The sequence below is a fragment of the Acinetobacter sp. 70_2 genome (assembly GCF_056736115.1).
Map to the genome: position 1 here is coordinate 1 of NZ_JBWZIP010000013.1, position 115,343 is coordinate 115,343.

General features: G+C 39.6%; 109 protein-coding genes and 2 pseudogenes (1 of these 111 running past the window's edge). 41 read left to right on the forward strand and 70 right to left on the reverse strand.

What is annotated here, in order from left to right:
• Positions 1-524: 524 nt before the first annotated feature.
• From AC1PJ9_RS06050 to AC1PJ9_RS06080, 7 genes are all read left to right on the forward strand, one after another.
• Positions 525-1,424, forward strand: coding sequence for an MlaA family lipoprotein (locus tag AC1PJ9_RS06050; protein WP_311087087.1), 900 nt, complete (start codon positions 525-527; stop codon positions 1,422-1,424).
• 115 nt (positions 1,425-1,539) lie between these two features.
• The gene (gene gigA / locus AC1PJ9_RS06055; protein WP_263612964.1) at positions 1,540-2,508 is read left to right on the forward strand and encodes an RsbU family protein phosphatase GigA; all 969 of its coding nucleotides are present in this window, start codon (positions 1,540-1,542) and stop codon (positions 2,506-2,508) included.
• A 102-nt stretch (positions 2,509-2,610) separates the two neighbouring features.
• Positions 2,611-3,132: an anti-anti-sigma factor GigB gene (gigB, locus tag AC1PJ9_RS06060; RefSeq protein WP_191106997.1), complete on the forward strand. Its 522-nt coding sequence runs from the start codon at positions 2,611-2,613 to the stop codon at positions 3,130-3,132.
• 26 nt (positions 3,133-3,158) lie between these two features.
• The gene (locus AC1PJ9_RS06065) at positions 3,159-3,983 is read left to right on the forward strand and encodes a carbon-nitrogen hydrolase family protein (RefSeq protein WP_191106998.1); all 825 of its coding nucleotides are present in this window, start codon (positions 3,159-3,161) and stop codon (positions 3,981-3,983) included.
• 14 nt (positions 3,984-3,997) lie between these two features.
• On the forward strand, positions 3,998-4,375 hold the full coding sequence (locus tag AC1PJ9_RS06070; RefSeq protein ID WP_077169007.1) for a DUF4951 domain-containing protein: 378 nt from the start codon (positions 3,998-4,000) through the stop codon (positions 4,373-4,375).
• A gap of 159 nt (positions 4,376-4,534) precedes the next feature.
• Positions 4,535-4,972, forward strand: coding sequence for a MarR family winged helix-turn-helix transcriptional regulator (locus AC1PJ9_RS06075; protein WP_311087088.1), 438 nt, complete (start codon positions 4,535-4,537; stop codon positions 4,970-4,972).
• A gap of 87 nt (positions 4,973-5,059) precedes the next feature.
• Positions 5,060-5,491 (forward strand): organic hydroperoxide resistance protein, encoded by a 432-nt coding sequence (locus AC1PJ9_RS06080; protein ID WP_000051124.1) that lies wholly within the window; start codon positions 5,060-5,062, stop codon positions 5,489-5,491.
• Between the two features lie 55 nt (positions 5,492-5,546).
• On the opposite strand, the gene gspE is transcribed toward AC1PJ9_RS06080, so the two are convergent.
• Positions 5,547-7,037, reverse strand: coding sequence for a type II secretion system ATPase GspE (gene gspE / locus AC1PJ9_RS06085; protein ID WP_311087089.1), 1,491 nt, complete (start codon positions 7,035-7,037; stop codon positions 5,547-5,549).
• Between the two features lie 96 nt (positions 7,038-7,133).
• Between gspE and AC1PJ9_RS06090 the strand changes: the two genes are divergently transcribed.
• Together AC1PJ9_RS06090 and AC1PJ9_RS06095 are read left to right on the forward strand one after the other, a co-directional pair.
• Positions 7,134-7,955 (forward strand): hypothetical protein, encoded by an 822-nt coding sequence (locus AC1PJ9_RS06090; RefSeq protein ID WP_029423663.1) that lies wholly within the window; start codon positions 7,134-7,136, stop codon positions 7,953-7,955.
• Between the two features lie 9 nt (positions 7,956-7,964).
• Complete coding sequence (locus AC1PJ9_RS06095) at positions 7,965-8,882, forward strand: mechanosensitive ion channel family protein (RefSeq protein WP_263612959.1); 918 nt, start codon at positions 7,965-7,967, stop codon at positions 8,880-8,882.
• On the opposite strand, the gene AC1PJ9_RS06100 is transcribed toward AC1PJ9_RS06095, so the two are convergent.
• Positions 8,872-11,676: a DUF2339 domain-containing protein gene (locus tag AC1PJ9_RS06100; protein WP_311087090.1), complete on the reverse strand. Its 2,805-nt coding sequence runs from the start codon at positions 11,674-11,676 to the stop codon at positions 8,872-8,874. The genes AC1PJ9_RS06095 and AC1PJ9_RS06100 overlap by 11 nt on opposite strands.
• A gap of 154 nt (positions 11,677-11,830) precedes the next feature.
• On the opposite strand from AC1PJ9_RS06100, the gene polA reads away from it, so the two are divergent.
• The gene (gene polA, locus AC1PJ9_RS06105; RefSeq protein WP_311087091.1) at positions 11,831-14,602 is read left to right on the forward strand and encodes a DNA polymerase I; all 2,772 of its coding nucleotides are present in this window, start codon (positions 11,831-11,833) and stop codon (positions 14,600-14,602) included.
• A gap of 52 nt (positions 14,603-14,654) precedes the next feature.
• Here the strand turns inward: polA and AC1PJ9_RS06110 are convergent, their stop codons facing one another.
• Genes AC1PJ9_RS06110 through ppx form a run of 5 tightly spaced genes read right to left on the reverse strand, consistent with a single transcriptional unit; the run spans position 14,655 to position 19,754 of the window.
• Positions 14,655-15,224 (reverse strand): YggT family protein, encoded by a 570-nt coding sequence (locus AC1PJ9_RS06110; RefSeq protein ID WP_002054582.1) that lies wholly within the window; start codon positions 15,222-15,224, stop codon positions 14,655-14,657.
• A 21-nt stretch (positions 15,225-15,245) separates the two neighbouring features.
• A complete protein-coding gene (gene proC, locus AC1PJ9_RS06115; protein WP_311087197.1) occupies positions 15,246-16,082 on the reverse strand; it encodes a pyrroline-5-carboxylate reductase in 837 nt (278 codons plus the stop codon).
• The gene (tilS, locus tag AC1PJ9_RS06120) at positions 16,057-17,457 is read right to left on the reverse strand and encodes a tRNA lysidine(34) synthetase TilS (protein WP_311069606.1); all 1,401 of its coding nucleotides are present in this window, start codon (positions 17,455-17,457) and stop codon (positions 16,057-16,059) included. Before tilS ends, proC begins: the two co-directional genes overlap by 26 nt.
• Positions 17,394-18,215 carry an acetyl-CoA carboxylase carboxyltransferase subunit alpha gene (locus AC1PJ9_RS06125; protein ID WP_213688850.1) on the reverse strand — a complete coding sequence of 274 codons (822 nt, stop codon included), beginning with the start codon at positions 18,213-18,215 and terminating at the stop codon, positions 17,394-17,396. Before AC1PJ9_RS06125 ends, tilS begins: the two co-directional genes overlap by 64 nt.
• A gap of 18 nt (positions 18,216-18,233) precedes the next feature.
• The gene (ppx, locus tag AC1PJ9_RS06130; protein ID WP_311069605.1) at positions 18,234-19,754 is read right to left on the reverse strand and encodes an exopolyphosphatase; all 1,521 of its coding nucleotides are present in this window, start codon (positions 19,752-19,754) and stop codon (positions 18,234-18,236) included.
• Between the two features lie 279 nt (positions 19,755-20,033).
• Here ppx and trxA point away from each other — a divergent pair, with 279 nt between their 5' ends.
• Both trxA and rho read left to right on the forward strand, forming a co-directional pair.
• Positions 20,034-20,360 (forward strand): thioredoxin, encoded by a 327-nt coding sequence (gene trxA / locus AC1PJ9_RS06135; RefSeq protein WP_002054512.1) that lies wholly within the window; start codon positions 20,034-20,036, stop codon positions 20,358-20,360.
• A 320-nt stretch (positions 20,361-20,680) separates the two neighbouring features.
• Entirely contained in the window at positions 20,681-21,949 is a 1,269-nt protein-coding gene (gene rho / locus AC1PJ9_RS06140) for a transcription termination factor Rho (protein ID WP_001054522.1), read from the forward strand.
• A 183-nt stretch (positions 21,950-22,132) separates the two neighbouring features.
• Here rho and AC1PJ9_RS06145 read toward each other — a convergent pair whose 3' ends face one another.
• Positions 22,133-22,267, reverse strand: coding sequence for a hypothetical protein (locus AC1PJ9_RS06145; protein WP_311069604.1), 135 nt, complete (start codon positions 22,265-22,267; stop codon positions 22,133-22,135).
• Between the two features lie 93 nt (positions 22,268-22,360).
• Between AC1PJ9_RS06145 and AC1PJ9_RS06150 the strand changes: the two genes are divergently transcribed.
• A complete protein-coding gene (locus tag AC1PJ9_RS06150) occupies positions 22,361-22,606 on the forward strand; it encodes a hypothetical protein (RefSeq protein WP_263612953.1) in 246 nt (81 codons plus the stop codon).
• Between the two features lie 171 nt (positions 22,607-22,777).
• Here AC1PJ9_RS06150 and AC1PJ9_RS06155 read toward each other — a convergent pair whose 3' ends face one another.
• Genes AC1PJ9_RS06155 through pheS form a run of 3 tightly spaced genes read right to left on the reverse strand, consistent with a single transcriptional unit; the run spans position 22,778 to position 26,465 of the window.
• Entirely contained in the window at positions 22,778-23,074 is a 297-nt protein-coding gene (locus AC1PJ9_RS06155; RefSeq protein ID WP_000126166.1) for an integration host factor subunit alpha, read from the reverse strand.
• Positions 23,071-25,452: a phenylalanine--tRNA ligase subunit beta gene (gene pheT / locus AC1PJ9_RS06160; RefSeq protein ID WP_311087092.1), complete on the reverse strand. Its 2,382-nt coding sequence runs from the start codon at positions 25,450-25,452 to the stop codon at positions 23,071-23,073. The genes AC1PJ9_RS06155 and pheT overlap by 4 nt, the downstream gene beginning before the upstream one ends.
• A 32-nt stretch (positions 25,453-25,484) precedes the next feature.
• Complete coding sequence (gene pheS / locus AC1PJ9_RS06165) at positions 25,485-26,465, reverse strand: phenylalanine--tRNA ligase subunit alpha (RefSeq protein WP_311087093.1); 981 nt, start codon at positions 26,463-26,465, stop codon at positions 25,485-25,487.
• Positions 26,466-26,622: 157 nt separating this feature from the next.
• Here pheS and AC1PJ9_RS06170 point away from each other — a divergent pair, with 157 nt between their 5' ends.
• Entirely contained in the window at positions 26,623-27,624 is a 1,002-nt protein-coding gene (locus tag AC1PJ9_RS06170; protein WP_311087094.1) for a hypothetical protein, read from the forward strand.
• Between the two features lie 6 nt (positions 27,625-27,630).
• On the opposite strand, the gene AC1PJ9_RS06175 is transcribed toward AC1PJ9_RS06170, so the two are convergent.
• The 5 genes and pseudogenes from AC1PJ9_RS06175 to AC1PJ9_RS06195 form a co-directional block, all read right to left on the reverse strand.
• On the reverse strand, positions 27,631-28,134 hold the full coding sequence (locus tag AC1PJ9_RS06175) for a GNAT family N-acetyltransferase (protein ID WP_311087095.1): 504 nt from the start codon (positions 28,132-28,134) through the stop codon (positions 27,631-27,633).
• A 58-nt stretch (positions 28,135-28,192) separates the two neighbouring features.
• Positions 28,193-28,750, reverse strand: coding sequence for an NADAR family protein (locus AC1PJ9_RS06180; protein ID WP_311087198.1), 558 nt, complete (start codon positions 28,748-28,750; stop codon positions 28,193-28,195).
• Positions 28,751-28,841: 91 nt separating this feature from the next.
• Entirely contained in the window at positions 28,842-29,201 is a 360-nt protein-coding gene (gene rplT / locus AC1PJ9_RS06185) for a 50S ribosomal protein L20 (protein ID WP_000124858.1), read from the reverse strand.
• A gap of 11 nt (positions 29,202-29,212) precedes the next feature.
• Positions 29,213-29,407 (reverse strand): 50S ribosomal protein L35, encoded by a 195-nt coding sequence (gene rpmI / locus AC1PJ9_RS06190; RefSeq protein WP_002054552.1) that lies wholly within the window; start codon positions 29,405-29,407, stop codon positions 29,213-29,215.
• 11 nt (positions 29,408-29,418) lie between these two features.
• Positions 29,419-29,517: pseudogene (locus AC1PJ9_RS06195) on the reverse strand (hypothetical protein); the annotation flags it as partial.
• A 139-nt stretch (positions 29,518-29,656) separates the two neighbouring features.
• Here AC1PJ9_RS06195 and nreB point away from each other — a divergent pair.
• Positions 29,657-30,907 (forward strand): nickel resistance MFS transporter NreB, encoded by a 1,251-nt coding sequence (nreB, locus tag AC1PJ9_RS06200; protein WP_191103021.1) that lies wholly within the window; start codon positions 29,657-29,659, stop codon positions 30,905-30,907.
• 40 nt (positions 30,908-30,947) lie between these two features.
• On the opposite strand, the gene AC1PJ9_RS06205 is transcribed toward nreB, so the two are convergent.
• The 4 genes from AC1PJ9_RS06205 to thrS all read right to left on the reverse strand — a co-directional run bounded on the left by AC1PJ9_RS06205 (position 30,948) and on the right by thrS (position 34,737).
• Positions 30,948-31,376: a YqaA family protein gene (locus AC1PJ9_RS06205; protein WP_262751435.1), complete on the reverse strand. Its 429-nt coding sequence runs from the start codon at positions 31,374-31,376 to the stop codon at positions 30,948-30,950.
• A gap of 54 nt (positions 31,377-31,430) precedes the next feature.
• Complete coding sequence (locus tag AC1PJ9_RS06210) at positions 31,431-32,051, reverse strand: glutathione S-transferase N-terminal domain-containing protein (RefSeq protein WP_002054551.1); 621 nt, start codon at positions 32,049-32,051, stop codon at positions 31,431-31,433.
• 206 nt (positions 32,052-32,257) lie between these two features.
• Complete coding sequence (gene infC, locus AC1PJ9_RS06215; RefSeq protein WP_079377112.1) at positions 32,258-32,809, reverse strand: translation initiation factor IF-3; 552 nt, start codon at positions 32,807-32,809, stop codon at positions 32,258-32,260.
• 5 nt (positions 32,810-32,814) lie between these two features.
• Positions 32,815-34,737, reverse strand: a complete 1,923-nt coding sequence (gene thrS, locus AC1PJ9_RS06220; protein WP_019456642.1) for a threonine--tRNA ligase — start codon at positions 34,735-34,737, stop codon at positions 32,815-32,817.
• Between the two features lie 412 nt (positions 34,738-35,149).
• Between thrS and AC1PJ9_RS06225 the strand changes: the two genes are divergently transcribed.
• Positions 35,150-36,778 (forward strand): acyl-CoA synthetase, encoded by a 1,629-nt coding sequence (locus AC1PJ9_RS06225; RefSeq protein ID WP_207693296.1) that lies wholly within the window; start codon positions 35,150-35,152, stop codon positions 36,776-36,778.
• A gap of 60 nt (positions 36,779-36,838) precedes the next feature.
• Here AC1PJ9_RS06225 and yjgA read toward each other — a convergent pair whose 3' ends face one another.
• The 9 genes from yjgA to mazG form a co-directional block, all read right to left on the reverse strand.
• Positions 36,839-37,375: a ribosome biogenesis factor YjgA gene (gene yjgA, locus AC1PJ9_RS06230; RefSeq protein WP_004883153.1), complete on the reverse strand. Its 537-nt coding sequence runs from the start codon at positions 37,373-37,375 to the stop codon at positions 36,839-36,841.
• Between the two features lie 2 nt (positions 37,376-37,377).
• Positions 37,378-37,647: an HPr family phosphocarrier protein gene (locus AC1PJ9_RS06235; RefSeq protein ID WP_019458135.1), complete on the reverse strand. Its 270-nt coding sequence runs from the start codon at positions 37,645-37,647 to the stop codon at positions 37,378-37,380.
• The gene (rapZ, locus tag AC1PJ9_RS06240; protein ID WP_042076255.1) at positions 37,644-38,495 is read right to left on the reverse strand and encodes an RNase adapter RapZ; all 852 of its coding nucleotides are present in this window, start codon (positions 38,493-38,495) and stop codon (positions 37,644-37,646) included. The genes AC1PJ9_RS06235 and rapZ overlap by 4 nt, the downstream gene beginning before the upstream one ends.
• Positions 38,496-38,517: 22 nt before the next feature.
• Entirely contained in the window at positions 38,518-39,366 is an 849-nt protein-coding gene (gene panC / locus AC1PJ9_RS06245; protein WP_042076257.1) for a pantoate--beta-alanine ligase, read from the reverse strand.
• Between the two features lie 3 nt (positions 39,367-39,369).
• A complete protein-coding gene (gene panB / locus AC1PJ9_RS06250) occupies positions 39,370-40,179 on the reverse strand; it encodes a 3-methyl-2-oxobutanoate hydroxymethyltransferase (protein ID WP_032047472.1) in 810 nt (269 codons plus the stop codon).
• A gap of 43 nt (positions 40,180-40,222) precedes the next feature.
• A complete protein-coding gene (gene folK / locus AC1PJ9_RS06255) occupies positions 40,223-40,705 on the reverse strand; it encodes a 2-amino-4-hydroxy-6-hydroxymethyldihydropteridine diphosphokinase (protein WP_031982042.1) in 483 nt (160 codons plus the stop codon).
• A complete protein-coding gene (gene pcnB, locus AC1PJ9_RS06260) occupies positions 40,702-42,165 on the reverse strand; it encodes a polynucleotide adenylyltransferase PcnB (protein ID WP_233930186.1) in 1,464 nt (487 codons plus the stop codon). The genes folK and pcnB overlap by 4 nt, the downstream gene beginning before the upstream one ends.
• A 125-nt stretch (positions 42,166-42,290) precedes the next feature.
• Complete coding sequence (locus AC1PJ9_RS06265) at positions 42,291-42,701, reverse strand: ComEA family DNA-binding protein (protein WP_032036240.1); 411 nt, start codon at positions 42,699-42,701, stop codon at positions 42,291-42,293.
• Positions 42,670-43,476 carry a nucleoside triphosphate pyrophosphohydrolase gene (gene mazG / locus AC1PJ9_RS06270; protein ID WP_209045891.1) on the reverse strand — a complete coding sequence of 269 codons (807 nt, stop codon included), beginning with the start codon at positions 43,474-43,476 and terminating at the stop codon, positions 42,670-42,672. The genes AC1PJ9_RS06265 and mazG overlap by 32 nt, the downstream gene beginning before the upstream one ends.
• A gap of 112 nt (positions 43,477-43,588) precedes the next feature.
• Here mazG and AC1PJ9_RS06275 point away from each other — a divergent pair, with 112 nt between their 5' ends.
• Positions 43,589-44,362 (forward strand): SDR family oxidoreductase, encoded by a 774-nt coding sequence (locus tag AC1PJ9_RS06275; protein ID WP_311087096.1) that lies wholly within the window; start codon positions 43,589-43,591, stop codon positions 44,360-44,362.
• Between the two features lie 44 nt (positions 44,363-44,406).
• Here AC1PJ9_RS06275 and AC1PJ9_RS06280 read toward each other — a convergent pair whose 3' ends face one another.
• The 4 genes from AC1PJ9_RS06280 to cysM are packed head-to-tail and all read right to left on the reverse strand — an operon-like array spanning position 44,407 to position 49,908.
• Positions 44,407-46,713 (reverse strand): RelA/SpoT family protein, encoded by a 2,307-nt coding sequence (locus AC1PJ9_RS06280; protein WP_004698623.1) that lies wholly within the window; start codon positions 46,711-46,713, stop codon positions 44,407-44,409.
• A 30-nt stretch (positions 46,714-46,743) separates the two neighbouring features.
• Positions 46,744-48,135 (reverse strand): 23S rRNA (uracil(1939)-C(5))-methyltransferase RlmD, encoded by a 1,392-nt coding sequence (rlmD, locus tag AC1PJ9_RS06285; protein ID WP_311069593.1) that lies wholly within the window; start codon positions 48,133-48,135, stop codon positions 46,744-46,746.
• Positions 48,136-48,144: 9 nt separating this feature from the next.
• Positions 48,145-48,963, reverse strand: coding sequence for a 3'-5' exonuclease (locus AC1PJ9_RS06290; protein ID WP_263612944.1), 819 nt, complete (start codon positions 48,961-48,963; stop codon positions 48,145-48,147).
• Positions 48,964-48,975: 12 nt separating this feature from the next.
• Positions 48,976-49,908 (reverse strand): cysteine synthase CysM, encoded by a 933-nt coding sequence (gene cysM / locus AC1PJ9_RS06295; protein WP_016803785.1) that lies wholly within the window; start codon positions 49,906-49,908, stop codon positions 48,976-48,978.
• 172 nt (positions 49,909-50,080) lie between these two features.
• Here cysM and AC1PJ9_RS06300 point away from each other — a divergent pair, with 172 nt between their 5' ends.
• From AC1PJ9_RS06300 to rsfS, 5 genes are all read left to right on the forward strand, one after another.
• Complete coding sequence (locus tag AC1PJ9_RS06300; RefSeq protein ID WP_311087097.1) at positions 50,081-52,888, forward strand: GacS-like sensor histidine kinase; 2,808 nt, start codon at positions 50,081-50,083, stop codon at positions 52,886-52,888.
• Positions 52,889-52,984: 96 nt separating this feature from the next.
• Positions 52,985-53,773, forward strand: a complete 789-nt coding sequence (locus AC1PJ9_RS06305) for a crotonase/enoyl-CoA hydratase family protein (RefSeq protein WP_004698630.1) — start codon at positions 52,985-52,987, stop codon at positions 53,771-53,773.
• 11 nt (positions 53,774-53,784) lie between these two features.
• Positions 53,785-54,651 carry an NAD(P)-dependent oxidoreductase gene (locus AC1PJ9_RS06310; RefSeq protein WP_311087098.1) on the forward strand — a complete coding sequence of 289 codons (867 nt, stop codon included), beginning with the start codon at positions 53,785-53,787 and terminating at the stop codon, positions 54,649-54,651.
• Between the two features lie 16 nt (positions 54,652-54,667).
• Entirely contained in the window at positions 54,668-55,462 is a 795-nt protein-coding gene (locus AC1PJ9_RS06315) for a hydroxypyruvate isomerase family protein (protein WP_019458119.1), read from the forward strand.
• 81 nt (positions 55,463-55,543) lie between these two features.
• A complete protein-coding gene (gene rsfS / locus AC1PJ9_RS06320) occupies positions 55,544-55,945 on the forward strand; it encodes a ribosome silencing factor (RefSeq protein ID WP_019458118.1) in 402 nt (133 codons plus the stop codon).
• A gap of 48 nt (positions 55,946-55,993) precedes the next feature.
• Here rsfS and AC1PJ9_RS06325 read toward each other — a convergent pair whose 3' ends face one another.
• Positions 55,994-57,262 (reverse strand): hypothetical protein, encoded by a 1,269-nt coding sequence (locus tag AC1PJ9_RS06325; RefSeq protein WP_311087099.1) that lies wholly within the window; start codon positions 57,260-57,262, stop codon positions 55,994-55,996.
• Positions 57,263-57,502: 240 nt separating this feature from the next.
• On the opposite strand from AC1PJ9_RS06325, the gene AC1PJ9_RS06330 reads away from it, so the two are divergent.
• Positions 57,503-58,324 (forward strand): SDR family NAD(P)-dependent oxidoreductase, encoded by an 822-nt coding sequence (locus tag AC1PJ9_RS06330; RefSeq protein ID WP_311087100.1) that lies wholly within the window; start codon positions 57,503-57,505, stop codon positions 58,322-58,324.
• 50 nt (positions 58,325-58,374) lie between these two features.
• On the opposite strand, the gene AC1PJ9_RS06335 is transcribed toward AC1PJ9_RS06330, so the two are convergent.
• Genes AC1PJ9_RS06335 through AC1PJ9_RS06345 form a run of 3 tightly spaced genes read right to left on the reverse strand, consistent with a single transcriptional unit; the run spans position 58,375 to position 61,295 of the window.
• Positions 58,375-59,829 carry an NAD(P)(+) transhydrogenase (Re/Si-specific) subunit beta gene (locus AC1PJ9_RS06335; RefSeq protein ID WP_039254926.1) on the reverse strand — a complete coding sequence of 485 codons (1,455 nt, stop codon included), beginning with the start codon at positions 59,827-59,829 and terminating at the stop codon, positions 58,375-58,377.
• Between the two features lie 12 nt (positions 59,830-59,841).
• Positions 59,842-60,156 (reverse strand): proton-translocating transhydrogenase family protein, encoded by a 315-nt coding sequence (locus tag AC1PJ9_RS06340; RefSeq protein ID WP_000230434.1) that lies wholly within the window; start codon positions 60,154-60,156, stop codon positions 59,842-59,844.
• An 11-nt stretch (positions 60,157-60,167) separates the two neighbouring features.
• Complete coding sequence (locus AC1PJ9_RS06345; protein WP_004698636.1) at positions 60,168-61,295, reverse strand: Re/Si-specific NAD(P)(+) transhydrogenase subunit alpha; 1,128 nt, start codon at positions 61,293-61,295, stop codon at positions 60,168-60,170.
• A gap of 238 nt (positions 61,296-61,533) precedes the next feature.
• Between AC1PJ9_RS06345 and AC1PJ9_RS06350 the strand changes: the two genes are divergently transcribed.
• The 5 genes and pseudogenes from AC1PJ9_RS06350 (at position 61,534) to AC1PJ9_RS06370 (ending at position 66,139) form a co-directional block, all read left to right on the forward strand.
• Positions 61,534-62,460, forward strand: coding sequence for a DMT family transporter (locus AC1PJ9_RS06350; protein ID WP_039254922.1), 927 nt, complete (start codon positions 61,534-61,536; stop codon positions 62,458-62,460).
• Between the two features lie 68 nt (positions 62,461-62,528).
• Positions 62,529-62,936 carry a RidA family protein gene (locus AC1PJ9_RS06355; RefSeq protein ID WP_107973555.1) on the forward strand — a complete coding sequence of 136 codons (408 nt, stop codon included), beginning with the start codon at positions 62,529-62,531 and terminating at the stop codon, positions 62,934-62,936.
• A gap of 18 nt (positions 62,937-62,954) precedes the next feature.
• Positions 62,955-64,146, forward strand: a pseudogene (locus AC1PJ9_RS06360) (MFS transporter).
• A gap of 142 nt (positions 64,147-64,288) precedes the next feature.
• The gene (dusA, locus tag AC1PJ9_RS06365) at positions 64,289-65,293 is read left to right on the forward strand and encodes a tRNA dihydrouridine(20/20a) synthase DusA (RefSeq protein WP_311087101.1); all 1,005 of its coding nucleotides are present in this window, start codon (positions 64,289-64,291) and stop codon (positions 65,291-65,293) included.
• A gap of 336 nt (positions 65,294-65,629) precedes the next feature.
• A complete protein-coding gene (locus AC1PJ9_RS06370; RefSeq protein ID WP_002050979.1) occupies positions 65,630-66,139 on the forward strand; it encodes a hypothetical protein in 510 nt (169 codons plus the stop codon).
• An 11-nt stretch (positions 66,140-66,150) separates the two neighbouring features.
• On the opposite strand, the gene AC1PJ9_RS06375 is transcribed toward AC1PJ9_RS06370, so the two are convergent.
• Complete coding sequence (locus tag AC1PJ9_RS06375; protein WP_311087102.1) at positions 66,151-67,044, reverse strand: LysR family transcriptional regulator; 894 nt, start codon at positions 67,042-67,044, stop codon at positions 66,151-66,153.
• A gap of 102 nt (positions 67,045-67,146) precedes the next feature.
• Here AC1PJ9_RS06375 and AC1PJ9_RS06380 point away from each other — a divergent pair, with 102 nt between their 5' ends.
• On the forward strand, positions 67,147-67,269 hold the full coding sequence (locus tag AC1PJ9_RS06380; RefSeq protein ID WP_009503237.1) for a hypothetical protein: 123 nt from the start codon (positions 67,147-67,149) through the stop codon (positions 67,267-67,269).
• A 63-nt stretch (positions 67,270-67,332) separates the two neighbouring features.
• Here AC1PJ9_RS06380 and AC1PJ9_RS06385 read toward each other — a convergent pair whose 3' ends face one another.
• The 7 genes from AC1PJ9_RS06385 to AC1PJ9_RS06415 form a co-directional block, all read right to left on the reverse strand.
• On the reverse strand, positions 67,333-68,094 hold the full coding sequence (locus tag AC1PJ9_RS06385) for a tRNA threonylcarbamoyladenosine dehydratase (protein ID WP_311087103.1): 762 nt from the start codon (positions 68,092-68,094) through the stop codon (positions 67,333-67,335).
• A gap of 334 nt (positions 68,095-68,428) precedes the next feature.
• Complete coding sequence (acnA, locus tag AC1PJ9_RS06390; protein WP_311087104.1) at positions 68,429-71,185, reverse strand: aconitate hydratase AcnA; 2,757 nt, start codon at positions 71,183-71,185, stop codon at positions 68,429-68,431.
• 124 nt (positions 71,186-71,309) lie between these two features.
• Positions 71,310-72,122 carry a TatD family hydrolase gene (locus tag AC1PJ9_RS06395; RefSeq protein ID WP_311087105.1) on the reverse strand — a complete coding sequence of 271 codons (813 nt, stop codon included), beginning with the start codon at positions 72,120-72,122 and terminating at the stop codon, positions 71,310-71,312.
• Positions 72,122-73,063, reverse strand: coding sequence for an RsiV family protein (locus tag AC1PJ9_RS06400; RefSeq protein WP_311087106.1), 942 nt, complete (start codon positions 73,061-73,063; stop codon positions 72,122-72,124). The genes AC1PJ9_RS06395 and AC1PJ9_RS06400 overlap by 1 nt, the downstream gene beginning before the upstream one ends.
• Positions 73,064-73,150: 87 nt before the next feature.
• Positions 73,151-73,993: a hypothetical protein gene (locus AC1PJ9_RS06405; RefSeq protein ID WP_311087108.1), complete on the reverse strand. Its 843-nt coding sequence runs from the start codon at positions 73,991-73,993 to the stop codon at positions 73,151-73,153.
• A gap of 69 nt (positions 73,994-74,062) precedes the next feature.
• A complete protein-coding gene (locus AC1PJ9_RS06410) occupies positions 74,063-75,655 on the reverse strand; it encodes a peptide chain release factor 3 (protein WP_263612928.1) in 1,593 nt (530 codons plus the stop codon).
• Positions 75,656-75,882: 227 nt separating this feature from the next.
• Complete coding sequence (locus AC1PJ9_RS06415; protein ID WP_311087109.1) at positions 75,883-76,746, reverse strand: heme oxygenase-like domain-containing protein; 864 nt, start codon at positions 76,744-76,746, stop codon at positions 75,883-75,885.
• Between the two features lie 330 nt (positions 76,747-77,076).
• Here AC1PJ9_RS06415 and AC1PJ9_RS06420 point away from each other — a divergent pair, with 330 nt between their 5' ends.
• Positions 77,077-77,649: a TetR/AcrR family transcriptional regulator gene (locus AC1PJ9_RS06420; protein ID WP_311087110.1), complete on the forward strand. Its 573-nt coding sequence runs from the start codon at positions 77,077-77,079 to the stop codon at positions 77,647-77,649.
• A gap of 224 nt (positions 77,650-77,873) precedes the next feature.
• On the opposite strand, the gene AC1PJ9_RS06425 is transcribed toward AC1PJ9_RS06420, so the two are convergent.
• From AC1PJ9_RS06425 to AC1PJ9_RS06445, 5 genes are all read right to left on the reverse strand, one after another.
• Positions 77,874-78,437, reverse strand: a complete 564-nt coding sequence (locus AC1PJ9_RS06425) for a TetR/AcrR family transcriptional regulator (RefSeq protein ID WP_311087111.1) — start codon at positions 78,435-78,437, stop codon at positions 77,874-77,876.
• Positions 78,438-79,049: 612 nt separating this feature from the next.
• A complete protein-coding gene (locus AC1PJ9_RS06430; protein ID WP_311087112.1) occupies positions 79,050-81,104 on the reverse strand; it encodes a bifunctional diguanylate cyclase/phosphodiesterase in 2,055 nt (684 codons plus the stop codon).
• A gap of 327 nt (positions 81,105-81,431) precedes the next feature.
• On the reverse strand, positions 81,432-82,448 hold the full coding sequence (ilvC, locus tag AC1PJ9_RS06435) for a ketol-acid reductoisomerase (RefSeq protein ID WP_263612923.1): 1,017 nt from the start codon (positions 82,446-82,448) through the stop codon (positions 81,432-81,434).
• Positions 82,449-82,480: 32 nt separating this feature from the next.
• Positions 82,481-82,972, reverse strand: a complete 492-nt coding sequence (ilvN, locus tag AC1PJ9_RS06440) for an acetolactate synthase small subunit (protein ID WP_170247650.1) — start codon at positions 82,970-82,972, stop codon at positions 82,481-82,483.
• A complete protein-coding gene (locus AC1PJ9_RS06445; protein ID WP_263612922.1) occupies positions 82,972-84,696 on the reverse strand; it encodes an acetolactate synthase 3 large subunit in 1,725 nt (574 codons plus the stop codon). The genes ilvN and AC1PJ9_RS06445 overlap by 1 nt, the downstream gene beginning before the upstream one ends.
• A gap of 502 nt (positions 84,697-85,198) precedes the next feature.
• Here AC1PJ9_RS06445 and AC1PJ9_RS06450 point away from each other — a divergent pair.
• The 7 genes from AC1PJ9_RS06450 to AC1PJ9_RS06480 all read left to right on the forward strand — a co-directional run bounded on the left by AC1PJ9_RS06450 (position 85,199) and on the right by AC1PJ9_RS06480 (position 94,770).
• Positions 85,199-85,546, forward strand: a complete 348-nt coding sequence (locus tag AC1PJ9_RS06450; protein ID WP_311087113.1) for a DUF4124 domain-containing protein — start codon at positions 85,199-85,201, stop codon at positions 85,544-85,546.
• Between the two features lie 187 nt (positions 85,547-85,733).
• Positions 85,734-88,358 carry a leucine--tRNA ligase gene (gene leuS / locus AC1PJ9_RS06455; RefSeq protein WP_311087114.1) on the forward strand — a complete coding sequence of 875 codons (2,625 nt, stop codon included), beginning with the start codon at positions 85,734-85,736 and terminating at the stop codon, positions 88,356-88,358.
• A 27-nt stretch (positions 88,359-88,385) separates the two neighbouring features.
• Entirely contained in the window at positions 88,386-88,895 is a 510-nt protein-coding gene (locus AC1PJ9_RS06460) for an LPS-assembly lipoprotein LptE (protein WP_134262251.1), read from the forward strand.
• 20 nt (positions 88,896-88,915) lie between these two features.
• Positions 88,916-89,905, forward strand: a complete 990-nt coding sequence (gene holA, locus AC1PJ9_RS06465; protein ID WP_019458091.1) for a DNA polymerase III subunit delta — start codon at positions 88,916-88,918, stop codon at positions 89,903-89,905.
• 107 nt (positions 89,906-90,012) lie between these two features.
• Complete coding sequence (locus tag AC1PJ9_RS06470) at positions 90,013-91,353, forward strand: MacA family efflux pump subunit (protein WP_263612919.1); 1,341 nt, start codon at positions 90,013-90,015, stop codon at positions 91,351-91,353.
• A gap of 2 nt (positions 91,354-91,355) precedes the next feature.
• A complete protein-coding gene (locus AC1PJ9_RS06475; protein WP_311087115.1) occupies positions 91,356-93,350 on the forward strand; it encodes a MacB family efflux pump subunit in 1,995 nt (664 codons plus the stop codon).
• A gap of 22 nt (positions 93,351-93,372) precedes the next feature.
• Positions 93,373-94,770: an efflux transporter outer membrane subunit gene (locus tag AC1PJ9_RS06480; RefSeq protein ID WP_311087199.1), complete on the forward strand. Its 1,398-nt coding sequence runs from the start codon at positions 93,373-93,375 to the stop codon at positions 94,768-94,770.
• A 69-nt stretch (positions 94,771-94,839) separates the two neighbouring features.
• Here AC1PJ9_RS06480 and AC1PJ9_RS06485 read toward each other — a convergent pair whose 3' ends face one another.
• The 3 genes from AC1PJ9_RS06485 to orn form a co-directional block, all read right to left on the reverse strand.
• Positions 94,840-95,643: an enoyl-ACP reductase FabI gene (locus tag AC1PJ9_RS06485; protein WP_002027450.1), complete on the reverse strand. Its 804-nt coding sequence runs from the start codon at positions 95,641-95,643 to the stop codon at positions 94,840-94,842.
• A 136-nt stretch (positions 95,644-95,779) separates the two neighbouring features.
• The gene (locus AC1PJ9_RS06490; RefSeq protein WP_311087116.1) at positions 95,780-96,511 is read right to left on the reverse strand and encodes a Bax inhibitor-1/YccA family protein; all 732 of its coding nucleotides are present in this window, start codon (positions 96,509-96,511) and stop codon (positions 95,780-95,782) included.
• Positions 96,512-96,665: 154 nt separating this feature from the next.
• A complete protein-coding gene (gene orn, locus AC1PJ9_RS06495) occupies positions 96,666-97,232 on the reverse strand; it encodes an oligoribonuclease (protein WP_000099436.1) in 567 nt (188 codons plus the stop codon).
• Positions 97,233-97,357: 125 nt separating this feature from the next.
• Between orn and rsgA the strand changes: the two genes are divergently transcribed.
• From rsgA to secB, 4 genes are all read left to right on the forward strand, one after another.
• Positions 97,358-98,416 (forward strand): ribosome small subunit-dependent GTPase A, encoded by a 1,059-nt coding sequence (gene rsgA, locus AC1PJ9_RS06500; RefSeq protein WP_004883292.1) that lies wholly within the window; start codon positions 97,358-97,360, stop codon positions 98,414-98,416.
• Between the two features lie 97 nt (positions 98,417-98,513).
• Positions 98,514-98,930, forward strand: a complete 417-nt coding sequence (locus AC1PJ9_RS06505) for a rhodanese-like domain-containing protein (RefSeq protein ID WP_000443006.1) — start codon at positions 98,514-98,516, stop codon at positions 98,928-98,930.
• An 11-nt stretch (positions 98,931-98,941) separates the two neighbouring features.
• On the forward strand, positions 98,942-99,199 hold the full coding sequence (gene grxC, locus AC1PJ9_RS06510) for a glutaredoxin 3 (RefSeq protein WP_000729828.1): 258 nt from the start codon (positions 98,942-98,944) through the stop codon (positions 99,197-99,199).
• Between the two features lie 27 nt (positions 99,200-99,226).
• Positions 99,227-99,685: a protein-export chaperone SecB gene (secB, locus tag AC1PJ9_RS06515; RefSeq protein ID WP_002053511.1), complete on the forward strand. Its 459-nt coding sequence runs from the start codon at positions 99,227-99,229 to the stop codon at positions 99,683-99,685.
• A 71-nt stretch (positions 99,686-99,756) separates the two neighbouring features.
• Here secB and AC1PJ9_RS06520 read toward each other — a convergent pair whose 3' ends face one another.
• The 17 genes in view from AC1PJ9_RS06520 to AC1PJ9_RS06600 are tightly spaced (at most 30 nt apart) and all read right to left on the reverse strand, a layout consistent with a single transcriptional unit that may run on beyond the window.
• Positions 99,757-100,413 carry a 4'-phosphopantetheinyl transferase family protein gene (locus AC1PJ9_RS06520; protein ID WP_311069573.1) on the reverse strand — a complete coding sequence of 219 codons (657 nt, stop codon included), beginning with the start codon at positions 100,411-100,413 and terminating at the stop codon, positions 99,757-99,759.
• A gap of 26 nt (positions 100,414-100,439) precedes the next feature.
• Complete coding sequence (locus tag AC1PJ9_RS06525; RefSeq protein WP_263612915.1) at positions 100,440-100,874, reverse strand: excinuclease; 435 nt, start codon at positions 100,872-100,874, stop codon at positions 100,440-100,442.
• A gap of 11 nt (positions 100,875-100,885) precedes the next feature.
• Complete coding sequence (locus tag AC1PJ9_RS06530; protein WP_311087117.1) at positions 100,886-102,112, reverse strand: beta-ketoacyl-ACP synthase; 1,227 nt, start codon at positions 102,110-102,112, stop codon at positions 100,886-100,888.
• Positions 102,112-102,837: a 3-ketoacyl-ACP reductase FabG2 gene (locus AC1PJ9_RS06535; RefSeq protein ID WP_151793694.1), complete on the reverse strand. Its 726-nt coding sequence runs from the start codon at positions 102,835-102,837 to the stop codon at positions 102,112-102,114. Before AC1PJ9_RS06535 ends, AC1PJ9_RS06530 begins: the two co-directional genes overlap by 1 nt.
• Before the next feature lie 23 nt (positions 102,838-102,860).
• Positions 102,861-103,286 (reverse strand): hotdog family protein, encoded by a 426-nt coding sequence (locus AC1PJ9_RS06540; RefSeq protein WP_077162746.1) that lies wholly within the window; start codon positions 103,284-103,286, stop codon positions 102,861-102,863.
• Positions 103,283-104,488, reverse strand: coding sequence for a beta-ketoacyl-[acyl-carrier-protein] synthase family protein (locus AC1PJ9_RS06545; RefSeq protein WP_311087118.1), 1,206 nt, complete (start codon positions 104,486-104,488; stop codon positions 103,283-103,285). The genes AC1PJ9_RS06540 and AC1PJ9_RS06545 overlap by 4 nt, the downstream gene beginning before the upstream one ends.
• Positions 104,485-105,030 carry a DUF3261 domain-containing protein gene (locus AC1PJ9_RS06550; protein WP_311087119.1) on the reverse strand — a complete coding sequence of 182 codons (546 nt, stop codon included), beginning with the start codon at positions 105,028-105,030 and terminating at the stop codon, positions 104,485-104,487. Before AC1PJ9_RS06550 ends, AC1PJ9_RS06545 begins: the two co-directional genes overlap by 4 nt.
• Positions 105,031-105,032: 2 nt before the next feature.
• The gene (locus tag AC1PJ9_RS06555) at positions 105,033-106,328 is read right to left on the reverse strand and encodes an NAD(P)/FAD-dependent oxidoreductase (protein WP_311087120.1); all 1,296 of its coding nucleotides are present in this window, start codon (positions 106,326-106,328) and stop codon (positions 105,033-105,035) included.
• A gap of 30 nt (positions 106,329-106,358) precedes the next feature.
• Positions 106,359-108,674 carry an MMPL family transporter gene (locus AC1PJ9_RS06560; RefSeq protein ID WP_311087121.1) on the reverse strand — a complete coding sequence of 772 codons (2,316 nt, stop codon included), beginning with the start codon at positions 108,672-108,674 and terminating at the stop codon, positions 106,359-106,361.
• Entirely contained in the window at positions 108,649-109,278 is a 630-nt protein-coding gene (locus tag AC1PJ9_RS06565; RefSeq protein WP_311087122.1) for a LolA family protein, read from the reverse strand. Before AC1PJ9_RS06565 ends, AC1PJ9_RS06560 begins: the two co-directional genes overlap by 26 nt.
• Positions 109,278-109,706, reverse strand: coding sequence for an acyl-CoA thioesterase (locus AC1PJ9_RS06570; protein WP_039250438.1), 429 nt, complete (start codon positions 109,704-109,706; stop codon positions 109,278-109,280). The genes AC1PJ9_RS06565 and AC1PJ9_RS06570 overlap by 1 nt, the downstream gene beginning before the upstream one ends.
• A 9-nt stretch (positions 109,707-109,715) precedes the next feature.
• On the reverse strand, positions 109,716-111,251 hold the full coding sequence (locus tag AC1PJ9_RS06575) for an HAL/PAL/TAL family ammonia-lyase (protein ID WP_311087123.1): 1,536 nt from the start codon (positions 111,249-111,251) through the stop codon (positions 109,716-109,718).
• A gap of 1 nt (position 111,252) precedes the next feature.
• A complete protein-coding gene (locus tag AC1PJ9_RS06580) occupies positions 111,253-112,179 on the reverse strand; it encodes an LpxL/LpxP family acyltransferase (RefSeq protein WP_311087124.1) in 927 nt (308 codons plus the stop codon).
• A 2-nt stretch (positions 112,180-112,181) separates the two neighbouring features.
• Positions 112,182-112,922: a glycosyltransferase family 2 protein gene (locus tag AC1PJ9_RS06585; RefSeq protein ID WP_311087125.1), complete on the reverse strand. Its 741-nt coding sequence runs from the start codon at positions 112,920-112,922 to the stop codon at positions 112,182-112,184.
• 2 nt (positions 112,923-112,924) lie between these two features.
• Positions 112,925-114,583, reverse strand: a complete 1,659-nt coding sequence (locus AC1PJ9_RS06590) for an ApeI family dehydratase (protein ID WP_311087126.1) — start codon at positions 114,581-114,583, stop codon at positions 112,925-112,927.
• Positions 114,584-114,592: 9 nt separating this feature from the next.
• Positions 114,593-115,147, reverse strand: a complete 555-nt coding sequence (locus tag AC1PJ9_RS06595; RefSeq protein ID WP_311087127.1) for a COG4648 family protein — start codon at positions 115,145-115,147, stop codon at positions 114,593-114,595.
• A protein-coding gene (locus AC1PJ9_RS06600; protein WP_170318151.1) for an acyl carrier protein crosses the window boundary here: on the reverse strand, positions 115,144-115,343 show its 3' portion. The gene runs 55 nt beyond the window's last position; the window shows 200 of its 255 coding nt (coding positions 56-255); its start codon lies beyond the right edge, outside the window; it ends in the stop codon at positions 115,144-115,146. Before AC1PJ9_RS06600 ends, AC1PJ9_RS06595 begins: the two co-directional genes overlap by 4 nt.

The window sequence follows — 115,343 nt, forward strand, 5'->3', positions numbered from 1 at the left end:
TCAATTACTGACTTAAATTTCGCTCAAATAAACTTCGAGTAATTTAAACCAATCAATCAATGAAAATTATTTCGATTAATCAATCAGTAAAAATCCACACAAGTTGTTCTTCAATTCTCTTAATGATCTTCTTCCTGGTTCGTCACCAGCAAGCTAGGTCGGCTATATTACTCTTAATCTCTTAAAAGTCAACAGGTAATTTCGATATTTTTAAAACTTATTCTCAAAACCAACTTAACATCAAATTCATCACTTAAAGCAACCAACTTAATCTCAAGTAACTGTTTTTCAACAAGTTTCTATCTGCATCACCGCCGATGGATGTGCATTATAGACCATCCCATCCCCTTTGCAAGCCCTTTCTCAAACCTTATCATTCAACCGGTCAATTTTTAGGCTTTTTAGTCATTTTTCTATATTATTTGACCAATTTTACATTGATAATAGCTTATCGCTTTTGTATTAAAATATATCTCTATCCAACTGCATATTGAACAGAGCCTGGCTAGCGGTTAAGGAATTATATGAATTATTCTAATTTACTATTATCGAGCTTATTAACTGTGGGTCTTTATACCTCAGCACACGCTCAAGAAAATCTTACTGAAGAATCTGCCGCTAGTTCGGAAGATGCTACTTCTACAGAGGCTCAGCAGGGCCGCCCCCGTTCACAAATTATTAAAGATTTGAAAGGCCTCAAAGCTAAAGATTTAAAAATCAATGCAAATGCCGCTCAACCAGATACAGTAAAAGACCCATTACAGTCATTAAACCGTCCGATTTATTCTTTTAATGACATGTTAGACCGCAATATTCTTCGCCCCGTTGCAGTTCAATATAATGAGAAAACTCCAGAAGATGTGCGTGGCTCTTATCGCCAGTTCCGCAAAAATCTTGGAGAGCCGTGGAATGCTGTTAACCAGTTAATTCAAGGACGCCCTGGACGTGCAGCAAAGACACTTGGTCGATTTACTGTTAACACATTAACAACTTTAGGTTTAGCTGACCCTGCTAGTCGCTTAGGTCTTCCGCCTGAAGATGAAAGCTTTGGTGTCACTCTTGGTTACTATGGCGTTCCTTCTGGACCATTTTTGATGTTGCCTTTCTTTGGACCAAGCACATTACGTGATGGTATTGGCTTAGCTGTAGATTCTCAGGCTCGTCCACAAAAGTACATTATGGATAACCAAGATGGTCTTTACTGGTCAACCAATGTGTTACAGGCCATTGATACACGTGCTCAATATTTAGATTTGGATCAAACGATACAAGGTGATCAATATGCGATGATTCGCGATTTATATCTCCAACGTAAGGCATTCCAGATTGCTGAGAAAAAAGGTAATTCAGCAGATGTATCTTTCATTGATGATGACGAATCTGAAGATGTTCCAGACGACAGTCATATTAAAACTAAAAAATAATTAAAGAAGAAATCAGGGTATTGTGCTGTTTATATAAAAAGGCAATACCTTGATTTTGATCATACATCCTCTATGATGGATAAAGTGATCTTGTAAAAGGACTACCATATCTTCTATGTATTTTATTAAACCGACCCGCTCTATCCCTTTATTAGAGCAAGCTCTGGATGCATTACCAGACTTACAAGTCATTCACATAGATGATCTCGATTTATATGATCCAACAATTATTGCAATTGCAGATGTACAAGATTTCCTTACTCATAAATGGCGTTTGCCTACAATTGTGATCGCTTTTGAACATGAAGGTAGCGCTTTAGCTCAGGCATGGGAAGCAGGTGCTCTTGCTGGATGGGTATGGAATCAGTTACCTCAAGATTTAAATAAAGCATTAACCAGAATTGATGCTCAATATAAACGTAATCAAGATAGCCGTGACTTACCTTCGGCAGCAGAATTACAAAAACGATTATTACCAAATCCTATTGATTTATTAAATTATGAAGTTGAAACTTTTTTTCAACCTTCCGCTTATCTATCAGGGGACTGGTATGATTATTGGAAATTAAATGATAAAGAAGTTTTATTTTATCTTGCCGATGTATCGGGACACGGTGTCACAAGCAGTTTATTGACTTCATGGATGGCTGCATTTCATGGCCGTTCAAAAACACCGCGACAGTTGATCAAAAAATTAAATGGAATGCTCGTTCAAGAGAATATTGAAAAACATATTACGATCGTGGTCGGTATTTTAAATCTTGAAACGCATAATCTTCGCTGGTCTAGTGCAGGTCACTACCCTCCTCCAATTATTTTTGAACCTAATCAACCTCCAAAAATTTTAACAACTAGTAGCTTTCCTCTGGGCTTAACTGACGAATTGGAAGTTGAAGAACATGTATGTACATTAAATCGTCATGCGCGTTTCATTGTTTGTTCAGATGGAGCACTAGAACCATTTGATGGTGGATTGAATGATCAATTTCAACAATTGGTCCAACATTTGCAAAATCAATCATTCCAAGCCCCTGATCATGTTGCTGATGACATTGCCATCTTTAGTCTTTGTCGAATGAATTAATTTAAAAATCAATCAATTAGAAAATATACGACTTAAGGACTCTTGAGTCTGAGATGGCACTATGTGATAATTTTTCTATCCTTCTCTGAAAATGGCATTTATATGTCAACAGGTCATGTTGAATATGCAAGCTTAAATGGAACGCATATTTTCAAACTTATTGGTGAAGTGCGAGCCCATTCTTGTATAAGTCTAGACAAACTTTTAAACAGAATTGAACAGCAAGAGAATGTTGTTGGTGCAATCGTTGATTTAACCCAAACAACATTTATTGATAGTACTGTATTAGGTATCCTAGCCAAGCTAGGTTTAAAACTTAAACAGACTCATCATATTCAAGCTGTGATGCTATCTACCAATCCAGATATCACAACCTTAGCCAACAGCATGGGGCTAGGGCAGGTTTTTGTCATTCTGAATTATTGTGGTGATCCTAGTGTTTGCACTCTAACGTTAACGGATGAACACATTACTCATAATGCGATGCTAAGAACTGTTCTGGATGCACATAAGACATTGATGAAACTAAATGCAAATAATCAGAATATGTTTGAGCCACTTGTTAAGCAATTGCAGAAAGAACAAGACACGCTTGAACAAGTATCTGATAAGCAAAATGCCTAAATTTTATTGCTAATCTGGATTTGTATATGACTCTTGTTTCAGTTGTTCAAATGAATTCTCAAGATGACATTGAAAGCAACTTTCAAATAATCGAGTCATTGATTCAGCAAAGCAGTGCTCAAAATGCCAGCTTAATTGTTTTCCCCGAAAACTTTGTATGTTTCGCTGCTGGCAAACAGCGTGAAACAGCTGAGCAATTTGAATCAATTCAGCAAAGACTTGAGAAACTTGCGCATCAATATCAAATTTGGATTGTTGCAGGTACTTTACCATGCCCATTCCGTCCAGATGGCTCTATCATACAAGATGGTCGCGTGCGCACAGTAAGCTTATGTATCAGTCCTGAAGGTACAGAAGCGCGCTACGACAAAATACATTTATTCGATGTGCAAGTTGGCGATGCAGTTGGTGGATATCAAGAATCCCGTTTTTTTGAACCTGGAACAGACGTTGTAGTCACATCTACCCCTTTTGGCAATATTGGGCTAATGGTATGTTATGACTTGCGTTTTCCTGAGTTAGCTTTAACTCTCAGACAACAAGGCGCTCATTTATTGACTGCTCCAGCAGCATTTACCTATACAACAGGACAAATGCACTGGCAGCTTTTGTTACAAGCACGTGCAATGGATAGTCAATGTTATGTTCTAGGAGCAGCGCAACAAGGTTGGCATGGAGAAAAACGTCAAACTTGGGGACATGCAGGAGCAACTGATAGCCGTGGACAAGTTTTAAGTATGATTGAATATGAAGGCAATGGTTTAATTACTGTACCTTTTGATTTATCTGCTCAAGAGCTTGTTCGTACATCAATGCCTTTAATGACGCATCGTAAATTAATTCACTATTAAAAGCTTAATTATTCATGTGGAAATACTTATTTAGCATTTTTTGCTTAGGGGCAAATATTCACTGTTATGCAGCTGAGTTTGGAGCAACGAATCATTTTGTTTCCCCAAATTTACAGCTGAAACAAGATGTTCTTCCACCTACTCCAAAAAATATTCCTCTACCTGCTTTTGGTCAGCGGATTATTGGCTGGGGAACGGGTGCAGAAGGCGCAAGGCAACGTTTAGAAAATATTCAACCTGCTGATGTTTCTATGATTAAAAAACAAGGAACAACCTTAGAAATGATTACAGCTTGGCAAGATTTCTATGAACAAGAACAGCAACGTAATGAAAATAACCCAACTGCAAAATATCGTGCTCGTTTAATGAAGAAAATTGCCGATCTCTGGTAACTGTTTCAAGTTCATATTTTAAAGTTATAGAGTAATCTTTCGATTACTCTTTTTTTTGCGTTATCTCATTTTTATCAATAGCTCAGAATTATGAGCATTTAAGAAATCAGACATAAAGCGATATACTATAAAAGCATCTTTTAGTTTTCTGAGGAATATATGGACCAAGACTGTCAAAATTTAAAGCTTGAGAATCAATTATGTTTCCTCATTTACTCAACAAATTTAGCTCTTAATCAACTTTATAGAAAACTTTTGACTCCCTTAGGTATTACCTATCCTCAATATTTGGTGATGTTGGTTTTATGGGAAAAAGATGAGATCACTGTTTCAGAAATTGGCAACAAACTATTTTTAGAATCTTCTACCTTAACTCCTATTTTAAAAAAATTAGAAGCAATGCAACTTGTGAATCGCACTCGATCAAAAGAAGATGAACGCCAAGTGATTATTACACTAAGTGAAAAAGGGAAAAAACTTAAAGAACAAGCCGTAAATATTCCAGCTCATATTTTAGAAGCAAGTTCTTGTGACATAACCACCCTACTTGGTCTGAAAGATCAGCTGACACAACTTCGTACAAATATAGCTAAATAATCACCCATTTTTTTACAATTTTGGCTTGTCAAAATAATTAAGTCGTGTACGATATATTTGCATTCAATTTAATTTAGGAATTATAAGATGTCTTTAGAAAAAGTTGTGTATCGTGCAAAAGCTAAAGCAACTGGTGGCCGTGATGGTCGTGCAACTTCATCAGACGGTGTGTTAGACGTACAACTTGGTGTGCCTAAAGAAATGGGCGGCGCTGGTGGTGCTGTAACTAACCCAGAACAATTATTTGCAGCTGGTTATTCAGCATGCTTTTTGGGTGCTTTAAAATTCGTTGCAAACCGCGATAAATTTAATATTAGCAAAGATGCTTATGTTGAAGGTGAAGTTGGTATTGGTCCAATTCCTACAGGTTTTAGTATTGAAGTAACGTTAAATGTTTACTTAATTGGTATGGACCGTGAAGAAGCTGAGAAGTTAGTTGCTGCAGCTCATATTGTTTGCCCATATTCAAATGCGACTCGCAATAATATTGATGTGACTTTTAATATTGTGACTGAATAAGTTTTGTTATTTCAAAAATGCCCGATTTAACTCGGGCATTTTTATATCTTACAGATTATGCTTCACTTGCTTCATTCGTAACACGCAATACCTCTTCAAGTGTGGTTTTACCTAAAATTACTTTACGTAAGCCATCATCGCGAATAGAACCAGAATACTGACGAGCATGATTTTCTAACTCAAACTCAGCTGCATTGCCATGAATAAGACGGCGCATAGGTTCATCAATAGGTACAATTTCATAAATAGCTGTACGGCCATTAAACCCTAAATGAGAACACTGATCACACCCTTGAGCTTCTGGTATCTTTAAAGTTGGCTCATGTGAAATATGCTGGAAAACCTGCTTTTCAAAAGTATCGGCTTCACGCCATGTCATACAATGTGGACATAAGGTACGAACCAAACGCTGAGCAACGACTCCAATTAAAGAGCTTGATAACAAGAACGGCTCAATTCCCATATCTTTAAGACGAGTCACTGCACCAATAGCAGTGTTGGTATGTAGTGTCGATAAAACCAAATGACCTGTTAACGACGCTTGTACTGCAATTTCAGCAGTTTCTAAATCACGAATCTCACCGACCATGACTACATCTGGGTCTTGACGTAACATTGCCTTTAAAGCACGAGCAAATGTCATATCCACTTTGGTATTAACCTGTGTTTGCCCTATGCCTTCAAGTTGATATTCGATTGGATCTTCGGCAGTTAAGATATTACGGGTATTATCATTTAGATCGGATAAGGCTGCGTATAAGGTGGTCGTTTTCCCCGAACCCGTAGGTCCTGTGACTAAAATAATGCCGTGTGGACGATGTACCAATTGAGTTAAACGTTCATAGTCACTTGCCATTAAACCCAAGTGAGTCATATTAAGACGACCCGCTTGTTTATCAAGCAAACGCATAACTACTCGCTCGCCATGAGACGAAGGCAAAGTTGATACACGTACATCGACTTCACGTCCAGCAAGACGTAAAGAAATACGGCCATCTTGCGGTACACGCTTTTCGGCAATATCAAGTTTTGCCATAACTTTAATACGTGAAACAAGTAACGGAGCCAGTTCACGGCGAGGCTGTACAATCTCGCGTAATTGACCATCTACCCGTAAACGTACAGATAATTTCTTTTCAAAAGCTTCAATATGAATATCTGAAGCGCCTACACGGATTGCTTCTGATAGAAGTGCATTAATCAGACGCACAATAGGCGCGTCATCTTCCTGATCCATTAAATCTTCTGTTTCAGGAACCTGATCGGCCAAGCTCAATAAATCTGGGTGGTCTTCTAAACCTGCCGCAACTTGTTGTGATTCACCTGTGTCCCCCGCATAACTCGTACTTAATAGGCTATTAAACTCTTGTTCAGTACATAACTGATAATGTGCAGGCTTCCCCAAAATTCGTCTTGCTTCCTGCAATGCAATTTTTTCTGTATTTTGACGTCTAACAATAAAAACTTGATCACCGTCATAACGAAATAAAACACCATGACGCTTGGCAAAACTATATGGAACTTGTATTTGTTTCAATATTTGCATCACAATTTATAATGATGAGTAAGATGATTTTGAGTGTACTCTAAGCAGATTACAGCGTGAAGTCTGTTTAACAACTCGGTAGAGGAATTTTACGTCTTGTTTGAAAATAATGAATATCAACCTCACCCCCAGAATTCTTTAAAATGGTGGGGTGAACAGCACTTTGAAATTAACCAATCCAAAGCATGGCAATTCGGTTCAATGCTCTTTCGTTTAACGCGTGGCATAAAAGAATGGCGTATCGAGTATTATCGTCCCACTCTTCAAGATGATAATGAACAAGATTGGCACATCATCCCGGATGCGAATTTCGGTTTCCCACATTCTGTTCAAGTCGAACGTTACATGTTTCGGAAAACTAATCCAAAGTTTTTACTCATGCCTCGTTTAGCAGACCGATCTGTTGTGATTAAACCTGTTGATCCTATTTATATTCCAGCAGGTCAACGTGGGACTCTTTATATTAGTACTCCTCTCTGGATTGCTGGTTTAGTCGAAAGTCAGCATGAGCCTTTATTTGAGATCCCTGTAATTCAGCCTAAAGATACATGGTTTGGCCCAAATGCCCAGCAAGGTGAAATTTGCTATGCAACCTCTGTTGATGGGCGTACCGACTTAAATCTATTAACACCACGCGCATTCCGTGCGGTTACACCGATTGATTTTCACAATACCAGTAATCATCAATTACGCTTTGACCGCATGAATGTACCAGTGACTGCCCTACCGCTATTTTATAGTGAAAGTACGGGACGCTTATGGACCTCACAGATTAAAGTTTATTATGAAGGGTCTGACCGCCCTGCCCGCATTCGTATTGAAAACCGTACGCCTCCTCTTGCAGGTGAAGTAACTTACGTACATCCCCCACGTTCACCTGGTGGAGCACTATTTAATATGTTTGATTCATTTTTCTAAGGGGGTTCTATGGCTGATTCAAATATTCCTAGAGATATCGCTGATAGCCTCAAAAGTATATTTACCAATATTAACACCGAACGTATTAGTGAAATTTTAGTCGGTGTTGTACTGTGTTTTATTGGTTTTGTTCTTGCCCGTATTATTTCAAATACATTTATTAGAACCATTGGCTCACGCTTTAATGCTCATCAACGCCTTGTATGGCGCCGTGGTATTTTCTATTTTATTTTCTTACTCTTCATTATGACGAGTTTAAAAGAGGCAGGATTTAAACTTAGTGTCTTCCTTGGCGCAGCAGGGATTTTAACAGTAGCACTTGGTTTTGCTTCGCAAACATCTGCCAGTAACCTGATTAGTGGTCTATTTTTGATTGGGGAAGGTTCATTTGAAGTCGGTGATACCATTCAAATTACTCTTATTCGTGGCAATACCATCGAAGGTGAAGTCATTTCAATTGATTTACTTTCGGTAAAGTTACTTACGCTCGACAACGTGTATATTCGTTTACCAAACGAACAACTCATTCGTGCGCCTGTACACAACTTATCTAAATATCCGATACGGCGTATTCCAATTACACTCGCAATCAACTTCCATGAAGACATTATTAAAGTACGTGAGGTTTTACTGAATGTCGCATCAAATTATCCACTCGTATTAGATGATCCAAAACCAGCAGTTACGGTTACTGCATTTAGGGAATCATCGATTGAGCTTTTATTTACAATGTGGTGTCGACAAGAAAACTCTTTAAAAGTTCGAGATGAAATGCAAGAACGTATTCGTAATGGATTTTTAGATAACCGAATCGAAATTCCTGTTCCTAAAATGGGCTTGATTGATCGACCATCTAATATTTTTGCTGATGATGATATTGATCAATACAGTAATCAAAAAGAATTAAAACAAGAGCCTAAAGCTTAGGCTCTTGATTCTTCTGTACAGAAGATGACGGTGGTAATGGTGCAAGATAAGCAATAATCAACATTACCCCACCTGCTCCAATAAACGAAATGACTCGAGTTAATGTCGCACTTTGCGATAGATCAAGCAAAATCAGCTTTAATACAACAATCCCTAAAAGTGCAGCTCCGACAAACCAGAGTTGACGAATCATTTTTCGACTAGAGAATGTAGTTAATACAAATGCCAAAATAACCCAGAGTAACGTCAAACTTAACTGGACTATTCCGTTTGTCCAAATTGCAGCACCCCATAGCGGTGTCGCCCAGTAGTGGTGCAAGCCCCGAACGACTACACTACTAAATACCAATAACCCCACTAGAATTGTTGTAATTTTAAAAGTCCACTCCAGTGATTTATCTTGATCAAAATCATGCTGATAAATAATAAAGAGTAGACCTGCAAATACCGCAATTGAAAGAAAATCAGTCAAGTTAATTAAAGGAACAAAATAAAGATACTCAGCAGAATGGCTATCTACACTCACTACAAGCAACCACAGTAAGCTTAAACACCACACTGGAATTTGATGCAACAATGTCGTTTTATGAGACTTATACGCCCAAAACGAATAAACCACAGGAATAAAAGACAAAGCCACAATTGGCATTTGTGGGAAAATAGCCACACCAACTATCGCCAATGATAACCAACTTAAACCAGCCCAGACTTTTAAGTATCCAGATTCACCCGACTGCGGTTGAGCCATAATAAATAAGCCGCTAAGAATAATGGTAGCGACTAGGAAAGTAATTTGCTGTAATGAGTCTACCCATTTAAACAATATAAAGACTTGACTGGTAAAGGCCTCACCCAAAATCAACAACAGTAATAAGCTAATTAAAATTAACTGCAAATTCTGCCATTGCACACGTAATTTATAGTGTACGACTGTGCTAAATATTGCGATTAGCGCTACGGCAAACATCAAATACGGACTCAAAGCATGATGATGCCATACCATTATTTCTACCCCAGCTACAGCGCCCGCATACATCCCTAAACATAAGAAAATGCCACTAAACATGCTTGCGCTAAAATAGCGTTGCTCTTTACTGTTGTATTGCAATAAATAAAAGGCCGAAATAAATTGGGCAATTGCATAAATGCTAGTACTTAGCGTTGGGAACTCTTCATTTGCCCAAACCTGATAAAACAGTGCAAGTGAGCTGAGTAAAACTAAAATCACGCCAATGTATCGGCTTAAACGGTAGCGTTCAGTTACGCCCCACACAATTAAAGCCGTACCTTGTGCAACCCAGCCAATAGCAGTCCAGTGCGCTCCCTTTGCAAGTGGAAAAATTAAGGCGAAAAATGCAACCGAAAGAATAAAAAAGCTTTTTGCAAGAACCGCAAGCTGAGGATGAGTTTTTTTAATCCAGAAAGTTAAGACTGCATAGGTAACAGCCAAAACAGCTGCCCCAAGAGTTAATGCTTGGGTAGACTCATGGATCAAATACGCATGAAGTGTAAAACCTAATACAGGCACACTAAAAATAAGACCAACATCTAAAAGTGGAGGTACACGAATGCTCTCTTGCTTTTTATGTGCTGAAACCCGAGATATATTTTGGCTATAACGAACACTGAGCCAAATAAAGAGTGAGATATGGAGCCATAAAATCCAGTCTAATGTGTCAAATTTTGCTGGCTCAGCATAAAATGCGATTGCACTACCACCAATAAACATTGTTGCAAAGAAAGCAATCTGATTTAGGATTTTCCAAGGCTGAATAAAATTAACCGCAGCAACTGCTAAGTTAATTACCAAATAGTAGCTAAATAGGAAGACTACATCTGGACGATATTGCGGAATAACTAAAGGTGCCGCATAAGCCATACCGAGTGCTAATATTGCTAAATAAATTGCTTGCTGTTTTAAGCTCAGGAATACCGTAATTGCTAATAAAATAGCAAATAAAATACTTGCTGTAGTGATATTGGCAATCACACCAAAATGATGTGAGAACACAAGCGTCAGGAACACAACTGCAAGCCCCACACCCTGCAATGCCACAGCAAAAAGCTGGTTTTTCTTTTGTAAGGTATATCCAAATGCCGTTAACACACCACCAGCAATGGCAATAAAACCAAGTTTTACACCTAAACTTAATTGCCAGTGTTCGCTTGCAAAACGCAGCAAGAGCACCACCCCAACCATAAGCACGGCAACAGCAACTCTTAAAATTGGATTGCCATGAACCATCCAATCGACTGCTGGTTGCCACCATGCGGTTTGTACATAAGCTGGTTGTTCTGTTTGATTTAAAGGTGCCGTTCCCGCTGGGACTAGCATGTCCGTATTATTGGAACTAACTTGTTCCATTACAGGATTTATAACTTCTGTATTTATGGTTTCATCCACATGAACATTTTGCTTTACTGACTCAAGGAACAATAGACGAGTATGAAATGCACTGATGGTTTGAATTAAACATAGCAATAAAACCAGTAAAGCCCCACCAGCAATCCACATCCAATGATTGATATAAGCAACTAATGCAACCAAGGCGGCTGCATAAATTACTGTTCTTTGCATATGAATAGAATAAAGTGGCGTTTTCTGCTGAGAAAACTGTTGTTCTAAATGAATTAAACGTTGGTGCAGATTTGATAAAAACTGAACCAGTATGACAGTCAGCGCAATAGATAAAGCAACAACGGCACTCTGAAATTTAAAACCAATTGAAATGGCTAAAAACAAAGTCAAAGCGATCAAAACGACGATCATTCCCTGTTTGTCTTTTTTATACATGGGCTTAGCAATATGACACCTTTATTACATGTCATCTTACTTCAAGCCAATACAAGCGTATATTTATACATACAAAATACTGCAAAAATCATAAACCTGCATTCATAGCCGTTTTCACGTAAAATACCCCTAATTCAAATTAAGGAATTGTTCAATGCCACCATTTGTCTTGGTTGATGGGTCCTATTTTTTATTTCGTGCATATCATGCATTACCACCATTGACGACCTCTACAGGGTTACATACCAATGCAATACGTGGGGCAATTTCTGCAATTCAAAAACTGATGCGCCGTATGCAGCCAACACATATGGCTGTCATTTTTGATACGCCTGAGCCAACTTTCCGCCATAAGCTTTCACCTATTTATAAAGGTGATCGCCCAACCATGCCTGAAGAGTTATCTCAACAAATTCCATATTTGCATGCATTAATTAAAGCTCAAGGCATTCCTTTATATAGCCTTCCGGGTGCCGAAGCTGATGACATTATCGGCACACTTGCTAAACGTGCCGTACTCGAAGGTCATCATGTACTTATCTCAACGGGAGATAAAGACATGGCTCAGCTCGTCAATGACCATGTAAAACTTGAAGATAGCTTTAAAGATCGTGTCATGGATACCGACGGGGTATTTGAAAAATTTGGTGTTTGGCCAAATCAGATTATCGATTACTTAACCCTTATGGGCGATGCGTCTGATGGCATCATGGGTGTGCCTGGCGTGGGTGCAAAAACAGCAGCCAAGTTACTGACTGAATATGGCACTTTAGACAATATCATTGCTAATGTAGACCAGCTTAAAGGCAAACTTAGCCAAAATATTAAAGATAACTTAGACAATATTAAGCTTGATCACCAATTAGCCAGTATTGTGTGTGATCTTCCTTTAGAACTTGATTGGCATGAATTAAAGCTTACCAATCCAAATGTGGAAGCGCTGCGTAATCTTTATACTGAGCTTGAGTTTAGAAACCAATTACAGTCGCTTGATCATCCAAACAACCCAAATAGTTCAAGCTATAAGCAGCAAGCATCACAGACCGAAGTTCAAAACGAAGTTAAACCTGCTGAATCTATAGAAACCGAAGATCAAGCAAGCTTAACTAGTCAAGATGACCAGCTTGGGACTGCAAATTATCATACTGTTTTAACTCAAGAAGCATGGGATCAGCTCTGGCAACGCATGCAAAATGCCGATCATTTTGCTATTGATACAGAGACTACAAGTCTTGATTACCGTATTGCCGAGATGGTTGGTTTTTCAATCGCGTTTGATGCACAAGATGCATACTATGTGCCTTTAGCGCATAACTATGAAAATGCACCGCAGCAGCTGAATCGTGAACAAGTTCTGGCTCAAATTAAACCTGTGCTAGAAAATGAAGCAGTTAAAAAAATTGGTCATCACCTCAAGTATGATGCACACATTTTTGCAAACCACGGTATAGAACTTAAAGGCTGGTATTTCGATAGCATGCTGGCATCTTATGTACTAAATGCAGCGGCGACTCGTCACGGCATGGATGACGTAGCTCGTGTCTACTTAAGCCACTTAACCACCACTTTTGAACAAATTGCTGGTAAGGGGGCTAAACAAAAGACTTTCAATCAAATTGAGATTGAAGTTGCTGCTCACTATGCAGCAGAAGATGCACATGTGACCTATCGTTTATATGAAGTTCTTTCAAATAAGCTCAAAGCACACCCTGAATTAGAAAATATTTTATACAACATCGAAATGCCGGTTGCTCGCATTTTGTCAGGCATGGAAGAAGATGGTATTCGTCTAGATCATGCATTCCTAGACAAGTTAAGCGTTGAATTTGCAAAAAATATGGAAGGGCTTGAAAATCAAGCGATGGAAATTGCAGATGAAACTTTTAATATTGCTTCACCTAAACAAGTCGGTGAAATACTATTTGATAAATTAGGAATCAAAGGTGGCAAAAAAACTGCAACTGGACAATACAGCACCAGTGAAAGTGTTTTAGAAAAAATTGAACATCCTTTAGCGGAAATTATTCTAGAGCATCGTGGTTTAGCGAAACTTAAAAGTACCTATACTGACCGTTTAGTTGAGCAATCTCATAACGACACGCATCGTGTACATACGAGTTATCATCAAGCACTCACAGCGACAGGCCGCCTCTCCTCTTCTGATCCTAATTTACAAAATATTCCAATTCGTAGACAAATTGGCCGTCAAATTCGTAAAGCATTTATTGCACCAGAAGGCCGAGTACTATTGGCTGCCGATTACTCGCAAATTGAACTTCGTTTAATGGCTCATTTCTCTCAAGATGAAGCATTAGTACATGCGTTCCAACACGGACAAGACGTTCACCGCCGTACTGCTGCTGAAGTATTAGGTATTGCAATTGAAGATGTGACCAATGACCAACGCCGTCAAGCGAAAGCCGTTAACTTTGGCCTACTTTATGGTATGTCTGAGTTTGGTTTGATTCGTCAGTTAGGTTTCACACGTCAAGAGTCTCAAAACTATATTAAGCAATATTTCCAACGTTATCCGGGTATCTATGAATATATGCAACGCACACGTCAAGTTGCATCAGAGCAAGGCTTTGTTGAAACCATTTTAGGCCGTCGTCTATATACCCCAGATATTGATGCGCGAAATGTGATGGTACGTAAGGCTGCTGAACGTGCTGCGATTAATGCCCCTTTACAAGGTAGTGCGGCTGATATTATTAAACTTGCTATGATTGCAGTTGATAAAATCTTGCCAAAAGATCAAGCAAAGCTACTACTTCAGGTACACGATGAATTAGTGTTTGAAGCCGATCAAAACATTGCCGAAGAACTTTCTAAGCAAATCGCAAGTGTCATGGAATCCGTTGTCGAAATTTCCGTGCCTTTAGTCGTTGAAGTTGGACAAGGACAAAACTGGGATGATGCCCATTAATTAGCAGAAATAAAAAAGGGCTGTATTAACAGCCCTTTTTTATTGCGTTAATTTAAAGTCCCGTTAAAAGAACTTTTGCAACTTCATTCATTAAGATCTCAGCAATATAGAGTGCCAAGAAGGCCAAAATCGGAGATAAGTCAATCATTCCCATATTAGGTAGTAAACGACGGAATGGCGCTAATAATGGTTCTGCTAAATCTTGAATCACCTCAATGTAAGGTGAACGAGATTGAGTGAACATAACCACCCAACTTAAAATGATTGTCGCGAAAATTAAATAACGGCAGAAACGAATCAAATCTTGGATCATCGTCACAAATGTCAGAATCACTAAATGAATCGGACTATTTGGCATTGAACCTGAAAGATACATCACACCGAAAATTTTCAGTAAATATAAAATAATTAAAAGAACTAACGCGGCTAAATTAAATCGGCCTTTTGCGACCGTTGGAAAAATACGGCCAAAAATATCAACAATCTTCGTCGCCTTTACTGTCGATAAAACCACAGGATTATAAGGACTTACTGCCGCCAATTGCATTAAGAACCGGAAAAAGACCAATAAAATCGCAACGTTAATTAAAATTCCAAAAATTAGCGCAGAATTTGCACCCATAGTTGTCTTATCCTATTAAAGCTATTTTGCACTGTCACTCAGTTCTTGAGCCAATTCTTGGCTACGTTTCTGTGCAGCAGCTAATGCAGATTGAATATTTTGAGAGATTTGTGCACGATCAAAAACTTCAAGTGCAGCTTGTGTTGTACCATTCGGTGAAGTCACATTTTTACGTAGTTCAGACGGAGTATTTGAACTCGTAATTGCCATTTGAGCCGCACCTAATGCTGTTTGAAGTGTTAAAGCAGTTGCAACTTTTTCATCTAGCCCTAGATTTTTACCTGCGCGAATCATACTTTCCATGAGGTAGAAGAAATAAGCCGGACCTGAACCTGAAACTGCCGTTACCGTATCAATTTGAGCTTCGGAGTTTACCCAAATTGTTAAACCAGTTGCTGCTAAAATTTGACTCGTTAATTCACGGTCTGAAGCACCAACCACATCAGTCGCATAAATACCATGTGCGCCAGTTTGAACTAATGCTGGCGTATTCGGCATAACACGTACAATTCGTTCGCTATCAATAAGATTTGATATTGTCTTAATTTCCGCACCAGCAATAATCGAAATAACCAGTTTATCCGATAATAAGCCTTTCAACGGGCGTAGAACATTTGCTAAAACCTGTGGTTTTACAGCAAGTACTACAACATCTGCATTTTTAATTGCAGCCACATTATCTTGTGTTACATGAACTTCTTTTTCTTGTAATAAATGACGGATTTGTTCAACTGGATCTGAAACGGTAATACGTGTTGGCGGCAAACCTCTCGAAATTAGCCCGCCAATCAACGCTTGGGCCATATTACCACCACCAATAAAACAGATATTACTATTTACTGCACTTGTCATAACCATATTCGCCATTTACCAGATCACAAGAATGAGAAATTAAATCTGGTTGCCATCCTCCTTGCTCACAATACGGAGACTGAGCCAACCAAAATCCTTTCGGTGTAAAAACCCCAAGCATAACATTATCTATGACTAATATTTGAATTGTATGACGAAGCCAAGGCAAAATATGTGCCTCTTGAATTGCTTTTTTTAATGGCCATTGCCCAACACGACCATATAAATGGACTTTTTCACCGCCTTGACGTCGAATTATTTTTAATTCTTTATTTAATAAAGAATGACTTATACCAATTTCTTTAGACACAATATGAAAAAGTCCAGAAGCCCCCTGCCACTTTTCTTCTAATTTAAATGCATGCTCGAGTTCAGCTTCAACCGGATTTAAAGTTTCCGCAAGATAAACCTGTTTACTTAACCTATAGAGTATATTTTGATAACGAACATAGTAAAACTGGTTCCAATGTAAAGCGGCTTGAGCATCTGACTTAGATTCAATAACTTCAGTCTTTAAGCGCTCGACCATTTCAAATGCAGGCCGATATTGCCCATCACCCTTCATCCAAGCGGAAAGTAATTGACGTTGACGGGCAGATGACAAATCTAATAGTTTAATTAAATCTAAGCATTCAGCCGTTCCACAATGCTTTAAATCGGCTTTCAAAACTTCTTCTAAAATTTCAGAAGCATCTTGCATGAGATAACTGGTTCGGCTCAGTGCCTGCTGCATTTTTGGAAATCGTTTTGTTAAAAATGGCCAAAGCTCTTCACGACACCACACACGATCATAATGGGTATCATAGTTCATTGGATCATCAATATACTTAACTTCAAGCTGAGCAGTCCAAAAAGCGATTTGCTCACGTGTTAGATCCAAAAAAGGGCGCCAAATTGTCATGTTTACACGGTAATCAATGGCTTGCATCGCAGCAAGTCCATCTACACCTGTACCTGACAATAAACGTAAAATAACTGTTTCGGCCTGATCTTGCTGATGATGAGCAAGCAATAGAATTTCATTTTGTTGTAAATGTTGCTGATAAGCTTGATAACGTGCTTGACGTGCTTGAGCTTCCAGATTCCCATCAGAAATCTGAACTTTTTGAATAATATAAGGAATATTTAAATTTGTTGACTGACTGGCAACAAATTCCCCCCATTCTGCACTTTGTTTTTGCAGTTGATGATCAATGTAAATTGCTCGGATCTTTTGAGGGAAAATTTGAGCCATTAAATGTAGTAGTAGCATTGAATCCATGCCACCACTACATCCAATAAGAAAAGAACTATTTTCTGAAAACTCTTGAGCCTGCTTTAAGACGTGATGCCTAAATTTTCGCTGCCAAACTTCATTAAACGTTGATAACGTGCTTCGCATCGTTCATTTGCATCCATTGGTAGCAACTCTTCCAAAGCTTGCTTCAAAACCACTTTTAGGTTTTGCATAACACGCTCAGGGTCTAAATGAGCCCCTTCACCTTCATCTACTACATATTCAACAATACCTAGAGATTGTAGTTTATCTGCTGTTAAACCTAAAGCTTCACTCGCTTGAGCTGCTTTTTCAGCAGTCTTCCATAAAATAGAAGCACAACCTTCTGGTGAAATCACAGAATAAATACTATGCGATAACATAATTACTCGGTCTGCAACACCAATACCCAAAGCACCACCAGAACCACCTTCACCGAGTACTGTTGCAACAACAGGAACTTTCAAACTTGAAAGTTGAGCAAGGCTAGTAGCAATTGCTTCAGCTTGACCACGTTCTTCAGCACCAACACCTGGGTATGCACCCATCGTATCAATAAACGTGAACACCGGAAGATTAAAACGCTCAGCCATATCTAATAAACGCTGAGATTTACGGTAACCTTCTGGGTTCGCCATACCAAAGTTATGCTTTAATTTTTCACGGGTACTACGACCACGGTGTTGTCCAATGACCATCACAGGTTGACCGTCAAAACGAGCAAGACCACCTACCATCGCACCATCGTCACCAAACAAACGATCACCATGCAAGGCATCAAACTCTGTAAAGATTTCACCGACATAATCTAGAAACTGCGGACGATCAGGATGACGTGCAATTTGAACCGTTGTCCACGCTTTGGACTGAGTAGCTTTTTTCATAGGTCGAATATTATCCCTTTAATCGATAAATTTTTCCGACTGAATATTCAATTCAATGTCCCAATGCTTAAACTGCTCTTGCTCATCATGCAAGTCGGCAACTAACAATGGCCATTGTTTGGCATCACCAGAAACACTAAGCTGCCATTGTTGATCATTTATGATGGTCAATTCAATGGCAGGAAGCATCTGATCACTGCGACTATGGTTGAGTAAAACTGCAAGGCGAAGTAATAAACTTAAGTAAAGTAATTTATAACCGCCAGCCTTTAAAACTTCATTTTTTACATCATTACGTAATTTGCGACGATGATGAGCAACCAAATGTGAAAGATGGTTTTGATCAATTTGTGAGAAACCTGGAATATCAGAATGCTGTAATAAATAAGCACCATGACGATGGTAACCACCATGACTAATTGCTAAACCAATTTCATGCAAATATGCAGCACGGCGCAGTAAGTCACTGTCTTCACTGGTTAAATTAAGTGGCTTTGCTACACCATCGAATAACTGTTGAGCTGTATTTACAACTCGTTCTGCTTGTTTCGGATCAGCGTTATAACGTCCCATTAGGGCTTGTACACTACGATCTCGGATATCTTCATGTTTAAAACGACCTAACAGGTCATACATGACTCCTTCACGCAATGCACCATCAGAATATGCCAAATATTCAATTTCCAATACTTCAAAAACTGCGTACAAAATTGCCAATCCGGCTGGCAAAACTGCTCGTCGGTCTTCTCGAAGTCCTTCAAAATCAATTTCAGAAATATTTTTGAACTTAAGTAACTTATCTTTAAGTTTATAGAGGCCTTCACGAGTGACATTTTCTTGCTCGTCACTTAACCCCATATTCACCATAATTTGACGACAGGCTTTAATAGTTCCACTTGAACCAACAACAGTATCCCAACCTTCCATCTTATAAGTTGTTGCAATTGCTGAAAGTTCTTTACGAGCAGCAACTACTGCCTTATCGAATGCTTTTTGTGTGATTTCGCCATCAGCAAAATAAGCTTTTGTATACGCCACACATCCCATTTGCAATGATTCGGTATATATAGGCTCAAACTCTTCGCCAATAATAAACTCGGTAGATCCCCCACCAATATCCACAACTAAACGACGTCCACCGTTAGCCATCGTGTGAGATACGCCAAGGTAAATCAGTCGTGCTTCTTCACGACCAGCAATAATTTCAATAGGTTTGGGTAAAATTTCAGCGGCTTTTTGAATAAATTCATGGCCATTTTTAGCCTGACGTAAAGCATTGGTTGCCACAATTCTTAAACGATTGGGTTGAACAGAACTTAAACGTCCCACAAAACGAGCTAAACATGCTAATCCACGTTGTTGTGCTGCTTCTGTTAAATTTTTATTTTCATCAAGACCAGCCGCAAGCTGTACTTTTTCTGACATTGAAGCCACTTTTTTAACTTCACCGTGATCTACCCGTGCAATTGCAAGGTGAAAACTGTTCGACCCCATATCTATGGCAGCAAGTAATTCTTCATCAATCAGAAAATCAGACATTATTGAACTAAACCCATAACAATTCACGCCTAGAGTAATTCACAAGAATGCAATTGAAAAGCCATTTTCATCAACAATTAATAGACATCGATATTTTTCTATTTGTTAAACGATTGTACAAGCCGATGATGAATATCGTGAGCATCCATTAGACAAATTCAGTTAAGCCTTGAATAATAGCATCAAACCCTTACATTGAACTAAGTAGCTATGTAATACTGATAGAGATTATATCCTCATATAGTGATAGCACTTTTTTCTAAAAATTGGAGCCGTACCATGTCTGCGACTATTGTAAATACAACTGATGATAACTTCCAAGCAGATGTTCTAGATGCAGAAACCCCTGTACTTGTTGACTTCTGGGCAGGTTGGTGTGCACCTTGTAAAGCAATTGCACCTGTTCTTGAAGATTTATCAAGTGAATATGCTGGTAAAGTAAAAATCGTTAAAGTTGACGTAACTTCTTGTGAAGATACAGCAGTGAAATACAATATCCGTAATATTCCTGCTTTATTACTTTTCAAAAATGGTGAAGTAGTAGCTCAGCAAATCGGTGCTGTACCTCGTTCTAAACTCGTTAGCTTCATTGACGAAAACGTTTAAGAAGAAACGTTACAGATAAAAATACGCTATATCTCTATAGCGTATTTTTTTCGGCTATAAATTGACAAATTAGCTGATCTCACTTATATTGCATGCTCAAGAGGCACTGAAGGGAATCGTCTTCTGTCCGGCTTCTTACAAGACACAAACATAAAGATCGCCACTCGGCAACAGAAATTGTTTTTTCACATTTCTCTTCGAAACAGTTAATCAGACTTCTGAATTGTTATTGTGTAAATACAATTGCGATACTCTTTTTTGTATGCGAGCGATTTTTCTTCTTTTAAACCACACTCTACTCTTTCCTAATTCTGACCCTTATGAATTTAACTGAACTCAAGAAAAAACCAATCGGCGAACTAATTAAAATTGCTGAATTTATGGGCCTTGAAGGTATGGCTCGTAACCGAAAGCAAGATATTATCTTTGCCATATTGAAACGCCATGCAATGAATGGCGAAGAAATTTTTGGTGACGGCGTTCTTGAAATTCTCTCTGATGGTTTTGGTTTTTTGCGCTCTGCCGCAGGTTCGTATTTAGCAGGTCCGGATGATATTTATGTGAGTCCTTCACAAATCCGACGCTTTAACTTGCGTACAGGTGATACCATCACAGGTACTATTCGCCCTCCGAAAGAAGGTGAGCGTTATTTCGCGTTACTCAAAGTTAATCAGATTAACTATGACACGCCTGAAAATTCTCGAAATAAAATTTTATTTGAAAACTTAACTCCCCTTTTCCCAACCGAACAATTGGTTATGGAACTAGGTAATGGTACAACAGAAGACTTAACTGCTCGTGTTGTCGACTTAGTTGCCCCAATTGGTAAAGGTCAACGTTCGATTATTGTTGCACCGCCAAAAGCGGGTAAAACAATGTTACTTCAAAACATTGCTCAATCTATTGTGAGAAACAATCCGGAAGTATTCCTTATTGTTTTACTTATTGATGAGCGCCCAGAAGAAGTAACTGAAATGGAACGTACTGTACGCGGTGAAGTCGTTGCTTCAACATTTGATGAAGCACCTGCACGTCACGTACAAGTAGCTGAAATGGTCATTGAAAAAGCAAAACGTCTTGTTGAACATAAAAAAGATGTTGTGATTTTACTTGACTCTATTACACGTTTAGCTCGTGCATACAACACTGTAATCCCTTCATCAGGTAAGGTATTAACGGGTGGTGTAGATGCACATGCATTAGAACGACCAAAACGTTTCTTTGGTGCGGCTCGTAACATCGAAGAAGGCGGTTCTTTAACAATCATCTCTACTGCGCTTATTGAAACTGGCAGTAAAATGGATGATGTAATTTACGAAGAATTCAAAGGTACAGGTAACCAAGAAATTACACTTGATCGCCGTATTGCTGAGAAACGTGTCTTCCCTGCTATGAATATTAAGAAGTCAGGTACACGTCGTGAAGAACGTTTAATGGATGAAGATAAATTACGTAAAGTCTGGATCCTTCGCAAACTCCTTCATCCTATGGATGAGTTGGCTGCTATGGAATTCTTACTTGACCGTATGAAAGAAACCAAAACAAATGATGATTTCTTTGATCAAATGAAACGTAAAGCTTCAACTTAATCATTAATTTGTTCCAAAAAAGCTACTCTCATGAGTAGCTTTTTTATTTGGTTGACATGCTTTACACAAAACTACATTTTACTATTCCTTATGTAAGGATATATTTAAGCTTTTGAAAATAAATATTTTTAATATAAAAAAATTATGTTTTTTAGTAGTTTACTTACACCTTTTCCAATATATCTAATCTATTTGATTGTTTTTTTCTGTTAAAAAACAGACTGTTTTTTCGATTTTTCTGCGCTTTTTTGACAGGTGACAGTAGTATTTCAGCATTCGCAGTGATAGCATAGCGGCAGACCAGTTAGACTGCTCCATGCGTTGTTACCTAGCTACGTTTAGGAATAATAAAAGCAAAACAGCCTAACTTAGGTTTTTTTAATCTCAAATTTTTTTTGTGAGAGTGATGCCATGTTATTCAAAAAATTCGCTGTTGCTGCTGCTGTTGCTGCTACTTTAGCTTTCGTTGGTTGTTCTAAGAAAGAAGAAGCTCCAGCTGCTGCTGCTGCTTCTGAAGCTGTAGCTGCTGCTTCTGAAGCTACTGCTGCTGCTTCTGAAGCTGCTACTGCTGTTGACGCTGCTGCTTCTGAAACTGCTGCTGCTGCTTCTGACGTTGCTGCTGCTGCTTCTGACGTTGCTGCTTCTGCTGCACACTAATCTATATTGTAGATTAGATAAAAAAGAGGACTTCATGTCCTCTTTTTTTATGCTTAAAATTTTATAAATTCATTACAAAAGCATCTGATATATCGATACACAGTTCTCTAGGCTTAAATACGATTCATTCAAAACCAATTAGAACCAAACACAAATATAAAAAAAAGCAGATCAATCGATCTGCTCATTTCCAACGCGTTGTCTAAATTTCTGACCCGCTCTAAAGGTCACTACACGGCGTGCAGAAATCGGAATTTCTTCGCCTGTTTTTGGATTACGTCCTGGACGCTCGCGTTTATCTCTAAGTTCGAAATTACCAAAACCAGAAAGCTTAACCTGTTCACCCGCGATAAGCGCTTGGCTAATTTCGTCAAAGAACAACTCGACCATTTGTTTTGCTTCACGGCGATTTAAGCTGGTTAACTCACTTAAATGATCAGCCATGTCTGCTTTAGTTAGTGCTGTCATGAGGCCCTCAATGTCGCTTGATAAGTGTTTTCCAACACTTGGATTATATTGTCCATACCAGATTTAATTTCAGCATCTTCAAGCGTACGTGAAGGATGTTGCCATAATAATGCAAACGCTAATGAGCGCTTACCTTCTTCGACACCCTGCCCCGTATACACATCGAATAACCAAGTAGAGTCTAAAAGCTCTCCACCAGTTTTTTCGATTAACTGCTGAATATCTCTAACATTTATATTATCAGAGATTAAAAGCGCAATATCACGTCTAACCGAAGGAAAACGTGATAATTCTGTAAAATTAGATACATAAGATTGCAAAACTGCTGCCTGATCAAGCTCAGCAACCCAAGTTGTGCTCAAATCAAGCTCATTTTCTAAAGATGGGTGCAAACGGCCTAGGTAACCAATTGATTTACCATCAACTAAAATTTCAGCTGACTGTCCCGGATGCAACCAAGCACGCTCTGAACGAGCATATTCAACTTTAAGACGTCCAGCAGCTAAAATCTCTTCTACTTCACCTTTGAAATCGAAGAAATCCATTGGTTGTGGCTTAGCATGCCATGATTCTGGTTCACGAGAACCTACAGCAATTAACGCTAATGTCGGGATTTGCTTTAAGTCTTGAATAGAAGCGGCATTTTGATAATCAAAACGCAAACCAAGCTCAAAGAAACGCACACGGCTTTGTTGACGGTTTAAATTATATTGGACACAAGGAATTAAACTAGAAAGCAAAGTGCTACGCATTGCTGCTAAATCACTTGAAATTGGATTTGCTAGCATGAGTGGATTTACTTGCGGGTTTAACTGCTTTTCAAGTTTTGCATCAGCAAAGCTAAAGCTGATTGCTTCTTGGTAACCCAAAGTGACTACTGTTTGGCGTAGTTGTGCAATTTCAAAACGATCTTGATACTTAGCAAGCTGAACATCCATACTTGGCAAGCTAATCTGAATATTGTCATACCCATCAATACGTGCTATTTCTTCAATTAAATCTTGATAAATAGCCATATCATAGCGATGTGATGGTGGAACAACGCTCCACTCACCTTCAGCTTTAACAGTTACTTTACACCCTAGTCGAGTTAGAGCATCTGTAATGAACTCAGCAGCAACTTGATATCCCAATAATTGGTCTACTTGAGCTTGCTTAAGTTCAATAGCTTCACGTTTTGGAAGTAAATCAGTTTTTTCAGCCACAGTGATAGGACCAAACTCACCACCCGCTAATTCTTGAATGAGCTGAGAAGCACGATTCATCGCAATTAATGGCAATTCAAAATCTACACCGCGTTCATAACGTTGCGAAGAATCTGTATGCAAACCAAAACGGCGAGCACGCCCAGCAATCGCAAGTGGAGCGAAGAATGCGCTCTCCAAGAAGATATCAGCTGTATCATCAGTTACACTTGATGCTAGACCGCCCATAATACCAGCGATTGCTAGTGCTTTCTGGTCATCTGCAATAACCATCACATCTTCTTGCAACTCAACTTCTTGATCATTCAAGAGTTGCAACTTTTCTTGTGGCTGAGCTTGGCGAACGTGTACAGTTCCTTCGATTTTAGCTAAATCAAAAGCATGCATTGGCTGACCCAATTCCATGAGGACATAGTTCGTTACATCAACCAGAATACTGTGAGTACGAATTCCTGAACGTGCTAAAGCTTGTTCCATCCACTCTGGGGTCGCAGCTTTTACATTCACGTTTTTAACTACACGTCCTAAGTATCGTGGAGCCCCATCCGTGCTGATCACTACTTTTTTCTCATCAGTGATTGTCGCATCAACTGACTTGATTTCAGGCTCATTCATTTGCAGTTGGTTAATTACTGCAATCTCACGTGCGATACCACGGATACTGAAACAGTCACCACGGTTTGGTGTAATACTGATATCAATAACGTTATCATCAAGTTTTAAGTATTCACGGATGTTTACCCCTACTGGAGCATCAGCAGGTAGCTCAAGCAAACCATCGATTTTATCTTCAAGGTCGATTTCAGAAGCGCCGCACAGCATACCTTGTGATTCGATGCCACGAAGCTTACCTTTTTTGATTTTAAAATCGCCTGGTAATACTGCACCAATAGTTGCTACAGGTGCTTTCATTCCAACACGAACGTTAGGAGCACCACATACAATTTGCAGAGGTTCACCTGAACCAATGTTAACTGTTGTTACACGCAGACGGTCTGCATCTGGATGTTGTTCAACCGTTAGAACTTCACCAACCACAACTCCAGTAAATGGCTTAGCAACAGGTGCTAGTTCATCTACCTCAAGACCAAGCATAGTCAACTGATCAGATAATGTATCACTATCAATGGCTGGGTTAACCCATGTGCGTAACCAATTTTCGCTAATCTTCATCTTTATAAACCTTATTTAATCCTGAAAAAATGTTAGGCAAATTGGCGTAAGAAACGCACATCATTTTGATAGAACATACGTAAGTCATTGATGCCATAACGCAACATTGCAAAACGCTCTACCCCTAAACCAAAAGCAAAGCCTTTGTATTTATCAGGATCAATACCCGCAGCACGTAGTACATTTGGATGTACCATGCCACAGCCTAATACTTCTAACCAACGTCCACGCTCATCCATGATATCCACTTCTGCACTAGGCTCTGTAAATGGGAAATATGATGGGCGGAAACGTACTTTTAAATCTTTCTCAAAAAATTCATTCAGTAGGTTAATTAATAAACCTTTTAATTCAGCAAAGCTGGTGTTCTCAGCAACGTACAAACCTTCGATTTGATGGAACATTGGCGAATGCGTTTGGTCTGAGTCACAGCGATATACACGGCCCGGACATACAATACGAATTGGCGGCTGGCTTGTTTCCATGGTACGAATTTGCACACCAGAAGTATGCGTACGCAACAAATGGTTTGCATCGAAATAGAAAGTATCGTGCATAGCACGTGCAGGGTGATGCCCAGGAATATTTAATGCTTCAAAGTTATGATAGTCATCTTCAACTTCTGGTCCTGTTGCAACTATAAAACCAGCTTTAGTAAAGAACTGGCAAATACGTTCTTGTACTTGAGTAACAGGATGAACTGTACCAATGCGCTGCCCACGACCTGGTAAAGTAATATCAATGGTCTCATTTGCTAGTTTTTGCGCTAGCGCAGCTTGTTGTAATGCCGTTTGACGCTCACTTAAAGCGCTATTAATTGTTTCTCGAACAGCATGAATCGCAGCACCTTGTACTTTACGTTCTTCAGGGTCCATTTTCCCTAATGCTTTCGATTGTTCTGCAAGCTGGCTTTTTTTCCCTGTAAATTGCACACGCACCTGATCAAGTGCAACAAGGTCTTGAGCTGCTGCAATGGCAGCAAGCGCTTCTGTGGTCAGGGCTTCCAGTGACATATTAACTCTCAAAGCAACAAATTTAAAAATATAATAAAACGCTGCATTCTAACAGTTTTTCACCGTATTGATGAAGTTTATCCATCATGAAAAATGTATTAGGCAACAAAAAGATAAAACGTATAAAATAATACTATCGTCAATGAGATCAATTATTATGGCGCTCAATCAGATTTGGAAACAACAACTTACACTTGTGACCTACGGTAATGAATACCTTCGCCAGAATTTAAGCTTCAACCAATGGCGACAACATCATATTTTTGACCAACATAGTTTTCAGTTTCGTGACTTAATTTCACAGCATTTACTTGCTCAACATTTCCAAGTTTGGCTAGAAGCGCTCAAAAAACAAGGGACAACCCAAATCTCTCTTCACTTATCAACAATCTTAAATGAAGAGCAAAATCCAAATAATAATGTAGAACTTTTACCTTATACCCATTTTATCGTGAGCCATCAAAACAATAAAAAAATCGCATGGATTTTTGGCCATGAGCTTGCCGAATGGTATAGCAGCGATAATGAATTTGAAGCGCCTTTAAATCAGCGTAGTGATTTACGTTTAGAAACTTTCTGGCGTTTTGAACTGAACGAAAAATTATCCAAGAAAGTTGATGCTGACTTAAAAGCACCTCAATGGGATGAAATTGCTGACTTTATGGAGACTGAGTTATTTCGAAGTAAGTATGCAGCGGGTTTTGAAGAACCAGAATTTCAGAAAAAATATTTTGATGGGTCAACACATCAAATTTCAGTAGATCATCAACCAACTCTTGCCCTTATTCCTGAAAACTACCCAGCTGATTGCGCACACCAACTCCTCTACCGCACTCAGGCTTTATCAGACTATTTAGAGCAAAAGAAACGCACCGCAAATGATCCTTTAGGGGAAGACTTAGACCAAGAGCAAATTATTAACTTAAGAAATTTTACCCACAAAACTGATGATCTGTTTGCAAAGTTTATTGTGAAAGCAGCAAATCATTATCAAACAGCTCAATTAAAACCTGTTGAGAAACCCTCTCCTTTTGATGCAACAAATGAGTCCGTAACTCAATTAAAAGCACCTCATCATAAAACTGGTGGAACAGGTGTAATCAAGCTTATTGTTCTAACTGTCATTATTTGTGCCTTAGCTTATTATTTTGGGCTTTAATCTTGATTAAAGTTCCCATTGATAAAGTAACTCTGTTATTCCGAAGCCGAACTCTGGTAGTTCGGCTTCAGCAATTAACTTTGCTCCCATTTTTTCATAGAAGAAACGACTCGGATTTTCATTAAAAACCTCTAAACGAATAAAAGCATAACCTTGATTTAAAGCGCATTGATAGAACTTTTGGAATAACTCACGGCCTACACCTTGTTTTTGAACTTCTTTTAAAAGATAAAAAGCAAGAATTTCAGCAACGTTATTTTCTGGATTTAAATAACCATCGAGAAAGCCTTTTACCACTCCATTTTCAGTATAGATAAATAACTTATGATCAGGACTTCTGCTTATCTCTTTCCATAACGGTTCTTTATATAGTACGTTAAGCTCATCTAATATTTCTTGCTTAACCATACCGGCATAGGTTTCTTTCCAACCTTGCACATGTACTTCTGCAATAGATAATGCATCCTTAAATGTTGCTATACGAATATCTGTGTCATTTAATGGTTTCAATTCACTCCCCTCACGTCACTACTTTTTAGAGTGAGGTATTGATTAGTCTCACACGAACCTACTCAGTTAAAAACTGCTCTCGAACATGCATTAAAGTAAACCCCAACAAATTTAGACCTTGCCATAGAGAAGGATCTTGGATATGTGGATGGTCTTGGGCCATACCAATACCCCAAATTTTATCGACAGGAGATGCTTCAACCAAAATACGGTCTTTCGTTGCTAATAAGAATTTCTTCAACTCAGGATGCTGTGAGAATTTGGCAAAATTCGCCTGCACTACTATATCAAAACGGTTTTCTCGCCATATCTGTTCGTCATAATTACGTACTTTACGGCCGAGTTGCTTTGCTTCATTTGGATGTTTAACTTGCAAAATCTGTGCAAAAATTTCTTCATCATTAAATAATTTTGCTTTTTGCGCCATCATATAGTGCTCAGCAGTAAAGTACTCAACACCCTCAATTTCAAATTGCGCAGGAAACCACTGGCTAAAACAGCTTTTATCAATAAGATCAGCTTGCTTAGGTGTATGCCCCCAGAAATACAAATATTTGAATTGGTGACCTTGCTGCACTTTTTGAATTAAGTCATTTAGAAATTTTTCGTCTCTCATCATTTATCTCTGATTATTTTCTCTTTTAAAAATAGAACCACTAAAAATAAAAAAGACCGCTAAAAAGCGGTCTTTCTTTGAATCTCTAAGCTTATGCAGCTAATGCGCCTTTAGCTTTTTCAGCTAAAGCAGCAAATGCTACTGCATCATGCATAGCGATGTCAGCTAATACGCGACGGTCGATGATCACTTGAGCTTTTTTCAAGCCATCGATCATACGGCTGTAAGACAAACCGTTTTGACGAGCACCAGCATTGATACGCGCAATCCATAGAGCACGGAATTGACGTTTCTTTTGACGGCGGTCACGGTAAGCGTATTGACCAGCTTTGATTACCGCTTGGAACGCTACGCGGTAAACGCGTGAACGAGCACCATAGTAACCTTTAGCGCGAGCAAGAATTTTTTTGTGACGACGATGAGCCACTACACCACGTTTTACACGAGCCATTTATAATCTCCTTAGATGTATGGGCACATACGACGAACTGAATTCATGTCAGAAACATGAACCATTACACAGCCGCGTAATTGACGGATACGTTTAGCAGATTTTTTGGTCAAGATGTGGCGCTTGAACGCTTGTTTACGCTTAAAACCGTTTGCAGTCGCTTTGAAGCGTTTAGCTGCACCACGGCGAGTTTTTAACTTAGCCATAGTAACCTCTTTTAGGCACCTGTTCGGCGCGATCGCACCATTGCAAAATCGACCTGCAGGTAAGGAAGCGCGTATTTTATAGCATGCTGACTAAAATTAAAACTACTCTTAGCATTTTTTTGGATTACCAACTTAACAAACTAAAAAATTCATATCATTTTTTTAGAAGGTAGTCATTGCTAATAAATTCAGCATCGTGGTTTATTTAGCTCTATAATATGTTCAAATTATCAACATACGATATTTCAAATGCAGAAACATGATGCATTCGCTGCACTACGCTATAGAGATTTCTCTATTGTTACCATTAATCAATTTTGCTTAACGTTAGCAATTTTGATTCAAGAAATTATTGTTGCTTATTCACTTTATCAAATTACCAAAGATCCCCTAACTTTAGGCTTAATTGGTCTCGCAGAAGCCATTCCATTTATTGCTCTATCCCTTTGGGGTGGCTATTTTGCTGATAAGTTTAATAAACAGGTCATTATGAAAATCTGTTTATTTTTCTCAGTGCCTCTACCTTTAGTTTTGTGGTTGCTGTTCCATCTGCATGGTTTAGGTCATATCAGCGTAAATTTCCTTTCTTGGGGTATTTATGCAGTCATTTTTGGCTTAGGTACCATACGCGGGTTTTATAATCCCTCTGCTACATCATTGAAACCATTCTTAATTCCACGTGAGCTTTATGCCAATGGCGCAACATGGACAACTATTGGTTGGCAAAGTGGCGTGATTATTGGGCCTATGCTAGGTGGGTTTATGCTTGCTTACTTAGGCAGAGAAACCAGTCTTTTTAGTGTTGCAGCCCTACTCAGCATCTGTTTTATTCTCATTAATTTATTACAAAAACGAAGCTTTCCTAAAATTGAAACTACCAATGTATTAGAAAGCTTAGGTGATGGTTTCCGCTTTATTTGGAAAACCAAAATAGTTCTCTGGGCTATTTCTCTAGACCTTGCCTCTGTTTTATTTGGAGGTGTGATTGCCCTATTGCCTATCTTTGCAGAAGATATTTTAAAAGTGGGACCAGAAGGCTTAGGTTATTTACGTGCAGCCCCATCTATTGGTGCCCTCCTTACCATGATTGCTTTGACTCGCTTTCCTCCAACTCAGCACGCATGGCGTAACATGCTATTAGCAGTTGCCGGGTTTGGTGTATTTACGATTCTTTTCGCTTTCTCAAACAATATGTGGTTATCCCTATTTGCACTAGCGATGACAGGCGCTTGTGACAGTATTTCAGTTGTGGTTAGACAAACCATTTTGCAAATTTTCCCACCAGAAAATATGCGTGGTCGCGTTGCGGCGGTAAATGGAATGTTCGTTTCGTCTAGTAATGAGCTAGGTGCATTTGAATCAGGCCTAGCAGCTAAATATTTGGGAACGATTGCCGCGACTATTTTTGGTGGTTGTATGACGCTTGCAGTGGTCACGTTTTGTTGGCTAAAAACCAACGACCTATTTAAAGTCGACATTACCAAAAGTTCAGAAGACTAATTAAATCCTTTTAATAAAAGCATCTTCGGCTGCTTTTACTTTAAATAAAGTCTGTAATTACCCAATAAATGAAAATATAGCGCCCAGCCTTAGCAATAAGAACCATAAATAAAAAGCGCCAAAAATTTTCTTTGAATAAGCCAGCAACCAAAGTAATTGGATCACCAATCACAGGTGTCCAACTTAAAAGCAGCGAATAAAAGCCATACTTATGATAAAAACATTGAGCTTGCTCTAGACGTTTTTCAGAAACTGGGAACCATTTTTTATGTTTAAACTGTTCTATTTTTAAACCTAACCACCAGTTCACACATGAACCGAGTACATTTCCGAAAGTAGCAATCGAAATAAGAAGAAAGGCGGAATGTTGATTTTTTAATAATAACGCAGCGAGTACAGCTTCTGATTGTAGCGGTAATAATGTAGCCGCCCCAAAAGCACTCAAAAAAAGTAAAAAGTAACTTAGCATATTAAATTAAAACCAAACTACCTTTCACTTTATTCATTGCGCTACCAAGCAAAATTAGATGACTTTAATTGATAAAGCTTTTTGTACCGCAGGACGTGCTGTTAGGCGGACAATATATTCTTGCACATATGGATAGTCCTCTAATTGAATCCCCTGCCATTCATATCGCAAGATCCAAGGCAGAATTGCCATATCAGCAATTGAGTATTCCCCCGCAACAAATTTTTGCCCTATAAGTTGTTTGTTTAATACGCCATATAAACGCTTAGTTTCATTCACATAACGTTCAATTGCATAAGGAATTTTCTCTGGCGCAAAGCGGTTAAAATGATGATTCTGCCCAAGCATAGGCCCTAGCCCACCCATTTGCCACATGAGCCATTGTTCAACTTCAACTCGCTCTTGTTCATCTGTTGGATAGAATAAGCCAGTTTTTCGACCTAAATATTGCAAGATCGCGCCAGATTCAAATACTGAAATTGGCTCACCACGTGGACCGTCCTGATCGACAATTGCAGGAATTTTATTGTTTGGGGAAATTTTCAGGAAATCAGGTTGAAATTGATCATTTTCTAAAATATTAATTGGATAAAGGGTGTAATCCAGTCCCATTTCTTCTAAGGCAATTGTGATTTTATGTCCATTGGGTGTTCCCCAATAATATAGATCAATCATTCTATTTTCCTATTCATCGTTATCATGACTGCGTCTTGCGTTATATCATGTTTTGGCTAATACAATGATATCTCCAACACCAAAAAATACATAAAATTTGAGAATAGCTTTGGTTTAAAAAGTTATTAAATCGCATTTTAAAGATACTAAATCACGAAATGACAGGCATAAAAAAGCACTGCTTTTGCAGTGCTTTTTTATGAGTATTACTTTTTCTTTTTCGGTCCAAGTAACATACCCATTTGTCGACCTTCCATTTTCGGAGCTTGCTCTACAATACCAAACTCAGCTACGTCTGCTTCAATTTTTTGTAATTGAGCTAAACCAAGTTGTTGGTGAGCCATTTCACGACCACGGAAACGTAAGGTGATTTTGACTTTGTTACCTTCTTCAAGGAACTTCAAAATAGCACGAAGCTTAACTTGATAATCACCTACATCAGTTGCTGGGCGTAGTTTGATTTCCTTCACTTGCACTTGATGCTGTTTTTTCTTGGCATCTTTTTGCTTCTGTTTCAGGTCAAACAAGTGCTTGTTGTAATCCATGATTTTACAAACAGGCGGCTCAGCGTTTGCGACAATCTCAACAAGGTCAAGATCTGCATCCTCAGCAGCACGCAGTGCTTCATTTAATGAAACAATTCCTTTTTGCTCACCATCAGCAGCGACGAGGCGTACTTCTTTTGCACGGATCTCATCGTTAATTGCTGGACGGTTACTCTTTGCACCTTGTTGTTGGTTACGGTCAGGCTGTTTAATCTTTCTTACTCCACAATATACCGGCCACGTTCGGCGACGGCAGATTTCACTAAGTCAATGAAAGCATCCACTGACATAGTACCTAAATTTTTTCCTGAGCGAGTACGTACATTCACTGTACCTTCTTCAACTTCTCGATCACCAAGAACTAACAGGTAAGGAATGCGCTCTAGAGTACGCTCACGAATCTTAAATCCGATTTTTTCATTTCTCAAGTCAGAAATAGCGCGAAGGCCATTTTCCTTGAGTTTTGCCACAACTTGCTCACTTGCTTCCGCTTGAGCGTCGGTAATGTTCATGACACATGCTTGTACAGGTGACAACCAAGGTGGCATAAAACCAGCGTAGTGTTCAATTAGTATACCAATAAAACGCTCAAAACTACCAAGAATTGCACGGTGCAACATTACAGGCTGATCACGTTCGTTTTCTTCAGTTACATAAGAAGCGTCTAAACGAACTGGCAAGTTGAAGTCACACTGAATGGTACCACATTGCCATACACGACCAAGACAGTCTTTTAAAGAGAACTCAATCTTTGGACCATAGAATGCACCTTCACCCGGCTGCAACTCCCATTTAAGACCGGCTTCATCTAAAGCATCTGCTAAAGATTTTTCAGCTAAATCCCAAAGTGCGTCATCACCTACACGCTTTTCCGGGCGAGTAGATAACTTCATTTGAACTTCTTCAAAGCCAAAGTCTTTATAAACATCTAAAGTGAGTTTAATAAAGTCTGCAACTTCTTTACCGATCTGTTCTTTAGTACAGAAGATATGTGCATCATCTTGTGTAAAGCCACGAACACGCATAATACCGTGTAAAGAACCAGATGGTTCATTACGGTGACAAGAACCAAACTCAGCTAAACGAATTGGTAAATCACGGTAAGATTTTAATCCTTGGTTGAACACTTGAACGTGACAAGGACAGTTCATTGGTTTTACAGCATAGTTACGACTTTCTGAATGAGTCGTAAACATGTTTTCTGCATAGTTTGCTGCGTGACCAGATTTCTCCCAAAGCGTAAAATCTACGATTTGCGGAGTTTTAATTTCTTGGTAACCATTGTCTTGCTGAACTTTACGCATGTACTGCTCTAGTACTTGATAAATAGTCCAACCATTTGCATGCCAGAACACCATACCCGGTGCTTCTTCTTGCATATGGAATAAGTCTAATGCTTTACCAATTTTACGGTGGTCACGCTTTTCAGCTTCTTCAATACGCTTGATATAAGCTGCTAACTGTTTTTTATCAGCCCAAGCAGTACCGTAAATACGTTGAAGCTGTTCATTCTTCGCATCACCACGCCAGTAAGCACCAGAGATTTTAGTGAGCTTGAATGATTTTAAGAATTTTGTATTCGGTACGTGAGGACCACGACACATATCTAAATAATCTTGATGGTAGTACAAGCCCATTTGTGTTTCTTCAGGCATGTCTGCAATCAAGCGTAATTTGTATTCTTCACCACGAGCAGTAAATTCAGCAATAACTTCATCACGTGGAGTCATTTTTTTAACAACATCGTAATCTTGATCGATGAGCTTTTTCATACGCTCTTCGATTGCTGCCATATCATCTAATGTAAAAGGACGTGGCATCCAGATGTCGTAATAGAAACCTTCTTCGATGACCGGACCAATCACCATCTTTGCTTCAGGGAAAAGTTGCTTTACTGCATGCCCTACAAGGTGTGCACAAGAGTGGCGAATGATCTCAAGACCTTCTTCATCTTTTGGAGTGATAATTTGTAAGGTCGAGTCTTCGGTAATTAAGTCACATGCATCAACTAAGCGATCATTTACTCGTCCAGCAACAGTATTTTTTGCTAAACCAGGCCCAATACTTTGAGCGACTTCCATAACAGATACAGGGTGATCAAAACTCTTTTGATCGCCATTTGGCAATGTGATAATTGGCATAGAAAAATCCTTAAGGAGTGATGCCCTATACGAAGGAGCATTTCACCGCGAGATTATGATCGAGGCAAGCCTCAAAATATAAAAACGGTGTAAATCAAAATTAAAAAACCTGAAAGATTTTACACTTGTTCAAGCCAAGTGAAAACCTTTGTGCTCATAAAATCATAAATACATTTTGCTTATACGGTAAACAGCAATAAATGACTTTAATAAGCGCTCTACCTAAATTTTAAGAAATACATAAATAGGATAATTATTCATCAGAACTGTTTTAAGATGTTGGAAATAGCATTTGTGCTCATTTCCTGACTGAGGGGTATTTCTGTTTAAGACTAAAGCATTAATGCTTTGATTAATATTAAGTCATATTTTCAAAGAATGAATTAAAAAATAGAACATGGAGTTATTTCACATGGTTAGTGCATACGATGAATTACCACGCACACCCGCAAACTTTGTTGCGTTATCCCCTCTGCGCTATTTAGAACGTGCAGCTTATATCTATCCAGACCAAGCATCTATCATTCATGGTAACCGTCAGATTTCATGGAAAGAAACTTACCAGCGCTGCCGACAGTTTGCTTCTCAACTTCAACAATTAGGTATAACTAAAAACGATACTGTTTCAGTCTTATTGCCAAATGTACCAGCAATGATCGAAGCCCATTTTGCTGTACCTATGGCTGGTGCTGTTCTTAACACACTAAATACTCGTTTAGATGCTAAAACCATCGCTTTTATGCTGGAGCATGCTGAAACTAAAGTGCTTTTGGTTGACCCAGAGTTTGTTAATTTAGCCAGAGAAGCTCTATCGCTCATTCCCAACCAACATATTATTGTGATTGATGTGGCTGATGAAGAATATGAGGGTGAAAACCAATTTATTGGTTCGTTTGAATATGAAGAATGGATAGCTCAAGGTGATACTGATTTCGAATGGCATTTACCGCAAGATGAATGGGATGCAATTAGCTTAAATTACACTTCCGGCACAACAGGTAACCCTAAGGGTGTGGTTTATCATCACCGAGGTGCTTATTTGAATGCGGCTAGTAATATTTTAGCCTGTGGCATGAAACCTCGAGCTGTTTATTTATGGACACTTCCTCTGTTCCATTGTAACGGTTGGTGCTTTGCATGGAGTATTGCAGCAAGTGGCGGAACCAATATTTGTTTGCGTAAAGTCGATCCTGAACTGGTGATGCAGCTTATTGCAAAACATAAGGTTGATTACTTCTGTGGTGCTCCTATTGTCCTGTCCATGATTATTAACCTACCGAAAGAAAAACAACCAAACATACAGCATCATGTTGAAGTTATGGTGGCAGGTGCTGCACCACCTGTCGCTGTAATTGAAGGTATGCGAAATATTGGAATCAATGTCAACCACGTTTACGGTTTAACTGAAACCTATGGGCCATCTGCGCTTTGTGCCTCTCAGGCCGGATGGAGCGATCTCTCCATTACCGAGCAAGCGCAACTACACTCTCGTCAGGGTGTGCCTTATCCACTTCAAGATAGTATGCGAGTACTAGACCCTGAGACGATGCAGCCCGTTCCGAATGACGGCGAAACCATGGGAGAAATTATGTTCCGTGGCAACATTGTCATGAAGGGATATTTAAAAAATCCTAAGGCAACTGAAGAAGCTTTTGCGGGCGGTTGGTTCCACACTGGAGACTTAGCGGTTTGCCACCCAGATGGCTATGCAAAAATCACTGACCGCTCCAAAGATATTATTATTTCAGGTGGAGAAAATATCTCATCTTTAGAGGTGGAAGACGTTTTATATAAACATCCAGCAGTTTTAACGGCGGCTGTTGTGGCAAAACCTGATGAACGTTGGCAAGAAGTACCATGTGCATTTATTGAATTAAAAACAGGTGCTACAGTGACTCCTGAAGAAATTATTGCACATTGTCAAAAAGAACTGGCGCGTTTTAAAGTTCCCAAAGATGTAGTGATTACTGAAATTCCAAAAACCTCAACAGGCAAATTGCAAAAATTCATTTTGCGTGAATGGGCAAAAGAACGCGTTTAAACAATATCGGAAATAAAAAAGCGACGTATCTAACGTCGCTTTTTTTTAGTTAAAACGGTATTAACCTTGATCTGACAATAAAGCGACTTGCTGCACGTAGTTAATAAACTTACCTTTAGATGCTTCAAGATCTGCTTCCGCAACTTGCTGAGTTTTATCACGGTTAATTCTTAACACATGCTGACGCAAAGTATGACGTTCAGATGCATTATAGATTTTACTAAACTCATTAATTGCAGGGTCGCCCTGCTCGATCATACGATCTACCCAACGCATCAATTGAGCTTGTTTTTTCGCGCCTTGTTGAGGAGTCAAATAAGATAAAATGACGGTCTCATCTTCATTACGCAAGAGTTTACCAACACGCTGAAACTGGCGACGACGCGCTTCAAACGAGCTAATATTCTGGACTTCTAAAAGAGCATCAATTAAACGCTCATCAACCGGAAGTTTTTGAATCTGTTTGATAGAAAGTTGTGCTAACTGCTCACCTAAAGCAGCCATACGTTGAACTGCTTTTTTCTGTTCGGTTTTACTTGCACGTCCTTCTAAAGAATCAAAATCTTCTTCAGTATAACGCTGGGGACGACGTGCCACGATTAATCTGCCTCATAAAATTTTGCGGCGAATAACGCCTGTACTTCATTTAATGCCTGTTCTTCGTCAGCGCCATCAATGACCAAACGTAAAGTGGTCCCTTTTCCTGCACCCAACATCAGTAACGACATAATATTCTTTGCATCTACTAAATGATCGCCCTTACCAATCTGAATTGATGAACGAAACTTCGTAGTGACCTCTATCAGTTTTCCTGATGCACGTGCATGTAAACCGAGTTTATTAATTACATCAACAGTTGTGTCTATCATGACCAGTGCTTCATTTCTCTGTGTAAGACCTGAACAGACCATTCTGCCTCAAGTGCTTGTTTTAGTCTATCTACCATATAAACTGAACGATGCTGGCCGCCTGTGCAACCTATTGAAACCGTCATATAGTGACGATGCCCTTCAGCAAATGCCGGCAACCATTTTTTTAAGAAGTGATGTATGTCCTCAAACATTTCGTTTGCTTGTGGACTTGCTTCTAAAAACTGCTTAACTGGCTCGTCTAAACCAGAAAAGCGGCGTAATTCTAAATCCCAATGCGGATTTGGTAAATGCCGTACGTCAAAAACATAGTCGGCATCTAAAGGAATGCCATGTTTATAACCAAATGACTGCAATATAACAATCAGATTATCTGACTGCCCTAATTTCGACAGCAAAATATGTTTTAAATCATGAACACTTTTATCGGTAGTATCAATATGAACGGTAGCGCGGAACTGAATTGGAATCAGTAACTGCTTTTCTTCATGAATACATTGTAAAAGGCTTTTGAAACGGTTCGCCAACGGATGTGGACGACGCGAAGCACTAAATCGTGCAATCAAATCCTGATCTTGTGTCGTCAGATAAATCACATCAACCGTACCATGTTTTTGTAATTGCTCAAAAACATGGTCGAACTCTTGCATATCAGCCCGTGTACTTCGAACATCTACACCTAAAGCCAGTTGCTCAAGATTATTTTCATGATCTAGCTTTGCCACAATTTCAGGCAGCAATGCCAAAGGTAAATTATCAATACAGTAATAGCCCAAATCTTCTAATACCTGAAGAGCTGAAGATTTTCCTGAACCAGACTGTCCTGTCACGATAAGTATACGCTTCATGGCATGGCTGTCCTTTTATGTATTATTGAGGTGTAAAGGCAACTTGTAAATTATCAATTAAACGTGTTGCGCCCAATTTAGCCGCGACAAACAACACAATATCGCGATCAAACTGAGAAACAGCTAACAAGTTCGGCTGACGAGCTTCCACATAATCCACAACAAAACCATTGTCTGTCAACAGCGTTTTTAAATCTGCCAAGACTTGTTGTAAATCTTTACCTTGGTGTAATTGCTCTTCAGCTTGCTTTAGACCTTGATAGATGACTGGTGCAGTTTGACGTTGTTCAGAAGTCAAATAACCATTTCTTGAACTAAGTGCTAAACCATCGGCCGCACGAACAATGGGCACGCCAATCACTTCTAATGGAATATTTAAGTCTTGTACAAACTGGCGAATCACTGCTAACTGTTGGTAATCTTTTTGACCAAAGAAAGCATAATTCGGTTGCACAATATTAAAGAGTTTTGTGACAACCAGTGCTACGCCATCAAAGTGTCCCGGACGTGAACTACCACACAAGTCATCGGTAATCTGGCTAACACTAATGTTAGTTAAACGAGGCTGTGTACCGTACATTTGCTCAACTGAAGGTGCAAAAATAATATCACAACCAACATCAGCAAGTAGGCGACTGTCCTGCTCTAAAGTACGTGGATAGTTATCAAAATCTTCACCTGGACCAAATTGGGTCGGGTTCACGAAGATGCTTACAACCACAACATCACATAACTTTTTCGCTTCACGAACAAGGGTGAGATGGCCTTCATGTAGATTTCCCATAGTTGGGACAAAACCAATGATTTTACGTGCAGCTCTAGCAGGATTTAAAGAAGCAGCTAAGCCTTGTATAGTGGTTTCTGTTTTCATGAATTACAGCTCAACTTGGAAAGTATGTTCTTTGGCTGGGAACGACTGGTCCTGTACAGCAGCGTGAAAAGCTTTAAAAGCATCTAAAATTGCTGTTTCACCAGATTGTTCTTTCATAAAGTTACGCACAAAACGTGCAACCTTGCCAAACGTCAAACCTAACATGTCTTGTACTACAAGTACCTGACCATCAGTCGCATTACCCGCCCCAATACCAATTACAGGAGTATTCGGGAATAATTCAGCAATTTCTTGGCCCAACTGTGCTGGAACGCATTCAAGCAATAGTACCGCCGCTCCAGCTTCAACCACAGCCGTACAGTCAGCAATCAGTTGATCAGCAGCTTCACGGGTTCTAGCTTGTAGTTTGTAGCCACCAAATACATGTACAGACTGAGGTGTTAAACCTAAATGTACGCATACAGGTACACCATTACGTGTTAACACTTGTACGGTTTCACTTAGCCATGCACCACCTTCGATTTTGATCATCTGGGCACCAGCTTGCATAACTGTTTTCGCATTCTGCAAAGCATCGTTTAAAGTGGCATAACTCATAAATGGTAAATCAGTCATAATCAATGCATGCTGATTACCACGGCGCACCGCCGCTGTATGATAAGCCATGTCTTCAACAGTTACAGGTAAAGTTGAGTCACGACCTTGAATTGCCATTCCAAGAGAATCACCAATTAAGATAGTATCAATTTCAGCAAGTTCCATTGCTTTTGCCATACTTGCATCGTAACAAGTTAGACAAGAGAACTTACGTCCTTCGGCTTTAAATTTTCTTAAGTCACTTAGACTAATCATGATGGTATCCTCTACAGGAGTTTGCAGAACGTATAAGTCAGGCTTAAGCCCAAGACTCATCAGCAAGTACAGTCAGCGTCGGCTGCTGTAAGAGTTCTAAATTTTTAAGTGGCTGATCATCGATATGTAAATCAGCGTCTAAATCTAATAAAGGAATCACAACAAAATCTCGTTGCAAGATTCCTACATGCGGCACAGTTAAGCGCTCATTTTGTATTTTTTCATTGCCATAAATCAGTAGATCAAGATCTAAAGTTCGCTCTCCCCAATGACGGAGTCTCACTCGCCCAGCTTCCTGTTCAAAACGCTGTAAATGGTCGAGTAAATCAAGCGGAAGTAACTCAGTTTTTAGCTGAGCTACTGCATTTAGATAATTCGGTTGATCTTGAGGACCCATCGGTGGGCTTTGGTACAGTTTGGATACCTTCACTTCACCAATAGATTTAAGCTTGGCTATCGCTTCAGACAAAATTTGGCGTGAGTCACCTAGGTTACTTCCTAAGCCAATATATGTGGTTACTGTCATTGCGTAGGTCCAAAAATAACTTGGCTCAAATCACGTTGTACCCGCTTACGCTTTAAGATTGGGTGATCGCTCGTCATATTGGTTTGTGATGCGGAAGATTTTTCCATAAAACGGTCAACAGACTGCTCTTGTCGTGCACGTTCTTTCTTGCCACGACGGCTTCGAGGCTCTGGAACATCCACCAAAGGCTCAATTTCTGCATCAACTCTATTGTTCTCAACAGGTTCAGCAGCAACCTTACGACGACTTTTCGCTTTTTGACGATTATATTGGCTAATCGCAGCTTCTTTTTCGTCATTTGACATTTCTTGGTAAGCATCCCACCAGCTTCCCATTCCTTGTGTTGTGTCATCACCTGACTTTTCACGAAGTAATAAGAAGTCAAAGCCTGCACGGAAACGCGCATGGCTTGCCAATGCTTCAATTTGCTGTGGCTTTGGGTTAAGCAATCGAGTTTGCATTTCCCAAACTTCACGAATAAAAGTTTCGGCAAAACGAGGAATGACTGTACGTGTGGCTTGACGTTTTAAAACATCTAAACCAGCTTGGGCACGAGCTTCAGCTGGAACTACACCTTTCGTTAAATAAAAGTCACAACGTTCTAAAAATGGCTGCCACAATAAAACTGCATAAAAAAATGCAGGGTTAATGGTTTTACCAATTTGAATACGTTGATCTGTATTTTTTGCAGCACGTTGAATAAATGGCGTCAAATCTGGGCGAATATCAGCAAAAAGCTGTTTCCACACGCCAAATTCAATCAGCATTGGTAATACACGTGCCAAATGACCCATTGTGAAAAGCTTCTGAGACTCATCGTATAAACGGTGCGGAGAAACATCACGAAGCAACTGCGTCATCTCAACATCAAAAATATCGAGAATCGCTGGATCAATTTTAAAATTTAGCTTCGCTGCAAAACGTAACGTCCGTAGCATACGCACCGGATCTTCTTCAAAACGTTGTACAGGGTCGCCCAATAAACGCAAAGTCTTATTTTTGACATCATCAATTGCTTTACAAAAATCGAGCACAATACCTTTACGTGGTTGGTAGTAAAGCGTATTGATAGAAAAATCGCGTCGAGCAAAGTCCTGTTCAATGGTTCCCCAATTATTGTCACGCAAAATCATGCCTGAAGCATTGGTGACTGCTTTTTTAGGAGGGGCACGGAAAGTAGCAACTTCGATTAGCTCACGCCCTGAATAGACATGTGCCAATTCAAATCGACGGCCAATAATTCGGCATCGACGACCAAAAACTTCTTTAATTTGAGAAGGTGTTGCATTGGTGACTGCATCGAAATCTTTAGGATTGAGTCCTAGCATTAAATCACGGACACCACCCCCAACAATATAAGCTTCATAGCCTGCTTTGTTCAGACTATCGATCACATCTAAAATCGAAGAAGGAAGTTGGGCTGTGGACAAACCACATTTTGACGCTCGCAAGGTTTGCAAAAGACGCTGTCTCCTACGTCAGGACGTAAATAACAAGTTGTCGCTAATCATAGCTCTAACACACACAAAGGGCAATTTGATTCTCTTTAGATTGCGCAGGAAATGATAATTGACGAACACAACTTTTATAAGGCTAAACGTGATTTATTTTTTTCAAAAATAGCTGGTCCTATTCCTTTGACATTTTTAATTTCGTCAATATTTTTAAAACTTCCGTTCTTCTGTCTATATTCTACAATCGCTTGCGCCTTTTTCTCACCGACGCCTTTTAACTGCTGAAACTCATTTACAGTGGCCTGATTCAAGTGAATTTGCCCTGTAGAGTCATTAGAACTCTTAGTATAAGAATTTTTAGAACCATAAGAATGAGAAGGCTTAGAGACGTTTAACTTTTGGTCGTACATCTGCTGTTTAGCCTTCCATTCTTGAAAGTTCTGGTCAAAAGATTGAGCAAAAACCGAAGGTGAAATTACCCCTAAGCACAACATCATTAAAATAAAACACTTATTTTTCCAAAGTCTCATGCTGTATCGCATGTCGTTTTTCCCCTGATTGTAATTGTCGTTTTGCTTGATTCCACAATTCATCCATCTCGGACAAGGTCATGTCTTCTAATGTTCTTTGCTGTTTTATGGCTTGCTCTTCAATAAAAGCAAAACGACTTCTAAATTTATGTATGGTCGATAAAAGTGAAGTTTCACTTGAAATGTTAAGTTTACGTCCTACATTGACCAATGAAAACAGACAATCGCCAAATTCATCTTGAATTTCATCAATATTTTGATTTTTTAGCGCTTCTTTAAACTCATCTAGTTCTTCTTCTAGTTTGGTATAAGCATCTTCTACTGTTTCAAAATCGAACCCGACTTTTGCGACATTTTTTTGAATTTCCTGTGCTTGAGACAGTGCTGGCCCGTGTTTAATTTCATCTAATCTTGATTGCGGCTTACCTTGCTTTTCTTGTTGTTTAATTTGTTTCCATAACTCACTGACTTGTTCAGGTGTTAAGTTATTAAATTGATCAGCTTGGAAAACATGTGGATGACGTCGTACCAACTTTTCACTAATTGCCTCAACTACATCTTGAAAATTGAACGCCCCTTGTTCGCTAAACATTTGTGATTGAAATACAACTTGTAATAACAAATCACCCAACTCATTTCGAATTTCATTAATGTCGCCCTGACGAATGGCAGCTTCGACTTCATATGCTTCTTCAATTGCATATTTAGTCAGTGACATTGGGGTTTGCTGTTGATCCCACGGACATTTCTCACGTAGCTCTTGCATAATTTTAAGCAATTTATCCATGGTAACCCTCAAGTTCAAAAAGTCGGTCAGTAAATTTAAAATCTTAATTTGCTATGATCAAAATTAAAGCGGCAAATCATTCGTCATATTGTAACGATAAAGAGAAAAAAAGATGAAACATAGCATTCTGATTAGTGGCGCAGCTCAAGGTATTGGAGCAGAAATTGCACGAGTATTTTACAATCAAGGATATAAAGTAGGCATTTATGATATTAACGAATCACTTGCTCAAAGCTTAGCAACAGAGTTAGGACCTAATGCATGCGCTGGCTATTTAGATGTTAGTGATTACAGCCAGTGGCAACTTATATTAAAAGAATTTACTGACTGGGCTGGCGAGCTTAATATTTTGGTGAATAACGCAGGGATTTTATATTCTGGGGCCTTTGAAAATATCGATATTAAATCACATCAAAGAACAATCAATATTAATGTAAACGGCGTCATCAATGGCTGCCATGCTGCACTCCCTTATTTAAAGCAAGCTTCTTTTGCACGAGTCATTAATCTCTCTTCAGCTTCTGCAATTTACGGGCAAGCTGACCTTATTTCTTATTCAGCCAGTAAATTTGCATTGAGAGGAATTACCGAAGGTTTAGATGTGGAATGGAAAAAATACGGCATTCGTGTTTTAGATGTGATGCCTTTATTTGTACAAACTGCGATGGTCAACAATATGAATGCGGGTAGTATTCAAAACATGGGGATCGATTTAACACCTAACGATATTGCTCAACAGGTGCTTTCACTTGTTGAGAAAAAAGCTCATTTTTGGACGCCTACCCACACTCCAGTTGGTATAAAAACCAAACTGCTTTTTCAACTCTCAACCATAAGCCCACAGTTTTTAAATCGTTTAACTAACATTTACTTATCAAGAAAGTAGCTTATAAAAAAGGCCGTCAATTGACGGCCTTTTTCTCAATTTAGTTAAACACCTTGAATCATGCGTCGTGCGCTAATAATTCCAGGTTGCTGTTCTAAACGAGCCAACAAACGTGAAAGCTGAGCCAAACCTTTGACCTCAATGAGCAACTTCATATTGGCAATACCATCAGCCTCAGAAATTGTATTCACCTGACGGATATTAATCTGGTCAGAGAAAATCACTTGAGTTAAGTCTTTGAGTAAGCCACGACGATCATAAGCTTCAACTACAATTTGAACACTTTGACCACGAGTTGGCTGCATCTCCCAATCCGCTTCAACAGCACGTTCTGGCTCTTGCTTGATCATACGTTGATAATCAGAACACAAGACTTTGTGAATACTTACCCCACGGTTCAATGTGATATAGCCAGCAATTGATTCGCCATGGACTGGTTGGCAACACTGTGCAATATGTAGCTCTACGTTGTCTAAACCATCAATCAAAATACCATGTGCAGACAAAGTATGGCTGGCACGTGGGTTTAATGTTGGCTTAAGTACCAGTTCAGGCTCATCCTGATCCAGATGCATTTGACGATTAATCTGGTTAATCAAGGCATGCAGGCTTATATCGCCGCTAACCAGATTAACCAAAATATCATCGCCTGTTTTCACATTAAAATGTGATGAGTAGTCGTTGAGATCGATACTCTTCGGGTGAATCGCCAATCGAGACAATTCTTTGTTCAGCAACTCACGACCAACTTCAAGGTTCTTACTACGATCTTGCTGTCTAAACCAGTGACGTAGCTTGTCACGTGCACGAGATGTCTTGATATAACCTAAAGAGTTCACCAACCAATCACGGTTTGGTTCACGATCTTTCTTGGTTAAAATCTCAACCTGCTCACCTGTTTTTAATGTATAGGTTAATGGCACGTAGCGCTGGTTAACACGCGCTGCATAACATTTATTTCCTACCTCTGTATGCACATGATAGGCAAAGTCTAAAACAGTTGAACCACGTGGTAATTCTTTAATATCACCATCACGGCTAAAGACATAAATCTTTTCAAAACCTTCAAAGTCTTGAAGTTGATCAAAGCCTTCTGTCTCATCTTCATTTTGATGTACTGTTGTTTCATTACGCTCTTGGTAATGTTCCAAAACAGCACGAAGCGAGTGCAAACGGTGGTTAAAAGAGTGGTCTGTATTCTTTGAACCTTCTTTATAGTTAAAGTGCGAACACACACCTAACTCTGCTTCGTCATGCATCTCATGAGTACGGATTTGTACCTCTAAAGATTTATTCTCAGCAATAACAGCAGTATGTAATGAGCGATAACCATTAGCTTTCGGGTTGGTAATATAGTCATCGAACTGATGTGGGATATGACGCCAAATTTGATGAACAATACCTAATGAGTGATAACACTCCGGTACGCTATTGACCAATACACGTAAGGCACGGATATCATAAAGCTGATCGAAACTCAGGTTTTTGCTCTTCATTTTTCGATAAATCGAATAAATGTGTTTTGCTCGACCTGTAATTTCAGCTTCAATGCCGTAAGACGCCAACTCATTCTTTAAGCGATCAATCACGAACTGAATATAGTGTTCGCGCTCAAGACGCTTTTCATTGAGTAAAGAAGCAATCTCTTTATAACGGTCTGGTGCCAAATAGCGGAAAGCTAAATCTTCTAGTTCCCACTTAAGCTGTGCAATACCCAAACGGTGCGCTAATGGCGAATAAATAGTTAGAATTTCACGTGCGACACGCTCTTGACGCTCACGTGACGAGTTTGCGAGCTCTCGTAAAGAATAAGTACGCTCAGCTAACTTAATTAAAACAACACGAACATCTTCGGTCACAGAAATCAGCATTTTATAAATGCCGCTTAAATGTTCCCGCTGGTTATTATTAAAATGGTCTTCTAATCGTTTATTTTTTTCAATGAGCTCTGAAAGCTTACCCATTGCCAAAGTGCCTTTGACAAGGTTATAGACTTGCTCACCAAATTTGCGCCTCACTTCTTCTATATCAGTAATGTCCTCACGAACACTACGATAAAGCATTGCAGCAGATAAAGTGTCTTCATCTACATGCAAATGCGCAAGAATATCAGCCATTCCAACACCAGTAGCAAATGTATTAGAACGATGATTAACCGTTGAATCTAACTCTTTTTGCAGGGTTAAATGCGCAACCTCTTCGAGTTGTTTAAGCTCTGCCCCATCTAATATTTCACGAACCCGATCCAACCATGAGGCTAAACCGACTTGTGTTTCGGCGGCATGCTCTACAGTCGTTTCCTCTGACAACTCAGTTAGTTGTTCAGGTAACTGTTCACGTACTGTGACCATACCATTCTCCTGGATATGTAACTCATGTTTTTAATCGTTTATCTCTTGAATTTTTTCAAATAAAGCAATTGATTCAACATGTTCTGTGTGCGTAAACATGTCCATAACCGCTGCTTTTTTTAACTGGTACCCATGTTGAGCCAAAACACCTGCATCCCTTGCTAGTGTTGCTGGATTACATGATACATAAACGATTCTTTTTGCTCCAAAATTTGGTACATACTGCATAATTTCATATGCACCAGCACGAGGAGGATCAATCAATAATGCATCAAATCCTTGATTTGCCCAAGAATGATGCGAAAAATCTTTTGTTAAATCTTGTGAAAAGAAGCTCGCTTGCACCAGATTGTTACACTTGGCATTATCCGTTGCTCGTTGCACCATTTCTTCACTTGCTTCCACACCCACAACTTGTCCATTTGCACCAACACATCGTGCAAGTGGAAGCGAAAAATTACCTAATCCACAAAACAGATCCAGTACCCTTTCACCCTGCTGCAATTGAAGCAATTCACATGCCAATTGCACCATTTGTTCATTTACTGTGCCATTGACCTGCGTAAAATCCAATGGCGAAAAAGCAAAATTTACCTCAAATGCATTTAAAGCATAATGTAACCGCATAGCACCTTGCTCTTCATCAATACGACGAAGACTTTCAGGACCTTTAGGTTGCAAATACAATTGCCAGCCTTTGTGTAACGCAAATTGTCTTAATTGGTTGACATCAGAAATGTTTAATTTTTCTACATGACGAACCAATAAAGAAATTTCATCATCACCTTTTGCTAATTCTACATGACCAATATGCGCTTTGCCCTTTAGACTTTGGAGTAAAGTACGCAATTCTGGCAGACTATCTGATAACTTTTTGTCCAAAACACTACATGTATGGATAGAAGTTAAACGATTACTATGATGCTCACGGAAACCTAGAATCAAACGATCCGGTTTTGGCAAATAACGCACACCAATACGCGCTCGACGACGATAATCACTTTGTAAAGATCGAATTGGCTCTAACCACTGTTCAGGTTGAATACCCGCAAAGTGTTGTAAATGTGACTGGAGTACATTTTGCTTTAAGCGAATTTGCTCATCTGGATGGATGTGCTGCATGCTACAGCCACCACAAATACCATAATGAGGACAAACTGCCTCTACACGATTTGGCGAAGGTTCTGCTAAAAGCTCAATCATTTCAGCTTCTTCAAGGCGTTTAGCCTCATGCGTAATTTGAGCCTTTACGGTTTCTCCAGGCAACGCATAACGGATAAATACCTTTTTACCATGCTTATCTGCCGGATGATCCGGATGAGAACCATAGTGCGCAATTCCTCGCCCCTCATGAGAAAGAGTTTCAACCTGAAAAATATATTCAGGTTGCTGAGCTTTGCGAGATTTGGCTTGCTGTTTCAAAGAATGAACCTAAAAATCTAAAGGATTAAAATAGTGGGACGTAAAATCGGTGTGTTTTGAGGTACGTTGCCACACTTCAAGAAAATCGGCCTGTTGAGGCATAGTCTGTAAATATTCAATACTCGAACTAATCCAGTGGTTATGTTCATCTACATTAATTTGGCCTTTAAGTAACAACCAACGCAAATAAATAAACCATGTATTGAGTACATCACCTTCACAATAACTGGTTAACTTTAACCATTGCTGAGTACGTACGTATTCAGGAACATGATACCCCGATTCACCACGTTTACCTGGTAAACCTAAAATACAGGCAACCTCATCAAGTTTCTGGAAATTACGGCCATTAAACATTGCCATCACATCCATTAAATCAATATGACGGTGGTGATAACGGTTTTGATAATTATTAAAACGCTTCTGGCTATCAAGCTCACCTTGATCGAACAAGCCCGGTGCAGAAAGACCATGATACATGGCACGGAACAAAATAACCGGCAAATCAAATTGTGAGCCATTCCAACTCACCAAAGTAGGATGGCGCTTGTCAAAAATAGATAGAAATTTCTGTAAAATTTCAGCTTCTGAATAGTGCTCTCGACTAAAAGAAAACAGTCTAAAACCCGATTCATCAATCCATAAACCAGAGATACAAACGATTTCATGCAATGGCAAACGCTGAAAATCCATACCTGATTCTTGGCGGCGGATTTTTGTGAGTGCCTGTTCAACATCTGCCTCTGGCAAATCAAGATGATATAAATGCGCTCCCGCTTTTAAATCAGTTAAAGTTTCAATGTCAAAAACTAAAGTTGGGAAACGCATTCTTTCTCTCAATTATGAGTTATCGTCCTGTACTGAGAACAGACCTGTAGACAAGTAGCGGTCGCCACGGTCACAGATAATGCACACAATAACAGCATCCGGATTTTCTTCTGCAATCTTGATTGATGCCCAAACTGCACCACCTGAAGATGTACCAGCACTAATACCTTCCATACGTGCTAATTTACGCATGGTCTTTTCAGCCTCAATTTGAGGAATATCAATAATGCGGTCTACACGACTGCTATCAAAAATTGTTGGTAAATATTCTTTTGGCCAACGGCGAATACCCGCAATACTTGAACCGTCAGCTGGTTGCAAACCCACAATCTGAATGTCTGGATTTTGTTCTTTTAAATACTTAGAAACACCCATAATGGTACCGGTTGTACCCATTGAGCTTACAAAATGAGTAATTTTACCGCCAGTTTGCTTCCAGATTTCAGGACCAGTTGTCAGGTAATGAGCCTCAACATTATCAGGATTACCAAATTGGTTTAGAACATGACCCTTGCCATCTTTTTCCATTTGCAAAGCTAAATCACGTGCGCCTTCCATACCTTGCTGTGGAGTCACTTCAATCAGTTCTGCGCCATAAGCTAACATCGCATCTTTGCGTTCTTGGCTCATGTTATTTGGCATTATAAGTTTCATTTTATAGCCGCGCATTGCCGCAACCATAGCCAATGCAATGCCTGTATTGCCGCTGGTTGCCTCAATTAACGTATCGCCCGGTTTAATTTGACCACGCTTTTCTGCCTGCATAATCATGTTATATGCAGGGCGATCTTTTACAGAACCTGCCGGATTATTACCTTCCAATTTTGCTAAAACCGTTGCCTGCGTGTGACAAGCCAAGCGCTGCAAACGGACTAAAGGTGTTTTACCTACATAGTGATCTAACAAAAATTCGTCGGCTAAAAAATCAGGTTGTGTATTACTCATGATCAACACCTAAATCGGGGTGGCACTATTGTATGAAAAAATGATCGGTACTGCACCCATTTCACTATGCTTTTTAATGAAAGTGATTAAAGCCCAGTCAGTTATAAAATGCCGTCTGTTTTAAAATAAAGCGTGATAATATGCCCTACAGAGAGATCAATCCGATGTAGCCATGTCTAATTTCAATAAAACCTTATCGAAACGCTTACGTCTGAATCATGCATATGGGCAATTGATTGCTCTTATTTTTGTGCCCATGATGATTTTAACAGGGGTTGGCGCATTTCTGGTTTTAACTGAAACCTCTCACTCTGCAAAACAACAGCAACTGCATCACGCTTCGGCTATTTTGGCTCGTTATAATGAAATCGCCAAAAACCTCTACACATTGGTAGAGCTAAAACCTGATGAATATGATCATGCACAAAACATTATGCAAAGCATGTTCAGTGAAAAAGATTTAAAGCGTGCTGCTTTAATTGATAGTAATGGTCAAACATACTTAAGTGTGGGTTACCGAGATAATCGTTACTGGCCCAACTTTACGCAAAGCAATAGTTTTTTCGGCCCGATCTCTTACAACCACAACAATATCTATGGTATTCGAGTCAGCAATACCACGGGGAAAGCCCCTGTCTGGCTAGTGATTGAAATGGATAATCAGCCACTAGAATTAGCACGTTATCGCATTCTGATTGCGTTAGTTATTACCAGTCTAATGACTTTATTATTACTTTTGCTCTGTCTAAATTTCTTCTCTCGCCGTTGGGTCGCTCCAATGTACGAAATTCGGATGCAGCTACAGCGACTTAATGCAGATACTTTAGACCAGCACATGGTCATTAACAGTACTGGTGAATTACGCTTACTGCAGCGCGATATCGCAAGTGTAGTGAAAAGATTACATTTTAGTTTTTTAGAGCTTAAAGAACACACAGAACAAACCGAAGAAGACTTACGTAGAACGTTAGATACCCTCGAAGTTCAAAATATTACTTACCGTCAAGCACGTGACCAAGCCATTTCATCAAATCAGGCAAAATCTGTTTTCCTTGCCAATATCAGTCATGAGCTTCGTACGCCGCTTAACAGTATTGATGGCTTTATTCATTTATTGCTTCGCCAACAAAACCTGAGTAACGAACAAAATCTCTATCTACAAACTATTCGAAAATCTTCTGCCCACTTATTAGCATTAATTAATGATGTATTAGATTTCTCAAAAATTGATGCAGGTAAACTAGAACTTGAAACAGCACCGTTTGATTTAGAAGAAGCTATTTTCGATGTCATGGACATGTTGTCACCTTTGGCTGCCCAAAAGCATATTGCCATGGCATTTTATTATGCAGACAACATTCCTCAAGAAGTCATTGGAGATGCTTTACGCTTTAAACAAATTTTGACCAACCTAATTTCAAATGCAATCAAGTTCACGCCAGATGGCGAAATTATTGTTCGTGTCCGTATGGAACATGACGACATTGGTCAATGCTTACTTCATTTTAGCGTTCAAGATAGTGGTATTGGTTTAAGCGGCACAGACCGTAAAAAATTATTTGAGTCGTTTTCGCAAGGCGATGCCTCTGTTACACGTCAATTTGGTGGTACAGGCTTAGGTCTCGCGATCTCCAAACAACTGGTTCACCTCATGCATGGTCAAATTGGTTTTGAAGATAACCAAGAGCGTGCGCCAACAGAAAAAGGTTCAACATTTTGGTTTACTGCACAGTTTGCTGTAGATGAAGAACATGAGATAGAACATCCTCACTTCGAACATTTACAAGTCGTGTCTTATTTAGCACATCCAGCAACGGCAAGTGTTTTACGTTACTATCTTGAAAATTATCAAGTTCCACATATCGAAACTCAATCGATTTTGGACTTATTTAGCCGCTTAAAACACCTCGACCAGAAAGATAATACATGGCTTGTTGTTGATCATAGCGGTGACACAGAAGCTCTACTTAAAGAAATTCGTAGCCGTTATCAAGGTAACCTAGCAGTTTATGGCTACCAAATGACACTTGAGCCAAATATGCTCACCGAATATCGCGCTCGCCCACTTTATCAACCGTTAAGCCGCAGTGGACTTATTCAATTATTAAGTGACCAACCTATTTTTGAAGAAGAACAACAAGACTTTAATGGTCAGGGCTTACATATTTTAGCGGTCGATGACCATTTACCGAACTTAATTGTTTTAGAAGCATTGTTAGGTGAGTTAAATGTTAAAACCACTAAAGCCTTAAGTGGACAAGAAGCGCTGAATATCATCCAAGAACGCATTGATCAAAAGCTCAAACCGTTTGATTTGGTGTTTATGGACATTCAAATGCCGGTTATGTCAGGCATTGATACTACTCGCGCGATCCGCTCTTTAGAATCAACGCTAGATGGAGAAATGCAGCTTCCAATTATTGCATTAACAGCCCATGCCCTTGCTGATGAAAAACAAAAGCTTCTTAAAGTTGGTATGAATGACTATGTCACCAAGCCAATTCAAATGGAGCAAATCATTCAGATTTTAACGCAATGGACTAAAAACAATTTCACTGCACAAGCCTTAGATAAAGATCATCATGTTGTTGCTGAGGCACTAGACCCAGAAATATTAAACTGGCAGCAAAGTCTACAATTGGCAGCAAACAAAGAAGACCTTGCCCAAGACTTACTTAAAATGTTGGTGGACAGCTTCCCAACCGAGCTAGATGAAATGCAGCAGCTCATTGAACTTGAAGACTTCCCTCAACTTGAGCATGTATTACACCGCCTCTATGGTGCAACTCGCTATGTTGGCACACCAAAACTTCAACAAGTTACTGGTGACTTTGAACAGTTTGTTTCTAAGTTACGCAAAGAGCGCCGTAGAGCTGACGATGGATTTATTGAAGAAGTTACACAGCGCTTCAATGAATTAGGACTTGTCATTAAAGAAGTAGAGAGTGCAGCTCACCAAATTTTAGTGATACCGGACTAAAAAGAACCTGTAAAAAAGGCATGACTGACCTGTCATGTTTCCAATTTACAGCCATGTTATGCTCCGCTTATCGATAAAAAAATAAGCGGGAATTTCATGGCACTTTTACGTATTGAAAAGAATAATGGCATTGCGACAGTTTATCTAAACCGTCCGGATAAACGTAATGCCATGAGTTTCGCTCTCCTCAAAGAACTTGTTTCAACGGCTAAAGCCATACAAAAAGACCGAGAGATCCGCTGTGTAATTTTGACTGGCGAAGCACAAGTATTTAGTGCCGGAATTGATTTATCTGACCTCAATAATCCTAAAAATTCTGCATTTGCGATTTGGGAGCTTGTAAAACCAGGACAAAGCCTTTTCCAAAAAGCATTTTTGATTTGGCAAAACTTACCTGTACCTGTGATTGCAGCGATTGAAGGGTACTGCTTTGGCGCGGGAATGCAACTTGCGTTGGCTGCCGATATCCGTATTGCGCATCCAGAAACCAAAATGTCGATTATGGAAAGCCGCTGGGGATTAGTACCCGACATGGGGCTTACCCGCTCACTCAAAGGTTTGATTGGTGTAGACCTTGCAAAAGAACTGACCTTAACTGCGCGTGTGTTTGACGGAAATTATGCAAAAGATATTGGCCTTGTAACGCACTTAAACGAAAATCCATTACAAAAAGCGAATGCAATTGCCTCAGAAATGCTGCAACGCTCACCAGATGCATTGACTGCTGCAAAACGTGTATTAGATGCAATGGAACATCAACCAGAAAAATCATTGCGCCTAGAAAAAATCTGGCAACTTAAACTATTACTTGGTAAAAATAGCAAACTCGCTCGTAAAAAAGATAAACATCCGGAAGTTAAATTTTTACCACGCCAATATAGATAAGAGCTTTGAAGATGAATTTTGATCGCAATACACCGATTGCCTTTTTAGGCATAGGGCTTATGGGAAGCCGTATGGCTAGCCGTCTTATTCAAGCAGGTTTTCAAGTTGCTGTCTGGAACAGAACAGCATCTGCTTGTGAAGAACTTATCGATATCGGCGCACACGCTCTCGATCTTTCAAACATCGGACAATACCCTGTAGTTTTAACTTGCTTAGCTGACGATAAAGCTGTGCAAGCTGTATTTGAACAAATTCAACATCACTTAAAAGCTGGTCAAATTATTGTGGACTTCTCAAGTCTGTCTGTTGGTGTAACAAAAGCACTCGCTCAAGCTACTGCTTCACAACACGTGACATGGATTGACTCTCCTGTTTCGGGCGGTACAGCTGGTGCTGAACAAGGCACACTTGTCATTTTTGCAGGTGGAGATGCCCAAACTATTGAAGCTTTAAGCCCTGTTTATAATGTACTTTCCCAACGTGTAACACGAATGGGTGATACTGGTACTGGCCAAGCCACTAAAATTTGCAATCAGCTCATTGTGGCAGCGAATAGCGCTCTTATCGCGGAAGCTGTAGCACTAGCAGACCGCGCAGGTGTAGACACGACATTACTCGCCCCCGCTCTAGCTGGTGGATTTGCCGACTCAAAACCTTTTCAAATACTTGCGCCACGTATGGCAACACATACATTCGAGCCTATTCAGTGGAAAGTTCAAACATTATCTAAAGATCTTAACAACGCGGTAACATTAGCTAAGAATGTTAATTTAGACATCCCTGTTGCACAAAAAGCTCTATTACAGCTACAAACTCACCAAAAAAATGGCTTTGCCGAGAAAGATTTAGCTACTATGATTCAAGTAGTAGAGCAATAATAAACGGAGTTTGTATATGGGTCGTCTTGCCGTTAACTTATCCATGATTTTTACCGAAGTTTCTTTAATTGAACGCTTTGCATTAGCCCATGCAGAGGGCTTTGAACATGTAGAAATCCAATTCCCATATGAACTTACCATTTCCGATATTCAAGACCAACTTGAACGCTATAACCTCAGTTTATGCTTAATTAATGTTCCTGCTGGCGACCTTATGCAAGGTGGAAATGGTTTGGCTGGTGTACCAGGTCAAGAAAAAGCATTTCGTGAAGCATTAGAATTAGCTATTCGTTATGCCACCGCTTTAAAAGTACCACGTGTCAATATTTTGGCAGGTAAGCAACCTCAAGATTCAGATTTACTTCCTTGCCTTAAAACTCTTGCAAGCAACTTAAAGCTGGCCTGTGACTTACTCACAGAACACGATATTGAACCTGTATTTGAGATGATTAATGGCACAGATATGCCACGTTTTTTAGTACAGAACATTGCTCAAGCTCAAGAAATGCTAGAAGCAGTCAATCACCCTGCTTTAAAAATGCAATATGACTGTTACCACATGGCGATGATGGGTGAAGATGTACTTGAAGGGTTACAAGAAAATATTCACCAAATTGGTCACATTCAGTTCGCAGATTGTCCAGGACGCCATGAACCCGATACAGCCCAGATTCCTTACGAACAAATATTTTCTTGGATCAAACAAAGTGCTTATATGGGCTACATTGCGGCAGAATACAAACCTAAAAACGGGTCAAATCAGTCATTTACATGGAAAAACAAATATTTTTCCGATGATGTAAATATATAAACTGTTACTAGTTTCGTTTGAAATTCTGAGTGAAAACCACTATATTAGATAATGAGTAATTGTCAGGAAAATATACCCTATATGAATTTAGAACCATCGCCCAGCGTGTCTAATTCTCACGATTTCGCAATGAACACCTCAAATAAAGACGTACAAGCTTGTCTCAAAGTCGTCCATGACGCTTTAGTTGATGTAAAAGCAAAAGATATTCTACAGTTAGATGTTAGCACTATTAGCAACGTTGCTGATGCTATTGTTATTGCGAGTGGTACTTCTACTCGTCACGTCAAAGCACTTGCTGATAATGTTGCAGAAGAAGCTCGAAAAGCTGGTTTCCGCCCGATTGGCGTTGAAGGCGAACGAGATGCCGAATGGATCTTAATTGATCTTGGCTTTGTTGTAGTACACGTGATGCTACCGACAGCCCGCAAATTCTATGATTTAGAAAGCTTATGGCGTACTGCCCCAGAGTCAGTCGCATAAAATTTTTGCTTTTAAAAAAAGCGGCTCTTTTGAGCCGCTTTTTTAATATCATTTGGTTATTAGTTTTTTTAAATTTTCATATTCTTGTGGGTATATTTCTATGAGATTTAAAATATTCCCCATATTTTGAAACAAGATCCAATATATTTCCTTGTCCTCTTTTTTCCATAAAGGGCCATAGTATTGGTATTTAGCCAAATTCAGTACCATTTTAATAGAATCCCTCAACACATCCTTTTCATCATCTGTTTGACAATATTTCTCGATATGAATCAACCACTCCACTTTACCCCAAAAAGATAAGTTCTCAGAAAATTCTAATCTTTGTACAAAGCTAATTGGTGTTGTAGTTAGTAAATAAAGTTCGTCCACCTCTTTAAGCTCAGTACTCAACTTAGTAATTTTCTGAAGCAAATAAAATGGAAGCTTTAATTTTTTACGATAGAACAAATTAATTACTTCGCCCAATGAAATATACTTCATTTTAAGCGCTCTATATAAAATCATAAATAAAATAGACTTATCATTTAACTTATCTATATATAAATAAAAATCCTGTTTATTCCATTCTAAAATTATCATTTGTAATAAGCATTTTTTTACACTTGTATTCTCAAGCTGATTATTTTGAAATTGCATAAAATAGTTATTAAAATCAAAATTACGATTTTTCAATACAAAGATAGCAAAATCCACAATAGATAAGTACTTACTATTTAAAGCAAACAGCAAAATTTCATTATCTAATGCATCTAATTCCAACAAACGATTCAAAAGAACTTTTTTTACATCTACATATTTTGATTGTCGAAATTCCGAATTTAAAAAGTCTAGATTCTGCTTTACAGCAAAGTTAATCCAATAGCGCCTAATCCACTGATCATTTGCATTTTTAGCAATCTCAAGCAACTCTGATTCAATAATTAATTGGTTAGATTGGATATAATTAAATAAAGCTCTACTCAATTTCCCTTGTCTAGACAATAAAACTAATTTTACTTTATCTAAATTTTGATGGATTTTATCCATCAATATATCTTCAATCTCTCCTACAATTCGGATTCTCCCCTTAATTGCTTCAATGTCTAAAAAATAAGTGATACATAAATCCGCACAATCTGACCGTTCTGCCCACTCTAATAAATGACGAGCTGCGAGATGCCTATTAACTTGCACATAATCACTTAATTTACGTAGCAAATGTGGAAATAAAGATGGCTCGAAACATGCTGATAATTGTCGGAGTGCAGCTTCGCGCTGGTAACCATCCCAAAGATAAAGTTGATTAATTTTTACCCTAATCTCATCTATGTTCATTTTATTTGATTTATAAATTTTAAAGATCAATATATTAAACTTAATTCAATAAAATTAAAAAGTTAGATTTTAATATTTCCAGAAAATTATAGAATAATAGAGTTATCATTTTCTTATAAGCCTACCTTACGAGCTAGTCATCAGCCATTTTTAAATTTGACATGACAAATTGTCAAAATTACAGCACTATAACCATTCTTAAAGTCTCATCAATAAATAGCATAACTGGAGCACTAAAAAGTGAAGATACTCATTACAGGCGCCAACACAGGAATTGGCTTTGCCACAGCAGAACAACTTGTAAAACAAGGGCAACATGTCATTTTAGCGTGTCGAAATCCTCAAAAAGCTCAAGAAGCACAAAACAAACTACGCTCACTTGACCAAGGGCAAGTCGATATCGTTTCTCTTGACCTAAACAGTCTTGAGTTAACTAAAAAAGCTGCAGATGAAATTGCAGATAAATATGGCAATCTTGATGTACTTATTAATAATGCTGGGTTATTTGCAAGAACAAAACAGCTCACAGCAGATGGTTTTGAGCAACAATTTGGCGTTAATTATTTAGGCCATTTCTTACTTACTCAAAAGTTACTCCCAGTTTTACAACAATCTCCTCAAGCACGCATTGTTCATCTTGCATCTATTGCTCATTGGGTTGGTTCAATTAAACCTAATAAATTTCGTGCAGAAGGTTTTTACAATCCCCTGTTCTATTATGGACAATCTAAGCTCGCAAACTTACTCTTGAGCAATGCACTAGCTGAACAATTTGCTGGTAGTACAATTACAAATAATGCATTACACCCCGGCGGTGTTGCTTCTGATATTTATCGTGATTTACCAAAACCAGTTTATGCAGCCATGAAAATAGGCTTAGTGCCAACATCAGTTCCTGCAAAACTTATTACGGAAATGGCAATTGGAGACTCATGGCAAAGCCGCAATGGCGAATATGTCAGTGCGCATATGCCTGACTGGAAATCGTCACATGCCAAAAACCAGCAACTGGCACGTGACCTCTACCAACAATCAATGGACTTAGTAGAAAAGTTTCTTTAAATCCCAAAAATAAAAAACCACCCGAAGGTGGTTTTTTATTTCAAAGTAACTTAGTGACCTGTACCATTAATTGATTTAGTCATATCTTCAACAACTTTCTTAGCATCACCAAAGATCATCATTGTTTTTTCGTTATAGAACAAATCGTTGTCTAGACCAGCATAACCTGTTGCCATAGAACGCTTAATCACCATGATTGTACGTGCTTTATGCGCTTCAAGAATCGGCATACCATAAATCGGCGAGCTTGGATCATCTTTCGCAGCAGGGTTTACAACGTCGTTTGCACCAATTACAAGCACTACGTCTGTTGCAGGGAAATCCGAGTTAATCTCATCCATTTCCAAGATGTCTTCATATGCTACGTCTGCCTCAGCAAGCAATACGTTCATATGACCAGGCATACGACCTGCAACCGGGTGAATTGCGAAACGAACACGAACACCTTGCTCTTTCAGAATTTCACACAACTCTTTCACAGCATTTTGTGCACGGCCTTGCGCCATACCATAACCCGGTACAATTACAACGCTGTCTGCATTTGACATCAAGAAGCCAGCATCATCAGCAGAACCCGAACGGTAGTTACGCTGAACTTGCTCACCTTTAGCAGCTGTAGAAACTGCCGCACCACCCATTGCACCACCAAACAATACATTGATGATTGAACGGTTCATTGCTTTACACATGATGTACGACAGAATCGCACCAGATGAACCTACGAGAGAACCCGCAACGATCAACATGTTGTTTTCAAGGGTAAAACCAATACCTGCTGCTGCCCAACCAGAGAACGAGTTAAGAAGCGACACCACCACAGGCATGTCACCACCACCTACCGGTGCAATCCATACCCAGCCAAATGCAAGTGCAAGTGCTGTCATTGCCCAGAAAGCAGTCATGTTGCCAGTTGTGAAGAAGTAGAAACCACAAGCCAACATCGCAACAAAGATAAGTGCTTGAACAGGTTTAACCCATGCACCAGAAATTGTTTTAGCCCATTTTTTCGCAGCCAATTTACCATATGCGAATACAGATGCAGTAAAGGTAATCGCACCAACGAAACACCCCACAAACAATTCAAATAGATGAACCTTGCTCATGTGTGCATGTTGTACGCCAGCTGCAGTCAAAGCCGCCTCATTTTGAGCAAACAGTGCAGTTAATTGGTTGTTATGTAAAATTGCAGCTATTGCAATAAGGACAGCAGCCAAACCAACCAAAGAGTGCATAAGCGCAACAGTTTCAGGCATTTGTGTCATTGGCACTGTACGTGCACGTGCAATACCCACGATTGCGCCTAACACCATTGCCCCAACGATCATCCAGATGACTGGGTTGTTGGCAACAAAGAAGGTCGTTATAACAGCAATCGCCATTGCGATCATACCGTAACGGTTACCTTGAATTGCTGTTTTAGGGCCAGACAAGCCACGAAGCGTCAAGATAAAGAGTATTGCGCCTACAAGGTACAACCAGTTTGCATTTGCTTGAATAAATTCCATGTCAAAGCCCTCTTATTTCTTTTGCTTAGGCTTGAACATTTCCAGCATGCGCGCAGTTACTGCGAAGCCACCGAAAATATTAATGCTTGCTAAAAATACTGCAATTGCACCGAGTACACTCACCACATTCACACTTTGAAATGCAACATTCGCATCTACACCTAAAACAGGTAGACCTACAGTTTGCAACATCGCACCAACAACAATAATTGATGACAATGCATTAGTTACTGCCATAAGTGGCGTATGCAAAGCTGGTGTAACACCCCAAACAACGTAATAACCTACGAAGATGGCAAGGACGAAAATTGTAATAGTTTCAACCATGAGAAATCTCCTTAACCACGCTTAAGCAGCACTTGACCGCCATGAGTGACCAATAGGGCTTTTTGGATTTCGTCTTCTTGATTAATCGCAAAGTTTTTCTCTTTGTCGAATAAAGTTTCTACGAAATTAAAAACGTTACGTGCATATAAAGCAGAAGCTTCTGTTGCTACAGTTGCTGGAATATTTGGAACACCCAAAATTTTCACGCCATTTTCTGTAAAAACAGTCTCGCCAACTTTAGAACCTTCAACATTACCGCCAGTTTCAACTGCCATATCTAAAATGACAGAACCTGGTTTCATCTTGGCAACAGTTTCAGCTTTGATCAGACGCGGCGCATCACGACCTGGCAACAATGCGGTTGTAATCACGATATCGGCATTAGAAACAGCTTTATCTACAATCGCAGCTTGGTCTTTAATGTATTGCTCACCCGGCATCCAGCCATAACCATTTTTTGCTGCATCTGCCGCACGTTGTTGCTCTTCTTCAGACATTGGTACGTCTAGCCATTTACCGCCTAAAGACTCAACTTGATCTTTGGCTGTAGGACGTAAGTCTGTTGCTTCAACAACTGCACCCAAACGTTTTGCAGTAGCAATCGCCTGAAGGCCTGCAACCCCAACTCCCATAATCACAACACGTGCAGGTTTCACAGTACCAGCAGCAGTCATAAGCATTGGGAACATGCGTTGATATTCGGCAGCAGCAAGCAAAACTGATTTATAACCAGCTAAGTTTGCCTGAGAAGACAACACATCCATGTTTTGTGCACGAGAAAGCGTACGAGGAAGCAATTCCAGAGCAAAAGCAGATACTTGCTGATTGGCAAATTGATCTAGCTCGGTATTACGATAAGGATCAAACATTGCTACAACAGCTGTATTTGCTGCAAGTTTTTGAATTTCCCCGCCTTGTGGCGCACGAACTTTCAAAATAATTTGACTACCCGTATAGGCATCATCCGTAATGGTTGCACCGACCTGTTCATAAGCACTGTCAATATACGCAGCCTTTACACCAGCACCACGTTCAATCACAACGCTATGACCAGCGCTAATCAACTTCTTTACTGTCTCTGGCGTAGCAGCTACACGATTTTCACCGACGACAGTTTCGGTTGGGATTCCGATCTGCATGAGCGTTCCTCAAGCTAATTTCTCATTGTCAAAAACATTGCAAACTGCAATGTTTCCCCCATGTGTATTCTTTGTACAGAATTTGGATTCTAATTGAACTTTTTGAAAATACCACCCACTATTTATTTAATAAATACCCATATTTTGAACTGATGATTCACGATATTTGACTTAGAGTGTAATATAGGAAGATTTTTCTTTTTTTGCAGACAATAGTCTCTCTTATACAGTCCTGTATATGAAAATTTCTTTATCTTCGTTTCAAATTGGGTCTTTTTTTGCGCTTTGTTCTGCTTTTCTATTCAGCACAAAAGCAATCTTTATTAAACAGACTTATGCCCTTTCTCCATTAGTAGACGGTACAGTCCTGATGGCTTTACGCATGTTAAGCGCTTTACCGTTCTTTCTACTCATTTGCTGGTTCAATAGGCATCATAATCAGGGCATAAAAAAGAAGGATTGGCTAATTTTAATTTTTGCTGGTCTATTAGGCTACTACTTCGCTAGTTGGCTCGATTTCATGGGTCTCATGTTTATTAGCGCCTCTTTAGAGCGGATTATCTTATTTTTATATCCAACACTTACCGTGATCGCATCAAGCCTGCTCTATAAACAAAAATTAGATGTAAAAAGTTTATTCGCCATTTTTCTTAGTTATGGTGGAACCGTATTGGTGATGCTTCAAGAGCATAACAATGCACCAATTCAGGGCAACTTTTGGTTAGGAACAAGTTTTGTATTTGCAAGTGCTGTAGCCTTTGCTGGTTATTTACTGCTAACTCCACCATTAATTAAAAAATTTGGTTCTTGGAATTTCACAGGCTTAGCGCTCACTATCGCCTGTATTGGTGCATTAACGCATTACGCTTTGAGTACGACTCACCCTATTCAGCTTATATTACAACTTCCCTCAAGCGTCATTTGGTATGGGGTCGGCTTAGGCTTTTTAGTCACCGTGTTACCCACCGTTATGCTCATACAAAGCATTGAACGTCTGGGCGCATCACAATCTGCAATGATTGCTTCAATAGGACCAGTTTTAACAATTTTACTTGCCGTTCTTTTCTTAAATGAACATCTTAATATGTGGCAATGGGTCGGCTGCCTACTCAATATTGTAGGTGTCATGATGATTACGCTTAGAAAGAAAAGACTAAAACACTAAATCTGCTTGACCTCAACTTAAGTTGAGGTTGGATACTCATCTAAATTTTACTGAACGGTTGAGTTCCAATGAATAAAGAAACTTTTAAAATCATAAATCCCTCTACTTTATATAATCCAACACCAAATGCTTACAGTCATGTTGCCGTAGTCCAAAATTTTAACAACATTATTCATGTTGCGGGTCAAGGCGGTGAAGATTCTAAAGGTGAGCTCAGCTCAAATTTTCAAGAACAAGCCACTCAAGTTTTTAATAACATTCAACATGCTTTAACTGCGGCAGATGCAAAAATTTCTGATATTGCGGTTTTAAGAGTTTTAATTGTTGACCACTCGGATGAAAAACACCAAATTTTAATTAAAATCATGCAAAATCTATGGAAAAATCATCCTTTTCCAGCCTGCACGCTCATTCCTGTGCCACGCCTTGCATTAGAACGCATGCTTATTGAAGTTGAAGCAACGGCATATACTTAATAAAACTGAGAGAACATCATGTCTACCCCTGAAGATATCAGTCAAAATAAACCTTTGCTTTGGTTGATGGCAGCAGCATGTGGCTTATGTGCAGGTGTGAATTATTACTGTCAGCCACTAATTCACTCTATTCAGCAAGAGTTTGCAGTTACTCAAGCGCAAGCCGCTTTAACAGTAACATTTGCTCAAGTGTCTTATGCCCTCGGTTTGCTCTTTATTGTTCCGATGGGTGACATCGTCAATAAAGCTAAGGCTATTCCATTTTTAATGGTGCTTTGCGCAGTTGGCTTATTTACTTCTGCGTTTGCTGTTAACTTACCTATGCTCTGGATCGGTACAATTTTGGCAGGCTTGTTTTCTGTTGCTGCCCAAGTTCTTATCCCACTTGCAACCATGACGGTCAAGCCTGAAAAAACGGGTGAGATTATTGGCTTTTTAATGAGCGGGTTATTGGTCGGGATTTTACTCTCGACCAGTCTGGCTGGTTTATTTTCCAATCTTTTCCATTGGAAGGTCGTTTATGTAGTAAGCGGTATATTAATGCTTTTATTGGCATTTACTTTAAAAAGTCGCCTGCCTTATGTATTGCGTATGAAAATGAACTATGGACAAATCTTTGTTTCAATGGCTCAGCTTTTAAAGCAAGAGAAGCGACTATTATTAAGAGCGCTTACGGGTGCTTTTGCCTTTGCAGCAGTCAGCACTTTGTATTCCACCATTGCACTACTTCTTACCTCAGCACATCATTTACCCGATCTATTTATCGGGCTAGTCCCTCTAGTCGGTATCTTTGGTGCACTCTCCACTCGCTATATTGGTAAATACGCCGACCAAGGCTACACAAAATTACTTACTTGGATGGGCTGTGGACTATTCTTAGTCAGTTGGGTTTGTTTCTACTTTGGACAAACTCTACTTTCTACTTATGTTATTGGTTTTGCATTAATTCAATTAGCACTCGCGCTCGTTCACACCAGTAACCAAAGTATTATTTTCCGTCTACGTCCAGATGCCAAGTCCCGCATTAATGCCATTTATATGACCACTTACTTTATTGGTGGTGCAGCTGGTTCAGCATTAGGAATTTTTGCTTGGAATCATGGTGGGTGGAGCATGACATGCCTTGCTGGTGTGGGACTCGTTGTGTTTTGTATTTTGTTTAGCGTGATTGATGCTTTACTTACAAAAAAAGCAGCTGGCTCACTCATAAGGTAATTTGTTAAAAATCATCTTTCTACATTCACCACAAGGGCGGTTATAAATTACGCGATTAAATGTCTCTGTCGATTCAGAGCTAAACCCCGTATAATGCTGCCCTTTCTTTAATTTAGCGACTTTTGGGTCTATTGGTTATGCAATCACTTCAATCGTTACAACCTCGTATTTCTGTCGCACCTATGATGGACTGGACTACAAAGGACTACCGATTCTTTGCACGGTTGTTTAACCCAAACGTTGTGCTTTATACAGAAATGGTGACTACGGGCGCGATTCTATTTGGCGATGCAAAACGCCATTTAGACTACAATGCTCAAGAACATCCGATCGTATTACAACTCGGTGGTTCAAACCCACAAGAGCTTGCTACTTGCACAAAAATGGCTGAAGACTGGGGTTACGATGAAGTTAACCTTAATGTAGGCTGTCCAAGTGACCGTGTACAGAATAATAAAATCGGTGCATGTTTAATGGCAGAACCAGACTTGGTCGCTGAATGTATTTATAGCATGCAAAAAGCGGTGAATATTCCGGTAACGGTAAAGCACCGTATCGGTATTGATGACATGCAGTCTTACGAAGAAATGCTGCACTTTGTAGACACCGTTGCGGCAACAGGTTGTACTCATTTTGTTGTGCATGCTCGTATTGCGATATTGAAAGGTTTGTCTCCGAAAGAAAACCGTGAAGTACCACCACTACGTTATGAAGATGTTTACCGTTTAAAGCAAGAACGCCCACACCTGACCATTGAAATTAATGGTGGAATTAAAACTTTTGCCGAAACTCAAGCTCATTTACAACACGTTGACGGCGTGATGATTGGCCGTGAAGCCTATCACAACCCTTACCTACTTGCTGAGCTTGGCCAACTTTGGAACCTAGAAGCACCAGACCGTTTCGATATTATGGAACAAATGCTGCCTTATATCGAACAACGCATGGCTGAAGGTGCGCCACTCTCTATCATTACCCGTCATATTTTAGGTTTATTCCAAAATTTACCGGGTGCCCGTAAATGGCGTCAGGCATTGAGCGGTGGAAATGCGAAAACTTTAGCTGATGTCGAGAATGCAATTCGAAACATGCAAGCTGCCATTATTCGTACTGAAGAATATGTAAAAGAGCATCAGGTTTAAGCCTGCTTAGCCTTCTTAAATTGTAAGAAAATGTGGCATTTTAAATCAGAGACTTAGATTTTGAGTATATTCGCAAATGTCGGCTCAAAATATTCAAATTTAAGCTCTGATTAATTATTTATAATGAATAATATCAAACAATTAAATTTCACTGCTTTTAGTCGCTATTTCAACTAGGCTATTTTTTCTCAGTCAGAAATAAAAACTGGAAAAAAGATACGTTATTACATAACATAAACAAAACTTTTAAGTTTGGGCAATTAGTATCTCTGAACGCCACAGGTAGGTGGTGATTTTCTAAATACGGATATAGGTAGTACGGGTAGAGATTTCACGATGATTATTTATGACGGACAAGTAGCTGATAACTATATGTATCAGGATTCAAATCAGGCAGCGATTGTTGTATCACACAGCACACCAAGCCTTCCTTATCCCTTCACCATGAAACCCAACAATCACCGCACTGAAAGCAACACCCCTCCAGCCATAGATGTAGAAAAATTCGTAGCCAAATTAGAAAGTGTTACCTCTAGACGCAGTAAAGCCCGCTGTGCTCGTAGCATTCGCCTCGCACTTGAATCTGCTGGTGCTGATGTTGAAAACCATCCTATTGCAGCATCTGATTGGGGCGATACCCTGAAAAAGATTGGCTATAAAGAAATTAACCCAGCTTTTGATGAGCCACAAGAAGGCGATATTTACATCATTCACAGAACCCGCAATCACGTTTATGGACATATTGCTGGTTACACAGGCAGTGAATGGGTATCAGACTTCAAACAAAGCAGTTATGACGTCTACAAAGACGACAACGTCACCTACACTTACTACAGATTAGGTTAATTTACTGCTTTTTAAGATAAAAACATTTGATGAATTTGCTCGGCACAGCATTGAATCATTTCATCATGATCTTTTCTATAGACCAACAAAACTTCTGAAAGTGACAAAAGATCTGCCAAAGGTAAAAGCTTTACCTGATTAGGCAAAATTTGCTGAAACTCTTGCGGAACAATACTGATTCCCAAATTTGCAGCAACCAATTGTAACTGCGAAACCTTCCGCGACTGAATGGGGGCTTTTTGTGGGGTAAATCCTGCTGCTAAACACAGATTTGCGACCAAATAACTTAAACCCCCTCTTTCAGCATGAGGTGTAGATACAAAATACTCATCTTTTAAGTCTTTTAAATAAACCTTTTCCGCTTTAGCAAATTTGGTATGAGTAAGATGCACAGCCACCATTAATGGCTCTTCATATAGCTTAACAACACTCATCTCATCCAGTGTGTGCCGAACGGGTGGCCGAATAAAACCAATATCAATTTCACCATTCATTAAAGCTAAGATCTGTTGTTCTGATGACAAAGTATTCAGCTCAAAACTCAGCTGCTGGGTTAAGCTAACTTCTTTTAATATTTGAACCTTTTTATGGTCCATAACAATGCTGCTTGAATGAGCAATTTTAATCTGACGGTTTTTCCCATCCGACACACTTTTAGACAGGTCAATAATTTCATCTAAGTAAAGCAGATTATCTTTTATTTTCTTATAGAAAACCTCTCCCGCTGCCGTGAGTTTTGCTCTTTTGTCAGTACGGTCAAACAACGGAAAATCAATTTCTTCTTCTAATAGTTTCATTTGTCGACTTAAAGCAGACTGAGCAATAAATAGCTTTTCTGAGGCAGCAGTAAAACCCCCTTCTTCAACAATTTTTATGAAATATTGGAATTGTTTTAATGTGAGCATTATCATCTCAAAATTAGATAATTTGGTCTATTTTCTATATTAGATTAGATGAATAACCTTGACTAGAATTTTATTAAGACCATTCCCTTGATTGAACTCTTCATGAAGTATTTAAAAGGTTTCGCAATATGCACCATCGTTATTCTAATTTTATGGTGCTTTAAATTTTATGATCAGCAGCTCCCCACACAGCCCCAGCAAGACCACATAGAGCTGTATGATTAAATCGTTTCTCTCAAAAATAAAAGGCATGTACTCACATAAGCGCATGCCTTTTCAATATTTAAATTAGGCTTTCTTTAAATCGAGCTTTTTCAAAACTTCAGCCACAGCAATCATAGCAAAGCTTGAAGTCACCACTACCGCTGAACCATAACCACCACAGCGCAAACCAGCTGATGGGCAGACATCTGCACTTGAAAATGGATTATCGGTTGAGTAAATACAGGTAATGCCAAATTTCTCTTTTGGCTTTTTACAGATGCCACGAGCACGAAGCTGACTACGTAGCTTCGCTAACATTGGGTCTTGTTCTGTTTTTGATAAATCAGCCACACGGATTTTAAGTGGATCGAACTTACCACCTGCTCCGCCCGACACAATCAAAGGAATTTTATTAAAACGACAATGGAGCATTAAAGCCAGTTTTGCCTTAACGTCATCAATGCAGTCCAAAACAATATCCGGTACAGGGTTCAAAAGTTCTGCAACATTTTCTGGTGTTAAAAAGTCATCAATAATATTGACTTTAATACGTGGGTTAATTTGGCGACAACGTTCCGCCATAATCTCAACTTTTTCACAGCCCAGAGTTGATGTCATCGCAGGTAGCTGACGGTTCACATTTGATGCTGCAACTACATCCATATCGACTAGTGTGATCTCGCCAATACCTGTACGTGCTAAAGCTTCTACCGCCCAACTGCCGACACCACCAATACCAATCACCATCACATGACTTTTTTCATAGTGCTGGAACGATGAATCACCATAAATTTTGGCTACACCTGCAAAACGGCGGTCATATTCATCTTGTTGGAGATCGGTCATTGCTACTCTTTGAGGGGATATAAAACACGGGGAGTATTTTACTGCTTTTCAGAAGAAAGTGTATTTCAGATCAAAGAAAACTTGAGATAGCGATATTTGAGTTCACGACAAGTCTTATCATTATAAATCAAATTATATTATTTAAGATTTAAGTCATTATTTACTAACGTGACAGGCGGCATGGATGCCGCCCAGTTGGGCTGCGGTATAAGGATATACCGTCAGCCCGACAAAGGATTTTTGTTACTTTTTATCCTTAAAAAGTAAGGATACGCCTATATAGTCAACATTAGCCAAAGCACCCTCATTACAAGGCTATGCAAACTTAGCCAAATTAACCAGCAATCAAATTCCGCAGTACATAATGCAAAATACCACCAGCCTTAAAGTACTCAACCTCATTTAACGTATCAATTCGGCATAACACATTAAAGTGGCTGGCTACCCCATTTGGCCCTTTCACATCAACTTCAAGAATTTCATGAGGCTGAATACCATCCGATAAACCACGAATCGAGATAACCTCATGACCGGTTAAGTTGAGCGACTGCCTAGTTTGTCCATCAACAAACTGGAGTGGCAACACGCCCATACCCACCAAGTTTGAACGGTGAATACGCTCAAAACTTTCAGCAATGACAGCTTTGACACCTAATAAGTTCGTACCTTTGGCAGCCCAGTCACGTGAAGAACCTGTTCCGTATTCTTTACCAGCGATAATAATGAGCGGTGTATGCTCTTGTTGGTAACGCATTGCGGCATCATAAATAGCAAGCTTCTCACCACTTGGCACATGTATGGTATTACCACCTTCTTCGCCGCCGAGCATTTCGTTTTTAATACGAATGTTGGCAAAGGTGCCTCGCATCATCACTTCATGATTACCACGTCGTGAACCATAAGAGTTGAAGTCTTTTGGCTCAACACCTTGCTCTTGTAAATAGCGGCCAGCTGGACTGTCTTTTTTGATATTACCCGCTGGTGAAATATGGTCGGTTGTTACCGAGTCACCAAGCACTGCCAAAATACGCGCCTGTTCAATATTTTTAATTGGTTTTGGTGGCTCACCAATGCCTTCAAAGAACGGCGGATGACGGATATAAGTCGAGTCATCAGCCCATTCGTAAGTTTTACTTTTTGGAATCTGAATCGCTTGCCAGCTTTCATCACCATCAAACACCGCAGCATATTCTTTGTGGAACATATCAGTATTTACTTTTTGCAGCACTTCATCAATTTCTGCCTGACTTGGCCAGATATCTTTTAAGTAAACAGGTTGTCCATCTTTACCTTCCCCGATGGGTTGCGTCGTTAAGTCGGTACGAATATTCCCAACTAAACCGTAAGCAACTACCAAAGGTGGCGAAGCAAGCCAGTTTGTTTTAACTAATGGGTGTACACGCCCTTCAAAGTTACGGTTACCCGAAAGTACTGATGCAACATTCAAATCATGGCATTGAATTGCGTCTTCAACTGGTTCGGGTAGTGGACCTGAGTTACCAATACAGGTTGTACAACCATAACCAACCAAGTTATAGCCCAACTCATCTAAATATGGCGTAAGCCCAGCAGCCAACAAATAGTCCGTCACGACTTTAGAGCCGGGTGCAAGTGAACTTTTTACCCATGGTTTACGCTGCAAGCCTTTTTCAATGGCTTTTTTAGCGAGTAAACCTGCTGCTAACATCACACTTGGATTAGAAGTATTGGTACATGAAGTAATTGCTGAAATGACGACATCGCCATGATTTAAAGGATACTTTTCTCCGTCAATTACACAGGATGGGTTTTCATGCTGAATATTGGATTTGGTCGCTTGTACAGCCGTACCGCCACCACCTTCATTTTCCAAACGCTCTTTAGCTTCTTTTAAAGGCTTTAGATTTAACTCCATTAAGGCATTAAACGTTTTAGGTACTTCTGACAACAGTACACGGTCTTGTGGGCGTTTTGGACCAGCTAGACTTGCCTGAACCGTACTCATATCTAAACTTAACGTATCGGTGAAAACTGGTTCATCACCAGCATTACGCCATAAGCCTTGCGCTTTGCTGTACGCTTCAACCAATTCAATACGATCACTTTGACGACCAGTTAATTTCAAATATCCCAAAGTCACTTCATCGATTGGGAAGAAACCACAAGTCGCACCATATTCAGGTGCCATATTGGCAATAGTTGCGCGGTCAGCAAGTGGTAAGTCGGCTAAACCGTCTCCATAAAATTCTACAAATTTACCCACCACACCTTTTTGGCGAAGCATTTGAGTAATAGTGAGCACTAAGTCGGTCGCTGTAATCCCTTCTTGTAATTTACCTGTGAGTTTAAATCCAATCACCTCAGGAATAAGCATAGAAATAGGTTGGCCGAGCATGGCAGCTTCTGCTTCAATACCACCAACGCCCCACCCCAATACACCTAAACCATTAATCATGGTGGTATGGGAGTCTGTACCGACTAAGGTGTCGGGGAAAGCAAAAGTTTGGCCATTATCTTCACCGAGCCATACTGCTTGAGCCAAATATTCTAAATTGACCTGATGGCAAATACCTGTACCGGGAGGCACAACACTAAAGTTATTAAATGCAGATTGTCCCCAACGCAAAAATTGATATCGCTCACCATTACGTTGCATTTCAATTTGAACGTTTTCTTCAAAAGCCTGATCATCGGCAAAATGGTCAACCATCACAGAGTGGTCAATGATCAAGTCTACAGGCGATAACGGATTAATTTTTTCAGGGTCACCACCCGCTTGTGCCATTGCTGCACGCATGGCAGCCAAGTCAACCACAGCCGGAACACCAGTAAAATCCTGCATTAAAACCCGTGCAGGTCGGTACTGAATTTCTTGATCTGAACTACGGGTTTTTAACCACTCTGCTAAAGCATGAATGTGTTCTGTTTTAACGCTATGCTGATCTTCAAACCGTAATAAGTTTTCCAACAGTACTTTTAATGATTTCGGCAGTTTGGCAATGTCACCTAGCTTTTTCTCGGCTTGGGTTAAGCTAAAAATCTGATAATTGCTGGAACCTACTGTTAGCGTCTGTAGAGCATTAAAACTATTGATATTGCTATACTTAGCCATTGGGTTATCCTCCCATGTCTGGCAATGTTATTTTTCACGTTTTTACATGTTGTTTTCTTACTTTAAGCTTCTTTTTTCATCACTGTGTTTTGTTTTAGTTACTATTTCTAATCTTTGATTTTTATTACGATAATTTCAAAGCAGATAGAGAGTTTTTCCAAAGTTTTTCGGCTAAATCTGACTCTGGCATATTTAAATTTTCGGCCAAACTTTTTAATACAAAAGGTAAGTTTACAGGCGTATTTCTGGTGCGCTGTTCAGTAGAGGTTTGACAGCAAAGCGGTGTCATATCTGGGCAGTCTGTTTCAATCACTAAATGCTCAGCGCCTATCGCCTGCACAACGGTATGAAGCTTTTTCGCATTTGGGTTGGTAATTTGCCCCGTCACACCAATTTTAAAACCGAGTTTAATTAACCCTTTCGCCTCTTCTACCCCACCACTAAAAGCATGAGCAATGCCGCCCAATTTAAACTTATGCACTTTTAACAAAGCAAGCACATCGCCATGCGCTTTACGAATATGAAGTAACACCGGTTTTTGGTATTGGGTTGCTAGTTCTAACTGGTCAGCAAAATATTGTTTTTGCTTGGCATATACATCAGGCTGCTTATGCTCTTTCAGAAAAGTATCTAAGCCAATTTCCCCCACTGCCACGCAGTCTTCTTGCTGTAAAATTTGTTCAAGATGAGAAAGATGCTGTGGCCTGTGTTGCTCAATATAAAACGGATGCAATCCCGGCGCTAAATAAGAAGTGGGTACATTATCCCACTGCTTGAGCTGATGATGGGTGTGGACCAACTCATCAAAACGTGACTGTAAAAAGCCAATTAACACCAAAGCATCTACACCCACTTTTTTAGCCTCGAGTGCTAACTGTTGCCGATCTTCATCAAAATCGGCAACATCAAAATGGGTATGGGTATCAAACAAATGCATTAGCTAGCACTTTTTGCAGCTGGTGTCGAAGCAGGTTTAGCTTTAGGCTGTGGTAAATATTCTTCTTTCAACACATCTTGTAATTGGTCATACGGAATGACTAAACGAGGCAACCCAACAACATAAGGTCCAATTTCATATTCGCCATATTGAAGAATCAAGCCCTGATCACCTAACAAGAAGTTTTCGGTGAGTTTAAATGGCCAAGCTTGCTCATATTCACTCACACTATTAGCAAGTTTTGAGTCAGTCACCCACGCTTTAAACGCCTCATGTGCTAACTTTTCTAAAGCCGCTTTTTTCCCTGGACGCAGCAAGTTTTCAAGTTGAACTTGCTTTTCCTCTTTTAAATCAAAATTGTAGTAGTGCTGTGCAGCCGAACCATGTGCCCCGCCCAAATAGCTACTACTGTTAACCACAACAGTTACGACTTTACCTTGCGACTGTATAATTTTAGGCTTCACTAAAAGATTAATCTGATGATTACTACTTAACTCTTTTAGCTCCTTATCTAAACCAATAAATGAGTTGGCATAGCGCTGAACCTGAGCATCGAAGCTATCTGGTTGATCTGTAGCGGCAACTGCGGAAGCCTCTGTCTTTTTATCCGCTTTTGCTGCTTTTGCATCTGGCTCTGCAATCTCAAGAATCTGGCCGAGTGCTTTTAAAACTTGTTGGTCAATAATCTTATCAATAAATGGATAGTTACTTTGCAAGCGCTCTACAGTAAATTCAGGGCAAGTTTTACCACTACAGTCAGGTAAAACCACCTTACTTTGCACTGTTTCCCCTTTTAAAGTCAGCTCCACAGGCTTTTGCTCAACCACTGCTGGTTTTTGCTGATCTTTCGACTCTTTAGGATCACTTTTAGGCTGACATGCCACTAAAAATAGTGCAGAAGCAAGTAGCGTTAAACGTAGCGAGGCCTTAGAAGTTAACATCATATTTTGCCTTTATTCTGAGAAGATTATGCATAACTGATATGAAGTTAGCGCATCTATAAGTAGGTTGCAAATTCTGCTACCAACTTAAAACATTTGTTCATAAACCTCAGGTTGTAATATTTTTTTGGTTTGTTCTGTCGTTAAATAAATATCGAGCTGAGGGGCATCTTTCGTAATCTGATTTGCCTGATAGTGCAGACCTACACCCTCACCATCAAAGAACCAGTCTGCTTGTCCCCAATACAAAGTTTTTGGTGCGTCTTTTTTAACGTCAGCATTTTGTTTTTTCAGCCAATCCTGATAAGCCGTTTGCACGATTTGATGCACAGTGGTTTGTTGGTCTTTTTGAAGTACATCAAGCAAAGTTAAGCTTTTATGCAATTTACGATCAGCCACGAAAAAATAATAACGATCTTTTATAGTGACTTCTTCTTGTTTGCTGTCTAACCCTAACTGCAATAAAACATATTGGTTGCGCTGCGAAGCAATACGCGTATGAATGTGTAATTCGTAAGCACGGTTTTTAGAATATTTCTCTTGCCATTCGTCCGACTTTTTAACATAAGCATCTACTGCTTGTTGCAAGCTCAAATCTTTTTTCAAATCAATTTGAGTCTGTATAACTTTCGCCTGACTTTTTTCAATCCAGCTATTTAGCCAAGTGTCTTGGGTTTTTATGGTTTGAATATCGACATCAATACAGTTTTTCTTTTCACAAAAAGGAACTGCATAATTTGCCTTGGTTTCGGTCAAGTTTAAATAAGGTAAAACCTCTGCTTTCTCAGTAGGATGCTGTTGAGCAGAAACTGGATTTTTTTGAGAAGATGATGAGGAATGAGTGCTTTTCCAAACAAATGCAGAAATAGCAGAAATTAGTGCTATGACTGCAACTACAAGCGCAATAATGGCCTTTTTACTCAAGTTCATTTCATCATCCTTTCTTATTTTTCAAAACAAAACAGCTTCTATTCGAAGCTGTTTGTCACATTTACATGCTTAGTGTTCACGTGTGTTACGGAACTGAATATCAGGCCAGCGCTCTTGCATAATCTGCAAGTTTACTCGGCTTGGAGCAAGATACGTTAAGTGACCGCCACCATCAATTGAAAGTTGGTCATGTGCTTTTTTCTTGAACTCATTAAGAATCTTATCGTCATCACAATGAATCCAACGCACGGTATTTACACTTACTGGCTCGTAAACACAGTCAACTTTATATTCTTCTTTCAAACGGTAAGCAACAACGTCAAACTGAAGCACACCAACTGCACCCACGATCAAATCATTGCTAATTTGTGGCATAAACACCTGAGTTGCACCTTCTTCAGACAACTCTTTCAAACCCTTTTGCAACTGTTTTGACTTTAATGGATCTTTCAAACGTACACGGCGGAACATTTCTGGCGCGAAGTGTGGAATACCAGTGAAGTGCAGGTTTTCACCGCTAGTGAAAGTATCACCAATCTGGATTGTACCGTGGTTGTGCAAACCAATAATATCGCCTGGCCATGCTTCTTCTAAGTGCTCACGCTCACCAGCCAAGAAAGTCAACGCATCACTAATGCGGACTTCTTTACCAATACGCACGTGATTCATTTTCAAGCCTTTCTCGTATTTACCTGAACAAATACGCATGAAGGCAATACGGTCACGGTGTTTAGGGTCCATGTTGGCTTGAATTTTAAATACAAAACCAGAGAAACCTTCTTCTTTCGCTTCAACCACACGCTCTTGCGTTGGGTGAGCTTTAGGTTCAGGTGCCCAGTTCATAAATGCATCTAGAACGTGGTCGACACCAAAGTTACCTAATGCTGTACCAAATAGAACAGGCGTTTGTTTACCTTGTAAGAAAAGCTCGCGGTCTAATGGCTCATTTGCCATTTGTACTAGCTCTAGCGACTCTTCAAAAGAAGCCCAAGCCAACTCGCCTACTTTGTCACGAATGTCGGCATGATCATAACCATCACGCACTTCAATATCGGTAATGGTTGAACCAAAACCTGCTTTGTATACATACAATTTATTTTCAAGAATATTGTATACACCAGCAAAGTCACGACCCATACCAAGTGGCCATGTAATTGGTACACAACGGATGTTTAAAACGTTTTCAATTTCGTCTAACAACTCAAGTGGTTCACGAATTTCGCGGTCCATTTTGTTGACGAAAGAAATAATTGGTGTGTCACGCATACGACACACTTCCATCAATTTGATGGTACGTTCTTCGACACCTTTTGCACCGTCAATCACCATAAGTGCAGAGTCAACCGCGGTAAGCGTACGATAAGTATCTTCCGAGAAGTCTTCATGCCCCGGTGTATCGAGTAAGTTAATCGTGTGACCTTTATATGGGAACTGCATAACAGACGTGGTAATCGAGATACCACGTTCTTTTTCCATTTCCATCCAGTCAGATGTAGCTGCACGGTCAGATTTACGGCTTTTTACCATCCCTGCAACCTGAATCGCTTTACCCCATAACAACAGTTTTTCTGTCATGGTGGTTTTACCGGCATCGGGGTGGGAAATAATAGCAAATGTGCGTCGTTGAGCGACCTGTGCCGCTAACTCATCTTTAAAACTCATGAAATACACCTACTGCGGAGATTGCAGTGCCAAAGATCTAAAGTCGATCAAAATAAAAATTGGCGTAATTGTAGCAGATTTATAGGTACTGTTTAGAGATTGTTGAATTGTCTACCCGTGTTTTCATATTTGGAATATTTTTGGTGAAACCCTAAAGAACTCATGGCTTTCACCATTAAAAAAGCCTGTTCAATATAAACAGGCTTTTTATGAATAAACTTAGACGCTTATGCCAGTTTCTTTTCTTCAATAAATTGAATATCGGCAATTTGCGCGTCCCAAAACTCAGTCCACAATGCACAATACTCAAGACAGACTTTGGTCAAGCTTTCATAATCATCTTTGGTAATGGCTTGTGCTAATGCAAACCACAAGTCGTCTTGATGGTCATCATCGGCAGCTTCTGCCGTTTCATCTGTTGAAACGCCATGTACGTGGTAATAACCACCACCCTCAACATCAATATTTACAAACTTGGTTGCTTGTCGTAATGGTGGGCTAAAAAGAATAACTTCTTCTTCTGCTACAGCCAATAAAGCCACGACATTGATATAGCTATCATAAGAATCTTCTAAAAATGTTCTCACCTGATCTGCAATTTTTGAAGGTTTATAATTACGGCGGTCAGCCTCAGTCAAACCATAGTCATTTAATAAGTCTTCATATAATGGATAATGTGCATATTCAGGGTTCCCTAAATAATAATTATCTTTACCTAAACCCGGTCTAAAACCGAATTCATCCAATATATTTAAGCTTAATAACACCCGTGGAAACATTTTAGCGCCCGAGTGAAGCTTTGGTTCCAGTTGCTTTGTAAGAAACTGTGCTTTTAACAAAGCATCAGTAAAAATTTGTACGATGGCATGACGATATTCTAAATGAATACGTGTCAAGGTTTGTTTATCAAGATAACCGTTATTTAATATTTCAATGGCCGGATGATGACTTACTGGCAAATGTGCAATTCTATTCCTTAAATGTTTGAGAAACTGTAAGTTTTCTTCCCACTGTTGGGCAGAAATACTGTTTTTCATACCTTGTAATGCTTTTTGTCTTGGATTATCAAAGTCTTCAAATTTTTTTGACATAATCATTCTCTATAAAAAGTTTTTCTTATAGTTAAGCTAAGGGCCATCCCTCTATTTCCATTTCGCACTCAGTCGCTAAAAGGATAAATTCCGTATACCCATACTTAACGAATCGATATTATGTTCATTATCTCAACAAATCAATGGATTAATTAATATTATTTAAAAAAGTAAACTATTGCCAATAAAATACATATATTGTTATTTTTTAAAATATACCAAACTATTGAATAAATATGGTTTTTTAAATATCATAAAATAAGTTTTATTTAAGCTTTCATACTTTACAATAGCAAAGTTAATCAAAAAATATCTATGACGGGGCAACCAATGTCAAAAAGAGAAACGATTATAACAACAGCAATGACCCTTTTTAATCAGAAAAGTTATACCTCTATTGGGGTAGATAAAATTATTGCTGAGTCCAATGTTGCAAAAATGACTTTCTATAAGTACTTCTCTTCTAAGGAAGTTTTAATTGAAGAGTGTCTTCAACGAAGAATTGTAGAGGTTCAAGCTTCCCTATTAGAAAAGGTTAATAGTGCTCATGACCCGTTAAACAAACTTAAGAATGTTTTTAACTGGTATATGGACTGGATTAACACTGAAGATTTTAATGGTTGCTTATTTAAGAAAGCGACTATAGAAGTTTTACAGATGTATCCATCTATAAAAACTCAAGTAAATGAATATAGACACTGGATTTTCAATTTAGTGATGTCTATATTTTTAGATTTAGAAATTGAAGACCCTAAAGTCTTAAGTAGTCTTTTTCTTAACATTATAGATGGGCTTATTATTGATGGCACTATTAATAAACCTGAAATTAACGCTGAAGAAACATGGTCTTATATAAATAAGCTGATTGAGCTTGAAACAAGACAAAGTTATGCAGCCGCTTAAATAGTTTTAAGTTATTTTTTGTAAACTGCATTAACAAATCTTTTTTAACAATTGATAGGTTTTTTTAAAACTCTCTTATTCAATTAGGCTTATTGCTTCTTGTTAATATTATAAATTAAGCCGATATGTTTAAGCACATAACGGCTTTTTTTAAATAAGTTCAATCTTTAAAAAATATTGATTAATAAAACTATAATCTTAAAGAAAATATTTATTTAAATTAATTAATCACTCATAAATATACTCTTTAAAATATACACCAGTAACATATCTCGCGTATCTCCCCTGTTTGCATCGAGTAATTGCATAATCGCCCCATCCATGACAAATAAAAACATATAAGCATCTTGTTGGGTGGCTTCTTTCTTTAAGGTTAAAAGCAAATTACAGATTTCGTTAATGAGCCAATGTCTATACTGCACCACCACTTGATAAGCTGTCGGGTAGATTTTTTCAATTTCAAAAATAGCTCTAAATAATAAGTAATAGTTGCCATTTAAATTGGCATGTAAAAAGAAAATCTTCTTGAGCTTTTCACGTAAGGCTAAATCTTTTTGTATGTAAATGATTGAGTGTACTTGCTCTTTTAAGGCATCTTTTTGAAAGTTTAGGCACATTTCAACCAGCCGCTGTTTAGAGTGGAAATAGTTATAAAATGAGGCTTTCGGGACCTCTGCCTCTCTCACAAGGCGGTCGACGCCGACGTTGTGAAAACCATGTTGACTAAAAAGATAGCGACACTTATGCAGCGCACTTAACGCGCGAAATGAGAGATCTGAATATGGCATATATGTACCGTTATAAAATAATTTCTTGTTGTGTCTAAATGAGAGAAAACGGCTGCAACTTTTGCTTTAGGCAAAAAAAGCATGCAAAGGCCCCAAAGATGGCCCTAACGCATCTCAAGTTTTATTGTTCATATGATTTTTTAGTCGTGACGAACTAAAGTCTGAAAACTCAAAAGTAATCAAACCTTGTTAAAGACTAATCTGGTGGTATAAAAAAAGTATGCATAGCCAACTCCTTATATTGGGAGTTCTGCCAAAGCATTAATTTAGAATTATGGTGGCAGAACGAAAGAGGGTTGACAGACTGGTGAAAGATATAACCAGCACACCCGAAGGTGTCCCTCTCCCGTCCTACCGCTACGGGAGGAGACGAGGAGCTTACGCACAAAACTATTCCTCAGATGGAATAACTCTGATGCGATCTTTCATTCAGCCTGTCAAAGCCGGCTGGCAATGTGGCCAGCATGCAAAGCTTAATCTGAGAGTTTTAAAGTGTCAATGTGGAATTTATGCCAAGGTTTTAAATTTCTTATTGTTTTTCATTAGATTAACTAAATTATTATTTTATATATTATATAAACAAGTATTTTTTAATTTAACCCAAGGTTTAGATTAAACAAAATGAGCGCCTTGTGATTGAATCAGTTGCCCTACATTTACAGGCATACCCAACAAGTAACCTTGGAACTGCTGACAACCCAAACGCGTTAAAATCTCGACTTGCTGCTGAGTCTCCACCCCTTCGGCTGTTACGGTTAAGCCTAACTTTTTCGCCAAGTGAATAATACTTTCTAAAATGACTTCTTCTTTTGAGCCCGGTTTTAAATCGACAATAAAACCACGGTCAATTTTAAGCTCATCTACTGGTAAATCTTTTAAATATAAGAAGCTTGAGTGGCCTGTTCCAAAGTCATCAATTGCCACACGAATACCCATATCACGCAGTCGTTCACAAGCACGAATACTTAAGTCGATATGCCGCATAGCTGTCGATTCGGTAATTTCAACAATAAGGTGATGCGGCTGAATTTGGTATTTTTTCAATAAGCCTTCGAGGGTACTAAAGAGCTTTTTATTTTCAAACTGTAAGGCCGATAAATTAACTGCGATTGGATAAAACTGAGTGTTGCTGCGTTCCCATTCCTGAATTTGCTGACAGGCTTGCTCAAGGGCCCAATATCCCATTGGAATAATTAAACCCGTCTTTTCTGCACCGCCAATAAACATATGTGGCGTGAGCATACCCAAAGTTGGGTGGTTCCAGCGAATGAGTGCCTCTACCCCGCAAATTTCAAGGTTGGTATTAAACTTCGGTTGGTAATAGAGAACAAATTGTTTTTCATCGACTGCTTTATATAAATCATTGATCAGTTTTGACTGACTTCTTGTTTCTTGTTGATGGGTAGAATAACTAAAGACGGTATAAGTATTGCGGCCCTGCTCTTTTGACATCAGCATGGCAGCGTCGGCATTCATCAGCAGGTCTTGAACATTTTGCCCATGTTCCGGAAACAGTGCGATACCAAGGCTTGCCGAAATATTAATTTCTTTACCAGAAATTTGGTAACTTTCTTGAATAAGCTGCAATACTTTTTCTGCTAAATGCACCGCCCCATCGATATCAGTATTTTCAGCTATTAATAAAAACTCATCCCCACCAATTCGAAGCAACTTACATTTTTCATTGAGTTGCCAATGTAAGCGATTGGCCATTTGAATAAGAAGCTGATCACCAATGTGGTGTCCAAACGCATCATTTACCGATTTAAACCGATCTAAATCGATATAGAGAAAAGCAATTTTTTGGTCTTTATAACGATGGTCTGAAAGAAGAACTTCTGCGTAATCAACTAAATAAAGTCTGTTTGGTAGCTTAGTTAAGTTATCTTGAATAGAGAGATTGGCGAGTTCTTTATTGACTTTACGTAGTTCTAAATTTCGTTGGTTCAGTCGCTGCTCCAGCACTGCAACAATAAAACTCGCGACCAGCACCAAACAAGTGACCAAAATAATGGTAAACAGCAGCAAGTCATGTTCAGCCTGATATTGGCTCACAAATTTATCGGTAATGTTGGTCGCAATGAGTGCCGTATAGTGCATACCCATAATGCTTAAAGTCATCATGACCGCAAAAGCGAGTTTTAAACTCACCCGATTACGTTCGCTCTCTTTTAATTTATAGGCTAGCAAGAAAGCTAAACCCGACCCACTCATGGCAATTAAGACAGAAAATAAAATGAGAAATGACGTGTAATCTTTCTTATAAATATCAATATTCCAGCCCAACATACTTACATAATACGAAGCGGAAATACCAATTCCCATAATGACTGAACTTAAAATCAACCTAAATAATGGTAGTGTAAAGCGAGTAGTGAGCCAAATTGAGATACATGAAAGTACAGCACTAATTCCAAAAGAAAGTACTACTAAAGAAATATTAGAATAGGCTGTTTCAAATAAATGGTAAGCCTGCATGCCTACGATATGGACAATACTAATGGCTGCTGCGAGCAATAAACCATTCAGTAATAAAATAAGCGGTTCAACTTTTTTATAAGCTTGCTTAAATATTAACTGCTCCATGGAAATCACAATATAGCAGATAACGCCAGCCGCAATAAAAGAGCCGACGATCAATGTGCTATCGTAATCAACATGACCCATACTGGACTTCCATGATTATTCAATACTTTTTTTTATTTTGTTCAATTCATTGCACAAAATACAATTAAACACGTTAAAGAAAATTAGTAAATTCGACTTTTTTAGTCAGTTATAAACAATAACATTATCTAACATTTGGTCAAGCATTTTTTACTTTAGAAATCAATAAAGTAACCAAAAATTAAGCATCCAATTATATGAAAAATATAGAATTTCTTAAGTCTAGGTCAATTGACCTTAATGATGTTTTTTTAAGCTCAATTTAGAACAATTAAAATAAAAAACCCTGCATTTAGCAGGGTTTTTTTAAAACAATAGAAAAGAGTATTAGTTTTTCTCTTTGTCTACGATTTTGTTTGCTTGAATCCAAGGCATCATCGCACGTAACTTGTTACCAGTTACCTCAATACCGTGTGCAGCATTTTGACGGCGACGAGCTGTCATAGATGGGTAGTTCAACGCACCTTCTTGAATGAACATCTTCGCGTATTCACCAGATTGAATACGTTTTAATGCATTACGCATTGCTTCACGAGATTGTTCGTTAATTACTTCAGGACCAGTTACGTATTCACCGTACTCAGCGTTGTTAGAAACTGAGTAGTTCATGTCAGCGATACCGCCTTCGAACATCAAGTCAACGATTAACTTAAGTTCGTGTAAGCATTCGAAATAAGCCATTTCTGGTGCATAACCAGCTTCAACCAAAGTTTCGTAGCCCATTTTAACAAGTTCAACTGCACCACCACAAAGAACTGCTTGCTCACCGAATAAGTCAGTTTCAGTTTCTTCACGGAATGAAGTTTCGATAATACCTGTACGGCCACCACCTACGCCAGAAGCGTAAGAAAGCGCAACGTTACGTGCATTACCAGAAGCATCTTGGTGAATTGCAATTAGGTCAGGAACACCTGAACCACGTTGGAATTCTGAACGTACTGTGTGACCAGGAGCTTTAGGCGCAACCATGATTACGTCTAAGTCTTTACGTGGAACAACTTGGTTATATAGAACAGAGAAACCATGAGCAAATGCTAAAGTCGCGCCTTCTTTGATGTTTGGCTCAATCACGTCACGGTAAAGTTGTGATTGGAATTCATCTGGAGTCAAAATCATTACGAGGTCAGCTTGCTTAACTGCTGCTGGAACTTCAGCAACTTTAAGACCAGCATTTTCAGCTTTCTTCCAAGAAGCTGAATCTGCACGTAAACCTACAGTTACGTCTACGCCTGAGTCTTTAAGGTTAAGTGCATGTGCATGACCTTGAGAACCGTAACCAATAATCGCTACTTTCTTGCCTTGGATGATTGATAAGTCACAGTCTTTATCGTAAAAAATTTGCATTTGTGTTCTCCGCTAAAATACTTTTTAAAAAATTAAATGGCTAAAACTTTTTCGCCACGGGCGATACCAGATACCCCTGAACGAACGACTTCTAAAATGGTGTTTTCTGCAAGTGCATCGATAAAACCATCTAATTTTTCAGTTGTCCCTGCTATTTGAATGGTATAGGTCGTTGGTGTCACATCTACGATTTGCGCACGGAAAATATCCGCAGTGCGCTTAATTTCGGCACGTGAAGCTCCCAATGCTTTTACTTTAATTAGCATGAGTTCACGTTCGATGTGTGCACCTTCTGATAAATCAACTACTTTTACCACCTCAACAAGTTTGTTGAGCTGTTTCGTAATTTGTTCGATTTTATGGTCATCGCCATAAGTCGTTAAAGTCAAACGTGATAATGTCGGATCTTCGGTTGGTGCAACATTAAGTGTTTCAATGTTATATCCACGTTGGCTAAATAAACCAACAAGGCGAGAAAGCGCACCAGCTTCGTTTTCAACGAGTACAGAAATAATGTGTCTCATTATGTACGCTCCCCTTTACCTAACCACATGTCCTTCATAGACTGACCCGCAATCAACATTGGATAAACGTGTTCTGTGCGGTCAACCATAACGTTGATAAATACGCATTTATCATTAATTGCCATTGCTTCTGCAAGCTTCGACTCAAGTTCATCGGCATGATCAATTTGAATGCCGACATGACCATAAGCTTCCATTAACTTGGCAAAGTCAGGTAATGATTCAACATAAGAGCTTGAATGACGACCTTCATAGTTCATATCTTGCCATTGCTTAACCATACCTAATGCACGGTTGTTCAAGCACAAGATTTTTACGTTCAAGCCATATTGTTTACAGGTTGAAAGTTCCTGAATACACATCTGAATTGAAGCTTCACCCGTAATACAAACAACTTGCTGATCTGGGAAAGCCAGCTTCGCAGCCATTGCATAAGGTAAACCAACACCCATGGTGCCAAGACCACCAGAGTTGATCCATTGGCGAGGACGTTTGTACTTATAATAAAGTGCACCAAACATCTGATGTTGACCAACGTCAGAAGTAATGATGGCATCACCATTCGTCACTTTATATAAAGCTTCAACAACCTGCTGTGGCTTCATGGTGCCATCAGATAGGTTTTCATATTTCAAACCATGAACTTTGCGCCATTCATTAATTTGAGACCACCAAGCCTCAATTGCTTCAGGATTTGGTTTAGACACATTTAACTGTTTTAACTGTGCCAACATTTCTTGAAGAACAGGCTCTACTGCACCAACGATAGGAATATGCGCCATAATCGTTTTTGAAATGGTCGCAGGATCGATATCGACATGAATCACTTTTGAGTTCGGGCAGAACTTGGCAGGGTTATTTGTTACGCGGTCATCAAAACGCGCACCAATTGCCAAAATTACGTCTGCATTGTGCATTGCCATGTTGGCTTCATATGTACCATGCATACCCAGCATGCCAATAAACTGAGGGTCATCACCCGGGAATCCGCCTAACCCCATAAGTGTGTTAGTTACCGGATAACCAAGACGATGTGCAAGTTCAGTTAATAAAGCAGAAGCATTTCCTTGAACGACACCACCACCTGTATAAATAACAGGACGTTTTGCAGTAAGTAATTCATCAATTGCTTTACGAATTTGACCAGAGTGGCCACGTGAAGGCGGTTGATATGAACGCATCTTCACTTTTTCAGGATATTCGTATGCAAACTTTTCTGCAGGATTCGTCGCATCTTTAGGAATATCGACTACAACCGGACCAGGGCGCCCACTTGAAGCGATATAGAATGCTTTTTTAATAATTGCAGGGATTTCACTCGCGTGACGGACCTGAAAGCTGTGTTTCACGATAGGACGTGAAATACCCACCATGTCAGTTTCCTGGAAAGCGTCTTCACCAATAAGATGTGATGCAACCTGGCCAGACAAAATCACCATTGGGATTGAGTCCATATAAGCTGTTGCAATTGGAGTTACTGTATTGGTTGCGCCTGGGCCAGAAGTGACCAGTACTACGCCAGTCTTACCTGTAGCACGCGAGTATGCATCTGCCATATGACCAGCAGCTTGCTCATGGCGCACGAGGTAATGATTGATTTTGTCTTGTTGAAATAGCGCATCATAAATATGTAATACAGCGCCGCCTGGATAACCAAAAACATGTTCAACGCCTTCGTCCGCAAGAGCACGAACGAGCATTTCACCACCAGATAAAAGTTCCAACGTGATTCACCCTAAAATTTTTATCACTATTTATGGAAGGCACAAATAGTGTTTCATTCATTGAATTGTCTGCACTGTTATAGCACACATATTGTCTAGTTTTCGTCGCAATAGAAAAATTTCTGTTTTCAGCCGTATAAGCTGTTTTAACATTAATAAAGCATGTCTGGATATACATACTTTAGTAAAATCAATCTCTCGGCTAGAGAGAATGTCTATTACAAAACATGATATTTATTCGAAGGGTGATCGAGTAAATACATATAAAACTAGAGAAAGCATTTTTGTTGTTTCTATATACAAAGTCAAGAATAAAGAAATGGTTTTTCCATAAAAATTTTTAGCTGCTGTTTTTTTGAGCTAATATTGAGCCGAATATTTGTTCATTCCCCCTCCATTTTTATTAAAAAATCACTCTTTTTTATATAAAACCCTGCATTCTAAATTGCTTATTTTTGAACTTTATTTAAATATAGTCAGTATTTTTTGGGGAACATCTAATATGAATTTATCTTATTTAAAAACAAGCCTGTATACAGCAGTAACAACAGCGATTTTAGTTTGCTCAACTCAAAGTCAGGCAGAGCAATATTATAAATGGGTAGACCAAAGTGGCTCGACACATTACACCACCACACCACCGCCTAAAGGCGCGAAGCATTTGAACAAAGTTTCGACTTATGGCACTCAGCCATCTGTAAAAAATTCGACACCAAGCCCTGAACAACCGGCTCAAGATAAAACAGATAAGGCCGTACCAGCAGCACCTAATGCCGTGCAGGAAAAAACTGCACCCGCAGCAGCAGTTCCATCTGCGCCACCTGCCCCATCCGCTTCAGCACCACGATAAGTAAAATGAGGGTGGTGAATACTTTCACCACTCTTCTTGGATTTAAAATAAAGAAGAATGAGTTGGGAAATTTTTATAGCTCATATTAAAAGATAAAATCGTGATCTAAAAACTGACATTTTCCTGTATTTTGCGCTATGCTGTGCAGCAATCTTTCATTTCAATTTTCGTTGTATAGCTTACGTCTATGACTATTTCTCACATTGACCCAGAATATCAAGCAAACACGATTGAACCATCCGTCCAACAAGATTGGGAAAATCGTAAAGTCTTTAAAGTTGCCGACACTGTCGAAGGTAAACATCGTTACATCCTGTCAATGTTCCCTTACCCAAGTGGCAAACTGCACATGGGTCATGTGCGTAACTATACAATTGGCGACGTAATTAGCCGTTTCTACCGTTTAAAAGGCGAAACCGTATTACAACCTATGGGTTGGGATGCGTTTGGTTTACCTGCGGAAAACGCTGCAATTGCCCATAAAGTTGCTCCGGCAAAATGGACATTTGAAAACATCGCTTACATGCGTGACCAATTAAAAAAATTAGGTCTATCTGTAGATTGGGACCGTGAATTTGCAACTTGTACACCAGAGTACTATCACTGGGAACAATGGTTGTTCGTTCAACTTTATAAAAAAGGTTTGATCTACCGTAAACTTTCAACAGTGAACTGGGATCCAGTTGACCAAACAGTTTTGGCAAACGAACAAGTTGAAAATGGCCGCGGCTGGCGTTCTGGCGCATTGGTTGAAAAACGCGATATTCCAATGTACTACTTCCGTATTACGGACTATGCACAAGAATTATTAGACGACCTTGACACATTACAAGACGGCTGGCCTCAACAAGTGTTGACCATGCAACGTAACTGGATTGGTCGCTCTACTGGTATGGAAATTACTTTCCCATCTGCCAATACCGAAATTTATGCTGACGGCTTAACTGTTTATACAACACGTGCTGACACGCTTATGGGCGTGACATATGTTGCTGTTGCAGCAGAACACCCTCTTGCGCTTAAAGCTGCTGAAAATAACCCTGAATTGGCTGCATTTATTGAAGAATGCCGCATGGGTTCAGTTGCAGAAGCTGACTTGGCAACAGCCGAGAAAAAAGGCATGGCAACAGGCTTGTTTGTAAAACACCCTGTAACTGGTGAAGACCTTCCTGTCTGGATCGCAAACTACGTATTAATGTCTTACGGTTCTGGCGCAGTGATGGCTGTACCAGCACATGACGAACGTGACTTTGAATTTGCTAACAAATTCAACTTGCCAATTAAGCAAGTGATTGATGCCAAAGGCGCTGACGATGCAGACTACTCTGCAACTGAGTGGCAAGAATGGTACGGTTCTAAAGAAGGTAAACTTGTTAACTCTGGCGAGTTTGACGGTTTAGAATTCCAAGCTGCGTTTGACGCATTCCTTGCGAAATTAGAACCACAAGGTTTAGCAAACTCTAAAGTTCAATTCCGTTTACGTGACTGGGGTGTTTCTCGTCAACGTTACTGGGGTTGTCCAATTCCAATGATTAACTGTGATACTTGTGGTCAAGTCACAGTTCCAGAAGACCAACTTCCAGTTGTATTACCAACTGACGTTGTTCCAGATGGTTCAGGTAACCCGCTTAATAAAATGCCTGAATTCTATGAAACGAAATGTCCTTGCTGTGGTGGCGATGCACGCCGTGAAACAGATACATTGGATACATTCGTAGAGTCATCTTGGTACTACGCACGCTATGCGTCTCCAGACTTCACTGGCGGTATGGTTAAACCTGAAGCAGCTCAAAACTGGCTTCCTGTAAACCAATATATTGGTGGTGTTGAACATGCGATTCTTCACTTACTTTATGCACGTTTCTTCCACAAATTAATGCGTGATGAAGGCGTTGTACAAGGTAATGAACCATTTATTAACTTGTTAACTCAAGGCATGGTGCTTGCAGATACATTCTATCGTGAAGCAGAAAATGGTAAGAAAACTTGGTTCAACCCTGCTGACATCGAATTAGAACGTGATGAGAAAGGTCGCATCATTTCTGCAAAATATTCAGGTGACGGTCAAGAAGTGATTATCGGCGGACAAGAAAAAATGTCTAAGTCGAAAAATAACGGTATTGATCCACAAGCGATTATTGATCAATACGGCGCAGATACAGCACGTGTATTTATGATGTTTGCTGCTCCACCAGATCAATCTTTAGAATGGTCTGACGCAGGTGTTGAAGGTGCTAACCGTTTCTTGAAACGTGTATGGCGTCTTGTAGCAAGCTTCCTTGAAAAAGGAAACGCTGCAACTGCAATCGATACAGCGAACTTGTCTAAAGATGCTCAAGATTTACGTCGTAAGACTCACGAAACGATTCAAAAAGTAAGTGATGATATTGAACGCCGTCATGCATTCAACACTGCAATTGCTGCATTGATGGAATTGTTAAACGCAAGCAACAAGTTTGAAGCTAAAGATGACAATGACATTGCTGTAGAACGTGAAGCAATCACCACATTGTTAACTTTACTTGCGCCATTTGCACCGCATTTAAGCCAAACTTTATTGGCTCAGTTTGGTACGGACTTAACAGCAGCAATCTTCCCTGAAGTTGATGCTTCTGCGTTAACACGTAATACCCAAACGATTGTTGTACAAGTAAATGGTAAACTTCGCGGTAAACTTGAAGTTTCTGTTGATATTTCTAAAGATGAATTATTAGCTCAAGCTAAAGCATTACCAGAAGTGCAACAGTTCTTAACAGGACCAACCAAAAAAGAAATTGTGGTTCCAAACAAATTGGTTAACCTCGTGGTTTAATTACAGGTATTAATGAGAGGATCAAGCATGCACTTAGCCCAACGTTTAGCCGCTGTTGTTTTAACCTTAGGCCTTAGTGCAGGCTTAGTCGGGTGTGGTTTCCATTTAAAAGGAACTAACCCGACTGCGACTCCACTTGTTTATAAAAAGTTAAGCCTTGAGTTACCGGCAAAAACCGATGACCTAGAAACACAATTAAAAGTGTATTTAGCTGCAAATGGCGTTCAGTTCAGCAATGACAATGATGCGTATGTTCTTCATGTTTTAGAGTACACACCGCGTCGTCAACTTCTAAATGGTAAGCTTACAGAAGTGTTATTACGCTTGACTGTGACTTTCCAAATTGAAGACCGTCAAGGTAATAAAATTACCGAGCCGCGTACTTTAACTGCATCTCGTAGTTATCAATACGACTTAGCAACGGTTAACACTGAGAACCAGCAAGAAGGCTACTTACAACGTATTGTGATTGATGACATTGCACAGCAAATTACTCGTCAAATTTCAGCAAACCGCTTACCAAAAGCTCAACCATAAGATTTATTTGTTCTTAAGTAATGAAACTTGACTATTTACAAGCCCTTAAACGCATTCCGGAAGCTCGGGGTGCGTGGATTCTGCATGGACAGGAACCATTACTTGAACAAAACTTATTAGATACTTTCCGCAAAAGCTGGCAGCAGCAAGACATTGAAAGACAGCGCTATGACATTAGTAGCGTGAGTGACTGGAAAAATGTTTTTAATGCACTGAACAGCTTGTCTTTATTTTCGCAGCAACTTGCGATTGAAGTTCATGGCAATATCAAGCCCGATGCAAATGGTCTAAAACAGCTTAAAAGCTATATTCAACATAATGAAACTAACCTGCTATTAATTGTTTTACCTAAACAAGACAGTAGCAGTTTAAAGTCTGCTTTTTTCCAAGTTGTCGAAGCTAACGGCGTTGTTGTTGCTTTGACTGCCAACTATCCGCAAGACCGTCAAAGAATTTTAACTGCTGAAGCAGAGAAGCTCGAAATTCAACTCGACAATGACGCTTGGCAGTGGCTCATGCAGCATCACGAGCACAATTTACTTGCTGCTAAAAATAGCTTGATGCGCGTACGAGATACTTTTCCAGACCAAAAGCTGATTCAAATTGAACAGTTATATGCGTGTCTACAAGATCAGTCCCGTTACACCACTTACGACTTAAGCGATGCTTTATTAGAAGGTAATCTTGCCCAGTCGATTAAGATATTCCAGTATTTAATTGGTTCTGGTGAACCTGAAAGCCTGATCTTATGGACATTAAGTAAAGAAATGCGTTTACTCATGCAGTTGTTTGAACAACCGCATAATGCATTGCAGCTCGGTATTTGGAAAACAAAAGTTAGCTTATATCAGCAAGCGTTAAGAAGACTCAATCCACAGCAGTTTTTAGGCTGGTCTACTCTACTCTTGCAAATCGATGCGGCAATTAAAGGCATGTCTAATGAAAATGCCGAACATTTGATGCAACAGGCAATTGCCGAGTTGTGTGGGAAAACATTATTTATACAATAGAGCAGTCAAATCCTTTGCCTGCTTGATTGAAATATCATAAAAATTCACGTTTTATCCTCAATTGACTCTTATACTAATTAAAATTTTAGACTTTCTGACCTCTCGCCATGCCAAAAATAAAGCCAATTAAACTCGTTATTATTGTCGTCTGTATAGCCGTTATTGCTGTATTAGCTTGGAAGTTTTTAAAGCCTAAACAACAGCAACCTCAATATATTACAGCTGAGGTAACTCGCGGAGATATTGAGAATAATGTACTTGCAACCGGTACGCTTGATGCAACCAAACTGATTAGTGTAGGTGCTCAGGTATCTGGTCAGGTTAAAAAGATGTATGTACAGCTTGGCGATCAGGTCAAACAAGGTCAACTCATTGCACAAATTGACTCGACTACCCAAGAGAACAGTTTAAAAACATCCGATGCCAATATTAAAAACTTAGAAGCACAACGCCTTCAACAAGTGGCATCTTTAAATGAAAAACAACTTGAGTATCGTCGTCAACAACAAATGTACGCTCAAGATGCAACACCTCGTGCAGATTTAGAGTCAGCTGAAGCTGCTTATAAAACCGCTCAGGCACAAGTTAAAGCATTAGATGCACAAATTGAGTCTGCAAAAGTTACTCGTTCAACAGCACAAACAAACATTGGCTATACCCGTATTGTTGCGCCAACTGATGGTACGGTTGTTGCGATTGTGACCGAAGAAGGTCAAACCGTAAACGCGAACCAAAGTGCTCCTACAATCGTTAAAATTGCAAAACTGCAAAATATGACGATTAAAGCGCAGGTGAGTGAAGCCGATATTATGCGAGTAGAAAAAGGCCAACAGGTCTACTTCACTACTCTAGGCGATGACAGCAAGCGTTATGCGACATTACGCCAGATTGAGCCAGCTCCAGATTCAATTTCGAGTGAATCAAACAGTACAACAAGTTCAACTAGCAGTTCAGCTGTTTACTACAATGCTTTATTTGACGTTCCAAATACAGATGGCAAATTGCGTATTGATATGACTGCTCAAGTTTATATCGTATTAGATTCAGCAAAAAATGCCTTATTGGTTCCATCTTCTGCTTTAAGTAGTAAACAATTTTCTGGTCAAAGAAAACCTGGTCAAACAGCTGACAAAGCAAGCTCTACACCAAGAGCAGAGCGAAAACATGAAGGTAATGGTGCTCGTTTAGAACGCTTAAATTTAACTCCTGAACAAAAACAACTTATTGAACAAGGCAAAGCAACGCTGAGTGTCGTTCGTATTTTACAAGCAGATGGTACGACTAAACCAACGCAAATTTTGGTGGGTATTAACAACCGTGTAAACGCACAAGTACTTGCCGGATTAAAACAAGGTGACCAAGTTGTGATTGCTGATAGTTCAGAAAACTCTGCTGCTTCTGCAAATAGTGGTAATAACCGTCGCCGTAGCGGTCCAATGGGAATGTAAGCATGACAAAACAAGCTTTGCTTGAAGTCAGCAATCTGGTCCGGGAATTCCCTGCTGGCGAAAGCACGATTCAAATTTTAAAAGGCATTGACCTGACTATTTATGAAGGTGAACTGGTTGCCATTGTCGGTCAGTCCGGCTCTGGTAAATCAACGCTCATGAATATTTTGGGCTGTCTGGACCGCCCAACAAGTGGTAGTTATAAGGTTAATGGTCAAGAAACCGGTAAGCTAGAACCCGACCAGTTAGCGCAGTTACGTCGCGAATATTTTGGTTTTATTTTCCAGCGTTATCATTTACTCGGTGACTTGTCAGCCGAAGGTAACGTTGAGGTCCCAGCTGTTTATGCAGGCGTTACACCTTCTGATCGTAAACAGCGTGCAACAGCTCTACTCACTGAATTAGGCTTAGGGACTAAAACACAAAACCGACCAAGCCAGCTTTCGGGTGGTCAACAGCAACGTGTTTCAATTGCACGCGCCCTCATGAATGGTGGTGATGTAATCTTGGCCGATGAGCCAACGGGTGCGCTCGATTCACATAGCGGTGTTGAGGTCATGCGAATTTTGCGTGAACTTAATGCCGCTGGTCATACCATTATTTTGGTTACACACGATATGCAAGTTGCAAAAAATGCAACGCGTATTATTGAAATTAGTGACGGGGAAATTATTAGTGACCGTCCTAATGCTCCAGACCAATCTACAGAAGAAGTTAAATCTGACCCAGATGCAGCACCTGCTCTACAAAACAAGCAGAAAAAAGGTAAAAGTATTTCGGCTTGGCGCTCAACTTTAGACCGCTTATCTGAAGCTTTCCAAATGGCTTTACTGTCCATGAATGCCCACCGTATGCGTACCTTCCTCACCATGTTAGGTATTATTATCGGGATTGCTTCCGTGGTAACGGTTGTCGCACTGGGTAATGGCTCGCAAAAGCAGATTTTAGAAAATATTAGCGGTCTCGGTACCAATACCATTACAGTTTTTCAGGGTAAAGGTTTTGGTGACAACTCTAAAACAGCCAGTTTTAAAACTTTGGTTCCTGCCGATGCTGATGCATTAATGACCCAGCCTTATGTAAGTGCGGTCAGTCCAATGGTCAGTACATCAAAAACAATGCGTTATCAGCAAAATGAAGCAAACGCGACTATTAACGGTGTGAGCAACGATTATTTTGATGTAAAGGGTTTGGTTTTTAAAGATGGACAAACCTTTGATCAGCGTAGTGTACGTGACCGTTCACAAGATGTTGTGATTGATACCAATACACAAAAGCAGTTCTTTAGTGATGGTACCAACCCAATTGGGCAAGTGGTATTACTAGGTAGTGTGCCGGCTCGTATTATCGGGATTGTAGAGCCTCAAACTAGCGGTATGGGTTCAGATGACACACTCAATGTGTATATGCCTTATACCACGGTCATGAGCCGTATGTTAGGGCAAGCCCATGTTCGTAATATTGTCGTACGTATTAACGATAAATACTCGACCAGCGCCGCTGAAAACGCGATTGTTAACTTATTAACACAACGACATGGTGCCCAAGATATTTTCACCATGAACAGTGACAGTATTCGCCAAACCATTGAGAAAACAACCAGCACCATGACGCTTCTGGTCTCAGCAATTGCTGTCATTTCTTTGGTGGTTGGTGGTATCGGTGTAATGAATATTATGTTGGTTTCGGTGACTGAACGTACTCAAGAAATTGGTGTGCGTATGGCTGTTGGCGCTCGACAAAGTGATATTTTGCAGCAGTTCCTAATCGAAGCAATTTTAGTGTGTTTAATTGGTGGTGTACTCGGCGTATTACTTTCACTCGGCCTAGGACAGCTCATTAACAAAGTGGCCGCAGGTAATTTCGCAGTGGCATACTCAACGACTTCTATTGTAGCTGCATTTGTTTGCTCAACATTAATTGGTGTCGTATTCGGTTTCTTGCCTGCTAAAAATGCCGCAAAACTCGACCCTGTTGCAGCACTATCACGAGAATAAGGAAAATTGCATGTCTTTTTCAATGACTAAACTTAGCGCAGCACTTCTCCTCACCAGTTCTCTTGTGGGATGTGCAGCGATGGTTAAAACACCTTACCAAGCCCCTTCTGTACAGGTTCCGGGTAGCTTTCAGTACGACAACCCAACTAAAACGAAAACTGTATCAGTTGCACAATACTCTGACCGTTGGTGGACACTTTTTAACGATGCGCAGCTCAACCAGCTTGTAAACAACGTATTAGAACGTAATAGCGATTTGGCTGTTGCAGGTATTACCTTAAAGCAAGCTCGCTTGAAAGCTGATTTAACTGCAAATCAACAAGGCTTGCGTACCAGTTCAAATGTTTCTACAGGTCATAGTTTCGATTTAAATTCAGGCGATGATAGTGCTAAAGGAGTATCCTTAAGTGCAGGCGTAAGTTATGAACTTGATTTGTTTGGCAAGCTTGCTCGTCAAACCGAAGCAAGTAAATGGGAAGCTTTAGCGACTGAACAAGACTTACAGTCTACAGGGCAAAGTCTGATTGCCACTACAGCGAAACTCTACTGGCAACTGGGCTATTTAAATGAACGTTATGCAACTGCACAACAAAGCTTAGCCACTTCACAAAAGCTTTATCAGTTAGTTCAAACTCAGTATAAAGCAGGTGCAGTTTCAGGCTTAGACCTTACGCAAGCCGAGCAGTCTGTTCAAAGCCAGAAAGCAAGTTTAAGCCAAATTGAGCAACAGCTTGTTGAAACACGTACAGCGATTGCAGTGTTATTGCATGAACCTGTACAGCAACTCAATATTCAAGAGCCGCAGCGTTTACCACGTACAGCGCTGCCTGCTATTGGTGCGGGTTTACCAGCGGATATTTTGTCACGTCGCCCAGACTTGCAAGCAGCCGAGCTTCGCTTGAGAAAAGCACTAGCAACCAAAGATGCGACTAAAGCAAGCTACTATCCGTCAATTAGCTTAACCAGTAGTTTAGGTTCAAGCAGTACATCTTTAACGGAGTTACTACGTAACCCTGCCCTTACGCTTGGGGCGAGTTTGAGCTTACCGTTTTTGCAATATAACGATATGAAAAAAGATATCGCGATTAGCAACCTTGATTATGAAAAAGCGATTATTCAATATCGCCAAACGCTTTATCAGGCTTTTGCTGATGTAGAAAATGCATTATCAAGCCGCACAGAACTCGACAAACAAGTAGAGCTGCAACAACGTAATGTTGAACTTGCAGAAAAAACCGAACGTTTAACCGAAGTCCGCTACCGTTATGGCGCTGTTGCATTAAAAACACTTCTTGATGCTCAGCAAACTACACGTACTGCGCGCTTGAGCCTTGTTGAAACCAAACAAAGCCAGTACAACGCTTATGTCACCCTCATGCAGGCATTAGGTGGTTCACCTGTAAAAGAACTGCCGCAATAACTTGCGCCCAGTAAAAAAGCCGTAGTCCTTCAACTACGGCTTTTTTTATGTCTGAATAAATCTTAAGACTTATTCATCATCCATCATAGATTGGCTCATACCTACAGTATTGAAACCTGCATCTACATATAGAATTTCACCAGTAATACCTGAAGCCCAAGGTGAGCATAGGAATAATGCTGCGTTACCCACTTCTTCAATAGTTACGTTACGTTTTAATGGTGCAACTTTTTCGTTAGCATCTAACATTTTACGGAAAGATTTAATACCAGAAGCAGCTAAAGTACGGATTGGACCCGCAGAAATTGCGTTTACGCGGATACCATCAACACCTAAGCTTGATGCCAAGTAACGAACACCAGCTTCTAAAGATGCTTTCGCCATACCCATTACGTTGTAGTTAGGCATAACGCGCTCAGAACCTTGGTAAGTTAAAGTCAACAAACAACCTTGGCGAGCTTGTAATAAAGGTTTTGCAGCACGTGCCATTGCAACAAAGCTGTATGCGCTAATGTCATGAGCAATTTTAAAACCGTCACGGTCAGTCACGTCAGTGAAGTCACCGTCAAGCGTGTGTGCAGGTGCAAAGCCGATTGAGTGCACAACACCGTCTACACCGTCCCAATGTTTTGCAAGTTCCGCAAATGCATTATCAATTTCAGCATCAACGGCAACATCACATGGAAACACAAGCTTAGAACCGAATTGCTCAGCAAACTCATCTACACGTTTTTTTAATTTTTCGTTTGGATAAGTAAATGCAAGCTCAGCACCTTCACGGTGTAATGCTTGTGCAATACCATAAGCAATTGATAATTTACTAGCAACGCCTGCAATCAAAAAGCGTTTACCTGCTAAAAGTCCTTGTGTCATGCCGATCTCACTCAAAACAATTTTCAGCATAATGCCAATATTCAACGTTTTTCGAAATTGCATAATGCATCTTTTTTCAAAAATCGCACGAAAAAAAATCGCCCCTATGCAGGAGCGACTTTTTATAATCTAAATTTTAGTCGTCAGACAATAAGCCAAGTAGACGTAAGAACGAGATATACATCCAAACTAAAGTTGCAAGCAACGCAATACCACACAACCATTCCATGAATTTTGGAGCACGGTATGCTGCATTGGTTTCGATCAAGTCAAAATCTAAAATCAGGTTAAGTGAAGCAATGACTGCAACAAATGCAGCAAAACCAATTCCTAACCAGTTACTTTCAAAAATATAAGGAATACTTGAACCAAATGCTAAACGCATGATCATCTGCACAATAAATACAATAAAGATCGCCAAAGATGCAGAGATCACAACTGATTTGAACTTTTCAGTTGCGCGGATAATTTGGAACTTATATAGACCAAACATCACCAAAGTAGTGACGAAGGTTGCCAATAACGCTTGAAGAGGAACACCCGGATATTTCAACTGGAAAGTAAACGAAATACCACCAATAAATGCTCCTTCAAATAGAGCATAAGGAATTGCTAAAGTTGGCGCAGTCGTTGGTTTAAACGTTGTGATTAAAGCTAAAACCAAACCACCAATTGCACCCACAATTGAAGCTGCGTAAGCAATACCAACATTTGCAGTAAAGGCTGCATAGAAAAATAAAGCGACACCCACTGCAGCAGCAATGATGGTCAACATCACAGATTTTTGAATCGCACCTTGCACGGTCATCGGTTGACTGTAGTCACTGACCGTTTCAACGCGGGTCAGTATCGGGTTATTACTTTGCATAAATGCTCTCTTTTTATAATAAATAAACTTAAAACATCATTTTAAGCAAAATGAATATGAAAGCCAAATGAGCCCTTGGCATTATTGTAACAATGTCCTAGCAGCAACAAAAAAGGAGGCTACTGCCCCCTTTCATATGACTTGAACAACGTTATTAATCTTTACCATCAGTGTTCATGATAAAGAAGTATTCACGGTAATATTTCAACTCGGAAATCGAGTCACGAATATCATCCATTGCTAAATGCGATGCATTCTTTTTCAGACCACTCATAATTTCAGGGCGCCAGCGTTTTGAGAGCTCTTTTACCGTAGATACATCAAGATTACGATAGTGGAAATACTGCTCAAGCTCAGGCATAAGACGATGTAAGAAACGGCGATCCTGACAAATCGAGTTACCACACATTGGTGAAACTTTTGGATTAACCCATTTTTTTAGGAATTCTAAAGTCTGTAACTCAGCGTCACGAGCTGTTAATTTACTACGGCGAACTCGCTCAATTAAACCTGACTGACCATGCTGGCGAGTATTCCACTCATCCATTGCATTTAAAATACGATCAGGTTGATGAATAGCCAAAACCGGACCTTCGGCAAGTACATTTAAATGATCATCTGTAATAATTGTTGCGATTTCAATAATCTGGTCGTTGTCGGTATCTAAACCGGTCATTTCCAGATCAATCCAAATTAATCGTGTATTTAAAGTACTGCTCATGTATGTACGTTCTAAAATGCCGTAAAAACATCAATAGTAGCAAATTTCTTGCTTCTGCGCTGTAATTCCATACCAGCTTCGTGCTATTTTTGCGGTCTTCAAACAATGGTTTTTTTGGGATATGAATGGCTCTAATTCGTAAGCGTCGTTTAACTGAGCAACAGCAACGCCGTATTGAAAAACAGCATAAAACTCGCCAAGAAGAAGTCGATACTTCACAAGATCTAGATGGGCTGGTTGTACAGCACTATGGCCGTCAACTTGAAGTACAGGCACTTTCTGTACCCGAGCATCACCCAGAAAAACCTCAAGTTGCCGAAGGCGAACCAGAACCATTTTGGAAACCGATTGAATTAAAAAGTATTTGGCGCTGTCACACGCGTACAAATCTTGAATTACTGGTCACGGGTGACCGAGTGAAGTGGCAAGCAGACCCTAACACAGGCTTAGGGATTATTACTGCAATTCACCCACGTACTTCACTGCTTACTCGTCCAGATCGTTATCACAAAGTAAAACCTGTGGCAGCAAATATCAGTTTAATCGTTATTGTTTTTGCTCCGCTTCCAGAACCTGCACCTACTTTGATTGACCGCTACTTAGTAGCATGTGCAGATGCAAATATTCCTGCTCTTTTAGTGCTGAATAAATCGGATTTACTCACTGAAAATGACCCAATTCTCGACATGCTTAAAGAGTATGAAGATTTAGGTTATGAGAGCTTGATTTGTCATTCTAAAGGCGATATTTCAGCATTGTCTCAACGACTTGATGGTGAAACCGTTGCTTTTGTCGGTCAGTCAGGGGTTGGTAAAAGCTCACTTATTAATGTGCTTATTCCAGATGCCGAGCAGAAAACCAATATTATTTCTGAAAACTCTGCACTTGGCCAACACACAACAACCTCTACGCGCTTAATCAACTTTGGTAAAAATGGTGCCTTAATTGATTCGCCGGGAATTCGCGAATTTGGGCTTTGGCATCTCGATTTAGAAAAAATTCGTATGGGCTTCCCTGAAATCGAAGCGCATTTAGGTTCATGTCAGTTCCGTAATTGCACGCATACTCATGAAAAGAACTGTGGTTTAAAACAGGCTGTTGAAGCAGGTGAAATTTTGCCACGACGCTTAGATAGCTTCTTACGTTTAATCGATGAGATTCAAGAAGCGCAGCAAAAAAACTAATTTTCTACCCCTTTTGCCCTTGAAGTGGTGATTTTGATCACCATCTATATACGCTATACTCTAGGTCAATTTTGTTTTTAATTTTTTTAGGTGACTTGTGGAACGCTGGTTAGAGTTTATGGGGAATCACCCCATTTTGTTTGGTACACTCGGAGTCTTGATCGTATTATTCTTCATTTTTGAAGGTCAACGTAACGGTCGTAAAATTTCTCCACAGTCGCTTGGTATTTTAGTGAAAGCGAAAAATGCTCTTTTGATTGACTTACGCGATAGCAAAGACTTCCGCGAAGGTCACATTAGTGGTAGCCGCAATATTCCTTATAGCCAAATTGCAAGTCATGCTGATGAATTAAAAGCAAGTGACCGTCCATTGGTATTTATCTGTAACCTAGGGCAAGTTGCTGGTAGCGCTTTACAGAAAGTTGCTCACCATGACAGCTATCGCCTTGATGGTGGTATCAGTAACTGGAAAGCTCAAGGCTTACCTCTCGTTAAAAGCAAACCAAAAGCTTAAGGAGAATTGTTATGGCAGCAAATGTCATTGTTTACTCAACTTCTGTATGCCCGTATTGCGTTCGCGCGAAACAATTACTTGAGCGTAAAGGTGTTGCTTACAAAGAAGTAAATCTTTCTGTTGAAGCACCAGAAGTACGTGCTGAATTAATGCAACGTACAAACCACCGTACTGTTCCACAAATTTTTATTAATGATCAGTTTATCGGTGGTTTTGACCAACTTTATGCTTTAGAGCGTGAAGGTAAACTCGACGAATTATTGGCTTAACATCGCATCCATATTAAGGAAAAAACAATGAGCGAAGAACAACAAGTTCAACCACAATTAGCTTTAGAGCGTATTTATACAAAAGATATTTCTTTTGAGGTTCCAGGGGCACAAGTTTTTACTAAACAATGGCAACCTGAACTTAACATCAATCTTTCTTCTGCTGCTGAAAAGATTGACCCAACTCATTTTGAAGTATCTTTAAAAGTTGTGGTTCAAGCCAATAACGACAATGAAACCGCGTTCATCGTAGATGTAACTCAATCTGGTATTTTCTTAATCGATAACATCGAAGAAGACCGCTTACCTTACATTTTGGGTGCATACTGCCCGAACATTTTGTTCCCGTTCTTACGTGAAGCTGTAAACGACTTAGTTACTAAGGGTAGCTTCCCACAATTACTTCTTACTCCAATCAACTTTGATGCAGAGTTCGAAGCAAATATGGAACGTGCTCAAGCTGCTGCTGTTGAAGGTCAAGCTTAATTTTATAGCTTGCTCTAAACTGAAAAAACCGCGTAATTCGCGGTTTTTTTATATGTGCTATTTGGCTCACCCTATCCTTCAAGTGAATGAAGCTGAATAGAAGGGAACTGAAACCCACGGCAAGACTGCTCTGAACGCCATGCGACCGTTAAAATCATGTTACCTAAAACAAAATTTTGATAAGCAAACGTTCCAATAAGTTCATGCGAACATAATCCGCCATGATTGGTGGGGTGTGCTTGAGTGTTTAACGTATTTAAATCTAAACGTATACCAAGGCCTGATGCTTTTAAAACAGCTTCTTTAGTGGTCCAGACTTTAAACCAATACTCTCTATCTTGTTCTAGACTTTGCCATGTTGCATATTCATCAGGGTGAAAAGCATGTTGTGCCAAACTATCTAAACGTACTTTACGGTCAAGTTCTTCAACATCTATACCAATATCTTTAACTCGCTCACTTAGCGCTAAAGCATAATATTGTTGGCTATGTGAATGGTTAAAATGCAACGTATGATTTAACAAATAAGGTTTGCCATACTCATGTTTCGCAAATACCAAATCTGTTGGGGTTACATTTAGCTTTTGAGCTAATAGTTTATTTTTAATATGTTGTATTTGCTGCTTTTTATAATCGTTAAATGTACGAAAATCAGGGAAGTCTTGTTTGGACTTTAAAAGAAGTTGAGATAATGCCTGTGTATAAACTTCTATAATATGCTCAGACATTATCTCTACCCTATTTACCAAATAAATTAAAATTTAACGATGTCGCCTTTAAGCGTTACGCCAGCCATCATTGTGCCTTTATAACAGTCATAAGTCGTCGTACTACGTGTTTCATTTGACTTAAAATAACTCACAATATTGGTCACTGCATTTGCACCTTGTGCTTTAGCATTGTTTTGCATTTGAATAAGCGCTGAACGTAAAACCCAATCACATGAATCTTCTGCTGATTTAGCAAAACCATTGGTCTTTTTATTAGTTACCACATCTTTTTGAATGACTTTACCGCCCGACTTTGTACCACTTAAATAAAATTTTACAGAGCCATCCAAAGTTCCATCTGCTACGGCACGGTCTACAGCTTCTTTAAAGTTTAAATGATGTACTTCATCAGCAGCCTGAACGGTAGCAGTAAAACCAGCACTCAGCATTGCTACCAATAAAATTTTCTTATTTAACATTGTTGTGTTCCTTATTGTTTAACACGTTTAAAAATAAGTGAAGTATTAATCCCACCAAAAGCAAAATTGTTGCTCATAATAATATCTGCATCGAGTGCTTTAGGCTGCTGAACGATATAATCCAGATCTCCACAAAGCGGGTCAATTTCATCTAGATTTAATGTCGGAATAAAGCAATTACGGTTCATCATTTCAATACTGAGCCAAGCTTCAATAGCGCCACATGCCCCCAGCGTATGTCCAAAATAACTTTTTAATGAACTAATTGGCTTACGTCCTAAAACTTTTGCTGTCGCCTGACTTTCTGCTACATCCCCCTGATCGGTCGATGTGCCATGTGCATTTACATAACCAATATCACTAGCCTGCAAAGATGCATCTTTAAGCGCTAACTCCATACAACGCCCCATCATCTCAGCATCAGGTTTAGTTACATGCTGGCCATCAGTATTGCTTCCATATCCAATAAGTTCAGCATAGATATGTGCACCGCGGGCTTTAGCATGTTCGTATTCTTCCAGAATTAAACAGCCTGCTCCTTCCCCAATCACTAAACCATCTCGTTTTGCATCAAATGGACGTGGTGTTTTTTCTGGCTGATCATTCATATTACTTGTGGCAAATAGAACATCAAAAACAGCTGCGCCCGCAGCACTGAGCTCTTCTGCACCACCCGCAATCATGACCAGTTGTTTGCCATACTTAATTGCTTCATAAGCTTGACCAATGGCCATAGAGCCAGAAGTACAAGCACTAGACGTCGGTAAAGTTAAGCCTTTTAGGCCAAAATACACGGTCATGTTGACAGCACTTGTATGGGCCATCATACGTATATAAGTGGTTGCATTAATCTTACTCATGCTCTGATGAAGCAACATGCTTGCAAACTCACCTACAGCCTCTACGCTCCCCGCAGAAGAACCAAATGCAACACCTGTTTCACCACTGGACAAAATTTCGTGCCCAAGTAAACCAGCATTTTGCAAAGCTGTTTCAGCACATACCACAGACATGAGCGCAACACGGCCCATACCACGGGTCACTTTACGGTTAAAGTGCTTAGGAACATGAAATGTTTCGACTGGACCACCAAGCTTAGTCCGAAGGTCAACATACTGTTCCCATTCAGGCATATAGCGGATGCCACTTTTCGCTGCATTAAATTGAGAAAAAATTTCGTCGGAAGTTTCACCTAAAGAGGTAATCCCTGCCATTCCCGTCACAACAACGCGCTTCATCAGATGAGTCCCCCATTTACAGAGATCACCTGTCGGGTTACATAAGAGGCTTCATCTGAACATAAAAATTTCACTACGCTCGCCACTTCATCGACCTGTCCCATGCGTTGTAACGGAATCATTTTCAGTGCATGTTCTTTAACTTCATCGGTGACCATTTCGGTTTCAATCAGCCCCGGTGCAACACAGTTCACGGTAATTTTTCGCTTCGCCAACTCGAGTGCCAAGGCTTTGGTCGCACCAATTAAACCTGCTTTTGCAGCGCTATAGTTCACCTGACCACGGTTACCCATAATTCCAGAAACAGAAGATAAAGTGACAATACGCCCGCCCTTACGTAAATGAATCATTGGCATAATGAGCGGTTTTAAAACGTTATAGAAACCATCTAATGAGGTCGAAATCACTTCATCCCAGTCTTGATCGGTGAGTGCAGGAAAAGCACCATCATGGGTAAGCCCAGCATTGAGAACCACGCCATAAAAAGCACCATGCTGCTCGACATCTTGTTCTAAAATTTGCTGAACCGTACTGCGCTCATTTACATCAAACATTAAATAATGGCTATTTTGTCCTAATGCCTGAATCTCTTGTACGACTTGCTCGGCCTCTGCCTGACGCGAACGTGCATGTACCGTTACATCAAAACCAGCCTTTGCCAGTTGTAATGCAATCGCCTTCCCAATTCCTCGACTTGAACCCGTTACTAAAATTCGTCTTGTCACAATGTATTCCTAATTCTTTGTGGTTATTCAAATGGTGATTCTGTTGGCTCAAATACACTTAACGTTGCTTGAATGCAGTGTTCAGCATATTGAATTTCACAGGAAAATTGCCCAAGTCCTTCATGAAAATATTGTTGTTCTATTTGAATGATCAATCGAGAACCCAAGGCGAAATAAGGAATAGGTAAATGTAATTTACGTGTTCCCAATAAAAATCCGACTTTTGGTGCTTGTTTTGACTGTTGACCTTGCCAACCTGAATAAGCACTAATGGTTTGCGCCATAATTTCAATGCTTGCCCATGTCGGTAAACCTTCTGCTTCACAAAACATAAGCTCAGGTGTAATGGTTAGCTCAGCTTGTGCTCGCCCTTCTGCAACCTCAGTTAAATGGTCTATAAACACCATTGGTTGCTCATGAGGAATATATTGAATTGCCTCCAGTTTCATTCGGGCTTCACTCCAAAAACAAGACTAATATTACTTCCCCCAAAAGCAAAAGAATTACTCATCACATAACGGATGGGCTGTTTTAGTTCGGCATTTTGCACATATTTTTGGTCAGCCAAATCCGGATCAATCTCAACATTTCGATGCAATGGTAGCCAGCTTTGATCTTTTAAAACCTGCTCACAAATAAATGCTTCTATAGCACCCGCAGCACCAAGACAATGTCCAGTTTTATGCTTGGTACTACTTAAAGCAACTTGATAATCGCCAAAGACTTGTCGTACAGCTTTTATTTCCATGGCATCGTTTTGTGGAGTTGCAGTTCCATGAAGATTTAAATATCCAATATCTTGTGCAGATATATTTGCCATCTCCAATGCGCGTTCCATAGCGATCGCAGCACCTTTACCTTCCGGATGCGGAGCAGAAATATGCCATGCATCCATTGATTCTCCTGCGCCCATTAACATGACAGGTGTTTGTTCTTTAGTGAGCAAAAAGAAGGCTGCGGCTTCACCAATATTAATACCATCACGTCCAGCCCCACATGGCTGACAAATATCGCTAGATAAACTCTCTAGGCTATAAAATCCATTGAGTGTGAGTTGGCACAAAGTATCGACACCACCGACCAGTACTGCATCAGCTAAATCGGCTTGTAGCAAACGCTGACCCGCAGCCAATGCTTTAGCACTTGAGGAACAAGCAGTAGAGATGGTATATGCTGGCCCTTCCCAATTTAAATACTGTTGTAAGGCTTTTGCTAAACAACTCATTTCCTGACGTCGGTGAGAAATGAGTTGCTGAGTTTGTCCTTCAAAATATTGCTTAAGCAATAATTCACTATCAGAAATACCAGAAGTAGAGGTTCCAACCACAATCGCTAAACGTTTTGATGGAAACTTCTCTGTATAACTTTTTAGTTCGGTTTCAATTTTTGCTAAAGCAGTCAAGGCAAATCTTAAATTACGAGAATCGACAGACTGTAAGGCATCGGGCACACTCGAACACAATGAGTGCGTATATTGTCCCACCCAAACATTACGATCAGCGATTAAATCATCACACAAAGTTAAGGTTTGCTGCGGCTGTTGTAATGCTTGTTTGATTTGATCAGGTTCACAACCTAATGCAGATAAACCCACACTGAACTGTATGCCGACTGCCATTTGAGCAGAATTATTTATAGATGAATCGCTCATGGTGTAGTGCTTTTTTGAGGCTGCAAAGTATTTTCAATCGAACTTAGCGTCATGCTATAAGGAACTTGTTGATTAAGTAATTCGATACTTCCCTGATCTTTTTTGATGTGTAATACAGGCTGTTTATCAATATAAATCATCTGATTATCAGCCTGTTGCTTCATTTCTACAGCTTGTTGTCCCAAGCTCGAGAATTTTGGATAGGTGGCAAATAGAAGATCACGTACCACAAATTCAAAAGGTAATAAGCGCATTTGGTCAATACGTTGCTCTACATGAACTCGTTGCCCATCAAACTGTAATTTAAACAGCTGTTGTCCAGTCAAGCTCAAAGCGACCATATCCAGTACAGTTCCTTGCTGTTGCTGATAAAGCAAAAAACTAAAACTTTGCTGTTTCCACTGAACTTCAACCTGATCTTGTCTTTGATAAGCTTGAGTTTGCCATAAGGGGCTTTGTAAACCTTTCGCATGTGGCATCACTTGGCAGCCCGTAAAACATAGGCAACCACCAAGTAATATCATCATCCATTTGCGCTGCATGCTTATACCTCTAATACCTGTTCTTGCGTTAAGCCTTCACGACAGTATTCTGCTAGGGTGCTAAGTCTACGTTTGGCATTTTTATGAATTGGGTTTTTTTCATCCCATGCATAACCCGCCAGTAATGAAGAAATCATACGGCGAATGCCATCATTCTGATTTTGTGAAAAAACGACGTCCTGAAATTCACCTTCATACCATGACTCAACATAGGCACGAAACACCTGAATACCACGGCGCAGCGGTTTTTCATATTCTTGCAACCAGTCTACCTGTTCACCTTGCAAAACACGCTCAACCAAAGGAACCGCCAAGCTGGAAGATTTTAACGCGATAGTCACACCTGATGAAAACACTGGATCAAGAAACTCACCTGCATTTCCTAAAAGTGCATAGTTGCGGTCTGCCAAATGCTTAACATTGGCAGAATAGCCCACCAAAGTACGTACTGGTGTATCAAACTTAGCTTGACGTAGTACCTCTGACAAGCTTGGTTCATCAGCTAAAATGCGTTTCAACATTGCCTCTGGCTCATTATCGGCAGCATTTTCAACTGTGTATTTGTCAAAAAAATCTTGTTCAGCCACTACACCAAAAGAAGCTCGGCCATCAGCAAATGGAATCAGCCAATACCATGCACGGTGGTCTTTTTCATGTACCGTAATTAAAATTTTATTACGGTCAAACTCAGGATCATCCGTAATTCCATCTTCAATATGAGTAAACAATGCACGACGTACCGGAAAGTTTGATGGACTCTCTAAATCTAACAATTTTGGCAAAATTCGACCAAACCCACTTGCATCAAGTAAGAACTTGGTTTGAATTTGATAGCTTTGCTGATTTTCATCTAATACCGTAAGAATAGGTTGTTCTGGTGCTACGTCTACGTCTAAAACTTCATGTCCAAAACGGAGGTCTGCCCCATAAGCCTGAGCTTGTTTAGCAAGCAAATTGTCAAAATCGGCACGACGAACCTGCCAAGTCGTCCCCGGCCCATCCGTGAACTTTTCAGTAAAGTCATAAAAACTACGTTGTTTACCACGTAAAAAGGCTGCACCATTCTTAAATTGAAACGCATATTGCTCGACATGCTCGCGAACTGTTTCTAGTAAGCCGGCCTCTTCTAAAAATGCCATAGATTGCGGTAGTAATGACTCACCAATTGAAAACCGTGGGAAATACTGCTTTTCCAAAACTGCAACTTTATAGCCTTTTTTGCGCAGAAGTGCCGCAGCAGAACTTCCAGATGGCCCCGCCCCAATAATCACTACATCAATTTTTTCTAAAGTGCTCATAGCACGACTTTCCTTTTTAATTTATTCAAATTATGAATGGTCTTGTAAATTCACGATATGTTTTTCATCTGCCGGGGTGAGTAAAGTCGCATAGATGAATGAGAAAATAACCCCCAATAAAACCGTCAAACCAAAACAGTGAATTGCATAGGTATGGCTAAATGAAAGTAATCCAAAGCCAAGTAAGGTCGACATCATACATAAAAATAATGCCATTCCAACTACTTGTGGATGATCATGCCCATGTCGATAAAAAATTGCATAGTCGACACCAATCCCAATAATCAGGAAAGTCGCCATAATACTAAACAAATTAATTTCTACACCTAACCACGCCTGAACAGCAAAAGTGCTCAATAACGCCAAACTCACAGGCAGAACTAAAGGCACAATCGAACTTAGGCCATAAATAACGGCTAAGCCTAGTGTTAATCCAATTAACGCATAAATCAGAAGATACTGAGCCTGTACTCTATGCTCGGCAAACACTTGCGACATTGTTGCAATCGGTTGCTGAAAATGCACATATTGAGACTGTAGCCCTTTTAAAACCTCTGGATGTTTTATTCCTGTCACCATAACCAAGCGCTCATTCGCTTGGAGCTGTAAAAAAGCTAAAGGATGATCTTTAAATACGGCGAAATCCAATAAGGGTTGTTTCGCGAGCTGCTGTTGCCATTGCAAAACATCAGCCACATTTAGCCCCATACTTTGTGCATATTCTTCTAAAGTCGAGCGTGGAATACTTTGTAATAGCTGCACATTATGTTGCTGTTGAACCAACGGTGGAATCCACTGTCCCAAAGCTTGAAACGCAGAAATTTCCCCTTTTGCCTGTAACTGCTGCAACTGTCCAATGAGTTGTTGTTCCTGTTGCTGCATTTCATTTGCAGAGGTGGCTTTTACCACAAAATAATCACTGCCTTGTTGTTGTCCAAATTGTTCACGTACAGTTTGATCCTGCTGCTTTAAGCTCGCATCCATACCTTGCAAATTACGAATATCATCGTTTGTTTTAAGGTAGAAAAGACTAGCTGTCCCCGCAACTAAAATAGTCGCAATCAAGCTATAGCGTATTTTTGCACGTTGCTGAAACCACAGTCGTGTTTGTCCAATCCATGACAAAGCATGTATTGCTGGCTGGGCATTAAGTGCAGGTAGTCTTGGTAATAAAAGTACACTACTAATCCAAGCCGCAGTTAATCCGACAATTGAAAATACCGCAATCTGTCTAAACCCGGGAAATGGTGTAAAACTCAAAAAGACATAAGCCACCAAGGTGGTCATTAAGCCCATAAATAAGCTAGGCAATAAAGGTAATAAAATCTGGAAACCACCTAGCTTACGATGCTGAGATTGCATTGCCATAAAGTAAAAAGAAAAATCGACACAAACCCCGATTAGACTCGCGCCAAATACTAAAGTGATGAGATGGATTTCCCCAAATATCCAGTGAGTCACTGCAAATGCAACAAAGCTTCCGGTCGAAACAGCAATAAATTCTGTCACCATAGGACGTAATGAGCGGAAACCAAACCACACCAGAAAAATCAGACCTAATGTCGAACCAACACCAATGGTTGAGATTTCCTCTTTAGCCGATTGCGTTCCAAAATTCGTAAATAAAATCGTTCCCGTCCAATGGGAATTTAGCCCCATTGCAGCTAATTTTTGTTTGGTCTGATCAATCCAGTTCGATACTTGTTCTTGATAATCAATATTGTATGGGCTTTGGGTTAACTGTAATACAAATAACCGTGAAAGCCCCTGATCATGATGAATAGTCGCAAAGCCTTGCTCCATTTCAATATCTTGCTGGGATGGCTTTGCCAATTGCATGGCATAACGAGTAAACAAGAGTAATGGATCTTGCTTAAGTGATTCTGCTGTCACAGGTAGGCCCGGACTAATCATCTGCATTAAGCTTTGTTCGCTAAGTGCCGAATAATCTTGCTTTTGTAGTAACTGCTGGTCTTGCTCACTTAACAAACCTACCCGATGTTGATAGAGCTGCTTTGCAAATTGATCAAAATCAAGCTGTGGTTTTAAAGGTTGCCATAATGGACTGCTTTTGGCTTGTACCGTTAAAAGCTCCGTCGCGCGTTGTATCTCAGACTCATCTTTAGCATCCACTACAACAAATACTTTGTTATTGAGTTGCTCATTCATATACTGCTGAGTACGTGCAAGCTGTGGGTCCTGCTGCATTTTCGGCAATAACGCAAAAATATCCGTCTGAATATGGATATCTTTTTTAATCCACGTTATACCCAACCCCACAGCCATGAGTAAGAGCGCGATTAGCCACAGTACAGTAAATTTATTTTGCCAATTGGAAAAGCGCATGCTCGGCAGCCATTAAAGTCGTCGGTTTAGAAGTCTGGTGACTAAAGCGAATTGTGGTCAAATTATTGGCTTTTTCAGTAATCACAATTTGGTTTACATACTGTTGACCTTGAGCATCTACACGCACAAACAGTTTTTTAAATAAGCTACTTTTTGGCGTTAAACTAATATTCCAGCCCGCTGGACTATAGTTTGCACTCACTACATTAAAGTTCTTTGCCAAGGCTTGTTCATTGCCTGACATTAACTGCAAAAAGAGTGTTGCAACAGAACTATAAGGCGATTGATCAATTTGAATCTGGCTAAATGTTCGCTGAGTTTTTTGTACCAGTTTGGTTGGAGTAACAATGAGATCCGCCTGTACCGGACGTTTAATTTGCCATGCCACACCATAAGATTTCGCAAATAATAAAGAACCGTTGGATACAAAAGTTTTATTCAAAGACGGTAATTTCTTTTGCTGCTCGAAATCAGCACGGACAATCGGCGTTTGTGCCAACTGCTGAAAAATCTGTGTCACTTCTGTCGAGGCCGCATAAACGGCACCCAAGCTGCCCATCCATACTGTGAGACCTATCCCTAAAGTTTTAACAAATTTAGACATCATGCTCCCCTCGTTGGTTGGAACTCAGACCACGCATTTAAACGTTCAAATAAAACCTGAGGTGACTGAAGGCACATTTCACGGTTTGCAATATTTACAGCAACTTGTGTGGTATAGCCTTTGGTTAAACGCTTTCCAGACTCGGCATCAAAAATTAAATAGTCTATTTTTAAACGGTTTTCCCATTCTTTTAAAATAGCCCGAACCCGAATCTTTTGTTCAAACTCAATACCATATGCATAACGGACGTGACTTTCTATCACAGGCCATGCATAACCAGACTCTTTCATTTGCATATAGTTGTAATGAAATTGATCAAGTAATTTACAGCGTGCAATTTCAAAATACTTTAAATAGTGTCCATGCCAAACCACATTCATGGTATCAACATCATGAAATGGAATCTCAATGATTACATCCGCATGCATTTTCTCACCTTATCCCATAAATTCTGGTTGATTAAACAATTCAAGTTGGTCTAAACGATCAACAATCTGTTGTAATTCGGTTTGTAATGGTCGATCTTCTTCGACAAATGCAAAACTTTGTAAGGTCCATTGCATGAAGGCTTGTAATGTTGGGCTTAATTGTTCAGTTAAACCTTTCAAATGAATCGCCTGTACACTCGCACAGCATAGCGCTGCAATGACTTGCTGTGTCAGGGTAATCACACGGCTCGCATCACGGGCAGCAATAGTACCCATACTAACTTTGTCTTGGTTATGACATTCGGTGGAACGTGAAAAAATTGAAGCAGCTAAGGTGTTTTTTAGCGCTTCGGCTGTCCACGCGGAGACCCCAATTTGTACAGCTTTAAAACCATGATTCAGTGGTAAACGTTCAGCCGTTGCACCTGTTAAATTACGCGGTAAACCATGATTCATTTTATGATCAACCAACTGTGCAATCTGTCTATCCATCAAGTCGGCAATATTGGCAATCATAATTTTTAAGCTATCCATTGCCTGTGCAATGTGTCCACCGTAGAAGTGACCACCATGCAACACACGCATGCCGACAGGATCAATTAATGGATTGTCATTACTCGAATTCAGCTCATTTTCAATAAACTGACGTAACCATACTTTTGAGTCTTCAAACACGCCAATAATATGCGGCGCACAGCGTAATGAGTAACGATCTTGCAGGCGTGGGCTCTGATGTGCGGTTTGTACTTCACTGTTCAGCCAATCACGTAATTGCTTGGCAATCTGTTGCTGCCCTGGATGCGGCTTTTGTGCAAACAGAACTTCATCGAAATGACTTGGATTACCTTCCAATGCCAATACGTTCAACGCAGTAATCAAAGTACTTGCAAAAGCAATCTGCTCTGCTTTTTTATAATTTAAACATGCAATTGCCGTCATCACCGCAGTACCATTCATAAGGGCCAAGCCCTCTTTCGGTCTGAGTGTTAAAGGCTGTAACCCTTTTTCGGCATACACTTGAGCAACCGGAACAATTCGTCCATCGACATAAACATCACGCTCACCAACCAAAGTTCCAGCAATATAAGATAATGGTGTTAAATCACCGCTTGCCCCCACTGAACCTTCAGATGGAATAACCGGAATCACATTTTCATTGAGCAACCAAACTAAGCGTTCCAGCAAAGCAATCGACACACCTGAATAACCACGTGCCAATGAACATAAACGAGTAACAACGACTGCACGTGCAGTAATTACATCAAGGTTTTCACCTAAACCACAGCCATGAAAACGAGAAAGATGCAGTGGCAATTCATTGACCTGATGCAATGGAACTTCAACCAAACACGAGTCGCCATAACCCGTGGTCACACCATAGATTACCCCTTCTTCTTCAAGTAACTGATCGAGAAAATCAGCTCCTTTTTGAATCAGTTCACGCCATTCAAAGGACGCAGGTAAAGCAACCTGACATTCGCCTCTGGCTACAGCAACAACATCTTCAATGCAAAGTGGTTGTTCCCCTACGGTTAACACACGCATGTTATTTCGTCCAAAAATTATAAAAATTAAACCATTGATAAGGAGCTCGCATGCAATGCTGCTCTAATACATTTACATAGGTTCGAGTCACACTTTGCATACTTTCAATACGGTGAGCACGCGGTAAATTTACCTGCTCTGAAATGAGATGGATATGCACTTGAAATTGTTGCTGCATGCGATAACAAAATACGGCTATGACCGGTACTTTAAGTAAATTTGCCAAAATCCATGCGCCTTGTGGAAATGCAGCAGTTTCCCCTAAAAACTCTAGCTGCTGTACTCGGTCTGACTGAACAGGCACTCGATCTGCCGCAACAATGACCCACTCACCTTGTTGCATTTTATCTTGTAGCAACATAGCCGTTTCAATACCGAGTTCATCGACCGATAAAAGACAAACATCTGCTTTATCATTTATTTTTTTGAGAAAATCATTAAATTTCGTTGCATGTTTTTGATAAACCAACACATTAATTTTCTGTGGATGGTATGATTTTATTGCGCGAAGCAACTCAATATTACCAAAATGCGAAACAACAATTAGAGCGCCCTTTTGGTAGTGCTGATGAAAATACTCATGTCCAAAGATTTCCAGTTTTTGTTCTGGAATATTGCCTAGCCAACCTTCGATTTTATCTAAAATACATTCGCCGAACTGCATAAAATGAGTGTAGCTATTCCCCAAAGTTGGCTCATGTGTAAATGGAGAGTTAGCTCCCGCAAAACGATGTAACTTTCGTAAATAAAGTAATGAAGCTTGTCTTGCTGCAACTGCAAATAACCAGTACCACATAATCACAAAGTACAGCACCAATTTACATAACCAGCGTCCACCAAAACGATAAAACCAAAGCATTAACATTAATGGCAACATGCCACCACGCTCTTTAATATCATTCCATTTGGGAGAAGCTGACTGTGTCATGGTTAACCTTGCAGCTTATGTTTTAACAGTTTCGGCAAACGAATCAGCATCCCCATAAATAGAGTTGCATGTGCCTTGCTTAGGCCTAAGTTGTCTCGCCAAGCATGAAAATGGGAAATCCCCTGCTCTGGATAAACCACTGGCGTTGGAACATTAATAAAAGGGGTATTTTCCCATTTTAAACGCACTAAAATTTCACTATCAAAACCCATACGTGGCTGGAATTTAGCGCTATTCAATACCTTAATGGTGCTTTCAAGTGGATACACTCGGAAACCACACATACTGTCTTTAATCTCAAACGATAAACTATTCAACCATACCCAAAAGTGGGTAATGTAACGACCATATAGGCGCTTTTTGGGAATAGAGGCATCAAAATATGGCTGACCAATCACCATCGCATCTGGATGCTGCCGAGACTGTTCCAGAAATTTTGGAATGTCATCCCAGCAGTGCTGACCATCGGCATCGAGTTGTAATGCATGACTTAAACCAAGCTCATGTGCTGCACGTAATCCAGTTATTACAGCTTGGCCTTTCCCTTTATTTACCTCATGCTCGATTAAATGAATTTGAGGATATTGCTCTGCCAAGTCTTTTAAAATTTGGCTACACGCATTATCACTTCCGTCATTTACCAACACAATCGGCAGATGAAAACCATCCAAATTAGCAATCAAGTCTGCTAAGAAATGTGGATGATTATAGACTGGGATAACAAAGCCATAGTTGGTCTGCATTTTTAACCCTCTACTTCCGTTTGCAAAGCAAATAATAGTCGTCCTGAAGCCAGAATCTGTTCTGAATCACGTAATTCAAAACTCACCTTATGCTCTTTTCGCGAAAGCTTGAGTTGCACGACCGCATAAGGACAAATGAGATTTTGGAATTTTAACTGCTCATACCCTTGGCACCAATTTAAATCAGACCAAATTGATTTAGCAAAATGTTGTAAAAAACCTATTTGCCCAACCCCTGGATAAATAGGCTGGTTTGGAAAGTGGCCTTTAAAACATGCTAACTCAGGTGGAAACTCAAGACTAAAAATATAGTCATCTGCACTTTGACTCTGTGATAGCACTACAGGTTGCAACATCGGCTTGAATAGCGTTTTCAAATAACTTTTATCGAGTTTAGACTGTGTGTTTTGCGGTAGCTGACTTAAAAAACGCCATTGACGTGGAATTGCCAAGGTTTCTAAATGATCTTTCAACTGCTGTTTTAAATGGCCAACAAAGACTGCCTTACCTTGCTTTTGCAACTGCTCACGAGCCTGCTCTGTCAAAACCACAATGCAACCCAGCATTTGACGATGCTCATGCTCAAACACCAGTACATGACACTGTTTGACTTCGACTAAGACTTGAATACTTTGTTCAATCGCATCTAGACTCAAACGCTTTTCTTCAAGCTTAATAATTCGGTCGGTACGCCCCAAAAGCTGAAAGCTCTTACACAAGTGATCTGCCCATTCAGCACGGTCACCTGTGGTAATCCAATCATCTTCATAAGCATGATTACTTTTGACCATGAGCTGATGATCTTCAATACGAATAGCCACATTGGCAAAAGGCGTCCATACGTCATCATCTTTAGCACGATGGGCAATGCCGCCCGTTTCCGAACTTCCTAAAACTTCAATAATTAAGCAATTTACTAAAGGACGAACGCCACTTTCTAGTTTGCCACCAGAACTAAACACCATCTGACATTGTTCTAAAACCACATCGGTTGTCCAGCGTTTTAATAAAGCTGGGCTTGAAATCAAATAATTACTTAAACTCAGTGTTCTTAATTGCTTTTGAACTTGTACAACATCTTCTGGATAAGCAACTTGCGGTATATAAAAACAACGCCCTGTTGCAAGAGGTAAAAGTAGCTTAAACAGTAATCCATAAATATGCTGGTGACTCACCGTTGCAATAGCTATAGCATCATTTTCAAAAACAAAACTTTGGCTTAAGCCTTGTACCTCATTGAGTAATTGTTTTAGGGTTCTTGGGATTTTTTTAGGCTGTCCTGTTGAACCAGAGGTATAAAAATAGAGTTGTGCCTGCTCTAAAAAGTCATCATCCAACGTTAAAGATAAGGGAACAACTGATTCAACACTTTGACGTTTTAAAAAATAAATATGCTGTGCTGCAAAGTCCTGTTCTAATTCACGCACTCGATTTGGCGGTAACAGCACCTGCTTTTTAGCCAATAATGCAGCAAACAATAAAACCAAAAATTCGTAGCTATCTGTTTCCCATAAAGCCCAAGTTAAATTTTCTAATTGAGCAATTGCACCGGCTTGTAAGGCCACATCCTGCCAAAAATGATTAAAGCTAGTTGAATGCAGAGCACCATCTAAGCAAAGTGGCTGAACCGAATCGATGAATTTCTGAAAATGACACTGCATAATTTTGAATTAATGATTTGAAGAATGTAAACGCTGATGCCTTTTACGCAAAATAAATTCGCCAAGGAATAACATGCCCATCAGCACATAAGAAATAAAGCCATTATAAATGACCCAAATTTGAGTCGAAGTAAAAAAAACCGTAATGAATGCAATTAATGCATTACATAAAAAGAAAACACACCAGACCTTAGTGACCTGCCTAGTCCAATGAACACCTGATGGTGGTAAATCAGGTTCAACCAACCGAGCAAAACGCTCAATCATAGAAGGAGGTTTTATTAAGGTGAATGCAAAAATACCTAAAGCACCTAAACTCATCCCAACAGGATACAGCTTTAACCATGCATGATCCTGTAGTAGTAAGCTTAAGCCACCACAAACAATAGCAAGGCTGGTTAAAGGCCATAAAAGGTGATTACCTTTACTAAATAAACGTAAAACACCTAGCCCAATAAGCAATGCACTTACCCAGACAAATTGTCCGTGCGATAAACTCCAGCCCACAATAAAGGGATATAGCACGAAAAGTGCTGTAATTATCCCTTTAATTAACATTTTCATTCAGCAGTCATGTTCTGAATAACAGTCACTACATCTAACACAGTTCTTACATTTTTAAAGTCTTCAGGTTTTACTTGTTTACCTGTTAGCTCTTTAATCTTAACTACCAAATCAACTGCATCAATACTGTCTACATCTAGATCTGAATATAAGTTTGAATCTAACTGTACAGACTCAGGTTCGATTTCAAATAAAT

Bases quoted from the DNA above. Each gene is read 5' to 3' on its own strand.
- AC1PJ9_RS06050 (WP_311087087.1), top strand. From the start codon at position 525: ATGAATTATTCTAATTTACTATTATCGAGCTTATTAACTGTGGGTCTT.
- gigA (WP_263612964.1), top strand. From the start codon at position 1,540: ATGTATTTTATTAAACCGACCCGCTCTATCCCTTTATTAGAGCAAGCT.
- gigB (WP_191106997.1), top strand. From the start codon at position 2,611: ATGTCAACAGGTCATGTTGAATATGCAAGCTTAAATGGAACGCATATT.
- AC1PJ9_RS06065 (WP_191106998.1), top strand. From the start codon at position 3,159: ATGACTCTTGTTTCAGTTGTTCAAATGAATTCTCAAGATGACATTGAA.
- AC1PJ9_RS06070 (WP_077169007.1), top strand. From the start codon at position 3,998: ATGTGGAAATACTTATTTAGCATTTTTTGCTTAGGGGCAAATATTCAC.
- AC1PJ9_RS06075 (WP_311087088.1), top strand. From the start codon at position 4,535: ATGGACCAAGACTGTCAAAATTTAAAGCTTGAGAATCAATTATGTTTC.
- AC1PJ9_RS06080 (WP_000051124.1), top strand. From the start codon at position 5,060: ATGTCTTTAGAAAAAGTTGTGTATCGTGCAAAAGCTAAAGCAACTGGT.
- gspE (WP_311087089.1), bottom strand. From the start codon at position 7,037: ATGCAAATATTGAAACAAATACAAGTTCCATATAGTTTTGCCAAGCGT.
- AC1PJ9_RS06095 (WP_263612959.1), top strand. From the start codon at position 7,965: ATGGCTGATTCAAATATTCCTAGAGATATCGCTGATAGCCTCAAAAGT.
- AC1PJ9_RS06100 (WP_311087090.1), bottom strand. From the start codon at position 11,676: ATGTATAAAAAAGACAAACAGGGAATGATCGTCGTTTTGATCGCTTTG.
- polA (WP_311087091.1), top strand. From the start codon at position 11,831: ATGCCACCATTTGTCTTGGTTGATGGGTCCTATTTTTTATTTCGTGCA.
- AC1PJ9_RS06110 (WP_002054582.1), bottom strand. From the start codon at position 15,224: ATGGGTGCAAATTCTGCGCTAATTTTTGGAATTTTAATTAACGTTGCG.
- proC (WP_311087197.1), bottom strand. From the start codon at position 16,082: ATGGTTATGACAAGTGCAGTAAATAGTAATATCTGTTTTATTGGTGGT.
- tilS (WP_311069606.1), bottom strand. From the start codon at position 17,457: ATGCGAAGCACGTTATCAACGTTTAATGAAGTTTGGCAGCGAAAATTT.
- AC1PJ9_RS06125 (WP_213688850.1), bottom strand. From the start codon at position 18,215: ATGAAAAAAGCTACTCAGTCCAAAGCGTGGACAACGGTTCAAATTGCA.
- ppx (WP_311069605.1), bottom strand. From the start codon at position 19,754: ATGTCTGATTTTCTGATTGATGAAGAATTACTTGCTGCCATAGATATG.
- trxA (WP_002054512.1), top strand. From the start codon at position 20,034: ATGTCTGCGACTATTGTAAATACAACTGATGATAACTTCCAAGCAGAT.
- rho (WP_001054522.1), top strand. From the start codon at position 20,681: ATGAATTTAACTGAACTCAAGAAAAAACCAATCGGCGAACTAATTAAA.
- AC1PJ9_RS06145 (WP_311069604.1), bottom strand. From the start codon at position 22,267: ATGGAGCAGTCTAACTGGTCTGCCGCTATGCTATCACTGCGAATGCTG.
- AC1PJ9_RS06150 (WP_263612953.1), top strand. From the start codon at position 22,361: ATGTTATTCAAAAAATTCGCTGTTGCTGCTGCTGTTGCTGCTACTTTA.
- AC1PJ9_RS06155 (WP_000126166.1), bottom strand. From the start codon at position 23,074: ATGACAGCACTAACTAAAGCAGACATGGCTGATCATTTAAGTGAGTTA.
- pheT (WP_311087092.1), bottom strand. From the start codon at position 25,452: ATGAAGATTAGCGAAAATTGGTTACGCACATGGGTTAACCCAGCCATT.
- pheS (WP_311087093.1), bottom strand. From the start codon at position 26,465: ATGTCACTGGAAGCCCTGACCACAGAAGCGCTTGCTGCCATTGCAGCA.
- AC1PJ9_RS06170 (WP_311087094.1), top strand. From the start codon at position 26,623: ATGGCGCTCAATCAGATTTGGAAACAACAACTTACACTTGTGACCTAC.
- AC1PJ9_RS06180 (WP_311087198.1), bottom strand. From the start codon at position 28,750: ATGAGAGACGAAAAATTTCTAAATGACTTAATTCAAAAAGTGCAGCAA.
- rplT (WP_000124858.1), bottom strand. From the start codon at position 29,201: ATGGCTCGTGTAAAACGTGGTGTAGTGGCTCATCGTCGTCACAAAAAA.
- rpmI (WP_002054552.1), bottom strand. From the start codon at position 29,407: ATGGCTAAGTTAAAAACTCGCCGTGGTGCAGCTAAACGCTTCAAAGCG.
- nreB (WP_191103021.1), top strand. From the start codon at position 29,657: ATGCAGAAACATGATGCATTCGCTGCACTACGCTATAGAGATTTCTCT.
- AC1PJ9_RS06205 (WP_262751435.1), bottom strand. From the start codon at position 31,376: ATGCTAAGTTACTTTTTACTTTTTTTGAGTGCTTTTGGGGCGGCTACA.
- AC1PJ9_RS06210 (WP_002054551.1), bottom strand. From the start codon at position 32,051: ATGATTGATCTATATTATTGGGGAACACCCAATGGACATAAAATCACA.
- thrS (WP_019456642.1), bottom strand. From the start codon at position 34,737: ATGCCAATTATCACATTGCCAAATGGCGATCAAAAGAGTTTTGATCAC.
- AC1PJ9_RS06225 (WP_207693296.1), top strand. From the start codon at position 35,150: ATGGTTAGTGCATACGATGAATTACCACGCACACCCGCAAACTTTGTT.
- AC1PJ9_RS06235 (WP_019458135.1), bottom strand. From the start codon at position 37,647: ATGATAGACACAACTGTTGATGTAATTAATAAACTCGGTTTACATGCA.
- rapZ (WP_042076255.1), bottom strand. From the start codon at position 38,495: ATGAAGCGTATACTTATCGTGACAGGACAGTCTGGTTCAGGAAAATCT.
- panC (WP_042076257.1), bottom strand. From the start codon at position 39,366: ATGAAAACAGAAACCACTATACAAGGCTTAGCTGCTTCTTTAAATCCT.
- panB (WP_032047472.1), bottom strand. From the start codon at position 40,179: ATGATTAGTCTAAGTGACTTAAGAAAATTTAAAGCCGAAGGACGTAAG.
- folK (WP_031982042.1), bottom strand. From the start codon at position 40,705: ATGACAGTAACCACATATATTGGCTTAGGAAGTAACCTAGGTGACTCA.
- AC1PJ9_RS06265 (WP_032036240.1), bottom strand. From the start codon at position 42,701: ATGCGATACAGCATGAGACTTTGGAAAAATAAGTGTTTTATTTTAATG.
- mazG (WP_209045891.1), bottom strand. From the start codon at position 43,476: ATGGATAAATTGCTTAAAATTATGCAAGAGCTACGTGAGAAATGTCCG.
- AC1PJ9_RS06275 (WP_311087096.1), top strand. From the start codon at position 43,589: ATGAAACATAGCATTCTGATTAGTGGCGCAGCTCAAGGTATTGGAGCA.
- AC1PJ9_RS06280 (WP_004698623.1), bottom strand. From the start codon at position 46,713: ATGGTCACAGTACGTGAACAGTTACCTGAACAACTAACTGAGTTGTCA.
- AC1PJ9_RS06290 (WP_263612944.1), bottom strand. From the start codon at position 48,963: ATGCGTTTCCCAACTTTAGTTTTTGACATTGAAACTTTAACTGATTTA.
- cysM (WP_016803785.1), bottom strand. From the start codon at position 49,908: ATGAGTAATACACAACCTGATTTTTTAGCCGACGAATTTTTGTTAGAT.
- AC1PJ9_RS06300 (WP_311087097.1), top strand. From the start codon at position 50,081: ATGTCTAATTTCAATAAAACCTTATCGAAACGCTTACGTCTGAATCAT.
- AC1PJ9_RS06305 (WP_004698630.1), top strand. From the start codon at position 52,985: ATGGCACTTTTACGTATTGAAAAGAATAATGGCATTGCGACAGTTTAT.
- AC1PJ9_RS06310 (WP_311087098.1), top strand. From the start codon at position 53,785: ATGAATTTTGATCGCAATACACCGATTGCCTTTTTAGGCATAGGGCTT.
- AC1PJ9_RS06315 (WP_019458119.1), top strand. From the start codon at position 54,668: ATGGGTCGTCTTGCCGTTAACTTATCCATGATTTTTACCGAAGTTTCT.
- rsfS (WP_019458118.1), top strand. From the start codon at position 55,544: ATGAATTTAGAACCATCGCCCAGCGTGTCTAATTCTCACGATTTCGCA.
- AC1PJ9_RS06325 (WP_311087099.1), bottom strand. From the start codon at position 57,262: ATGAACATAGATGAGATTAGGGTAAAAATTAATCAACTTTATCTTTGG.
- AC1PJ9_RS06335 (WP_039254926.1), bottom strand. From the start codon at position 59,829: ATGGAATTTATTCAAGCAAATGCAAACTGGTTGTACCTTGTAGGCGCA.
- AC1PJ9_RS06340 (WP_000230434.1), bottom strand. From the start codon at position 60,156: ATGGTTGAAACTATTACAATTTTCGTCCTTGCCATCTTCGTAGGTTAT.
- AC1PJ9_RS06345 (WP_004698636.1), bottom strand. From the start codon at position 61,295: ATGCAGATCGGAATCCCAACCGAAACTGTCGTCGGTGAAAATCGTGTA.
- AC1PJ9_RS06350 (WP_039254922.1), top strand. From the start codon at position 61,534: ATGAAAATTTCTTTATCTTCGTTTCAAATTGGGTCTTTTTTTGCGCTT.
- AC1PJ9_RS06355 (WP_107973555.1), top strand. From the start codon at position 62,529: ATGAATAAAGAAACTTTTAAAATCATAAATCCCTCTACTTTATATAAT.
- dusA (WP_311087101.1), top strand. From the start codon at position 64,289: ATGCAATCACTTCAATCGTTACAACCTCGTATTTCTGTCGCACCTATG.
- AC1PJ9_RS06370 (WP_002050979.1), top strand. From the start codon at position 65,630: ATGATTATTTATGACGGACAAGTAGCTGATAACTATATGTATCAGGAT.
- AC1PJ9_RS06375 (WP_311087102.1), bottom strand. From the start codon at position 67,044: ATGCTCACATTAAAACAATTCCAATATTTCATAAAAATTGTTGAAGAA.
- AC1PJ9_RS06380 (WP_009503237.1), top strand. From the start codon at position 67,147: ATGAAGTATTTAAAAGGTTTCGCAATATGCACCATCGTTATTCTAATT.
- AC1PJ9_RS06385 (WP_311087103.1), bottom strand. From the start codon at position 68,094: ATGACCGATCTCCAACAAGATGAATATGACCGCCGTTTTGCAGGTGTA.
- acnA (WP_311087104.1), bottom strand. From the start codon at position 71,185: ATGGCTAAGTATAGCAATATCAATAGTTTTAATGCTCTACAGACGCTA.
- AC1PJ9_RS06395 (WP_311087105.1), bottom strand. From the start codon at position 72,122: ATGCATTTGTTTGATACCCATACCCATTTTGATGTTGCCGATTTTGAT.
- AC1PJ9_RS06400 (WP_311087106.1), bottom strand. From the start codon at position 73,063: ATGTTAACTTCTAAGGCCTCGCTACGTTTAACGCTACTTGCTTCTGCA.
- AC1PJ9_RS06405 (WP_311087108.1), bottom strand. From the start codon at position 73,993: ATGAACTTGAGTAAAAAGGCCATTATTGCGCTTGTAGTTGCAGTCATA.
- AC1PJ9_RS06410 (WP_263612928.1), bottom strand. From the start codon at position 75,655: ATGAGTTTTAAAGATGAGTTAGCGGCACAGGTCGCTCAACGACGCACA.
- AC1PJ9_RS06415 (WP_311087109.1), bottom strand. From the start codon at position 76,746: ATGTCAAAAAAATTTGAAGACTTTGATAATCCAAGACAAAAAGCATTA.
- AC1PJ9_RS06420 (WP_311087110.1), top strand. From the start codon at position 77,077: ATGTCAAAAAGAGAAACGATTATAACAACAGCAATGACCCTTTTTAAT.
- AC1PJ9_RS06425 (WP_311087111.1), bottom strand. From the start codon at position 78,437: ATGCCATATTCAGATCTCTCATTTCGCGCGTTAAGTGCGCTGCATAAG.
- AC1PJ9_RS06430 (WP_311087112.1), bottom strand. From the start codon at position 81,104: ATGGGTCATGTTGATTACGATAGCACATTGATCGTCGGCTCTTTTATT.
- ilvC (WP_263612923.1), bottom strand. From the start codon at position 82,448: ATGCAAATTTTTTACGATAAAGACTGTGACTTATCAATCATCCAAGGC.
- ilvN (WP_170247650.1), bottom strand. From the start codon at position 82,972: ATGAGACACATTATTTCTGTACTCGTTGAAAACGAAGCTGGTGCGCTT.
- AC1PJ9_RS06450 (WP_311087113.1), top strand. From the start codon at position 85,199: ATGAATTTATCTTATTTAAAAACAAGCCTGTATACAGCAGTAACAACA.
- leuS (WP_311087114.1), top strand. From the start codon at position 85,734: ATGACTATTTCTCACATTGACCCAGAATATCAAGCAAACACGATTGAA.
- AC1PJ9_RS06460 (WP_134262251.1), top strand. From the start codon at position 88,386: ATGCACTTAGCCCAACGTTTAGCCGCTGTTGTTTTAACCTTAGGCCTT.
- holA (WP_019458091.1), top strand. From the start codon at position 88,916: ATGAAACTTGACTATTTACAAGCCCTTAAACGCATTCCGGAAGCTCGG.
- AC1PJ9_RS06470 (WP_263612919.1), top strand. From the start codon at position 90,013: ATGCCAAAAATAAAGCCAATTAAACTCGTTATTATTGTCGTCTGTATA.
- AC1PJ9_RS06475 (WP_311087115.1), top strand. From the start codon at position 91,356: ATGACAAAACAAGCTTTGCTTGAAGTCAGCAATCTGGTCCGGGAATTC.
- AC1PJ9_RS06480 (WP_311087199.1), top strand. From the start codon at position 93,373: ATGACTAAACTTAGCGCAGCACTTCTCCTCACCAGTTCTCTTGTGGGA.
- AC1PJ9_RS06485 (WP_002027450.1), bottom strand. From the start codon at position 95,643: ATGACACAAGGACTTTTAGCAGGTAAACGCTTTTTGATTGCAGGCGTT.
- AC1PJ9_RS06490 (WP_311087116.1), bottom strand. From the start codon at position 96,511: ATGCAAAGTAATAACCCGATACTGACCCGCGTTGAAACGGTCAGTGAC.
- orn (WP_000099436.1), bottom strand. From the start codon at position 97,232: ATGAGCAGTACTTTAAATACACGATTAATTTGGATTGATCTGGAAATG.
- rsgA (WP_004883292.1), top strand. From the start codon at position 97,358: ATGGCTCTAATTCGTAAGCGTCGTTTAACTGAGCAACAGCAACGCCGT.
- grxC (WP_000729828.1), top strand. From the start codon at position 98,942: ATGGCAGCAAATGTCATTGTTTACTCAACTTCTGTATGCCCGTATTGC.
- secB (WP_002053511.1), top strand. From the start codon at position 99,227: ATGAGCGAAGAACAACAAGTTCAACCACAATTAGCTTTAGAGCGTATT.
- AC1PJ9_RS06520 (WP_311069573.1), bottom strand. From the start codon at position 100,413: ATGTCTGAGCATATTATAGAAGTTTATACACAGGCATTATCTCAACTT.
- AC1PJ9_RS06525 (WP_263612915.1), bottom strand. From the start codon at position 100,874: ATGTTAAATAAGAAAATTTTATTGGTAGCAATGCTGAGTGCTGGTTTT.
- AC1PJ9_RS06530 (WP_311087117.1), bottom strand. From the start codon at position 102,112: ATGAAGCGCGTTGTTGTGACGGGAATGGCAGGGATTACCTCTTTAGGT.
- AC1PJ9_RS06540 (WP_077162746.1), bottom strand. From the start codon at position 103,286: ATGAAACTGGAGGCAATTCAATATATTCCTCATGAGCAACCAATGGTG.
- AC1PJ9_RS06545 (WP_311087118.1), bottom strand. From the start codon at position 104,488: ATGAGCGATTCATCTATAAATAATTCTGCTCAAATGGCAGTCGGCATA.
- AC1PJ9_RS06550 (WP_311087119.1), bottom strand. From the start codon at position 105,030: ATGCAGCGCAAATGGATGATGATATTACTTGGTGGTTGCCTATGTTTT.
- AC1PJ9_RS06555 (WP_311087120.1), bottom strand. From the start codon at position 106,328: ATGAGCACTTTAGAAAAAATTGATGTAGTGATTATTGGGGCGGGGCCA.
- AC1PJ9_RS06560 (WP_311087121.1), bottom strand. From the start codon at position 108,674: ATGCGCTTTTCCAATTGGCAAAATAAATTTACTGTACTGTGGCTAATC.
- AC1PJ9_RS06565 (WP_311087122.1), bottom strand. From the start codon at position 109,278: ATGTCTAAATTTGTTAAAACTTTAGGGATAGGTCTCACAGTATGGATG.
- AC1PJ9_RS06570 (WP_039250438.1), bottom strand. From the start codon at position 109,706: ATGCATGCGGATGTAATCATTGAGATTCCATTTCATGATGTTGATACC.
- AC1PJ9_RS06575 (WP_311087123.1), bottom strand. From the start codon at position 111,251: ATGCGTGTGTTAACCGTAGGGGAACAACCACTTTGCATTGAAGATGTT.
- AC1PJ9_RS06580 (WP_311087124.1), bottom strand. From the start codon at position 112,179: ATGACACAGTCAGCTTCTCCCAAATGGAATGATATTAAAGAGCGTGGT.
- AC1PJ9_RS06585 (WP_311087125.1), bottom strand. From the start codon at position 112,922: ATGCAGACCAACTATGGCTTTGTTATCCCAGTCTATAATCATCCACAT.
- AC1PJ9_RS06590 (WP_311087126.1), bottom strand. From the start codon at position 114,583: ATGCAGTGTCATTTTCAGAAATTCATCGATTCGGTTCAGCCACTTTGC.
- AC1PJ9_RS06595 (WP_311087127.1), bottom strand. From the start codon at position 115,147: ATGAAAATGTTAATTAAAGGGATAATTACAGCACTTTTCGTGCTATAT.